This window comes from Streptacidiphilus cavernicola (assembly GCF_042510955.1).
Classification (GTDB): domain Bacteria; phylum Actinomycetota; class Actinomycetes; order Streptomycetales; family Streptomycetaceae; genus Streptacidiphilus; species Streptacidiphilus cavernicola.
This window is the reverse complement of the sequence record NZ_JBHFAB010000011.1, coordinates 1-114,513: the sequence shown is the minus strand read 5'-3', so window position 1 is coordinate 114,513 and position 114,513 is coordinate 1. Positions and strand designations below refer to the sequence as shown.

General features: G+C 72.2%; 98 protein-coding genes, 2 tRNA genes and 6 pseudogenes (1 of these 106 only partly in view). 40 read left to right on the top strand and 66 right to left on the bottom strand.

Features of this window, described 5'->3' with window-relative positions:
* The 5 genes in view from ACEZDE_RS16675 to ACEZDE_RS16655 are tightly spaced (at most 58 nt apart) and all read left to right on the top strand, a layout consistent with a single transcriptional unit that may run on beyond the window.
* Positions 1-265, top strand: partial view of an ArsR/SmtB family transcription factor gene (locus ACEZDE_RS16675; protein WP_380537051.1) — the 3' portion only. The gene continues 65 nt to the left of window position 1, outside the view; only the last 265 of its 330 coding nucleotides appear in the window; its start codon lies off the left edge, out of view; the stop codon is at positions 263-265.
* 5 nt (positions 266-270) lie between these two features.
* Positions 271-741 carry an SRPBCC family protein gene (locus tag ACEZDE_RS16670; RefSeq protein WP_380537050.1) on the top strand — a complete coding sequence of 157 codons (471 nt, stop codon included), beginning with the start codon at positions 271-273 and terminating at the stop codon, positions 739-741.
* Positions 742-753: 12 nt separating this feature from the next.
* Positions 754-1,383 (top strand): GNAT family N-acetyltransferase, encoded by a 630-nt coding sequence (locus ACEZDE_RS16665; RefSeq protein ID WP_380537049.1) that lies wholly within the window; start codon positions 754-756, stop codon positions 1,381-1,383.
* Positions 1,384-1,441: 58 nt separating this feature from the next.
* Positions 1,442-2,011: a dihydrofolate reductase family protein gene (locus ACEZDE_RS16660; protein ID WP_380537048.1), complete on the top strand. Its 570-nt coding sequence runs from the start codon at positions 1,442-1,444 to the stop codon at positions 2,009-2,011.
* Positions 2,012-2,035: 24 nt separating this feature from the next.
* Positions 2,036-2,185, top strand: a complete 150-nt coding sequence (locus ACEZDE_RS16655; RefSeq protein ID WP_380537047.1) for a hypothetical protein — start codon at positions 2,036-2,038, stop codon at positions 2,183-2,185.
* Between the two features lie 17 nt (positions 2,186-2,202).
* On the opposite strand, the gene ACEZDE_RS16650 is transcribed toward ACEZDE_RS16655, so the two are convergent.
* From ACEZDE_RS16650 to ACEZDE_RS16625, 6 genes are all read right to left on the bottom strand, one after another.
* Complete coding sequence (locus ACEZDE_RS16650) at positions 2,203-3,474, bottom strand: C40 family peptidase (RefSeq protein ID WP_380537046.1); 1,272 nt, start codon at positions 3,472-3,474, stop codon at positions 2,203-2,205.
* 403 nt (positions 3,475-3,877) lie between these two features.
* The gene (locus tag ACEZDE_RS16645) at positions 3,878-4,969 is read right to left on the bottom strand and encodes a hypothetical protein (protein WP_380537045.1); all 1,092 of its coding nucleotides are present in this window, start codon (positions 4,967-4,969) and stop codon (positions 3,878-3,880) included.
* A 64-nt stretch (positions 4,970-5,033) separates the two neighbouring features.
* Positions 5,034-6,812 (bottom strand): threonine/serine exporter family protein, encoded by a 1,779-nt coding sequence (locus ACEZDE_RS16640; protein WP_380537044.1) that lies wholly within the window; start codon positions 6,810-6,812, stop codon positions 5,034-5,036.
* A 432-nt stretch (positions 6,813-7,244) separates the two neighbouring features.
* Positions 7,245-7,454 carry a hypothetical protein gene (locus ACEZDE_RS16635; RefSeq protein WP_380537043.1) on the bottom strand — a complete coding sequence of 70 codons (210 nt, stop codon included), beginning with the start codon at positions 7,452-7,454 and terminating at the stop codon, positions 7,245-7,247.
* Positions 7,455-7,631: 177 nt separating this feature from the next.
* On the bottom strand, positions 7,632-8,672 hold the full coding sequence (locus tag ACEZDE_RS16630; protein WP_380537042.1) for a hypothetical protein: 1,041 nt from the start codon (positions 8,670-8,672) through the stop codon (positions 7,632-7,634).
* Between the two features lie 113 nt (positions 8,673-8,785).
* The gene (locus ACEZDE_RS16625; RefSeq protein ID WP_380537041.1) at positions 8,786-9,220 is read right to left on the bottom strand and encodes a Zn-ribbon domain-containing OB-fold protein; all 435 of its coding nucleotides are present in this window, start codon (positions 9,218-9,220) and stop codon (positions 8,786-8,788) included.
* A 175-nt stretch (positions 9,221-9,395) separates the two neighbouring features.
* On the opposite strand from ACEZDE_RS16625, the gene ACEZDE_RS16620 reads away from it, so the two are divergent.
* Positions 9,396-10,001: a TetR/AcrR family transcriptional regulator gene (locus ACEZDE_RS16620; protein WP_380537040.1), complete on the top strand. Its 606-nt coding sequence runs from the start codon at positions 9,396-9,398 to the stop codon at positions 9,999-10,001.
* A gap of 23 nt (positions 10,002-10,024) precedes the next feature.
* On the opposite strand, the gene trxA is transcribed toward ACEZDE_RS16620, so the two are convergent.
* Entirely contained in the window at positions 10,025-10,411 is a 387-nt protein-coding gene (gene trxA / locus ACEZDE_RS16615) for a thioredoxin (protein ID WP_380537039.1), read from the bottom strand.
* Positions 10,412-10,536: 125 nt separating this feature from the next.
* Entirely contained in the window at positions 10,537-13,428 is a 2,892-nt protein-coding gene (locus ACEZDE_RS16610) for an ATP-binding protein (protein ID WP_380537038.1), read from the bottom strand.
* 212 nt (positions 13,429-13,640) lie between these two features.
* Between ACEZDE_RS16610 and ACEZDE_RS16605 the strand changes: the two genes are divergently transcribed.
* The 6 genes from ACEZDE_RS16605 (at position 13,641) to ACEZDE_RS16580 (ending at position 19,327) form a co-directional block, all read left to right on the top strand.
* Positions 13,641-14,666, top strand: coding sequence for a terpene synthase family protein (locus tag ACEZDE_RS16605; RefSeq protein ID WP_380537037.1), 1,026 nt, complete (start codon positions 13,641-13,643; stop codon positions 14,664-14,666).
* A 403-nt stretch (positions 14,667-15,069) separates the two neighbouring features.
* Positions 15,070-16,638, top strand: coding sequence for a sensor histidine kinase (locus ACEZDE_RS16600; RefSeq protein ID WP_380537036.1), 1,569 nt, complete (start codon positions 15,070-15,072; stop codon positions 16,636-16,638).
* On the top strand, positions 16,635-17,036 hold the full coding sequence (locus ACEZDE_RS16595) for a roadblock/LC7 domain-containing protein (protein ID WP_380537035.1): 402 nt from the start codon (positions 16,635-16,637) through the stop codon (positions 17,034-17,036). The genes ACEZDE_RS16600 and ACEZDE_RS16595 overlap by 4 nt, the downstream gene beginning before the upstream one ends.
* On the top strand, positions 17,033-17,392 hold the full coding sequence (locus ACEZDE_RS16590; protein WP_380537034.1) for a DUF742 domain-containing protein: 360 nt from the start codon (positions 17,033-17,035) through the stop codon (positions 17,390-17,392). The genes ACEZDE_RS16595 and ACEZDE_RS16590 overlap by 4 nt, the downstream gene beginning before the upstream one ends.
* Positions 17,373-18,035 carry an ATP/GTP-binding protein gene (locus tag ACEZDE_RS16585; protein ID WP_380537033.1) on the top strand — a complete coding sequence of 221 codons (663 nt, stop codon included), beginning with the start codon at positions 17,373-17,375 and terminating at the stop codon, positions 18,033-18,035. The genes ACEZDE_RS16590 and ACEZDE_RS16585 overlap by 20 nt, the downstream gene beginning before the upstream one ends.
* On the top strand, positions 18,032-19,327 hold the full coding sequence (locus tag ACEZDE_RS16580) for a cytochrome P450 (RefSeq protein ID WP_380537032.1): 1,296 nt from the start codon (positions 18,032-18,034) through the stop codon (positions 19,325-19,327). Before ACEZDE_RS16585 ends, ACEZDE_RS16580 begins: the two co-directional genes overlap by 4 nt.
* Here ACEZDE_RS16580 and ACEZDE_RS16575 read toward each other — a convergent pair.
* From ACEZDE_RS16575 to ACEZDE_RS16535, 9 genes are all read right to left on the bottom strand, one after another.
* Positions 19,314-20,453: a cytochrome P450 gene (locus tag ACEZDE_RS16575; protein ID WP_380537143.1), complete on the bottom strand. Its 1,140-nt coding sequence runs from the start codon at positions 20,451-20,453 to the stop codon at positions 19,314-19,316. The two genes, ACEZDE_RS16580 and ACEZDE_RS16575, sit on opposite strands and share 14 nt — an antisense overlap.
* A gap of 238 nt (positions 20,454-20,691) precedes the next feature.
* Positions 20,692-21,156 (bottom strand): serine O-acetyltransferase, encoded by a 465-nt coding sequence (locus ACEZDE_RS16570; protein ID WP_380537031.1) that lies wholly within the window; start codon positions 21,154-21,156, stop codon positions 20,692-20,694.
* 87 nt (positions 21,157-21,243) lie between these two features.
* Positions 21,244-21,314: transfer RNA gene (locus ACEZDE_RS16565), tRNA-Cys, on the bottom strand.
* Between the two features lie 121 nt (positions 21,315-21,435).
* The gene (locus tag ACEZDE_RS16560) at positions 21,436-22,875 is read right to left on the bottom strand and encodes a choice-of-anchor A family protein (protein WP_380537030.1); all 1,440 of its coding nucleotides are present in this window, start codon (positions 22,873-22,875) and stop codon (positions 21,436-21,438) included.
* 125 nt (positions 22,876-23,000) lie between these two features.
* Positions 23,001-24,101, bottom strand: coding sequence for a hypothetical protein (locus tag ACEZDE_RS16555; RefSeq protein ID WP_380537029.1), 1,101 nt, complete (start codon positions 24,099-24,101; stop codon positions 23,001-23,003).
* A gap of 41 nt (positions 24,102-24,142) precedes the next feature.
* A complete protein-coding gene (locus ACEZDE_RS16550; protein WP_380537028.1) occupies positions 24,143-24,502 on the bottom strand; it encodes a hypothetical protein in 360 nt (119 codons plus the stop codon).
* Positions 24,503-24,810: 308 nt separating this feature from the next.
* On the bottom strand, positions 24,811-25,251 hold the full coding sequence (locus ACEZDE_RS16545) for a DUF7144 family membrane protein (protein WP_380537027.1): 441 nt from the start codon (positions 25,249-25,251) through the stop codon (positions 24,811-24,813).
* A 151-nt stretch (positions 25,252-25,402) separates the two neighbouring features.
* Positions 25,403-25,864 (bottom strand): MaoC family dehydratase, encoded by a 462-nt coding sequence (locus ACEZDE_RS16540; protein ID WP_380537142.1) that lies wholly within the window; start codon positions 25,862-25,864, stop codon positions 25,403-25,405.
* Positions 25,865-25,908: 44 nt separating this feature from the next.
* On the bottom strand, positions 25,909-26,520 hold the full coding sequence (locus ACEZDE_RS16535; RefSeq protein ID WP_380537026.1) for a TetR/AcrR family transcriptional regulator: 612 nt from the start codon (positions 26,518-26,520) through the stop codon (positions 25,909-25,911).
* Between the two features lie 149 nt (positions 26,521-26,669).
* On the opposite strand from ACEZDE_RS16535, the gene ACEZDE_RS16530 reads away from it, so the two are divergent.
* Genes ACEZDE_RS16530 through ACEZDE_RS16520 form a run of 3 tightly spaced genes read left to right on the top strand, consistent with a single transcriptional unit; the run spans position 26,670 to position 29,561 of the window.
* On the top strand, positions 26,670-27,659 hold the full coding sequence (locus ACEZDE_RS16530) for an NADPH:quinone oxidoreductase family protein (RefSeq protein WP_380537025.1): 990 nt from the start codon (positions 26,670-26,672) through the stop codon (positions 27,657-27,659).
* A 38-nt stretch (positions 27,660-27,697) separates the two neighbouring features.
* Positions 27,698-28,489, top strand: a complete 792-nt coding sequence (locus ACEZDE_RS16525) for an SDR family oxidoreductase (RefSeq protein WP_380537024.1) — start codon at positions 27,698-27,700, stop codon at positions 28,487-28,489.
* A gap of 10 nt (positions 28,490-28,499) precedes the next feature.
* Complete coding sequence (locus ACEZDE_RS16520) at positions 28,500-29,561, top strand: RNA polymerase subunit sigma-70 (RefSeq protein WP_380537023.1); 1,062 nt, start codon at positions 28,500-28,502, stop codon at positions 29,559-29,561.
* A 71-nt stretch (positions 29,562-29,632) separates the two neighbouring features.
* On the opposite strand, the gene ACEZDE_RS16515 is transcribed toward ACEZDE_RS16520, so the two are convergent.
* Positions 29,633-30,040, bottom strand: coding sequence for an SgcJ/EcaC family oxidoreductase (locus tag ACEZDE_RS16515; protein WP_380537022.1), 408 nt, complete (start codon positions 30,038-30,040; stop codon positions 29,633-29,635).
* 237 nt (positions 30,041-30,277) lie between these two features.
* Here ACEZDE_RS16515 and ACEZDE_RS16510 point away from each other — a divergent pair, with 237 nt between their 5' ends.
* Positions 30,278-31,477 carry a hypothetical protein gene (locus ACEZDE_RS16510; protein ID WP_380537021.1) on the top strand — a complete coding sequence of 400 codons (1,200 nt, stop codon included), beginning with the start codon at positions 30,278-30,280 and terminating at the stop codon, positions 31,475-31,477.
* Positions 31,478-31,634: 157 nt separating this feature from the next.
* Positions 31,635-33,005, top strand: coding sequence for a hydrolase (locus ACEZDE_RS16505; protein WP_380537020.1), 1,371 nt, complete (start codon positions 31,635-31,637; stop codon positions 33,003-33,005).
* A gap of 69 nt (positions 33,006-33,074) precedes the next feature.
* Here the strand turns inward: ACEZDE_RS16505 and ACEZDE_RS16500 are convergent, their stop codons facing one another.
* The 3 genes from ACEZDE_RS16500 to ACEZDE_RS16490 all read right to left on the bottom strand — a co-directional run bounded on the left by ACEZDE_RS16500 (position 33,075) and on the right by ACEZDE_RS16490 (position 36,748).
* On the bottom strand, positions 33,075-35,222 hold the full coding sequence (locus tag ACEZDE_RS16500) for an ATP-binding protein (RefSeq protein ID WP_380537019.1): 2,148 nt from the start codon (positions 35,220-35,222) through the stop codon (positions 33,075-33,077).
* Positions 35,219-35,932, bottom strand: a complete 714-nt coding sequence (locus ACEZDE_RS16495; RefSeq protein ID WP_380537018.1) for a DUF4255 domain-containing protein — start codon at positions 35,930-35,932, stop codon at positions 35,219-35,221. The genes ACEZDE_RS16500 and ACEZDE_RS16495 overlap by 4 nt, the downstream gene beginning before the upstream one ends.
* A gap of 153 nt (positions 35,933-36,085) precedes the next feature.
* Positions 36,086-36,748 carry a helix-turn-helix transcriptional regulator gene (locus tag ACEZDE_RS16490; RefSeq protein ID WP_380537141.1) on the bottom strand — a complete coding sequence of 221 codons (663 nt, stop codon included), beginning with the start codon at positions 36,746-36,748 and terminating at the stop codon, positions 36,086-36,088.
* A 130-nt stretch (positions 36,749-36,878) separates the two neighbouring features.
* On the opposite strand from ACEZDE_RS16490, the gene ACEZDE_RS16485 reads away from it, so the two are divergent.
* Positions 36,879-39,692: a helix-turn-helix transcriptional regulator gene (locus ACEZDE_RS16485; RefSeq protein ID WP_380537017.1), complete on the top strand. Its 2,814-nt coding sequence runs from the start codon at positions 36,879-36,881 to the stop codon at positions 39,690-39,692.
* A gap of 24 nt (positions 39,693-39,716) precedes the next feature.
* Here the strand turns inward: ACEZDE_RS16485 and ACEZDE_RS16480 are convergent, their stop codons facing one another.
* The 8 genes from ACEZDE_RS16480 to ACEZDE_RS16445 form a co-directional block, all read right to left on the bottom strand.
* Positions 39,717-41,156 (bottom strand): NADase-type glycan-binding domain-containing protein, encoded by a 1,440-nt coding sequence (locus tag ACEZDE_RS16480; protein ID WP_380537016.1) that lies wholly within the window; start codon positions 41,154-41,156, stop codon positions 39,717-39,719.
* Positions 41,137-41,709, bottom strand: a complete 573-nt coding sequence (locus ACEZDE_RS16475) for a phage tail protein (RefSeq protein WP_380537015.1) — start codon at positions 41,707-41,709, stop codon at positions 41,137-41,139. Before ACEZDE_RS16475 ends, ACEZDE_RS16480 begins: the two co-directional genes overlap by 20 nt.
* A complete protein-coding gene (locus ACEZDE_RS16470; RefSeq protein WP_380537014.1) occupies positions 41,706-43,664 on the bottom strand; it encodes a putative baseplate assembly protein in 1,959 nt (652 codons plus the stop codon). The genes ACEZDE_RS16475 and ACEZDE_RS16470 overlap by 4 nt, the downstream gene beginning before the upstream one ends.
* Complete coding sequence (locus tag ACEZDE_RS16465; protein ID WP_380537013.1) at positions 43,664-44,101, bottom strand: GPW/gp25 family protein; 438 nt, start codon at positions 44,099-44,101, stop codon at positions 43,664-43,666. The genes ACEZDE_RS16470 and ACEZDE_RS16465 overlap by 1 nt, the downstream gene beginning before the upstream one ends.
* Positions 44,101-45,981 carry a VgrG-related protein gene (locus tag ACEZDE_RS16460; RefSeq protein WP_380537012.1) on the bottom strand — a complete coding sequence of 627 codons (1,881 nt, stop codon included), beginning with the start codon at positions 45,979-45,981 and terminating at the stop codon, positions 44,101-44,103. The genes ACEZDE_RS16465 and ACEZDE_RS16460 overlap by 1 nt, the downstream gene beginning before the upstream one ends.
* On the bottom strand, positions 45,981-46,700 hold the full coding sequence (locus ACEZDE_RS16455) for a CIS tube protein (protein ID WP_380537011.1): 720 nt from the start codon (positions 46,698-46,700) through the stop codon (positions 45,981-45,983). Before ACEZDE_RS16455 ends, ACEZDE_RS16460 begins: the two co-directional genes overlap by 1 nt.
* Positions 46,701-47,138, bottom strand: coding sequence for a phage tail protein (locus ACEZDE_RS16450; RefSeq protein WP_380537010.1), 438 nt, complete (start codon positions 47,136-47,138; stop codon positions 46,701-46,703). It lies immediately after the preceding gene.
* An 80-nt stretch (positions 47,139-47,218) separates the two neighbouring features.
* Positions 47,219-47,824, bottom strand: coding sequence for a hypothetical protein (locus ACEZDE_RS16445; protein WP_380537009.1), 606 nt, complete (start codon positions 47,822-47,824; stop codon positions 47,219-47,221).
* 424 nt (positions 47,825-48,248) lie between these two features.
* Here ACEZDE_RS16445 and ACEZDE_RS16440 point away from each other — a divergent pair, with 424 nt between their 5' ends.
* Positions 48,249-48,671: a hypothetical protein gene (locus ACEZDE_RS16440; RefSeq protein ID WP_380537008.1), complete on the top strand. Its 423-nt coding sequence runs from the start codon at positions 48,249-48,251 to the stop codon at positions 48,669-48,671.
* Positions 48,672-50,482: 1,811 nt separating this feature from the next.
* Here ACEZDE_RS16440 and ACEZDE_RS16435 read toward each other — a convergent pair.
* From ACEZDE_RS16435 to ACEZDE_RS16415, 5 genes are all read right to left on the bottom strand, one after another.
* Positions 50,483-50,641 carry a DUF6760 family protein gene (locus ACEZDE_RS16435; protein ID WP_169790660.1) on the bottom strand — a complete coding sequence of 53 codons (159 nt, stop codon included), beginning with the start codon at positions 50,639-50,641 and terminating at the stop codon, positions 50,483-50,485.
* The gene (locus tag ACEZDE_RS16430; protein WP_380537007.1) at positions 50,638-51,135 is read right to left on the bottom strand and encodes a hypothetical protein; all 498 of its coding nucleotides are present in this window, start codon (positions 51,133-51,135) and stop codon (positions 50,638-50,640) included. Before ACEZDE_RS16430 ends, ACEZDE_RS16435 begins: the two co-directional genes overlap by 4 nt.
* Positions 51,135-51,578, bottom strand: a complete 444-nt coding sequence (locus ACEZDE_RS16425; protein WP_380537006.1) for a phage tail protein — start codon at positions 51,576-51,578, stop codon at positions 51,135-51,137. Before ACEZDE_RS16425 ends, ACEZDE_RS16430 begins: the two co-directional genes overlap by 1 nt.
* Before the next feature lie 51 nt (positions 51,579-51,629).
* Positions 51,630-53,225: a phage tail sheath family protein gene (locus ACEZDE_RS16420; protein WP_380537005.1), complete on the bottom strand. Its 1,596-nt coding sequence runs from the start codon at positions 53,223-53,225 to the stop codon at positions 51,630-51,632.
* A 1,154-nt stretch (positions 53,226-54,379) separates the two neighbouring features.
* Positions 54,380-54,631, bottom strand: coding sequence for a hypothetical protein (locus ACEZDE_RS16415; protein WP_380537004.1), 252 nt, complete (start codon positions 54,629-54,631; stop codon positions 54,380-54,382).
* Positions 54,632-54,825: 194 nt separating this feature from the next.
* Here ACEZDE_RS16415 and ACEZDE_RS16410 point away from each other — a divergent pair.
* Both ACEZDE_RS16410 and ACEZDE_RS16405 read left to right on the top strand, forming a co-directional pair.
* A pseudogene (locus ACEZDE_RS16410) lies at positions 54,826-55,212 on the top strand (DUF6083 domain-containing protein); the annotation flags it as partial.
* A 93-nt stretch (positions 55,213-55,305) separates the two neighbouring features.
* Entirely contained in the window at positions 55,306-55,722 is a 417-nt protein-coding gene (locus ACEZDE_RS16405) for a hypothetical protein (protein ID WP_380537149.1), read from the top strand.
* Positions 55,723-55,844: 122 nt separating this feature from the next.
* On the opposite strand, the gene ACEZDE_RS16400 is transcribed toward ACEZDE_RS16405, so the two are convergent.
* Positions 55,845-56,399, bottom strand: coding sequence for a GNAT family N-acetyltransferase (locus ACEZDE_RS16400; protein ID WP_380537003.1), 555 nt, complete (start codon positions 56,397-56,399; stop codon positions 55,845-55,847).
* A complete protein-coding gene (locus tag ACEZDE_RS16395; protein WP_380537002.1) occupies positions 56,396-57,658 on the bottom strand; it encodes an XRE family transcriptional regulator in 1,263 nt (420 codons plus the stop codon). Before ACEZDE_RS16395 ends, ACEZDE_RS16400 begins: the two co-directional genes overlap by 4 nt.
* A 590-nt stretch (positions 57,659-58,248) precedes the next feature.
* On the opposite strand from ACEZDE_RS16395, the gene ACEZDE_RS16390 reads away from it, so the two are divergent.
* From ACEZDE_RS16390 to ACEZDE_RS16370, 5 genes and pseudogenes are all read left to right on the top strand, one after another.
* A complete protein-coding gene (locus tag ACEZDE_RS16390) occupies positions 58,249-58,458 on the top strand; it encodes a hypothetical protein (RefSeq protein ID WP_380537001.1) in 210 nt (69 codons plus the stop codon).
* Between the two features lie 371 nt (positions 58,459-58,829).
* Positions 58,830-59,936, top strand: coding sequence for a radical SAM protein (locus ACEZDE_RS16385; RefSeq protein WP_380537000.1), 1,107 nt, complete (start codon positions 58,830-58,832; stop codon positions 59,934-59,936).
* Between the two features lie 4 nt (positions 59,937-59,940).
* Positions 59,941-60,075: a hypothetical protein gene (locus ACEZDE_RS16380; protein WP_380536999.1), complete on the top strand. Its 135-nt coding sequence runs from the start codon at positions 59,941-59,943 to the stop codon at positions 60,073-60,075.
* 71 nt (positions 60,076-60,146) lie between these two features.
* A complete protein-coding gene (locus ACEZDE_RS16375; RefSeq protein ID WP_380537140.1) occupies positions 60,147-60,956 on the top strand; it encodes an aminoglycoside phosphotransferase in 810 nt (269 codons plus the stop codon).
* A gap of 23 nt (positions 60,957-60,979) precedes the next feature.
* Positions 60,980-61,886 (top strand): annotated as a pseudogene (locus tag ACEZDE_RS16370) (aminoglycoside phosphotransferase family protein).
* Between the two features lie 72 nt (positions 61,887-61,958).
* Here ACEZDE_RS16370 and trxB read toward each other — a convergent pair.
* On the bottom strand, positions 61,959-62,939 hold the full coding sequence (gene trxB, locus ACEZDE_RS16365) for a thioredoxin-disulfide reductase (protein ID WP_380536998.1): 981 nt from the start codon (positions 62,937-62,939) through the stop codon (positions 61,959-61,961).
* A gap of 70 nt (positions 62,940-63,009) precedes the next feature.
* Here trxB and ACEZDE_RS16360 point away from each other — a divergent pair, with 70 nt between their 5' ends.
* From ACEZDE_RS16360 to ACEZDE_RS16345, 4 genes and pseudogenes are all read left to right on the top strand, one after another.
* Complete coding sequence (locus ACEZDE_RS16360) at positions 63,010-63,402, top strand: hypothetical protein (protein ID WP_380536997.1); 393 nt, start codon at positions 63,010-63,012, stop codon at positions 63,400-63,402.
* A 357-nt stretch (positions 63,403-63,759) separates the two neighbouring features.
* Complete coding sequence (locus tag ACEZDE_RS16355) at positions 63,760-65,073, top strand: pPIWI-associating nuclease domain-containing protein (RefSeq protein ID WP_380536996.1); 1,314 nt, start codon at positions 63,760-63,762, stop codon at positions 65,071-65,073.
* A 123-nt stretch (positions 65,074-65,196) separates the two neighbouring features.
* Positions 65,197-66,497: pseudogene (locus ACEZDE_RS16350) on the top strand (IS256 family transposase).
* Positions 66,419-66,763 (top strand): annotated as a pseudogene (locus tag ACEZDE_RS16345) (tyrosine-type recombinase/integrase); the annotation flags it as partial. The pseudogenes ACEZDE_RS16350 and ACEZDE_RS16345, both read left to right, overlap by 79 nt.
* Positions 66,764-67,003: 240 nt before the next feature.
* On the opposite strand, the gene ACEZDE_RS16340 reads toward ACEZDE_RS16345, so the two are convergent.
* From ACEZDE_RS16340 to ACEZDE_RS16295, 10 genes are all read right to left on the bottom strand, one after another.
* Positions 67,004-67,077, bottom strand: a tRNA-Thr gene (locus tag ACEZDE_RS16340).
* A 68-nt stretch (positions 67,078-67,145) separates the two neighbouring features.
* Complete coding sequence (leuE, locus tag ACEZDE_RS16335) at positions 67,146-67,922, bottom strand: leucine efflux protein LeuE (protein WP_380536995.1); 777 nt, start codon at positions 67,920-67,922, stop codon at positions 67,146-67,148.
* Between the two features lie 84 nt (positions 67,923-68,006).
* Positions 68,007-69,629, bottom strand: coding sequence for an alpha/beta hydrolase (locus tag ACEZDE_RS16330; protein WP_380536994.1), 1,623 nt, complete (start codon positions 69,627-69,629; stop codon positions 68,007-68,009).
* 221 nt (positions 69,630-69,850) lie between these two features.
* Positions 69,851-70,837: a hypothetical protein gene (locus tag ACEZDE_RS16325; RefSeq protein ID WP_380536993.1), complete on the bottom strand. Its 987-nt coding sequence runs from the start codon at positions 70,835-70,837 to the stop codon at positions 69,851-69,853.
* A gap of 410 nt (positions 70,838-71,247) precedes the next feature.
* Positions 71,248-72,480: a DNA polymerase III subunit delta' gene (locus ACEZDE_RS16320; protein WP_380536992.1), complete on the bottom strand. Its 1,233-nt coding sequence runs from the start codon at positions 72,478-72,480 to the stop codon at positions 71,248-71,250.
* A 98-nt stretch (positions 72,481-72,578) separates the two neighbouring features.
* Complete coding sequence (gene tmk, locus ACEZDE_RS16315) at positions 72,579-76,346, bottom strand: dTMP kinase (protein WP_380536991.1); 3,768 nt, start codon at positions 76,344-76,346, stop codon at positions 72,579-72,581.
* Between the two features lie 191 nt (positions 76,347-76,537).
* Positions 76,538-79,393 carry a type I DNA topoisomerase gene (topA, locus tag ACEZDE_RS16310; RefSeq protein WP_380536990.1) on the bottom strand — a complete coding sequence of 952 codons (2,856 nt, stop codon included), beginning with the start codon at positions 79,391-79,393 and terminating at the stop codon, positions 76,538-76,540.
* Positions 79,394-79,759: 366 nt separating this feature from the next.
* Positions 79,760-80,173 (bottom strand): DUF3592 domain-containing protein, encoded by a 414-nt coding sequence (locus ACEZDE_RS16305; RefSeq protein ID WP_380536989.1) that lies wholly within the window; start codon positions 80,171-80,173, stop codon positions 79,760-79,762.
* A 201-nt stretch (positions 80,174-80,374) separates the two neighbouring features.
* A complete protein-coding gene (locus tag ACEZDE_RS16300; RefSeq protein ID WP_380536988.1) occupies positions 80,375-82,000 on the bottom strand; it encodes a DUF7059 domain-containing protein in 1,626 nt (541 codons plus the stop codon).
* 67 nt (positions 82,001-82,067) lie between these two features.
* Complete coding sequence (locus tag ACEZDE_RS16295) at positions 82,068-82,793, bottom strand: small secreted protein (protein WP_380536987.1); 726 nt, start codon at positions 82,791-82,793, stop codon at positions 82,068-82,070.
* Between the two features lie 237 nt (positions 82,794-83,030).
* Between ACEZDE_RS16295 and ACEZDE_RS16290 the strand changes: the two genes are divergently transcribed.
* Positions 83,031-83,927 (top strand): alpha/beta fold hydrolase, encoded by an 897-nt coding sequence (locus ACEZDE_RS16290; RefSeq protein WP_380536986.1) that lies wholly within the window; start codon positions 83,031-83,033, stop codon positions 83,925-83,927.
* A 9-nt stretch (positions 83,928-83,936) separates the two neighbouring features.
* Here the strand turns inward: ACEZDE_RS16290 and ACEZDE_RS16285 are convergent, their stop codons facing one another.
* The 3 genes from ACEZDE_RS16285 to bldG form a co-directional block, all read right to left on the bottom strand.
* Positions 83,937-86,474, bottom strand: coding sequence for a sodium-translocating pyrophosphatase (locus tag ACEZDE_RS16285; RefSeq protein WP_380536985.1), 2,538 nt, complete (start codon positions 86,472-86,474; stop codon positions 83,937-83,939).
* A gap of 306 nt (positions 86,475-86,780) precedes the next feature.
* On the bottom strand, positions 86,781-87,197 hold the full coding sequence (locus ACEZDE_RS16280) for an ATP-binding protein (RefSeq protein WP_380536984.1): 417 nt from the start codon (positions 87,195-87,197) through the stop codon (positions 86,781-86,783).
* A gap of 108 nt (positions 87,198-87,305) precedes the next feature.
* On the bottom strand, positions 87,306-87,647 hold the full coding sequence (gene bldG / locus ACEZDE_RS16275) for an anti-sigma factor antagonist BldG (RefSeq protein WP_030253930.1): 342 nt from the start codon (positions 87,645-87,647) through the stop codon (positions 87,306-87,308).
* A 205-nt stretch (positions 87,648-87,852) separates the two neighbouring features.
* Here bldG and ACEZDE_RS16270 point away from each other — a divergent pair, with 205 nt between their 5' ends.
* Positions 87,853-90,417: a DEAD/DEAH box helicase gene (locus tag ACEZDE_RS16270; protein WP_380536983.1), complete on the top strand. Its 2,565-nt coding sequence runs from the start codon at positions 87,853-87,855 to the stop codon at positions 90,415-90,417.
* A 62-nt stretch (positions 90,418-90,479) separates the two neighbouring features.
* Here the strand turns inward: ACEZDE_RS16270 and ACEZDE_RS16265 are convergent.
* The 7 genes and pseudogenes from ACEZDE_RS16265 to ssd all read right to left on the bottom strand — a co-directional run.
* Positions 90,480-90,743, bottom strand: a pseudogene (locus ACEZDE_RS16265) (Rv3654c family TadE-like protein); the annotation flags it as partial.
* 116 nt (positions 90,744-90,859) lie between these two features.
* The gene (locus ACEZDE_RS16260; protein WP_380536982.1) at positions 90,860-91,279 is read right to left on the bottom strand and encodes a TadE family type IV pilus minor pilin; all 420 of its coding nucleotides are present in this window, start codon (positions 91,277-91,279) and stop codon (positions 90,860-90,862) included.
* Positions 91,260-91,625 carry a DUF4244 domain-containing protein gene (locus ACEZDE_RS16255; RefSeq protein WP_380536981.1) on the bottom strand — a complete coding sequence of 122 codons (366 nt, stop codon included), beginning with the start codon at positions 91,623-91,625 and terminating at the stop codon, positions 91,260-91,262. Before ACEZDE_RS16255 ends, ACEZDE_RS16260 begins: the two co-directional genes overlap by 20 nt.
* A 30-nt stretch (positions 91,626-91,655) precedes the next feature.
* The gene (locus ACEZDE_RS16250; protein WP_380536980.1) at positions 91,656-92,504 is read right to left on the bottom strand and encodes a type II secretion system F family protein; all 849 of its coding nucleotides are present in this window, start codon (positions 92,502-92,504) and stop codon (positions 91,656-91,658) included.
* 98 nt (positions 92,505-92,602) lie between these two features.
* Entirely contained in the window at positions 92,603-93,328 is a 726-nt protein-coding gene (locus tag ACEZDE_RS16245; RefSeq protein WP_380536979.1) for a type II secretion system F family protein, read from the bottom strand.
* Positions 93,329-93,891: 563 nt separating this feature from the next.
* On the bottom strand, positions 93,892-95,220 hold the full coding sequence (locus ACEZDE_RS16240) for a TadA family conjugal transfer-associated ATPase (RefSeq protein WP_380536978.1): 1,329 nt from the start codon (positions 95,218-95,220) through the stop codon (positions 93,892-93,894).
* A complete protein-coding gene (gene ssd, locus ACEZDE_RS16235; protein ID WP_380536975.1) occupies positions 95,217-96,365 on the bottom strand; it encodes a septum site-determining protein Ssd in 1,149 nt (382 codons plus the stop codon). The genes ACEZDE_RS16240 and ssd overlap by 4 nt, the downstream gene beginning before the upstream one ends.
* Positions 96,366-96,927: 562 nt before the next feature.
* On the opposite strand from ssd, the gene ACEZDE_RS16230 reads away from it, so the two are divergent.
* On the top strand, positions 96,928-97,728 hold the full coding sequence (locus ACEZDE_RS16230; RefSeq protein ID WP_380536972.1) for an HAD family hydrolase: 801 nt from the start codon (positions 96,928-96,930) through the stop codon (positions 97,726-97,728).
* Between the two features lie 334 nt (positions 97,729-98,062).
* On the opposite strand, the gene ACEZDE_RS16225 is transcribed toward ACEZDE_RS16230, so the two are convergent.
* Positions 98,063-98,971: an oxidoreductase gene (locus tag ACEZDE_RS16225; RefSeq protein WP_380537139.1), complete on the bottom strand. Its 909-nt coding sequence runs from the start codon at positions 98,969-98,971 to the stop codon at positions 98,063-98,065.
* 300 nt (positions 98,972-99,271) lie between these two features.
* Here ACEZDE_RS16225 and ACEZDE_RS16220 point away from each other — a divergent pair, with 300 nt between their 5' ends.
* The 7 genes from ACEZDE_RS16220 (at position 99,272) to ACEZDE_RS16190 (ending at position 106,464) form a co-directional block, all read left to right on the top strand.
* Positions 99,272-100,264 carry an ATP-binding protein gene (locus ACEZDE_RS16220; protein ID WP_380536970.1) on the top strand — a complete coding sequence of 331 codons (993 nt, stop codon included), beginning with the start codon at positions 99,272-99,274 and terminating at the stop codon, positions 100,262-100,264.
* Between the two features lie 113 nt (positions 100,265-100,377).
* Entirely contained in the window at positions 100,378-101,058 is a 681-nt protein-coding gene (locus ACEZDE_RS16215) for a carbonic anhydrase (protein ID WP_380536968.1), read from the top strand.
* 135 nt (positions 101,059-101,193) lie between these two features.
* The gene (acs, locus tag ACEZDE_RS16210) at positions 101,194-103,152 is read left to right on the top strand and encodes an acetate--CoA ligase (RefSeq protein ID WP_380536967.1); all 1,959 of its coding nucleotides are present in this window, start codon (positions 101,194-101,196) and stop codon (positions 103,150-103,152) included.
* 161 nt (positions 103,153-103,313) lie between these two features.
* Positions 103,314-104,546: a Na+/H+ antiporter NhaA gene (nhaA, locus tag ACEZDE_RS16205; protein WP_380536966.1), complete on the top strand. Its 1,233-nt coding sequence runs from the start codon at positions 103,314-103,316 to the stop codon at positions 104,544-104,546.
* Positions 104,547-104,643: 97 nt separating this feature from the next.
* Complete coding sequence (locus tag ACEZDE_RS16200) at positions 104,644-105,114, top strand: phage holin family protein (protein WP_380536964.1); 471 nt, start codon at positions 104,644-104,646, stop codon at positions 105,112-105,114.
* A gap of 67 nt (positions 105,115-105,181) precedes the next feature.
* Entirely contained in the window at positions 105,182-106,135 is a 954-nt protein-coding gene (locus ACEZDE_RS16195) for an alpha/beta fold hydrolase (protein ID WP_380536962.1), read from the top strand.
* Positions 106,136-106,332: 197 nt separating this feature from the next.
* A complete protein-coding gene (locus ACEZDE_RS16190) occupies positions 106,333-106,464 on the top strand; it encodes a hypothetical protein (protein WP_380536959.1) in 132 nt (43 codons plus the stop codon).
* 48 nt (positions 106,465-106,512) lie between these two features.
* Here ACEZDE_RS16190 and ACEZDE_RS16185 read toward each other — a convergent pair whose 3' ends face one another.
* The 8 genes and pseudogenes from ACEZDE_RS16185 to ACEZDE_RS16150 all read right to left on the bottom strand — a co-directional run bounded on the left by ACEZDE_RS16185 (position 106,513) and on the right by ACEZDE_RS16150 (position 114,383).
* Positions 106,513-107,211: a metal-dependent hydrolase gene (locus ACEZDE_RS16185; protein ID WP_380536956.1), complete on the bottom strand. Its 699-nt coding sequence runs from the start codon at positions 107,209-107,211 to the stop codon at positions 106,513-106,515.
* A 190-nt stretch (positions 107,212-107,401) separates the two neighbouring features.
* A complete protein-coding gene (locus ACEZDE_RS16180; RefSeq protein ID WP_380536954.1) occupies positions 107,402-108,580 on the bottom strand; it encodes a MarP family serine protease in 1,179 nt (392 codons plus the stop codon).
* Between the two features lie 244 nt (positions 108,581-108,824).
* Positions 108,825-109,493 (bottom strand): annotated as a pseudogene (locus ACEZDE_RS16175) (NUDIX hydrolase); the annotation flags it as partial.
* A gap of 1 nt (position 109,494) precedes the next feature.
* Positions 109,495-110,358 (bottom strand): endonuclease III, encoded by an 864-nt coding sequence (gene nth, locus ACEZDE_RS16170; RefSeq protein WP_380536953.1) that lies wholly within the window; start codon positions 110,356-110,358, stop codon positions 109,495-109,497.
* 557 nt (positions 110,359-110,915) lie between these two features.
* The gene (locus ACEZDE_RS16165; RefSeq protein WP_380536950.1) at positions 110,916-112,082 is read right to left on the bottom strand and encodes a caspase family protein; all 1,167 of its coding nucleotides are present in this window, start codon (positions 112,080-112,082) and stop codon (positions 110,916-110,918) included.
* A gap of 14 nt (positions 112,083-112,096) precedes the next feature.
* On the bottom strand, positions 112,097-112,450 hold the full coding sequence (locus ACEZDE_RS16160) for an effector-associated constant component EACC1 (protein ID WP_380536949.1): 354 nt from the start codon (positions 112,448-112,450) through the stop codon (positions 112,097-112,099).
* A gap of 290 nt (positions 112,451-112,740) precedes the next feature.
* Positions 112,741-113,661 carry a DUF6891 domain-containing protein gene (locus ACEZDE_RS16155; protein ID WP_380536946.1) on the bottom strand — a complete coding sequence of 307 codons (921 nt, stop codon included), beginning with the start codon at positions 113,659-113,661 and terminating at the stop codon, positions 112,741-112,743.
* A gap of 86 nt (positions 113,662-113,747) precedes the next feature.
* Positions 113,748-114,383, bottom strand: a complete 636-nt coding sequence (locus ACEZDE_RS16150; protein WP_380536944.1) for a hypothetical protein — start codon at positions 114,381-114,383, stop codon at positions 113,748-113,750.
* Positions 114,384-114,513 lie beyond the last annotated feature (130 nt).

Below are 114,513 nucleotides of genomic sequence, written 5' to 3'. Positions count from 1 at the left end.
CCGCCTCGCGGAGGGCGAGGCAACGGTCAACCAGCTCGCCGAGCCGTTCCCAATCAGCCTCCAGGCTGTCTCCAAGCACCTGAAGGTGCTGGAACGGGCCGGGCTGATCACCCGCGGCAAGGAGGCGCAGTGGCGGCCGTGCCGCCTGGACGCCGGACCGCTGCGCGACGTGGCCGAGTGGGCCGCCGGCTACCGGCGGTTCTGGGAGCAGCGCTACGACCAGCTCGGCGAGTACCTGCAGCAACTCCAGAACAAGGAGGAGTGAGAGAGATGAGCGACCACGACCTGACGGTGACCCTGCCGTCCGACCTGGAAATCACGATGGTGCGGATGTTCGACGCACCCCGCGCGCTGGTCTTCGAGGCGCACGCGTCGTGCGAGCACCTCCGGCACTGGTGGGGCCGGGGCAACCCGCTCGACTGCGAGCTGGACTTCCGCCCCGGCGGCGCCTACCGCTTCGTCGAGCACACGCCGGACGGCGAGCAGTACGCCTTCCGCGGCGAGTACCGGGAGATCCTGGCCCCGGAGCGGATCGTCCGGACCTTCGAGTACGAGGGCATGCCCGGCCATGTCTGCCTGGAGTCGCTGGAACTGACGGAGGAGCACGGCCGGACGACCGTCACCAGCACCATCCGCTTCGACACCAAGGAGGAACGCGACAGCATGGTCGCCTCCGGCATGGAGTACGGCGCCCGGCAGTCGTACGACGCCCTGGCCGGCTACCTCACCAAGCTCGGCTGAGGGAGACGCCCGGTGGACTCACTGCGCCTGCGCGCCGCCGTTCCCGTCGATGCCGAGCGGGTGGCGCTGCTGCACGCCGACAGTTGGCGGCGGCACTACCGGGGCGCCTACGCGGACTCCTATCTCGACGGGGACGTGGTCGGCGAGCGCCGGGCGGTCTGGTCCGCCCGGCTCACCGACCCGGCCCCGACCGGCAGCCTGACCCTCGTCGCCGAGGACGACGGCCCCGGCCTGGTGGGCTTCGTCCACGCGGTCTTCGACGCCGACAGCCGCTGGGGAAGCCTCGTCGACAATCTGCACGTCGCCCACGGCCGGCAGCGCGGCGGTGTGGGCGCCGCGCTGCTGACCCGCGCCGCCGAGGCCGTCGCCGAGCGGGCGACGGGGAACGCGATGTACCTCTGGGTGCTGGAGCAGAACACCGCCGCCCAGCGGTTCTACCGGGCCCTCGGCGGCGCCCGGGTCGAAGCGGACGCGGTACCGGCCCCCGGCGGGGTGCCGGACCGGCTCAACGGCTCACCGGAGCGCCTCCGCATCGCCTGGGAGGACGTGCGCCGCCTGCCCGCCGACCGGGCCGGGGCAGCGTCAGCGCTCGCGGAGCCTGCTCAGCCGCCCGGCGCGCAGGGCGTTCCTCGGCACCGATGAGTTTCCCGCGCCGCGCTCGTCCGATACACCGGAGACCCACGGATGGAAGGCTGGGCCGATGCGGAAACTGATCTGCGGCATGAACCTGACCCTGGACGGCTACATCGCCGCGGTCGGCGACGACATCGGCTGGAGCGGACCGCCGAACGACGAGCTGTTCCAGTGGTGGCTCGACCACGAGCAGGCGAGTGAACTGTCCCTGTACGGACGCAAGCTGTGGGAGACGATGAGCTCCTACTGGCCGACCGGCGACCAGCGGCCCGACGCCACCCCGGCGCAGATCGCGTTCGCACGGAACTGGCGGGACACGCCGAAGGTGGTGTTCTCCTCGACCCTCGACACAGTCGACTGGAACACCCGCCTGGTCACCGGCGACGCGATCGCCGAGATCACCCGGCTCAAGGCCGAGGACGGCGGCCCGATGACCGTCGGCGGCGCGACGCTCGCCGGGGCGGCGATGCGCGCCGGGCTGATCGACGAGTACGTGATCGCCACCCACCCGGTCCTGGTGGGCGGCGGCACCCCGTTCTTCACCGCGCTGGACAGCTGGGTCAACCTGGACCTGGTGGAGACCCGGACGTCTCCCGGCGGCGTGATCCTGACCAGGTACCGGACGACGAGGCGCTGAGCAGCCTCTGGCATCGTCGGCACCATGGCCGAACTGGTGGAGCGCGTCGACGAGGAAGACCACGTGCTGGCAGTCGTGGAACGGGGCGGGGTGATCCGCCGCCGGTGGCTGCACCTCCCCGACGCCCAGGAAGCCTTCGCCCAGTACCGGGGCCTGGCCGACACCGGGCTCTGACCGGTCCGTCGGAACGGTCAGGCGCCGGACGGGCGGGGGCGGGCGTAGAAGTCGGGGGTGCCCATGATCCAGAGGCTGGCCACCTTGACCACGTCGCCGGTGCGGGGGGCCTCGATCATCTGGTCGCCGCCGAGGTAGATGGCGACGTGGTAGATGTCCTGCGGGCTGCCGTCGTGGGACCAGAAGACCAGGTCGCCGGGGCGCAGCTGGTGGTAGGACAGCGGGGTCGAGCTCGCGTACTGGTCGGCGGCGAAGTGCGGGAGGCTGACGCCCGCGTGCTGCCAGGCGCGCATGGTGAGGCCGGAGCAGTCGAAGACGTCCGGGCCCGCGCCGCCCCAGACGTAGGGGAGGCCGAGCTGCGCGCGGGCGAAGGCCACCGCGGCGGAGGCGTCGCCCGCGCGGTAGGGGGTCCCGGTGCCGGACGGGGCCGCGTCCGCGGACTGGCGGGCCGCCGCGGCGGCGGCCTCGGCCGCGGCCTTGGCAGCCGCGGCGGCCAGCGCCTGCTGACGCTGCGTGGCGAGGGCGACCGAGACCTGCTGGGCGGCGGCGAGCCTGGCGAGCAGGGCGCCGCGCTGGGCGGCGATCCGGGCCACCTCGGTGTGCTGGGCCGCCAGCTCGGCCTGGACCTTGGCCGCAGCCTGCCGTACGACGGCGGCGGCCTGCTCGGCGGCGGTGGCGGCACGGGCCGCGGCGGCGGACGCGGTGGCCGCGGCGGCGGCGGTGTCGGCCGCGGCGGCGGCCACGCTCGCCGCCTGCAGCTGGACCGCTTGCAGCGCCTCCTCCTGCAGCTCGGCGCTGTGCAGGTCCTGAACCCGCATCAGCCCCTGGACCGCGCCGAGGGCCGGCGGCAGGCCGGTCCGGTACTGGGCGACGGCCAGCGCCGCCGCCGCCTGACGGGCCGTCTCCCGGCGGACGGCCGCGGTGGCGGCCTCGGTGGCCGCCTGGGCCGAGTCGGCCTCGGCCTGCTGCTGGCGGACCCGGGCGCCGTTGTACGCCTCCACCGACTGCTCGGCCTGGATGTCGAGGTTCTGCTCGGCCTGCTGGGCGGCGGCGAGCTGTGCCTCGACGGCGGCGACCTCGGCCGCGCGCCGGGTCGCGTTGTCCTGAGCGGCACGGACGTCCGCGGCGGAAGGCGCGGACGGCGCGGAAGGCGCGGTGGCGGAGGGGGCGGCGGGTGACGGATCGTCGGCGGCGGCGCGGGGCGCTCCGGGAAGCGCGGCGGCGAGGAACGCGAGGGCGGTGGCGAGGAGCAGCGAGCCGCGCCGGGGGGCGCGGGGCGCGCGGGGCACGCGGGAGGTTCCGGGGGTGGCAGAGGTGGCTTGGGTGGTCGGGATGGTGGGCGAGGACGTGCCGGGGGTGGCCGGGGTGGCGGACGACGGGGACGTGCCGGGCGGGGGTGGCGTCCCGGGGGTATGCGGGGCATCGGGTGTGCGGGGTGTGTGCGGCGTGCCGACGAGCATGCGGATTGCCTCCCGTTTCGCGGTCCCGGACATTCCAGTCTTGGCACGGGGACGGCCTCGACGCAGAACGGCGACGCCGAGTGGGTGACGGCCCGTCAGTCCGAACGGCGTCCCGCCGACGGCGACGTCAGGCCGAACGACAACGTCGGACGAACGGCGGTAGCGGACGAACGGTGGTGGCGGACGAACGACAACGTCTGACGCACAGCGGTGGCCGCCGCCCCCGCCGGGGTCAGGCTGAGCGGCGGCGGCAGGGGCGGGGGCGGCCGGCTGAGGTGGTGCGGCGGCGGGTGGTCGCCGCCGCACGGCGGGCCGCGCGTTGGGCGGCTCGGGCGGACGCAGCTGCCGGGGGGACGGCCGGGGGCTTGGGCGGGCTGTGCCGGGGGCCGAGGTCGGTGACCGCGGCCCGGCGGGCCGCGAGCCGGTTGAGGCGGGCCAGCCGCCGCACCCGCTGCTCGTCCGCCGACGACGGGTACAGCGGATACAGCGGGAGGCCGGGGCGTTCGTACCGGGCCGTCATGCGTTCGGCGACCCGCTCGGCCACCCGCTCGGCGAGCAGGTGGGCCCGGGTGGGGCGGACGCCCGGCGGCGTGGGCTTGCCTGCGATCAGGTCGAACAGCCAGCGCCGGGCGGTGTCGCCGCGCCGGTGCCAGCGGCCCTCCCGGCGCCGCGCGCGAGCGTACTTGCGCGGACGGCCGGTGTAGCGCCACCGGGCCCACGGGCTGTTGGGGCGGGCCAGCCGGATCGCGGCGATCCAGGAGACGCCGGGGACCATGATCCCGATCATCCCGCTCCAGAACTTGCCCTTGAGCAGCGTGGTGACGGTGAACAGGGCGTTGGTGCAGATGATCGCGATCAGGCCCCAGCGGACGTTGCTGTCCGGGGTGACGCCCAGTGGCAGGTAGCCGACCAGCAGCAGCCCGGTGAACAGGATCCCGATGATCACCGCGTCCACCGACTTGCGCCCCTGCTCGCTCCAGTAGACGTCCTCCAGGTGCAGCAGCAGCGCGAACTCGTCCAGCACCAGCCCGCAGCCGATGCCGAAGACCAGCCCGAAGACGTCGAGCCAGGGGTGCGTCCCCGCGGTGGCGAAGGTGCCGATGCCGCCGCCCAGCAGGAAGAACAGGCCGAAGACCACATGGTGGATGTGCAGTCCGCCGGGCGTGACGTTGCCGGGCCACCAGCGCACCTGGGCCCGGATCATCCGGACGCTGAAGCGGATGAAGAGGAACGAGCCGATGAAGCCGACCAGGACCAGGAACAGCGGCTGCTTGCCGGGGTCCTGGATGTGGTGCTGGTAGCCGTCCCAGATGTGCTGCCACACGGTGCTGTTCCTCCCTCCTGTGCCGGCTGTCTGGCTGTGGCTGTCTGGTCTGTCTGTCAGAGCGTCAGAAGCCGCGGGTGCGCTTCGCGGCCCGGCGGACGATCTCCGGCCCCTCCCCCTGCGGGATCTGGAGGAACAGCCGGGCCACCTCGCCGCCGAGGTTCACCCCGACGGCCAGCGCCAGCGCGATCGCGGCGGCCCGGCTGATCGCGACCAGACCGGCCAACGGCTCTCCCTCGGCGAGCGAGAGCAGGCCGATGTAGATCACAGAGCCCGGCATCAGCGGGCCGAGCGCGGCGGTGACGTACGGCAGCGAGGAGGCGTAGCGGTAGCGCGAGGCGAGCTGCCCGAACAGGCCGACCGTCCCGGCCGCGATGCCGGTGGCGATGATCGGCGAGATGCCGGCCTGGACGGTGAGCACCCCGTACACGGCCCAGCCGATGCCGCCGAAGAGGGTGACCACCGGCAGCACCCGGCGGTTGGTCTGCAGCAGCACCGCGAAGAACAGCGTCAGCGCCATCGCCGCCGGGAGCTGCAGCACCGGGAAGGGCGCGCCCGCGAAAGCCTGCTCGGGATGCAGCGAGGCGCTGAACTTGACGCCGAGGTAGAGCACCAGCAGCACCCCGAGGACGATGCCGACCACCAGGTAGAGGACTTCCAGCAGCCGGGCCGCGGCGGTGATGTAGAAGCCGGTGAGGCCGTCGGCGACGGCCGCGACCAGGGCGCGGCCGGGCAGCAGCGCGTAGAGCCCACCGGTGATCACCACCGAGCCGCGCAGGTTGGAGTGGTCCAGGGTGAGCAGCACGCCGATCGCGGCGGCGGGCATCGCGGCGACCACGAACTGGTAGAACTCCGGCAGGCCGCGGGTGGCGACCGCCCAGGCCAGCCGGTCGCCGATGACCGAGGCGACGAAGGCGGCGGCGAGCACCAGCCAGGCCTGGGCGTCGGCCTTGCCGCCGACCAGCAGCGTCGCGGCCCCGGCCAGCAGGCCGGTGCTGAGCGAGAGCACCCAGCCGGGGTACGGGTGGCGGTTGCGGCGGATCTCGGCGAGCCGGCGGTAGGCGTCCTCGACGCTGGCGTGCTCGCCGGTGATGTCGGCCACCAGCCGGTACACCGAGGCGAGCCGGGTGTAGTCGGAGCCCCGGCGGCGGACCACCCGGGAGGCGGTGACCGGCGGGTCGACCAGCGAGGGCTGGTAGGAGATGGAGATCAGCGTAAAGGTGACCTGGGGTTCGCAGCGGTCCAGGTGGTAGGCGTGGCTGACGCCGAGCATGGCCGCCTCCACGTCCTCGGCGCTCTCCCCGCTGGCGAGCAGCAGCTCGCCGATACGGAGCGTCAGGTCCAGCACCCTCGGCACGTTGGGGCCGACCTCGGCGGGCTCGGCCGGGTGACTGCGTTCGAACGCGGGGCGTTCGGACATCGGGGTGCGGAGCAGGGTGCGCATCCGGTCCGGCCAGGGCGCGGCGCCGGGGGCGCCGACCCGCAGCGCGGAGACCGGGGTCCCGGCGGCGGGGGTGTATTCGAGGGCGGCCCACTCGTCGCCGGGCTTCGTCCTGGCGGGGGCGACGGGGGTGGTTCCGGCGGCGGGCTTTGCTCCGGTACCGGGCTTCGCCGTGGCAGGGGCGGCGGATTCGGGCTCGGACGGTTCGGTGGGCTCCGACGGCTCCTCGGGCTCCGGGGCAGGGGCCGGTTCCAGGGAGGCGGGGGTGGTGCCCACCGGCTCGGCATGACCGAGCAGCCCGGGGGTGACCGACCCCCGTGCTTCGCTGTCCTCCGGCACCCGCTGCTCCTCGCCGAACCGTTCATGGGGCTGCGCGCTGTCCCCGCCCTGCCCGCTGCTCACCACCTTGCCTGATCCTCACAGCGGACGCACACCAGGAATGCGGCGGCGAATGTCGACTTTCGCCCGTTCTCGTCAGCGGCATACCGGCCGTTGGCCCCATACGGGGGACATTTACGGATCGAGATGGAACTTTATCGACTTGTTAGTGAATGCTGAGCACGCGACGTCGGACCGACGCAGGGGTCGGCAGGCCCCCGTCACCGTTCACATTCATCTCAGGGAGATCGCGTGTCCCGTTTGCGCACGTTCGCGGCATTCACCGCCCTGGCGGTCTTCATGTGCCTGGGCATCGGCACAGCGACAGCGGCGGGCACACGGGTGGTGCCGGACCTCTACTACTGACCGGCTGAACTGCCGACCGCCTGACCGGCTGATCGACTCCGCGGCCGTCCGCTCTACCAGCGCCAGAGCGGACGGGGCCTGCGCGGGGGCCTAGATCAGGTGACGGACCACCACGAAGGCGTCCAGCGCCGGGTCGTAGTGGTCGTGGTGGGCGACCCCGCTCAGCCGGGCCTCCTCGCGGGCGCGGTCGCCCGCGACCCTGGCGGGGCCGTCCCCCGAGTAGGTGGCCACCACCGTTCCGCCGTCCGGCGGGCAGAGACGGCAGGTGGCTTGTGCGATTGTTTCCACTGCGGTCGACATGGCGTGCTCCGTTCCTGTGCCGTACGGGACGGCAGCGCGGCCTCTCCTGGTTCCATGCCCGTTCTTCGCACAGACATCCCACCGAGGTCGACACTGTGTCCCACACCTGGTAAGCACAGTACCCACTGCCACTGACAACACCGCAGTCCCGCAGGCCACCGGCGTGCTGACGCCGGCTCAGCCCGCCCGGCCCAGCGCCGAGCGCAGGCGGCCCCTGAGCACCGTCGCCGGGCGGCTCGGCCCCGCCGCCCAGCCGCCGAGGGCGACCAGCGCGAACAGCCCGAACCCGGTCCACAGCCAGACCCGGACGAAGTGCACCACGGTGTCGAACACCGCCGCCGCGGCCGGGGTCGACACCGAGTCGGGCAGTCCGCCCAGCAGGATGTGCCGACCGATCACCAGCCCCACCGCCAGCACAAGCATCGCCGCGCACACCCCCAGCGCCGAGGCCACCAGGCAGCGCCTGCGCCGCCGGGCCAGCGCCACGCCGAGCGCGAGCAGCACCAGCACGAGCACCGGCAGCCAGACGCCCACCGTCCGGAGCAGGTGGAAGCCCTTCTGCACCTTGGGCACCGCGGTGGAGCTGAACAGCACGAAGTGGGTGTCCACCGCGGGCACCTTGGCCGCGAGCGTGAAGCCGTCGTCCACCAGGGTCTGCTTGACCCGGTCCACCAGCGGGCCCAGGTCGAGCACCACATCGGCGCCCTTGGTCTGCACCGCGCCCTTGTCGTCGCCGGTCAGGAAGGTGACCACGGCGGTGTGGGCGGCCCGGTTGGCGTCGGTCCAGACGGTCTCGAAGGCGTCGCTGGTAACGACCTTGGTCGCCTCCTTGTGGACGAAGCCCTCGACCCCGCCGGAGATCGGCTGGGCCAGGGCGTCGACCAGGTTGCCGAGCTTCGGCGGCAGGCCCTGCGCGGCATCGGTGATCTGCTCCGGCAGGTTCAACTGCTGCGACACGGTGCTGGCGATCCGGTCGGCCATCGCGTCCTGGATCGCCGGGTCGGAGGCCAGCGGGGCGACCGTGGCCACGTAGCGGTCGGTGTTGCCGACCTCGCTGCTGACCCAGACCGCGAGCACCGAGAGCGGCGCGAGCACGCAGCCGACGACGACCAGCAGGGCCGCGAGCGCGGAGCGGAGCCGGTGCCGCGGTGTTCCGGCGGGCCGGGGGCCGGGGGCAGGGGCCGGGGCCCCGGGTACGTCCGCCACCGTCGAGCCCATGGGTGCCCCCTCCGCCGAAACTGACCTTCTCTCAGCTAACGGGCGGGCACCAGCGCACGCCAGCGGGGCTGCTGCGTCCGGGGGTCCGAGCAGACGGCGGGCGGGTGGTTGGTTCAGGCTGCGTAGGGGCGGAACATCGGGCGGAGGGCGCCGTTCTCGTCGGCGACCTCAAGGCGGACTGCCGCGCCGGGCCAGAGCCGGTGCGCCGGGACGGCCGCGAGCTGCGCGCTCATCCGGAAGCCCTCGTCGAGTTCCACCACCGCGGTGCGCTCGACCTGGCCCGCCGAGGTGGGCGCGGGGAGGTGGTGGATCCGGCCCTGGCCGCTGCTGCGCTCCCAGCTGAAGTCGGAGCCGCCGCAGGTCGCGCACAGCAGGCTGAGCTGGGCGGAGCGGGTCGCGCACCAGCGGCAGCGCTGGTAGCGCAGCTCACCGTGGGCGAGGCCGTCCCGGAAGACCGCGGCAGGATCAGCGGCGCTGTCGGGATCGGCGGCGGGGTCGACGGCAGCGGAATCGGCGGCGGTGGGCGACAGGTCAGGTGCTGACGGCATGGGTGGCTTCTCCGGCAGGGGTCCGCAACTCGAACGATCGTTAAGTTACGGATGCCGGGGATCGCTGTCCAGCCCCCTGGAGTGATGTGACCGATGCCATTCCAGCGGTCGGCACGGCGTGATCCCGGCTAGGATCGGAACAGACCTGAACGATCGATCAGTCAAGGACGAACCGATGCGACCCTCCGGACAGGACGCGCTGCTGGAGGCCGCCCGGCAGGAGTTCTCCGAGCAGGGCTTCGGCAGCGCCTCCATCCGCGCCATCGCGCAGCGGGCCGGGATGAGCCTCTCGGCGATGTACCACTACTACTCGGGCAAGCAGGAACTGCTGCACGCCATCCTCGACGAGGGCCTGGACACCTACTTCGCGGCCTGCGCGGAGGCGCTCGCCCAGGTCGGCGCGGAACCGGCGGACCGGCTGTCCGCGGTGGTCGCGGCGACCACCCGGTTCCGGGCGGAACACCTGGCCCGGAGCAACATCCTGCTCTCCGAGGAGCGCAACCTCGACCCGGAGCGGCTCGCCCGCTACAGCCGTCGGCACGGCGAGGCCACCAACCTGTTCCGCCACGCCATCGACGCGGGCGTGGCGGACGGCGTCTTCCTCACCCCGTACCCGGACGAGGCGCGGCGCGCGGTCATCGCGATGTGCAACGCGGTCGCCCAGTGGTTCCGGCCGACCGGGCCGCTGAGCCTGGACCAACTGGTGGACCGCCATGTGGCGATCGCGCTGACCATCGTCGAGTACCGGCCGCAGCGCTCCTGGTCAGCCCACCGGGGCTAGCCTGCCCGGCCCGATGCCGAGGCTCAGGCCTCCTCGGCCGGGGTCTGGTCGGCCGGGGTCTGGCCGGTCTCGCGGCGGACCTCGTCCATGTCCAGCGCGCGGGCCTGCTTGATCAGGTCCTCCAGCGCGGGCGCGGGGAGCGCGCCGGGCTGGGAGAAGACCACCGTGCGGTCACGGATGATCATCAGGGTCGGGATCGAGCTGATCTCGAACGCCGCGGCCAGCTCCTGCTGCGCCTCGGTGTCGACCTTGGCGAAGACCAGGTCCGGGTTGCCCTCGGCGGCCTTCTCGTAGACCGGGCCGAACTGCCGGCACGGGCCGCACCAGGACGCCCAGAAGTCGACCAGCACGAAGCCGTTCTGCTCGACGACCTCGTTGAAGTTGTCCTTGGTGAGCTCCAGCGTGCTCATCGGCGCTGCCCTGCTTCCTGTGTCGAGACCATGGACGCGGCCGGGGCGCCCAGGCACCCCGTCGCACACCCTGGCCAACGAGTCGTCGCCGCCGACTATTCCACCGCTTACCCCGATTACCCCGCTTACTCCTCGTCGACGCCCAGAACCGCCGAAAGGCCCTCGGGTCCCGCGCCGACCTTGCGGTGGACCGAGGCCAGCAGCCAGCTCGCCGCGCTCTCGGTGATCCCCATCTCCTCGGCGATCCGCCGGGCCGGCAGGCCCCGGGCCGCCAGCAGGGCCGCCCGGTGCTCCTCCTGGTTGAGCACCTTCGCCACCACCGCCCGCAGCCGGTGCGGACTCGCGCCCGCCGCGACCAGCTCGGCCCTGGCCCGCGCCAACTGGCCGTCCGCACCGCACTGGACCGCCAGCTCGACGCCGCGCTCCAGCACCTCCATCGCGTCCCGGGGACGGCCGATCCGGCGCAGCGCCGACCCCTGGTCGACCAGCGCGAGGGTGTACTCGTAGGCGGTCGGCGACTGGCCCAGGTGGGCGACCGCCTGCGCCAGCAGCTCCACCGCCTCCGGCAGCTCGGCCACGCTCGCGCACCAGCGCAGCGCGGTGCCGATGGCCGAGCTGGTGCCGATCACCCGGGCCCGGTCCAGCGCCTGGTCGGTCAGCGCGCGGGCCCGGTCCGGGTCCTCGGCGAACACGGCCTGGGCCAGGTGCCCGGCCCAGGGAGCCCACGCGGTGTTGTGCCAGCCGCGTGCGGTCAGCTGCTCGCCCGCCCTGGCCAGGTGCTCCGCGGCCTCCTCGCGCCGGCCCTGGGCGAGCAGCAGCCGCCCGTACAGCGTGGGCGCGTCCGGGAAGACCATCACCGGCGGGTACGGCGGACCGAAGGAGTACTCCTGGGCCAGGGCCACCGCCTCCTCGTCCCGGCCGCGGGCGAGCAGGGTGTCGCAGAGCACGCCGACCGTGTCCCACTGCAGCGGTCCGCCCCGGCCCAGCCGGTCCGACTTGCGCAGGGTGAGCCGGAGGAAGGTCTCCGCCTCCTGCAGCCGTCCCCAGCGGAACAGCACGAAGCCCTGCAGGAAGTTGGCGAACGCCAGGTGCCCGCCGCTCCAGCCGGAGACCTCGAACTCGCTGGCGGCCTCGTTGAAGAGGTCGAGGGCCCGGTCGAGCCGGTCGTTGTAGATGTAGCTGAGGCCGAGCAGGGCGGGGATCTCGAAGCCCCAGGTGGTGTTGGTCCAGCCGATCCCCTCGGCCAGCCTGCCGTTGTCGAAGGCGTACTCGGCGAAGGCCACGGCCTGGCTGGACGACTCGCCGCGCAGGGTGAAGTCCCAGGCCCGCAGCACCCGGACCGCGCGGGAGCCGGAGTCCTCCCCGGTCAGGCTGTCGTCGAGGTCGGCCAGCCGCTGGAACCGGTCGAAGGCGTCGGACTCCTCGCGGAGGAAGGCCCGCCACATGAAGTGCGCCGCCTGCAAGCGGGTCCGGCCCGGCCCCGGCGGGGTCCGGTCGATCTCGGCGCCGGTGACCTCGGCCGCCTCCACGCCGCGCTGGCCGTGCGCCAGCGCCTGGCCGAGGCGCAGCGTGGCCAGCTCGCGGTGGTCGGCGTCGAGCCCGGGGACGGCGGCGAGGGCGGCCCGCAGGTGGTTCACGGTGATGTCGGGGGCGCTGAGCAGGGTGGAGCAGCCCAGTTCGAGCAGCACCTCGGCTCGCTGGTCCTCCGGCGGCGGCTCCTGCAACGCCCGTTCCAGGCAGCGCCGGGCGGCCTCGGGCGCACCGACCCCGAGGTGCTCCCTGGCCGCCTGCCGCAGCTGGTCGACCACCTCGGGGATGTCGTCCGGGTAGGTCTCCAGCAGGTGCCGGGAGGCCTCGGCCATGCTCCGGCCGCCGTCGATGATCTCCTGCGCGGCCTTGCCGTGCATCGCCGTCCGCATGCCCTTGGACAGCATCGACTGGTAGACGGCGGTGCCGATGGTCGGGTGGACGAACTCCAGCACGCCGCCGTGCGCGCCGGTGGTCAGGATCCGCTCCTCGCGCAGCAGCTCGATCGCCGACCGGGCCACCGCGGGGCTGAGCCCGGCCACCCTGGCGGCGACCGCCGGGTCGATCTCGTTGTCCAGGACCGCGGCGGCGTAGGCGAAGCGGTAGGTGTCCGGGCCGAACTTCTCCAGCCGCCGGGCGATGGCCGGGCCGCGGCCCGCGGCGACGAGTTCCAGCAGCGCCGGGACGTTCTCGTCCACGGCCTTGAGCTGACGGTCCCGCAGCTTGCCGAACAGGGTCACCAGGTCGTACGGCACCCCGCCGGTGATGGACCAGCACTGGTGGCAGAACAGGTCGTCGGCGTCCTCGCCGAACTCCTGCCGGACCAGCGACGCGACCGCCTCCGGGCCGATGCTGTTCACCTGCATCAGATTGCCCGCGCCGGCCGCGGCGACGGCCAACTGCTCGCCCTCGACCGGCATCTCCTCCGGCCGGAAAGCCATTGCCGCGAGCAGCGGGAGGCTCGGCACCCGGGCCGAGAAGGCGGTCAGCCAGGTGAGCGACTCCAGGTCGGCCCAGTGCAGGTCGTCGACCAGCACGACCAGCGGACCGTGCCGGACCGAGAACCGGGCCATCACCCAGTCCAGCGCGTCCCGGACGCCCTGCGGGTCCGACTGCATGCCGTGGGACGGCGCGACCATGCCCAGCGCCGGGGCAGCCACGTCGTACCAGGACTCGAACAGCTCCCGCCGCTGCGGCTCGCTGAGCTTGGCCAGCGCGGGCTGCAGCAGCTGCCGCACCACGTGGAACGGGACGTTGCGCTGCTGCTCGCCGCCGCGGGCGCTGAGCACCGTGCAGGCGGGGGTGCGGCCGACCACGCTCTGCCGCAGTTCGGCGAGCAGGGCGGTCTTGCCGAGCCCGGCCTCGCCCCGGTAGAGCAGCAGGCTGCCCAGGTCGGTGCCGCCCGCCTTGAACCCCTCGCAGAGGGAGTCCAGGGCCAGCCGTGCGCGCTCGGTCAGCTCTTCCCGCTCGTACAGGCCGCGTCCGGTCACCGCTCGCTCCGTTCCCTCGCCACTGCTCTCCAGCAGGCTATCCCTCCACGGTGCCGTTCGTGATGGTTCGGTGATGACTCATCGGATGACCGCACGGGCCAACCCGGAGGATTCGCGCCATAGTTGAAACCGCTACCAGACGTTCCATTACGGAAGGATGATCAGTTCGGGTAGCGTCAACGACCAGTCGTATGAGGAAGGTGACCCCGTCTATGGATCTCACTATTCCCTTCCGGAGGAGCGTCAGCACACACCGGTCCGCCGCTGAGGCGAGCAACCTGGACTGGCTGCAGGCGCACGAGATGCTCCGCGGACACGAGGCAGCAGAGCTCTACGCCCGGTGGGACGTACCGGACCTGGCAGCCCGCAGCTTCCCTGACGCCAACCAGGACGACCTGGTCCTGGCCACCGATCTCTTCGGTTTCTACTTCCTGTTCGACGACCAGTTCGACGGCGAGGTCGGGCTGCACCCGTCCCGGGTCGCCTCGATCTGCGACCCGCTGATCGGCATCGTGCACGGCGACCTCGACGGCGCGAAGGCCTCGCCGGTGGCCGCCTCCTTCGCCGACCTGTGGCGGCGCAGCTCGGAGGGGATGTCCAGCCGGTGGCGGTCCCGGGCCGCCTACAACTGGGAGTGGTACTTCGCCACCCACCCGAGCGAGGCGCTGGGCCGGGCCCGCGCGGTCGAGGCCGAGCGGGCCGGTAGAGAGATAGAACTCCCGGACCGTGCAGAATATCTGATGCTCCGTCGAGGGACCGGGGCGACCGAGACGGTGATCGACATGATCGAACGGTTCGCCGAGGAGGTGCCGGCCACCGCGTTCCACAGCCCGCAGTTGCGGTTGATGCGGCAACTCGCGGCGGACATACCGTCGTTCGCCAACGACGTGCGCTCCTACCGGAAGGAGGCGCCACGCGGGGACGCCTACAACCTGGTGGTGATCCTGCAGCACCAGCGGCAGTGCGGGGTCGGCGAGGCGAGCGCCGCGGTGCTGGCCGAGACCCAGTGGATGATCGACGAGTACGCCCGGCTGTCGGCGGAGGTGCCCGAACTGTGCACCCGGCTGGGCCTGAGCGGGCCGCAGCGGCGCGCGGTGGAGCGGTACACCGAGGGGTTGGCGGCGTGGGTGGCCGGCTACCTGGAGTGGGAGGACCGGACCCTGCGGTACCGGCCCGAGGGGGAGATGCCGGTGGACCGGCCGAACCACGTGGAAGGGCTGCTGGACCGGGGTTGGTAGCGGGGGTTCGCCGGGGGGCGGGGGGTTCGCCGAGGGCGGGGGGTCCGCCGGGGGCCGGGGGTTCGCCGAAGGCGGCGGGGTTCGTGGGGAGCGGCTTCGGGCGCCTGTTGTCGGGGCGCGCGGGGCCGCTCTCCGTTTCGGCGGGGCGGTCCGGGCCGGTGGCGGCTCGGCGATCCGTATGCGCTCCAACCTTGTACTGGCCTAACTCCCGCACCGTGCAAGGTTGTTGCATTCTCAACCTTCACCAAAACTTGCTGTGCCACCGTCAAGTCTCGGTCGTTTTCGGTGTTTTCTCCGGGTAGGGTGGGTCGGGTGTGGTCATACGATATCCCCGGCTTTGGCGCGAGGACCTGATTTGTCTGCCCAGTTATCCGCAGCATCCGCCGCACGGACCCGGAACGCCGTGATCGGCCTCGGCGGGACCGCCGCCCTCCTGATCGGGACCGCGCTGGCACTCGGCAGCCGCCGAAGTCGCAGCCGGGCCGATGCGGACCAGGACGAGATCCGGCGGCTCCAGCAGGAGCTCGCCGAACACCGGCTGCAGGCCGAGCGGTTGGCCCAGCAGACCATCCCCGAGGCGGTGCGGCTGCTGCGCGAGGGCGGCTCGGCCGCCACCGTCCTGGCCGAGACCGAGCCGGAGTTGCGCGGGCCGCAGCGGGCGGTGCTGCGCAGCCTGGTCGAGGAGGTCGGCGCGAGCGAGCGCAAGCGCGCCTCCGGGATGGCGGCCTGCGCCAACGCGGCCGGGCGGGTGCAGGCGCTCGCCACCAGCATGCTCGCCGACCTGCGCGAGATGGAGAACCGGCACGGCGAGGAGGTCCTCGGCGACCTGCTCCGACTGGACCACGGCACCGCGCAGGCGGGGAGGCTGGCCGACAGCATCGCCGTCCTCACCGGGGCGCGCAGCGGGCGGCGCTGGACCAGGCCGATCGTGATGGAGAGCGTGCTGCGCGGCGCGATGGGGCGGATCAGCGCGTACCAGCGGGTGCGGGTGCACTCCGCCAGTACGGCGGCGATCGCCGGGTACGCGGCGGAGGGCGTGATGCACGCCCTCGCAGAGCTGATGGACAACGCCACGACCTTCTCGCCGCCGACGGAGGAGGTGCACGTCTACGTCCAGGAGGTGCACTCGGGACTGGCTGTCACCATCGAGGACGCCGGACTGGTGATGCCTCCGGCGACGCTGGCACGGGCCGAGCAGTTGGTCTCGTCAGCGCCGCTGGACCTGACCGGTCTGTCCGGGACCCGGCTGGGGCTGGCCGTCGTCGGCTGCCTGGCCCGCAAGCACGGGCTGACGGTCTCCTTCCGACCGTCAGCCCGGGGCGGCACCGGGGTCGTCGTCCTGATCCCGCCGCATCTGGTCACCCAGCCCCAGCCCCAGCAACGGGGTGGCGGCCTGCGGACCGGGCAGCAGTCGCCGGGGGCCGGAGCACCCACAACGGCGCTGCTGAGTCCGGCAGTTGAACCCGTCGAGGCAGAGGACGGTGCGGCGCAGACGCTCGCGGAGCGGGAACCGACGGCGCCGGCCGGGCGGGAGCTCGCGGCGCTGCCGAAGCGGGTGCCGGGAACGGCGGTGGAAGACACCGCCAAGGACACCGCAAGCGAGGCCACCGAGCCCGCCGCAGGCGGTGCCGCACCGCCCCCGGACATGGAGCCCGCCGCAGGCGGTTCTGTGGAGCCCGCGGACGGCGATGTCGCCGCAGGCGGTGCCGGGGAGCCCTTGGACGCCGGGCCCGCCGCAGGCGGTTCCTCGGCTCCCGGCGGGTCCGCAGCCCGTGGGCTGCCGAAGCGGGCTCGGGGGGAGACGTTGGCTGCCGCCACCGCCGCTGCCGCGGCGCGGGGGCGGGCGGCGGTGCCCGCCCCCGCCCCGGCGCGGCCCGCTGCCGACATCGGTGCCCGCTTCGCCGCCTTCCAGGCGGCCACCCGGAGCGACGACGACCACGGACCGACGACCACGGACAGGACTGACCGATGAGCACCACGGACCGCAGCCTCGACTGGCTGCTGGAGAACCTGCTGGAGAAGACCCCGGGCGCCCGCCACGCCCTGGTGCTGTCCCGCGACGGCCTGAAGCTGTGCCTCAGCTCCGGCCTGTCGGTCGACCAGGCCGACCAGCTGGCGGCCATCGCCTCGGGTATCCAGAGCCTGTCCCACGGCGCGTCGATCGAGTTCGGCGACGGCAGCGGCGGCGTCCGCCAGTCGATGACCGAGTTCCACGGCGGCCTGCTGTTCATCGTCGAGGCCGGGGTCGGCGCGCACCTCGCGGTGATCGCCGAGGACGAGGCGGACGCCGGGGTGGTCGGCCACAACATGAGCGAGCTGGTCGAGCAGATCGGTGCCTACCTGCGGGCCGAGCCGAGGCTGCACGCATGATCCGGGGCCCGGTCGACAGCGGCGGTCCCGATCGCCTCTACACCGTCACCGGCGGCCGGACCCGTTCCTACGAGCGGTCCTTCGACCTGGTCACCCTGATCGTCAGGGAGAGCGGGCCCAGCATCGGCATGCAGTCCGAGCATGTGCGCATCCTGGAGCTGTGCGAGCGGCCGGTCGCCGTGGTGGAGCTGGCCTCGCTGCTCGACCTGCCGGTCGGCGTGGTGAAGATCCTGCTCTGCGACCTGCTCGACTCCGGCCGGATCACCGTCCGGCATCCGCAGACGTCCGGGCCGGGAGCGCACCTCCCGCCGCCCGACACTCTCAAGAAGGTGCTCCTTGCCCTCCGCAACCTCTGACCCGGTGTCCGCCGATCCCGACACCGGCCACGGCTACGACCCTGCGTCCGGGCTCCCGGCCGGGACGGTCCCGCTGCGGGAGACCGCCAGCGAAGGACTCAAGATCGTCGTCGTCGGCGGCTTCGGCGCGGGCAAGACCACGCTGGTCGGCTCGGTCAGCGAGATCCGGCCGCTGAGCACCGAGGAAGTGCTCACCCACGCCGGGGTCGGCGTCGACGACGCCGACGACGTGCCGGCCAAGAGCACCACCACGGTGGCCTTCGACTTCGGCCGGATCACCCTCGACGACGACATGGTGCTCTACCTGTTCGGAGCCCCGGGCCAGCAGCGGTTCTGGTTCCTCTGGGAGCGGCTGTTCGCCGGGACGCTGGGCGCGATCGTCCTGGTGGACGCCCGGCGGCTGGCCGACTCCTGGTACGCGATCGACCGGTTGGAGCAGCACCGGCTGCCCTTCGTGGTCGCCCGCAACAACTTCGGCGAGCCCGAGCACCCGCTGGAGCAGGTCCGCGAGGCGCTCTCGCTGGCGCCGGAGGTGCCGCTGGTCGACTGCGACGCCAGGAAGCGGGACTCCAGCAAGGACGTCCTGATCGCCCTGGTCAACCATCTGCACACACTGTCCGCCGCACAGGAGGTCCGCGCATGACGACCCATCAGGACGCCCCGCCCTCCTGCCCGGCCCACGACCCGGGCGGTCAGGCAGGCCCCGGCGCCCCGGCCGACCCGTCCGGCGAGGCCCGCGGCCCCGGCGGGGTGGTGCGGATGCACTCGCCGGTGTTCCAGAGCGACCCGGCCGAGCTCTACCGCGCGCTGCGCCGCGAACACGGCCCGGTCGCGCCGATCCTGCTGGACGGCGACATCCCGGCCTGGCTGGTGCTCGGCTACCGCGAGGTGCACTTCGTCACCACCAATTCCGACCTGTTCGCCCGCGATTCGCGGCGCTGGCACGCCTGGGACCGGATCCCCTCCGACTGGCCGCTGCTGCCCTACGTCTTCTACACCCCCTCGGTGCTGTTCAAGGAGGGCGCGGAGCACCGCCGCCGGTCCGGCGCGATCACCGACGTGCTGTCCCAGGTGGACCAGTTCGAGCTGCGGGCCACCGCCGAGAAGGTCGCCGACACGCTGATCGACGGCTTCGCGCCGACCGGTTCCGCCGAGCTGATGGCGGACTACGCGGCCCAGGTCCCGCTGCGGGTGGTGGGCGGCCTGTTCGGGCTGGCCCTGGAGCAGACCCTGGCGCTGGAACGGGACATGGTCGACTCGCTGGACGACGGCCCCGGCGCGGTGGAGGCGTACGGGCGGATCCACGAGGCGATGTCCCGGCTGCTGGAGCGCGGTCGCCGCAGCCCGGGGCCTGACGTGGCGTCACGGATGCTGGCGCACCCGGCCGGTCTTGAGGACGAGGAGATCGTCCAGGACATGATCTCGATCATGGCCGCGGGCCAGCAGCCGACCTGCAACTGGATCGGCAACACGCTGCGGCTGATGCTCACCGACGACCGCTTCGCGGTCACCCTGTCCGGCGGGCGGCGCAGCGTCGGGCAGGCGCTGAACGAGGTGCTGTGGGCGGACACCCCGACCCAGAACTTCATCGGCCGCTGGGCGGCCAGGGACACCGTGCTGGCCGGGAAGCAGATCGCCGCGGGCGACTGCCTGGTGCTCGGCCTCGCCGCCGCCAACACCGACCCGGAGGTGCAGCCGGACTTCACCGCCGGCTCGGTCGGCAACCAGGCACACCTGTCGTTCAGCCACGGCGAGCACCGCTGCCCGGTGCCCGCGCCGGAGATGGCCGAGGTGATCGCCAGGGCGGCGGTCGAGGTGCTGCTCGACCGCCTCCCCGACGTGGCGCTCACCGTGCCGACCGAGCAGCTGGACTGGCGTCCGTCGATCTGGATGCGCGGCGTCTCGGCCCTGCCGGTGGCCTTTACCTCGGCGTGAAGATCACGTGCAGTGAGCCAGGACCCCGGGTGAACACTCCGCGCTCCTCCGGCAGCACGTCGCCGGCCAGGGCCAGGTCGGGGAGGGCGTCCAGCAGTTGGTTGACGCCCACCTCGATCTCGGCCCTGGCCAGCAGCGCGCCCACGCAGAAGTGCCGGCCGAGCGCGAAGGCCAGGTGGTCGGCGGCGGCGGAGAAGGCGTTCACCGTGGTCAGGTCCTCGCGCAGGACGTTGAAGGTGTCCGGCTCGGCGTAGCGGTCGGCGTCCCGGTTGGCCGCGCCGATCAGGCAGGTGACGGTCTTCCCGGCCTCGATGGTGCCGCCGCTGACAGTGACGTCGGCCGAGGGCTGGCGCATGATCATGTGCACCGGCGGGGTGAACCGCAGCGTCTCGGCGAAGGCGGCCGGGATCAGGTCGCGGTCGGCCCGGACCGCGGCCAGCTGCTCCGGGTGGCCGAGCAGGTTGCGGAACACCCCGGCGATCGCCTTGTCGGTGGTCTCGCCGCCGGCTGCCAGAAGAAGGCTGACAAAGGACTTGATGTCCTCGTCGCTCATCGACTCGCCGTCGATCTCGGCGGTGCAGAGGGTGGACAGCAGGTCGTCGCCGGGGTTGGCCCGGCGCTCCTGGATCACCGGGATCATGTAGGCGGCGAGCTCGGCACGGGTCCGCAGGCCGCGCTCGTTCACCTCCGGGTCCTGGCTGAGGTTGCCCAGGAAGTCGATGATCGAGGTGTACCAGCCATGGAAGCGCTGGTGGTCCTCGCGCGGCAGCCCGAGCATGTCCACGATGACGTTGATCGGGAACCAGGTGGCGAACTGGGCCACCAGGTCCGCGCTGCCGTCCTTGCGGAAGGCGTCGATCAGCTCGGCCGCGTTGCGCTCGATGATCGGCAGGAACTTCTCCTGGAGCTCCTTGCCGCGGAAGGCCGGGGCGACCAGGGCCCGCCGCACCGAGTGCTCCCGCCCGCCCATCTGCAGGATGGTGCGGCCGTGCACCGGTTCTATCTGCCAGTCGTAGTTGTCGCTGGTGAAGACCGGGTCCTTGAAGGCCCGTTCGACGTCCTGGTAGCGGGAGAGGATGTAGCTCTGCATGCCCTCGTGCCAGATCAGCGGGAAGTCCTCGCGCATGGTCCGATAGGCGGCGTAGGGGTCGGCGGCGAACTCCGGCGAGAGGATGTCCGGTGCTGCGGCGGCGGCCTGCGGGGCTGTGGTCACGGTCTCTCCTCTGCTGAACATCAACTGTTCGATGACAGTACAGAGTTGACGATGTCCTGGCGAAGGGCGAGTTTCGGCCGCGGGCGCGGAACAGCTCCGGATGAGAATGCCGGTAAGGTGAGGACGTCCGCGGGCGTTGCGGAGGCGTCGGCTACCTGCGGGCGGCGGGGACGACCGCTGTCGCGCGGCGGTGGCCGACGCGTCGGGCCGGGACGCCGGCCCAGATCTCGCCGGGGCCGGTGGACTGGGTCAGCACCGCGTTCGCGCCCACGATCGTGCCCCGACCGATCGTCAGCACGCCTTCCTTGCACACCACTTTGGCCCCGGCGCAGAGGCAGACGTCGTCCTCGACGACGATCCGCTCCATCCCGCTCTCCTCCTGTGGGACCCAGGGGTCGGCGCGGCCGATGGTGACGCCGTTGTAGAGCGTCACATGCGCGCCGAGGGTGACATAGGGGTGGAGCACGGTGCCGAAGCCGCGGTGGTACACGGTGAGCCCGGGACCGATCTCCACCGCGGCCGGGACCTCCATCCCGTACAGCGCCAGGAGTTCCTGGACCAGGCGGCCCACCACCGGCAGGCGACGACGGTAGATCAGCGCGGTGACCAGTGACATTGTCCGCACTCTCCCCCCTGTGGCCGCGGACTCCGCGACCGGACGGCACTACTACGCAGCAGGCGCCTGGCCGCGCCTGCTGCCCGGAGGTGGAGACAGGATTTGAACCCGTGTACACGGCTCTGCAAGCCGTTGCCTCGCCACTCGGCCACTCCACCGGGCAATGCCTCCGATCGTAGGGACGAACCAACGCAATACGGAAGCCGCCACGCCCGACCCCGCCCTGAGGTCATCCCGTCAGCACCTCCGGGCCACCAATCGCGCCGGCAGCACTGCCGGTCAGTGGCGGCGCCGACCACCGGACCGCTGCAGCCGGATCGCGGTCCAACCCGCCCCCAGGAAGACCAGCCCGAACCCGGCCACGGAGAGGACGTCACCACCGGTGTCCGCCAGCAGCGGGCCGGGCGCCGCCGTGGTCGTGGCCGTGCCGCTCGGATTGGGGGTCTCGGCACCGGTCTGTCCGGATGAGGTGGGCCCGGATGTGGAGGTGGCAGTTGGTGTCGTCGTCGCGGTCGTGGTCGCGGTGGGTGTGTCCGTCGGGGTGTCCGTCGGCGGCGTGGAGTTCGGGTTCAGCGTGAATGTGTCGGTCGGGGTGGGGGTCGCTGTGGTGGTGGTCGCGGTGGGTGTGGGGGTGGGCGTGGTGCAGTCCGGCAGGTCTCCGTCGAAGGGGTAGTTGTGGATCTCGTAGCCCCCGCTGCCCTGCTGGATCAGGTTGCCCGCCAGGTAGACGCGTCCGTCCAGTCCGGCTGTCGAAATGGTGGTGGTGCTGGCCGGGTTCCCCACCATCACCGAGCCCTGGAACTGTGTGCCCCCGGTGATCGTGGCGGACGTCGAGGTCGGGAAGTTCCACATCAGCCGCCGCGCGATCGCGCTGATCGGGTCCAGGCTGCTGCCGGTGTAGGTGTTGATCACCGCGTCGGCGGACAGCATGTTCACCACGACGGTGGCCCCCGCCGGAATACCGGTGAAGGTGAGCCCGATCGCACCGCCCGAGGGCGAGGCCAAGTTCCCGGTGACGTTGAAGATCTGACGCATGCTCGTACCGTCGCCGGTGAACGTCGCCTCGCTGCTGGTCAGTGCGACCGTGCCGGTGACCGCCGCGGTTCCGGCGCAGGCGGAGACGTCCTCGATCTGGGTGCGCACCGCCAGGTACGGGTCCGCCGCCCCGGCGTCGTGGATCTGCTGTCCCGGGGCGACGATGTCCACCGTGCCCGCCGTCGTTCCGCCGTAGCGGACGTCGCCGGTGGCGACGCCCTGTGAGTCGCTGCCCCCGACCAGCAACTGGTTGCCTGCTCGTACGGAGATGTCGCCGCCCACGGTGACGAAGTCGGATCCGTTCGGCGGGACCACCCGTGAACCGACCCCGGCGACCGCCATGTTGAAGACGCCACCGCCGTCCTTGTCGATGGTCAGATCGCCGAGCGTGACGATCTTCCCCTCGGCCTCCGCGGCCCGCTGCCGGACCAGGTAGTCGCCGCCCACGAACACATTGATCGTCGCGTCGCGGCCGGCGAAGTCGCCGTTGTTGACCGGAGGGTAGGGCGACGGGCAGTCAGGACCACTGCAGGCCCCGAGCGGAGGCGCCAGGGGGGCCGCGGACACGCTCCCCAGCGCCACCGCGATCGGGATCACGGTCAGCCCGGCGACCAGCAGCAGCCGCCCGACCCGGCCGTCCCCGCGGCGCGGACCGGCTGTTCGACGTGCCGGACTGACATCCATGGATCCTCCGGGGCTGGCGCGGGTGACGGGCAACCGCAGGTTCGCGCACCGCCCGCCGCCCCTCCGCACACCACGCTCGCGCCGATCCGAAAGATCAGTCGGACAGTCGACATATCAGGTCGCGGTTACTCCACACCGTTCCTCCGGTAGGGGTAGTAGGGGCCGGAACCGGAGTAGTAGGGGTAGGGGATGACATGGGAGACGCAGCCCTGCGAGCCGCTGTCCTCGATCCCGACGTAGCTGGTGTGGGCGGCGTCGGCCCAGCCCGCGAAGATCAGCGTGTGGTCGCCGGAGATCAGCGCGTCGCCGGGCTGGAGCTCCTCCTTGCCGATCTGGTGCGAGACCCCGGCGCTCATCAGCCCATAGGTGTCCAGCCCCGGTCCGGGCAGGCCCCAGGCGTCCGAGACCAGGCCCGAGCAGTCGACCCGGTAGCCGTCGGTCACCGACGACTGGCTGTAGCCCAGCCTGCGCCGGGCCCGCTCCAGCGCCCGACCGACGATGCCCTGCCGTTCCGCCGCGACGCCGTCCAACTGAGGCTCCGTCACCACGCCCCCACCCTCGCCGTTCCGCGGGTGCCGCTTTCCGCTGGTGGACCACCCGTCCCAGCCGCGGCTGTCCGTCCGCGTGGTCCAACCCCCGGCCCCGCCGCCCGTCCCTGGCACCGGCCCGTCCGGGAACCCGCCGCCTGACGCAACGCCACCGGATGTGCCGCCGCCGAACGCGCCAATGCCCGAACCGGCTCCGCCTCCACCCCCGTTCCAGCCACCGACCGCCCCGCCGCCGAAACCGTCGATCGCGGTGCCGCCACCACCGGACGACGACCAGGACGCGGACGCCGGGGCGGGGACGGAGTCCTGCGAACCGCCCCGGATCCGCTTCAGCCGCGCCGCGGTCTCGCGGTCGACGGACTCGTACCCGGCCGCCACCGTCTTGAGCTTCCCGGCGTCCTGCGCCAGGGCCCCGGTGAGCCGGGTCCCGGTCGCGAGCAGACCGGCCACCTGCGACTCCAGTTCCTTCACCGCCCCGGTCAGGTCCGACGCGATCCCGGCCCCGGCCGCGCCGACCCGCGGATCCGCCGGTACCCGCGTCGCGGCGGCCCTGGCCAGCGCCGACCGGATCCGCCCGAGATCCCTCCCCAGCTCGGCCATCCGCTCGCCGGCGGAGTGCCAGTCCTGCTGCACCTTGGTCAGTTCGCCGAGGTGCACGCCGAACTCCTTGCCTGCCATACCGTTCGATCCCCTCGATCCGTCACGATCCCCTCGATGAGTCAGTGGGCGTCGACCAGCCGCTGCACCGATCTGCTCAACCCGCAGAGGTCGTCGGCGACGCCGAAGACCTCGCGCGCCCGGCCGCGGCCGTGCTGGACGAAGGCGTCCGAAGCCGGGCCGTGCCAGTTCAGCCGCCCGAGCGCGGAGTTGATCTCCCGGCCCAGGGCGTCCGTCCGCTCGCCCAGGGCGGCGAGGTCGGCCGCGATCCGGCGCACCTCCCCCTCCCCGCCGCCGAACATCTGGCCCAGCACCCAGCGGGCCACCTCGGCCGGCGCCATCGCGGCGTCGGCCCCGTCGATCGTCGCGGCGCCGTGCGCCGTACTGCCCTGCCCGTGACCGGCCGTACCCGAGTCACCCATGGAAGCCCCCCGAGGCGTCGTTCCGCACACCATCGGCGCGGCGGCCACAGCCATCCGCGCCGGAAAACAGAAAAGCCCAGGTCCACGGTGAGTGATTCCTGGGCTGCCGCCGCGCCGCCCTTGACGGTCGAGCGTCCCGCGGCGTTCGGGCCGTCCCTCCGGGCAGCGTTGTGCCTGCTCGGAGTAGGTACGGCTGATTGACGGCAACACTATCGCGCTGCCCGCCACCCGACGGGGTCCGCACAGCGGCGTTCCACCGAAAGAGTGACGGGCAGCGAAGGGCGACACACCGCCCGGGTGTCAGAGCGTCAAGTGGTCAGACGGGAACGGTCGGTCAGCAGCGACCAGATGATGAACACCCCGAGCGCGATGGCGATGACCGCCCAGATCGGCTGGTAGGGCAACCACATGAAGTTGGCGATGACGCTGAGCGCGGCGAAGCCGACGCCGAGTCCCCTGGCCCAGAGCGCGCCCCTGAGGATGCCGAACCCGGTGATGATCAGCAGCACCCCGATGACCAGATGAATCCAGCCCCAGGAGGTCAGGTTGAACCGGTACACGTACTGGCCGAAGCGTGCGTACACGTCGTCCTTGGCGATGCCGACGATGCCGTTGAGCACCGCCAGCACCCCGTCCACCAGCAGCAGCACGCCTGCGAACAGGGTGCCGCCGCTGGCCCAGGCGCTGTCCGCGCCGGATCCGGACGCACGACGCCGGGACGCACCCGGCGGGGTCGCAGCCTGTGCCACAGGAGCCTCCTCTATCGCGGTCTCCGGCCCGACGTCGTCACCCGCCCGCCCGCCACGCCGATGTACAACCGAGCCTCCCCGCCCCCGCCCGCTCCGACCACCCGGCGCACCCGTCCAGGTGACGCCGCGGACCCGGTCCTCTGGCCGACCGTCAGGTGTAGAGGCGGACGACCGTCTCGGCGACACAGGCGGGCTTGGCGCCGCCTTCGACCTCGACGGTGATCTGGGTGGTGATCTGCAGGCCGCCGGGGACCTCATCGGCCGAGGCGACGGCCACCGTGGCGCGGACCCGCGAGCCGACCGGGACCGGGGCCGGGAAGCGGACCCGGTTGAGGCCGTAGTTGACGCCCATCCGCACGCCCTCGGTCCGGTAGACGTCCGCCACCAGGGCCGGGATCAGCGAGAGCGTCAGATAGCCGTGAGCGATGGTGGTGCCGAAGGGGCCGGCCGCGGCACGCTCCGGGTCCACGTGGATCCACTGGTGGTCACCGGTCGCCTCGGCGAACAAGTCGATCCGCTTCTGGTCGACGGTGACCCAGTCGCCGGTGCCGATCACGGTGCCGGTCGCGGCGGCCAGCTCGGCCGGGGAGGAGAAGGTCCTGCTGGGCACGATGGGCCCCTTTCTGCCTGAGGGTTCGGAATTCGGGGCGCGGGCCGTCAGCCGGCCGCGCCGAGCATACGCAGCACCAGGTCGGCGTACTGCCGTCCCAGCGCCCGGGGCGAGGTGCGCATCCGCTCGTCGTACCAGCGCACGACGTCCACGCCGAGCGAGAGCACGGCCCTGGCCGCCGCCTTGGTGTTGGGGACCTGGAAGACCCCGGCCGCCACGCCCTCGGCGACCAGGTCCTGCACGATCTGCTCGGTCTCCCGGCGCATACCGCGCATCACCCGCCGCTCCTTGTCGGGCAGCGCGTGGTCCTCGTACTCGACGATCCGGGCCACCGTGTGGTGCACCGCGTGCCAGGCGGTGAACTCCTCGACCAGGCGCCGCATCCGCTCGACCGGGCCGCCGCCCAGGGCGAGGACCCGTTCGATCATCGCGCGCGACAGCTCCTGGCCGCTGCGGGTGATCGCAAAGAGAAGTTCGATCTTCGAGGGGAAGTAGACGTACAGCGCGGCCGAGCTCATCCCGGCCGCCGCGGCGATGTCCCGGGTCGTGGTGGCGTGGTAGCCGCGCTCGGCGAAGCACTGCAGTCCGGCGAGCATCAGCCGACGCGCGGCCTCCGGCTGGACGTCGAGCCAGAGATCGTTCGGGACGGTGATCGTCATGGCTCACATCCTTCCATCAGCACGGCATACTAAGCGGTTGGTAAGTAGCTGTCCAGGTCTTGACCTGGCTTCTACCTGCTCCTATGGTCGCCATGCCGCAGCGGCCCAGCTTGGATCCATACAAGAATCGACGCAGCGAAGGAGCCCCGATGAAGGCCTGGCGACTGTACGAGACCGGCGAGCCGAAGAACGTGCTGCGGCTGGAGGAGACGGCCGAGCCCTCCCCCGCGCCGGGCCAGGTGCTGGTCCGGGTGCGCGCGGCGGCGGTGAACTTCCCGGACGCGATGATGTGCCGGGGCGAGTACCAGATCAAGCCGCCGCTCCCGTTCACTCCGGGCGTCGAGCTGTGCGGCGAGGTGGTGGCCCTCGGCGAGGGCGTGTCCACCCCCGCTGTCGGCGCGCGGGTGATCGGGTCGCCGGTGCTGCCGCAGGGCGCGTTCGCGGAGTTCGCGCTGATGGACGCCGTCCGCACCTTCCCCGCACCGGAGGCACTGGACGACGCCGAGGCCTCCGGCCTCTTCATCGGCTACCAGACCGGCTGGTTCGGCCTGCACCGCCGAGCCGCGCTGCGGTCCGGCGAGACGCTGCTGGTGCACGCCGCCGCGGGCGGCGTCGGCAGCGCGGCGGTCCAACTCGGCAAGGCGGCCGGGGCCCGGGTGATCGGCGTGGTCGGCGGCGCCGCAAAGGCGGAGGCCGCACGGCAGTTGGGCGCGGACATCGTGGTCGACCGGCACAGCGAGGACTTCGTCCAGGTGGTCAAGGAGGCGACCGGCGGACGCGGCGCCGACGTGGTGTACGACCCGGTCGGCGGCGCCGCCTACGCCGGATCGACCAAGTGCATCGCTTTCGAGGGGCGAATCGTGGTGGTCGGCTTCGCCAGCGGCAGCATCCCCACGCCGGGGCTGAACCACGCACTCGTCAAGAACTACTCGGTGCTGGGCCTGCACTGGGGCCTGTACGACCGCTACGACCGGGACGCGGTGCTCCGGGCCCACCGGGAGTTGACCGAACTGGCCACCGACGGGCTGATCAAGCCGCTGATCAGCGAGCGGGTCCCGCTGGCCGAGGCGGCCGACGCGGTCCAGCGGGTGGCGGACGGCAGCACGGTCGGCCGGATAGCCGTCCTCCCGACCCAGTGACCTGACCTGACCTGACCACTCATCAGAAAGGCTCTCCCATGGAATCGTTCGACCTCTCCGGCCAGGGTGTGGTGATCACCGGCGCGGGCGGCGGCATCGGCGCGGCACTGGCCCGACGCTTCGCCGCGGAAGGCGCCCGAGTGGTCGTCAACGACCTGGACGGCGACGCCGTACACGCGGTGGCGGCCGAGATCGGCGGCACCGCGGTGGTCGGCGACGCGGCCGGACCGGCCGGGGTCGACCACCTGGTCACCGAGGCCCGGCGGGTGCTCGGCGGCATCGACCTCTACTGCGCCAACGCCGGGATCGCCGCGAGCGGCACGCCCGAAGCCGCTGCCGAGGGCGACTGGGCCCGCTCCTGGGAGGTGAATGTGATGGCGCACGTCCGCGCCGCGCAGGCGCTGCTCCCGGACTGGCTGGAACGCGGGCGCGGCCGGTTCCTGCCGACCGTCTCCGCCGCCGGGCTGCTGACCGCGCTCGGCTCGGCCCCGTACTCAGCCACCAAGCACGCCGCGCTCGGCTACGCCGAGTGGCTCTCCGCGACCTACCGGCACCGGGGCGTCACCGTGCAGGCCCTCTGCCCGCAGGGGGTCCGCACCAGGATGTTGCAGGACAGCGGCGCGGTCGGCGGCCTGCTGCTGGCCGGCGACGCGATCGAGCCGGAGGCCGTCGCGGACGCGGTGCTGGAGGCCTTCGACGACGGCCGGTTCCTGATCCTCCCGCACCCCGAGGCGGCGGACTACTACGTCGCCCGAGCCACCTCCCCCGACCGCTGGCTGCGCGGGATGAACAAGCTGCAACGCCGGGTCGAGGACCTCGGCGCGGGCTGAGGCGGCTACCGTGAAGGCCGGGCCTGGCAACGCGGGCAGGCCAAGGCGGGCAGGGCAGCACGGGCAGGCCAACGCGGGCAGGGCAGCACGGAAGGGCGGCAGCGCGGGGATGACGTCGACCGCGGACTTCGAGGGCTCGCTGCGGCGGTACCGGCCGGAGCTGCTGGCGCACTGCTACCGGATGCTCGGCTCGGTCCACGACGCCGAGGAGCTCGTCCAGGAGACGTACCTCCGGGCCTGGCGCGCGCGGGACCGCTATGACCCGGCACGTGCCTCCCTGCGCACCTGGCTGTACCGGATCGCCACCAACGCCTGTCTGACCGCGCTGGACGGGCTGGCCCGCCGCCCCATGCCCTCGGGGCTGGTCACCGCGAGCGAGCCGCTGAGCCCGCTGGTCCACGGCGGGGAGGCGACCTGGCTGCAACCGCTCCCGGACAGCCTGCTCAGCCCGGGGGACCCGGCTGCCGCGGCGATCGACCGGGGCAGCCTGCGGCTGGCCTTCGTCGCGGCGCTGCAACTGCTTTCCCCGAGGGAGCGCGCCGTACTGATCCTGCGCGACGTGCTCGACTACCCGGCGGCGGACGCGGCGGACGTCCTGGAGACCTCGGTCGCGTCCGTGAACAGCTCGCTGCAACGGGCCCGCGCCCGGGTCCGGGCCGCGGGGGTGCCGCAGGAGCAGGTCGCCGAGCCGTCCGACGCGGAGCAGCGGTCCTGGGTGGACCGCTATACGGCGGCCTTCGTCCGGGCGGACATCCCGGGGCTGCTGCACCTGGTGACCGAGGACGTGCTCATGGAGATGCCGCCCATGGTCAACTGGTTCACCGGTCGGGAGAACTACGCGAGCTTCATGGGCTGGGTGTTCGACAAGGCCGGCACCGACTGGCGGCTGCTGCCGGTGCGGGCCAACGGGCAGGTCGGCTTCGCCGCCTACCGGCGCGGCGACGGCGGCGGGTTCGAGCTGCACACCCTGCAGGTGTTCACGGTCACGAGCGGCGGCATCAGCCGCGTCTCGGTCTTCCAGGACGCCGACGTGTTCGCCGCCTTCGCCTTGGCGCAGAAGCTCAACGGCTGATCCGCCCGCCCGACAGGCGCGGACGGGCGGACGGGCAGACCAGCAGACAGACCGGCAAAACTGACCGAGGATCAGCCAGCAGTCCCGGCCGGGCTGTTGTGGTAGCCGGCCACCAGCCAGGCACCGTCCCGCTTCTCCAGCACCCAGGTCGCGTAGGCGATCCGCTCGGCGGGGGCCTCGGACTCGCCGGGGAAGAGGACGCCGGTCTCGCTCACCACGATCGCACCGTCGCGGCCCAGGAACCGGATCCCCAGCTGCCGGTTGGTCGTCGTGCTGCCCTTCAGGTAGGAGGCGAACCCGGCCGCCATGCTCTGCCGGATCTCCTCACGGGACGCGCGGTAGGAGCCGGGCAGGATCGCCGTGGCCTCCTCGGTGTAGTCGGCGACGAAGGCATCGGCGTCGTACCGGTCCCACGCCTGGTAGACGCCGTCAAGGACGGCCGTGATCGCGGCCGTGTCGTTCGCGCGGTTGTCGGACATCGTTCTTCTCTCCTGCCATCGGATCGGACCGGGCCCGGAGGGGCCCGTGAGTACATACCGGCGCCCCTCGCGGAACTCATCGCACGGACTTCAAGATCTTCTCTCCGGCGCCCCCACGCCCCCGCAGGGCCCGTGCCCCGTAAGGGCAGTCCGCCTTGCTCGTCCGGTCCTTGCCCGGTGCGGGTTCTGCCCGGGAGTCCCTTCCGGCGTTCCCGCGGCCTCGGGTAGAAAGCCGGTATGCGCGCCGAAGAACGCACCCCCTCGTCCGCCCACGGGAACACGGGCAGGGCCGGGCGCCCCTCCTCCCCGCCGTCCGCCGCCGCGCTGCCACCCCTGCTGGCGCTGCAACAGGCGGCCGGGAACGCGGCGGTGACGCGAGCGATCCAGCGTTCGCGGCACGAGCACGGCCACAGCCAAGCCGTGCAGCGCATGGAGAGCCCGCCGCGGGGCCGCCGCGGCAGTGGGGAGTACGAGGCAGACGCCTCGGCCTCCGAATCGGAGCACGGCCGGGACACCGACAGCTCTCCGGAGCGGAGGCAGCTCCATGAGCGGATCGACCAGGAGCTGGCCGGCGGCCCGGACCTGGTCGAACTGACCGAACGGCTGGCGGCGGCTCCCCCGGCGTTCGGCCGGATCCGGCGGATACGGCAACCGGACTCCGAGTCAGAGTCCCGGTCCGAGCACGAGTCCGAGTCACCGGAGCGGGAGAAGGCGGGGCCGGCCGAGGAAGCAGCGGCGGCCCCGGCCGAGGAGCGGCTTCCGGAACTGCCGGAGAACCGGCTGCTGGTACCGCTGCGCGACCTGCTCACCCAGGAGCTGCGCCAGGGCGGGCTCAAGAAGAAGCTGAAGGTCACACTCATGGTGGACGGGGGCGACCACGACCCCAGGACCGGCAACGTGGGCCACGCCTGGATCGAGGTCACCGGATCGCGGGGGCAGCAGGTCTCCTTCGGCTTCTACCCGACGGAAGACGTCCAGGCGTTCGGCGATGTGCGCGGCGGCGTCATGTGCCCCGACCGCTACGGCCATTCCACCCACCACGAGTCGAAGACCGTCTCCCTGCGGCAGATCGTCAACGGCTACCAGGTCACCCATGACCGGGCCCAGGCCGCCTACAACCTCACCCAGCACAACTGCACGACCTTCGCGGGCGAGGTGTGGAAGGCCATGACCGGCAAGGAGATCCCCCGGAACTGGCTCACCGCGTACGGGCTGCTCGGCGCGTTCGTGGCGACCCCGCACGGCGCCGCCGAGGGCATCACCAGCCAGCAGGAGGCCCGGTTGGAGGGCAGGCGTGACCGCATGCGCTCCCTCGCGGGCGGCCCCGCCGGCGCGCTCATCCCCGGCGGCGGCGACGCGGACGAGAGGGCCGACCGGATGGCCCGCGCGAACCTCTCCCAGAGCAGTCCGTCCGAGTCCTCCGAGGAGCTGGACTGACGCGGCGTCGGGCCGCGTACGCGACCGGCGGAGCGGCCGGAAGGGAATCGAGGGCACGGCTCGCTGTGCCTGCGGGCAGTGCGGTCCGCCTGTGCGGGACGCCGAGTGTGTCCCCAGGCCTCTGACCGGACGCCGACTCCGCGGATAGCGTCGTGGGGTGAGCCTTTGGACTTCCCTTGAGCCGGCGTCGACCACCGTGGATGCGGGCGGTACCGCCACCGTCCGACTGCGGCTGCGCAACACCGCGGACGTGGTGGACGAGTACCGATTCGTGCCCGTCGGCGAGATCGCGCCCTATGTCACCGTCGAGCCGCCGAGCCTCCGGCTCTACCCGGGGACCACCGGAACCGTCCACCTCACCTTCGCGCCACCGCGCACCCCCGACGCCACGGCCGGACCGAACCCCTACGCGGTTCAGATCATCCCGACCGAGTACCCCGAGTCGACGGTGGTCCCCGAGGGCAACCTCACCATCACGCCGTTCACCGAGATGCGCGCCGAGCTCGTCCCGCACACCGTCAAGGGCCGGTTCCGAGGACGCCCCAGACTCGCCATCGACAACTTCGGCAACACCGCGCTCACCGTCTCGGTCACCGGCAACGACAACGGTGACCAGCTCTCCTACGACCTCCACCCGGCCAACGTCCGGATCGAACCCGGCCGCGCCGCCTTCGTCCAGGCCAGTCTGAGGCCCCGTCGGCTCATCTGGTTCGGCCACAAGCAGCAGCGGCCCTACCGTCTCGCGGTACGCCGCTCCGGCAGCGCACCGCTCGACGTCGAGGGCAGCTACATCCAACGCGGGTTCCTGCCCCGCTGGCTCGCCACCCTGCTCACCCTGCTCTGCACCCTCGCCCTCGCCTTCGTCGCCCTCTGGTTCACCGCGGCGGCCCCGGTCACCAGCCAGGCCACGGCGGAGGTCCAACAACCCGTCGCCACCGCCCTTCCCACCCCGGCCGCCCCGCCCACCCCGGCGGCGACGGTGACGCCGTCCGCCCCGCCGTCCCCGACCCAGACCGCGGGCGGAGGCGGCGGGGCGACGACCAAGCCCAGTGCGAAGCCGAAGATCCCGGACACCGCGGCGAACGCGGTCAAGCGAGCTGCCGCGATCACCCCGGGCCGCCACATCTGCTACCGGGCCTATGTGGCGGACCTGGGCTGGCAGCACACGGTGTGCGACGGCGGGGTGGCGGGCACGGAGAACCAGAGCCGCGCCATCGAGGCCCTCAACATCGCCGTGTCCGGTATCGACGGCGGCGACGCGGCCACCGCCTGGCTGTCGACCGAGAAGTACCTGCCCGCCTGGAAGGCCGCGCCCGCGGAGACCGACATCACCGTCGGCACCCCCGGTTCGGCGATCCGCTTGGAGCAGGTCGTGGTGAGCACGGCCGTGGGCGTCGTCTGCGGCAACGGCTACATCCTGGGCCAGCACTGGCAGACCCAGACCTGCGACGACCCCGGCGGTCCCCGCAGCTGGATCACCCTCGGGAAGCAGGGGATCCAGCTCGAAGCCGTCCAGTTCACGGTGTGAGCGAGGGCTGGGGCGCCTGGCCCGGCGTCCTGGTCACCAGCCGCCCCGGCCCGGCACCGGCCGCCGTGGTCACCAGCCGCCGTCGTCCAGCACCAGCCGTCCGGCCTTGCGGTACTCGCGTTGGGCGCCGGCCAGCAGGTCCGCTGTGGTGACGCCGCCGCCCCGGCCGGCGACCGCGTAGGCGGCGGTGACGACGGCACTGCGGATGGAGCCCCCGGCCAGTTCGAAGTCCCGTGCGCACGGCCCCGGGTCGAGGTCGGGCGCGCAGGGCACCGAGGCCAGGCTGTGCCGCCACAGCGCCAACCGCTGGGCGGCGTCCGGGAACGGGAAGTCCACCACCAGGTCGAGCCGCCGGGTGAAGGCGTCGTCGATGTTGGCCCGCAGATTGGTCGTCAGCAGGGCGATGCCGTCGAAGGACTCCAACCGTTGCAGCAGGTAGGCGCTCTCCAGGTTGGCGTAGCGGTCGTGTGCGTCCTTGACCTCCGAGCGCCTGCCGAAGACGGCGTCGGCCTCGTCGAACAGCAGGACGGCGTCGGTGCGGTCGGCCTCGGTGAAGATCCGCTCCAGGTTCTTCTCGGTCTCGCCGACGTACTTGTCGACGATGGAGGAGAGCTGGACGACGTAGAGGTCGAGGCCGAGTTCGGCGGCGACCACCTCGGCGGACAGCGTCTTGCCGGTGCCGGACTCACCCGCGAACAGCGCCAGCACGCCCCGGCCCCGGCCGCCGCCCGCGCTCAACCGCCAGTCGCCCAGCACCTGGTCGCGGTGCCGGGCCCGCAGCGCCAGCTCGCGCAGCTGGGCCAGCGGCCCGTCCGGCAGCACGAGATCGTCCCAGCTCACGGCGGGCCTGATCCGGCGGGCGTGCTGTTCCAGCCCGGACGCGGACTGCTGACGGGCGGCCAGCCGCAGGTGCGCCCCGGAGAGCGGGCTGCCCTCGAACGCCGCCAACTCCCGCGCGGCCAGGACCGCGCGCCGGATGCGCTCGCCGCCCAGCCGGTAGGGCGCCACCACCGGCGCCAGGTCGAACCCGATCTCCCCGACCGCCCCGACCCCGGCCGCTCCGACCCCGGCCGACTCGACCGACCCGACCTCCCCGATCGCGGCCGACCAGGTGTCGAGATCGCCCGAGCGCTGCCGGGGCGCGTCCAGCACGAGCGGGTCGCGGCGACCGTCGCACCAGTCCGGGTCGTACGGGTGGGAGCCGACCAGCAGCACGGGCACGTCGGCCGCCGCGAGCGCCCGCACCAGCCGCCCCGGACGCTCCGGCAGTGGGGACACCACCAGGGCGCAGCCGCGCAGCCGCGCCTCGCGGAGCAGTTCCGGGACCAGTTCGTGGTCGTGGCCGGTCTCGTGGTCCGGCTCGTGGTCGCCACGGCCGGTGTCGCCGGAGTGCGCGGGTCGGGCGGCGGACCCGGTCGGCCCGGGGGTGAACCGCAACGCCTCAAGACCAGCCGCGCCCAGGGCGGCCACGGCGCAGGCGAGCCCGTCGCCCTCCCGGAGTTGGCGCAGGTAGACAGTGAGCGGACCGGCCGACAGGCGCTTGGCCAGCCGCTGCGTCAGCGCGTCGAACGGCAGTCGGTCGTCCGCCGCCGGCAGCGGCCGGGCGAATCCGTCGAGTGCGGGGTCCTGCGTGTCGTCGCCGAGCAGATGGGCGGCGACCCGTTCCGGGACCCGCAACGAACGGCTGAGGAAGGGCCGTTCGGGCTCCTCCAGCCGGAGCAGGCCCAGCGCGAGCAGCGGCGCGGACGGGTGCAGCCGGGCCCGTCCGGCGGCGGAGTGGGCGGGCAGGCCGCAGAGCTCCAGGGCGAGGCCGGTGGTCGCCCGGCGGCGGCTGACGTCGTCGTTGAGGTAGCCGTAGAGCGGCTCGAAGCTGCGGTCGAGGTCCGGGGCGAGCGCAAGCAGCAGCAGTTCACTGTCCAGCGCGGTCAGGCCGAGCCGGACGGCGAGCCGGTGCAGCGGGTCGCCGCCACTCGGGCCGGGGTCGTCGGCGTACCCGGCAACCTCGCGGTCGGGGGGAGCGTCGCCGTACCCGGCAACCTCGCGGTCGGCGGTGTCGGCCGCGGGCCGCAGCAGGTGTCGGACCGCCTCTTCGGTCAGGTACAGGCCGCGCAGCGGGTCCTCGGCCGTGGGATCGTCGGCGCTGCGCAGTTCGACCGACCGCGCCACCCGGGCGCGCAGCCGGGACAGCCGGTCGAGCAGCGGATCGGACGCGTTCACTCGGGCCCCGCCACCGGCCCCGCAGCGGACCCCGCCGACCCCGCCGCTCCTGCCGACCCCGCCGCTCCTGCCGCTCCCGCCCCGGTGACCGCACCGGCCGGGCGCCGCGGGCGGTGCCGCTCGGGCGAACCGTCCAGCGTGCCGTCCGTCGCGCGGACCCGTACCGCGAACTCCTCGACCGGGGGCCCGGCGTCGTACTCCGGGAAGGACGGGATCGGCACGGTGACCACGACGTCGATGGACGGCTTGAGTTCACCGCCGAGCGCCGACCAGACATCGGCGCTGGAGCGGCCCTCCACCGTCCCGGCGACCGCGAGCGGCACGGTGAGGCCGAGCGCGGCCAGCGACCCGGTCAGCTGCTCCGGCAGCAGCAGTTCGTGCGGCACCAGCGTGGCGAGCACCGCGGCGAGCATCCGGTGCTCGTCCTGGGGCCGCTTGGTCCAGGCGGTGACCAGGTACGAGAGCCGGAACCAGCGTGGCGGCCGACGCAGCCGCAGCACCGCTCCGCGCTCGTCCCTGACCGGCGTCGCCCCGCTCTCCCGCCGCTTGACGTCCTCGCGGATGTCGTACAGGTAGGCGTCGATGGTGGGCGAGTTGCGCCGGGCGGCCCAGTCGCGGGTCGGCGCCTCGAACGCGATCTCGACCCCGGTCCCGGCCAGCGCACCGCCGGTCAGCAGGCCCTTGAGAACCTCGTCCACCTCGTGGATCACCGCCGTGCCCCCCGCCGTCGCCGGACCCGCCGCTCGGCGCGGCACACCCGTGGGAAAGCCTGCCCGTCGGGCGGCCGACCCGGCCAGGTGCGCCGGGGACGCCGCCGGGGCAGCCCCGGTTGCCCCGGGGGCCCTCGGTACGGGTCCGAACCGTCAGATGTAGCCTTCCCGAAGGGCATAGGCCACGGCGTGTGCCCGGTTGCGGAGCTGCAGCCGCGTGGTGAGGCCGTGCATCACGTTCTTGACGGTGCGTTCGGAGTACGAGAGCTTGCTGGCGATTTCCCCGGTATCCATTCCCTCGGCGACCAGCCGGAGCACATCGACCTCACGCGGCGCCAGGCCGTGCACAGGTGCGTCGGACGCACCGGCGGCGCCGCGCTGCACCGCACCCCGCTGCATGGTCCCGACCTGGGTGATCAGCCGCCCCAGCAGGTCCGCCGGGAGGTCCCCCTCGCCCCGGGAGACCGCCACCACCGCCTGCTGGAGCCGGTGCCCGGTGGCCTCGCGCCGCCAGACGATGGCGCCGACCCCGCACTCGATCACCTGGAGCAGGTCCGCCTCCCGGATGGTGCTCGCAACCAGCACGGCGCGGGTGGCGTCATTTCTGATCAACCGGCGCAATGACGTCAACGTGGGCTCGTCGAGCGCGTCGGCCACCAGGATCGCCACCGCACCCGCCCGACCGCCCGCATCCTCGACCAGCTCGATCGACGACTGATGACGCAACTGGCTCCTCACCCCGGCGAGCGAGACCGGGTCCGGCGCGTGCACCGCGACCGGTATGGCCTTCACCGCTGCCGTCACTCCACAAGACATACGGACGACCGCACCCCCAGAACCGTTTGTCGTGGCCATGGTGACCACGCCCAGTCCCACTCTCCTGTGATCGGCCCGCCGTTCGCAATCGTGGGCGACCACGAGACCGACCACGAGATCGGAGGATCCGATGACGCCGACCGGTACGCCGAGCACCCGCCACGATGACGGTCCGCTCCGCGAGCGCCGGGACGTCCTGGCGCTGGTGGCCGCCGAGGCCCGGCGGGCCAGGACCGGATCGGGGCGGATGACGGTACTGAGAGGCGCCACCGGGATCGGGCGCAGCGCCCTGCTGGAGGCCGTGGCGGCCGACGGCGCGGCGCACGGGATGCGGGTGCTGCGGGCCCGCTGTTCGGCCGAGGATAGCGGCACCGGCTTCGCCACCGCAGCCCAACTGCTGGGCCGTTGTGCCGAAGCGGGGGACGCCGACCGGAACGGCCTGGACCGGTACTGGCGGCTGCTGCGCTCGGCCGCGGCCGAGTCACCGCTGCTGCTGGCCGTCGACGACGTCCACCTCGCCGACCACCTCTCGCGGCGCTGGCTCACCGAGGCGGCCCGGCGGCTGGACGAATTAGCGGTACTGATCGTGGTCACCGAGCGCAGCCAGTACGACATCACGCCGCCCGCGCCGGGGCTCGCCCACGCCCTCTCGCCCACCCTGGTCCGGGTCCACACGCTGGCCCCGCTGAGCCGCCCGGCCGCCGAGTCCGTGCTGCGCGACCGCTTCGGCCCGCACGTCCCGGACGCCTGGGTGGACGGGTGCGTCCGGGCCTGCGCGGGCAATCCGCTGCTGCTGCGGGCCCTGCTGGACGACCTGGGCTCCCCCACCCGGGCCGGGCACGCCGCGGCGGCGTTCCCGGACAGCTGCGCCGACCTCTACCCGGGCGCCTTCCCGGCCGCGGTCGCCTGGTGGCTGGAGAGCGCCGGGACCGCGACCGCCGCGGTCGCCCGCGCCCTCGCCCAACTGGCGGACCAGGAGGACGGCGTCGAGCTGCTCGCCGGGGTGGCCGGGGCCGACCCGGCCAGGGTGTCGGGCTGGATCACCGCGATGCAGCGGCTCGGGCTGCTCCGGCCCGGGGGCCCGCACGACGACCCCGGCACCGACCCCGGACCCGGACCTGAACCCGGCCCCGGCCGGGTCCGCTTCGCGCACCCGCTGCTCCGGGACGCCGTGCTGGACGGCTGGCCCCGCCCGCAGCGGCAGGCGGCGCACCAGCGGGCCGCCGCGTTCCGGCACCGCCGAGGGGACACCGCCGAGGCGGTGGCCGGGCACCTGCTGCAAACGCCCCTGGTCGGAACGGAATGGGCGGTGGACGCCCTGCGGGACGCGGCGGCCACCGCGGTCAGGGACGGCCGGGCCGGTGACGCCGTCGACCACCTGCGCCGCGCGCTGGACGAGCCGATGGCCCGCGACCGCAGGGCCGAAGTCCTCACCGAACTCGGAGCGTTGGAGTTCACCGCGCTGCGGAGCGCCGGGATACCCCGGCTGACCGAGGCGCTGCGGCTGCGCGAGCAGCCCCGGGAGCGGGTGCAGGCCGCGGTCGCGCTCAGTTCCGCGCTGGCCCAGCGCGGCGAGACGCACGCCGCGTTCGACCTGCTCCAGAGCCTGGGCCTGGACGGCGAGCTGGCCGACGAACCGCTGCTGACCCGCACCGTCCGGATGGCGTCCGCGCTGCTCTCCGACCACGACCCGGAGGTCCGGCGGACGGTCTACGCCGGGCTGCTCGACACCGCCGCGCGAGCCCCCGCGCTGCTCGGCCCGGCCGAGCAGTCGCTGCTGGTCAGGTATGAGGTGACGGTCGGCCTGCTGACGGCCGATCAGGCGATGCGGCGGATCCGGGCGCTGCTGGCCGCCCCGGAGGACCCGGTGCTGACCCCGTACCTGATCGGCACGGCCGCCGCCGTCGCCCAGTGGGCCGACGCGCTCGACGACGCCGACCGGCTGGTCGGGCTCGGCCTGGCCGGGCAGCGGCTCTCGCCGCTGCATCCGATGCACCGGGCGCTGCTCAACGTCCAGTTGGACACCGAGGTGGCGCGCGGCCGGTTCACCCCGGTCCTGGCGGACGCCGAGGGCGACGGCGTCCCGGCGGACCGGGCCGCGGCCGACGGCCCCAGCAACCTCCGGGCGCACAGCCTGCTCGCGCTGGTCGAATCCGGCCGGCTCGCCGACGCCGAGCGGCTCGCCGGGCAGGTCGACGTCCAGGACGCGCACGACAGTTGGGAGTTGAACAGGTTCCTGTACGCCAGGGGCGTGCTGCGCGCCGCCTCGGGCGACCTCAAGGGGGCCCTCGACGACTTCCTGGACTGCGGTCGGCGGCAGACCGTCCGGCAGGTGCTGAGCCCGGTGGTCACCCCGTGGCGCTCGGCGGCCGCCGAGTGCCTGCTGGCGCTCGGGTTCCCGCAGCGCGCCCTGCCGCTGGCCGAGGAGGAGCACCGGCTCGCCGCCGCCTGGAACACCCCCCGTGTGCTCGGCCGCGCCCTGCGCGTGCTGGGCGGGGCGAGCGGCGGACGGCGCGGGGACGAGCTGACCGCGCAGGCCGTCGAGATCCTCCGCGGCACCCCGCACCACCGCGAGCTGGTCGCCGCGCTGATCTCCCGGGGACGGCAGCTCACCGCCGCCGGGCAGCGCACAGAGGCCAGGACCCTGCTCCGCGAGGCCGCGGCCACGGCCGAACGGCTGGGCGCGGTACGGCTGCTGGCCCGCGCCGAACAGGCGCTCGGCGAGGGCGGCGCCCGGCCCAGGACCGCCCGCGGCACCGGCGTCGGCGCGCTGACCGACAGCGAACGCCGGATCGCCCGGCTGGCCGCCGCGGGCCGCACCAACGCCGAGATCGCCGAGCTGCACCACCTCGCCCGGCGCACCGTCGAGACCCATCTGACCAGCACCTACCGCAAACTGGGGATACGCCGCCGGAGCGAGCTCCCGACCGCGCTCGACCCCTGACCCGGCCGTCGCATGACCCGGCCGCTACGAGCCGCCGCCGCTGGACGGCCCGAAGAACTCGATCTCGGCGACGGCCACCTGCTTGTCGGCCGAGGCCCCGTAGGCCGACTGCAGGACGAAGCGGACCGAGCTGACGCCACTGAACCGGAGCGCGCGGCTCTGCCCGCCGCCGGCCTGGTCCAGCGTGAGCAGGCGGTTCCGGGTCCGCCCGTCCGCCGTGGTGACCACGGCCTCGATGGTGTGCGGGAGGGCGGACTTGGCCAGATCGCCCGGCAGGGTCGACTCGCCCGAGGTGATCACGACGTCGAGCAGGTCGACCGGCTGGCTGAAGTCGGCCTCGATCCACTCGCCGGTGGCGGACTGGTTCAGGCCGGGCCCCCACCAGGTGTTGTTGAACTTGTCGAAGGCGAGCCCGGGGCCGTGGCCGGCGAAGGACCGGGACGCCCGGTAGGAGTCCGGCGAGACCGGGGCCCGCTTGCTGAAGTGGTCGCGCACCGACTGCACCGCGGGACCGATCTGGAACGCGGCGGTCACCAGCAGTGCGAGCGCCACGGCGGCGGCCAGCCAGCCCAGGACCCGGCTCAGCCCCCGGCGCAGCCTGGGCCGCTCCCCGGCCCACGGCACCCGCCGGACACCGAGGCCGGGCAGCCTGCGCCACCACGGCAGCCGGACCGGATCCTCCGGACGACCGGCCATGGGCATGGCGCAGCGGCGGCAGAAGTGGCGGTCCGGCCGGTTGCCGGTGCCGCACCACGGGCAGCGGGCGCCGTCCTCGTCGCCCTGCTCCTGGGGGCCGTGGACCCGTGGCCGCGAGCTGACCGGACGGCCCGGCAGCACGGGGGCGACGGACGGCGTCGCTGCTTGCTCCGGGTCGGTGACCGGAACCAGCAGCGCCCTGGCCCGCTCCTCGGCCCGCTCCTCGGCGGAGGGCCCCCACGCGCCTCCCCCGAAGGGTTCCCACGGCGCGGCGGGAGGGGCTTCAGCGGGCGGCACGGCAGGCGCGGCAGGCGCGGCGGCAGGCGGCGACGGCATGACGCCGGGGTATGGCGGTGCAGCGGCAACGGGCGGCGGCGGCAAGGTGGTTGGGGTCGGCGGCACGGCGGAAGGCGGCGGCACCGCGGGGGTCGGCACGGTGGCAGCGGCGTCCGGGTCGACGAAGCCGGTGGCGGGATCGATGACGGCGATGCCGTGCACCGGCGTGTCGTCGTCGGCATCGTGCCCCGCGCCCGCACCGCGGTCCGCACCCGCACCCGCGTCGTGGCCTGCGCCCGCACCCGCGCCGTGGCCCGAACCCGCGCCGTAGGCGTTGTCCGCGCCGTAGGCGTCCCCCGTGCTCGGGGTCCAGCCGAGCACCGCGCCGCAGCCGTCACAGAAGGACTGCCCGGGGCTCGGCTGCGTGCCGCACTCGGCGCACGCGGGCGCCTTGTTCCGTCCCCGGCCCGCGTCAGCGGTCTGGCTGGTCACCTGTCATGGTCCTCTCGGCTGCGGTCACCTGGACCGTGTACGGCATGTGGGCGGGTCGGGCGGCGGCCACCAGGGTCTCCAGCCGGTGCCGGTCCTGGGGGGTCGGGTCGGGCAGCGCCAGCGTCACCCGCAGGCGCGGACGGCGCTCGCCGGGGACCGGGCCGAGCGGCCGGGCGTCCCAGGCCGCGCCGCCGCTCTCGGTGATCTCCGGCTCCACGCCGAACGCGAGACGCACCGCCTCGGCCAGGCCGCGGCGGGTGCCGCGGATGCGGTGCAGGTGCGCGGCGGCGGCGACAGCCGCCCGCAGCAGCGCCTCGTCCTCCGTGCCGTCGGTCTCCGCACCGACCCAGTCGCTGAGCCAGCGGACGAAGTCCACCGGGGCCAACGCGGGGGTGAAGTAGGAGTCGAGGCAGTCGAGGACGTGGTGCAGCGGGGCGAGCACCTCGTCCAGCCCGGCGACGAAGCGCTGCGCCAGGTCGTCGTCGGCGAAGACGGCGGGCAGCATCAGGCCCAGCGGTGCGGAGGTGCCCAGGCCGTCGACGGACCCCCTCATGACGGGTCGCCGATGACCCGGACCCGGTGGTCGAAGGAGAAGACCAGGGCCGGGGCCCGGAGGTCGATCCGGTCGGTCGGGTCGCCGCGCTTGCCGGTGAGCGGGTCGGCCGGGTGCAGCAGCACCTGGTCGACCAGCTCGACCCCGGGCACCCGTTGCAGCACCGCGAAGATCTCACCGGACTGCACCGGTCGGCCGAAGGGCCAGCCGGTGCCGTGGCTGCCCCCGGTCAACGGGTCGAGGTGCCGGTAGAGGGCGTCGTGCGCCTGCCGCCTGACCCGGTCGGCGTCGGCGCCGCGGAAGGCGTGCACGGTCGCGACGACGGTGACGCCCTGGTAGTACGGCGGGCCGACGGCCAGCCGGGTGCCGATCAGCCTGCGGTCGTCGAGGTAGCGGGTGATCCGCCCCAACAGCGCGTCGCCGGGGACCAGTTGCTCGAAGCGCAGCCGCCCGCCCGGGTCCGGCACCGCCTGCGGGACGACCAGGACCCTCACCGCGTGGGCGCCGTGCTCGTCCGGGTCGCCTTCGAGGCAGGTGATCCGGGCGGTCTCGGGCGCGGCCCGGCGGGCCAGCTCCTCGTAGTCGCGCAGGGTCACCGCGCGGTCCTGGGCCCGCAGGGTGATCGGGGCGCGGTCCTTCGCCTCGGCGACGGTCTCGCCGTCCACCCCGCCGGTGGCGGCCTCGCGGTTGACCACGTCGGCCACGTAGGGGACGGAGTTGCGCAGCACCTGGATGGCGCCCCGCGCGACGTTCCCGGCCCTGCCCCCGCCGGTGCGGTAGCGGCGGGCGCGGAGGGCCGCGCCCTTGGCCGGCACCGCGCCGTACTGGCGCAGGCTACCGTCGGGTTCGCGGACCGCGGGGCCGAAGGCCAGTTCGCCGGTGGCCGCGTCGAGGGTGAAGTGGCGGTCGCCGGGGCCGGAGGCGGCGAAGTGCGGGATCGCGTCCCAGTCGGTCCAGCCGTCGTCCTCGGCCACCTGGAGCCGCAGCGGCGGTGTGTCGCCGACGACCGGGAACCGGGCCAGCCGCAGCCGCTGTCCTGGCAGCCCGGTGGACTCCCCCAGCGCCTCGTCCCGCACCGTCTCGGCGTGGACCGCGCCGGTGGTGCCGCCGATGGTGAACGCCTCGGCCGAGCGCACGGTCGGCGAGGTGGTGTAGAAGGGCTGGTCCGGCAGCGGCTCGGTGACCCGGCAGCGCAGCCAGCCGGCCTCGCGCCGCCCGGTCCGGGACAGCACGTGGCCGCCGGGGACGTGCAGCACGACCTCGCCCGGACGGTTCAGCCCGCCGGTGCCGTCCCGGTCGACCTCGCACAGGGTCCAGCCGTCCTCGGTCCAGGCCTCCCAGACCAGCGGCGGCTGCCGGGGATCGACGCCGACGCCGTCCACCCGGCTGTCGAGGGTGAGCGCCACCGCGCAGTGCGGGACGGCGGCGGTGAGCCCGAACAGCAGGCAGTCCCCGGGCCGCGGCGACTCGGCGAAGCAGTGCAGGTCCTTGCCCTCGGCCAGGTCCGAGGTCCGGTCCACCGCCGCCTGCCCGCTCAGCTGCGCCACGAGGTACGCCAACCCGCTCGGCACCACCGTGAGTTCGCGCTCGGTGGCGAAGACCACCGCCTCCTCGCTCTCGGTCCGCGAGGTGGCGACCTCGGTGCCGACCGGCAGCCGGACGGCGTCGCCCAGCGGCGCGGACAGCCAGAAGGTGACCTCGGCGCGCGCGGCGGAGGGCGGGAACAGGGTGATCCCGATCAGGTCAAGGAAGGCGAGGTGGTTCTTCTCGGGCACCCGGTTGAGCCGGTACACGATCTGGTCGGCCATGTGCGCGACCGTCTCGACCAGGGTGACCCCGGGGTCCGACACGTTGTGGTCGGTCCACTCCGGGGCACGCTGCTGGATGTAGCGCTTGGCGTCGTCGACGAACTGCTGGAAGCGGCGGTCGTCGAGGTTGGGAGAGGGCAGTGCCATCAGCGGTCGCTTTCGGTGGCCGGTCCCGGATCCGGGGACGGCTCGTCGTGGGAGGGGATGACGTAGAACGGGAAGACCAGGCTGCGCGGGTTGTTGGTGCCCCGGATCGAGTAGCGGACGTCGATGAACAGCACGCCCGGCTCCTCCCCGGCGGCCACCTCGACGTCCTCGACCTCGATCCGCGGTTCCCAGCGGTCCAGGCAGCCGCGGACCTCGTGCTGGATCCGGCCCGCGGTGGCCTCGTTGACCGGGGCGAAGACCAGGTCGTGGATGGCGCAGCCGAATTCAGGCCGCATCGGCCGCTCGCCCGGCGCGGTGGCCAGCACCAGCTGCATGGCCTCCTCGATCTCGCGCTCGCCGCTGACCATGGCGATGCCGCCGGTGGGGCTGATCCGCATCGGGAACGCCCATCCGGTGCCGACGAACTGCTCGGGCATCAGGGGACCACCATGACCTGCGCCCCGTCGAGGGTCGCCTCTCCCAGCATCTTGATGATGCCGGCCAGTTGGATGTTGACGCCCTTGACGTCCAGGTTCGCGACCGAGGAGAGCTCCAGGTCGACGTCACCGGTCAGGCTCGCGTTCAGCGCGTTCATACTGAGCACCGCCCCGGCCTTGACGGTGATGATCTCCCCCTCGATCGACAGGTCGCCGCCGCTGCTCAGGGCGAGCTTCTCGCCCGCCTTCAGCGAGATGTCCGCCGCCTCCACCGACACCTTGCTGGTGCCCCTGATGGTCACTGCGCCCTTGCTGTCGACGGTGATCTCGGTCCGGGAGCGGTCCAGGTTCACGGTCAGCCGGTTGTCGCCGGTGCTGAGCCGCACCCCCTGCCTGCCTCCGGTGCGCTGGTCCAGCAGGTCCAGCCGGTTGCCGCTGCGGTCCGCGAGGGTCCGCCGGACCGTCCGGCCGCTGGTGCCGTCGTAGGGCTGGACGTCGACGTCGCCCGGCTTGTCCTTGCCGTTGTAGAGGCCGCCGATGACGAACGGGTGGTCCAGGGCGCCCCGGTCGAACGTCACCAGCACCTCGTCGTCCACGTCCGGGCCGATCAGGCCGCCGCCGTTCACCCCGCCGAACTGCGCGGTCCGGGTCCAGTCGCTGACGTAGCTGTCGTCCAGCCAGGGGAACCGCAGCTTGACCCGGCCCTGCTTGAGCGGGTCCTTGATGTCGGTGACCAGGGCGTTGGCGACGCTCGGCAGCCGGGGCACGCCCCCGACGCCGCCCGAGGCGAGCCCGAACAGGGAGCGCCACTGACGTCCGCTGACGGTCAGTGAGGTCTCGTAGCCGCCACCGCCGAGGCCGAAGCTGTGCCGGGCGCCGGTCACCGTGTACTTCCCCTCGAAGGGTTCGCCCACCCCGGCCAGCGAGACCGGGACGCCGGGCCGCAGCTTGGGGTTTCCGGCGGCGGTCACCTCCACCTCGGCGAAGGCTGCGGTGACGTCGTCGGCGAGGGCGGCGGCGGCGTTCTTCACCTCGCCCTGCTTGTCGTAGGGGGTGTCGGTCTCGACCAGCGTGGCCGTCCCGAAGGCGGCGACCGCCGCGGCGGGGGCGACGCCGATCGCGATGCCCGGGTTGGCGGACATGGGCGACTGGCCGACCAGGGTCTTCTTGGTCGTCACGTCCCAGCCCCGGGCCCGGACCTCGGCCACCTGGTCGGCGGAAGTGACGGCGGCCCGGCAGCGCCGGATGTCCTCGCGGGCCAGCACCTGCGGGCTGCTGTCGGTCATCGAACTCGCCGCGGGCGCACCGGACGCGGGGTCGCGCCTGACGAACTGGAAGGTGCCCCGGGCGCTCAGCGACATCACCATCTCGTTCTCGTCGGCGAGGCGGCGCAGGAAGTCCCAGTCGGTGACATTGGCCTGGGTGATGAACTCGTAGACCGTCGTGGTCCGGTGGATGCTGCCGATCGGGACCTTGTCCTTGCCCGCCAGCTGGCGGGCGATGTCGGAGGCGGTCATGTTCCGGTACGCCGCCACCCGGCGCTGCCTCAGCATCCGGTGGCCGAGGTCGTAGCCGCGCACGACGGTGAAGCTGCCGGTGCCGTCGTAGTCGCTCTCCAGGCCGGTGACCTCCCCGGTGAGCAGCGGGAACTGCGCGCCCTGGCCGGCCGCGACCGGGGCCAGCACCACCTTGGTGCCGAACCTGATGCCGACCTTGCCGAGCACCAGCCGGTCCGGGTCCCGGAAGTCGAGCTGGAACGAGCCGGGCACGCCGGCGCCGTAGTCGACCCAGCCCGACACCAGCAGCGGGGCGATCTCGTCCGGCAGCTTCCGGCCGTCGAAGGTGGCGTAGAAGACGTTGGAGTAGCTGATCTGACCCATCAGGCGCCGACCTCTTCAGCGGCGGGGAGCATGAGTTCGGTGCCGGGGTGCAGCTGCGCCGGGTCGTCGATGCCGTTGGCCTCGGCGATGGTCCGCCACGCGGTGGCGTCCCCGTACTCGCGCCAGGCGAGGAACGGCAGCGAGTCGCCCGCGACCACCCGGTGCACCCGCTTGGCGGTGAGCGCGCCGGAGGTGGGGTTCTGACCGGCGGTCTTGCTCGGGATCTCGTTCAGCTGCACCCGGCAGAGCGCGCGGGTGGGCAGGCCGGTGGAGCTGATCTGCACCTGCTGCACCTCCACCGAGCTGACGTAGGCGGTGAAGCCGACCGTGGTGTTGCCGCCCCAGTCGAAGACCACCCACGGGGGCGAGGGCTGCTTCGCGGTGATGCTGGCGGCGGTCGTCTCGCAGCAGGAGAGCAGGAGTTCGACGTTCTTGAGCACGTCGCGGCTGTCCGGGGTCGCGGAGCGGTCCAGGAGCAGGTCCACCGTCATGTCGCGGGGCACCGGCCCCATGAACTCCGGGACCGCGCCGGACCGCACCGCGGCGCTCGGGGTGGTCTTCCACTCGGCGCGCCGGCTCAGCGTCAACTGGGAGGGGTTGTAGTCGAAGTGGAGGGTCTCGATGAGCGAACCCGGCGTGGTGCCGTAGCCGATCGGCGGTTCGTGGATCGCCAGCGAGGCCCGCGTCAGGCTCTTCCCGGCACTGGTGCTGCCCGACATCTACGCAGCCCCCCAGTCGGTGAAGCCGTGGTGGGTGAGCACCAGGGTCTCCAGCGCCACGGCCGGGGTGGCCGGGTTGAACGACGGCCCGTTCCAGCTCACCGGGAGCACTTCGATCAGCCCCCACCGGGCGACCACCGAACCGTCCGCCCGCTTCGCGGCGATCTGCGCGGTGGGGCGGGTGATGCCGGTGGTGATGGAGGTGATCCAGATCCCGACCTTCCCGGTCTCGGGGGTGAGCGGGCGGGTCAGCGTGATGTTGGAGAAGGTCACCCGGGACGGCAGCTGCCACACGAAGCCGTTGTTGCCCCCCTCCTGGTGCTGGTAGATCTCCACCGAGGCGGCGAGCCCTTCACAGGTGTTGAAGCGGCCCAGGTCCTGGCTGTCGATCGTCAGGTCGAAGAAGATGGTGGAGCCGGGGTCCAGTTCCTGTGGCATCGGTCACGGCCTTCCTGCGGACGGTTCGGGGCGGTGCGGGGTGCTGCTTGTTCGTCAGCTCGGTGGTGGTGGAGGGGTGTTCAGCGGCGGGGGTCACGCAGCCTGCCGATCCGCTCGCGGTCGAGCCGCAGCTCGGTGCGGAGCATCCTGGTCAGCGGCCCGATCAGCTTGTGGGTCAGCTCGTCGACCTGCGCGTCCTTCAGCTTCCGGGGATCGAAGAGGGAGGTGACGGAGGCGGAGTCGCCGGGCCCCCGCCCGCCCCCCTGCCCGGAGGCGTGGTGCGAGGCCTGCCCCGGCACCTGCCCTGAGGCGTGGCCGGAACCGTGCCCGACGGCATGGCCTGACGCATGCCCGGACGGGTGCCCAGCGACGTGCCCGGACGACGGGCCGTACTGGCTGTGTTGGCTGTGTTGGCTGTACGGCGGCGGCGGATCGTACTGGCCTCCGCCACCGTTCCCGCCGCTCCCGCCGGTTCCACCACCGCCCGTTCCACCCCCGCCGGCGCCCCCGCCGCCGCTGCGGTACGGGTACGCCACGACAGGCGCCAGCTGCGGCTCCGCCCGGCGGACCGGGGAGACCAGCCCACTGATCAGGTCCGGCACGGCCGGAGTGGCGGGAATCCGCTGCACCGGCAGCACCATCGGCGGCGCGGGCGCCACCGCCGTCAGCGGCACCGGCGCCGGCACGTCGCGCCCGTACCCGCGCGGTGCCCCCGGCGACGGCACGGAGCCGCCGACAGCCGACACCGACGACACCGACGACACCGACCGCTGCACGGGGAGGACACCCGTCACACTGCTGGGCCGATCTTCCGGGCGGCGATCCCCCGTGCCCCCACCTGGTCCAGGGGTCTGCGGGCCCGTCGGCTCGGCCCTCCGGACGAGAGGCTGAGCGAACCGCACACCGTCGGTCCCACGTCGCACCGGAGCGCCGTCCTGCGGCACGGCGGCCGAGTACGCCCCCGAACCGGTCACCGATCCAAGGCCGACACCGACACCGACGCCTGGACCAACTCCGGGGCCGGGGCTGGACGCAAGCGTGGGAGGGCCGACAGGCGGAGGGCCAGGTGCGGCGAGCGCCGCGAGAACCGACTCGGCGGCAGCAGCGGCGTTGGCGGTCGCGGCCGACGGTCCGGTGAACGCGGACACCGCGCCGGGCCGCGCCCCGGGCCCGCGCCCCGATCCGTACGCGGCCGAGGAGCCTGACGCCGTCGATGAACCAGACAGCGAGGACACGGAACCACGCGCGGCGGTAGAGCCGGACGCAGCCGCCAGCCGCTGTACCGGCAGGCCGGTCGGCGACACCACGCGGGACGCGGTCGGCGACACCGCGCGGGACGTGCCCACCGGAGCGGCGCGACCGGCGAGCCCCTGCGCCGACGCGGGCCCGGGGCCCGTCATGGTGTCGCGCAGCGGCACCGCCGCCGCCCCGCCCGACCCGCTCGGCGCCACCGGAGCCGCGGCCGTCACCAGCGACCGGTCCGGCACCATCGTTCGCGCCGGAGCCAACGGGCGTACTGGAGACGGCAGCTGACGAGGTGTGGACGACGTCCCGCCGGACGGCCTCGGCTCGGGCCCGTCCGGGCCGGGAACCGCTGCTCCGTGGGCCACGACCCCGTCCCCGGCAGTCCGGGAAGAGCCCGAAGCGACGACCGTCACCGGCCGCAGGGAGCCCAGCAGCGGGACGTCCGGCGCATCGGCCGAGCGCGACCGTTGCACGGGCAGCGTCCCCGCCGACTCGTACGCCGCCGACTCCCTCACGACCGCTGCCGGAACGGACCCGCCCGACGTCGAAGAAGTCCTGCCCACAGGGGTTCCTGCGGTCAACGGCGCTGCCGGTGCGGACGGTTCGGCGACCGCCAGTGGTCCGGACGGCGTGGCAGGCGAGGCCGAAGCCGCGGAGGCTGCCGTCCGTTGCACCGTCGGCCTGCCGGTGAGCGGGGTCGAGCCCGCGGGCGGCGCAGCCAACGGAGCGCCCAGCAACGGACGGCGCCGAGGCGTCGGAGCACCCGCCGGAGCAGCCCCGGAACGGCGGGCTGCGGGCCCCGGCACCGTGGGTGAGACGGCCGACGTCCCCACGCCCGAACCCCGGACGGAAGGAGAGCCGAGCCCCGCACCGGGCGAACCAAGGGTCACTTCGCCGCCCCCACTCGGCGTACCCAGCCGCGCGGTTCGACGCTGCACGGGCAGCGCACCTCCCGAAGCGGGCGCGGCAGGGAGAGTCGAGGGGAGGGCGGACGAGACAGGCGTCCCGAGCCCACGCGGCGTCGACGGAATCGGGCCGGGATCGGCCGCTCCCTGCCGCGCGTCCGTAGGACGCCGCACCGCAGGGGACGGCACCGGCCCTCCCATCCCGCCGTCGCCCGCCGACCCCATGGCCGACGCCGTCGTGGCAACAGGCGCAGACTTCGTCATCTCCGTCGGTGCGGCGACCGCAGACCTCTGCCCCGCGTCCGCCGCCGCGCCACGACTCCCGCCCGGTGCCTCGGGCGCGGGCGTCGGAACAAGCGGCGGCGTACTGCCGACCAGCGCGGCGCTGGTCCGCACCGATGCCGCCTCCGGACCGGGGGCCTCCGGGCCGGAAACCCCCGGCCCGGACGCATCAGAACCGGGAGACTTGCCCGCCCGCTCACCCGCCCGCCCACTCGCCCGCCCACTCGCCCGCCCGGACGGACGGACGGCCGACATCGCCGCTGGCAGCACCCGCCGCTGAACCACGGCCGGACCGACCGCACGGGTCAGCGGGGCGGGCCGAGGGGCCCGGGGCCGTACCGGCGCGACCTGCGGGCCGAGCGCACGGGCAGCCGACACCGTACGCTGCACCGCCACGTCGACCGAGCCCGCAACGGCGGCGGCTTCGGCGGCGGCGCCGGCCACGTGCTCCCCCGTCACGGCCGGGTCCGCTGCCTCGGCTGCTTCCACCGCGACCGGAAGGGACAGCGCAGGCTCACCCAGCCCCGCACCCGCACCACCGACGGCGGGCATCGCAGGCGCCAGAACGCCCCTGATCAGCCCGGTCGGAGCGCCGTCAAGGACAGCATGCGACAAGGTGCCTATGAACGAAGGGTTCTGCCAGGTAGTCAGCGACCGGGCGAAGTCGCTGGACGCGACGGTGTGCCGTACCGGCCGTGCCATCGCACGCTGGATCGGCGGCAGCGCGGACCAGCCCTCCCGTCCCCCGGAGGCCGCGGGCGCGACCCGCGCCCCGCTCACCTCCGCACCCGGCGCCCCCAGCACCTCCGGCACGCCCAACACCCCAGCCGCACCAGCCGTCCCGGCTGCCGCACCCGTGCGTCCCCGCAGTCGGTCAATGATCCCCATGGCCCACCCGCCTGTCCCCTCGTCTCATCGCTCGGCCGTGGCGCGGGTCACCAGCGCGGCGATCTGCTCGGCGTACCGGCGGCGGTCATGGTGTTCGAGGTCCAGGATGTCCTCAAGGCTCCAGTGGAAGTGGTAGGCGATGTACGCGATCTCCTCATGGATGCGGTCGGTCGCGTACGTCACGATTCCCCCAGGCGGCTCCCGCCGAGCTCGACCTCGAACGGCTGCTCGCAGTGCGGGCAGGTGACTCCGGCCCGGGTGTTGCCCTCGGCGTTGATCTGGCGGTAGAAGTCCTGCAGGAAGGCCAGGTCGGAGGCGAACATCTTCTCCACCACGCCGTCGTGCACATGGTCCACCGTGCCCAGCCGAGTGATCACCAGGCCGAGCAGCACCACCGACAGGTAGGCCGGGTTCTCCCGGACCCGCCGGTCCTGCAACGGGATCAGCTCGTCCCTGGCGGTCGCCAGGCGCATGATCCCGTCCCGGTGCACGGTGCCGGAGGCGTCGACGTACCCGCGCGGCAGCTCGAAGGCGAACTCGGTGCGCAACTGCTGCCGTACCGGCTCCGGTTCAGGTGCCGGGACGGGCGCCGGGACGGCTGCTGCAGTCGCCCCGGCCGGGGCCTCCGCCTCCGCGAACGCCGACGCGGAGGCCCCGGCGGACGATCCCCGACGCATTACTCGGGTACCAGGTCTTCGTAGACGATGGTCGCGGTCTCGGTGAGCGCGTTCGGCTCACCGGCCTTCACGTCGCCCGGTACCACGTTGCTGCACCAGGCGTTCGTCAGGTGGTACCGCTTCACCGGGTTCATCTGGGTGTCGTAGAAGATGATGGTGGCGTTTTTGCGGGCCGCGCCCATGTTGCCGTTCTGGGACAGCTTGTGCCAGTCGGTGAAGGCGGTGCTGTGGGTCACCCCGTACACGACGGTGACCTCGCCGGCCTGCCGTCCGCCGGGCATCTTCTTGATGATCGGCTGGCCGTTCGCCGAGTTCTGCTTCAACTCGATGACGTCCTGGGTGGTCTTGTAACCGCTGATCGACTGTAGGTACTCCAGGCCGACGCCGTCGATCTGGATGCCGAAGTTGTGGGTGGTGAGTGACTCACCGGGCTGAAGAGTCATGTGACCTGTTCTCTCTGCTCGTGCTGGTCGAACTGCTCGAACTGACCTCTGCTACTCGTCCAACTCGCCGCCGCCGCTGGAGAACTGGGCCAGTCGGAAGACCACGAACTCGGCCGGCTTGACCGGGGAGACCCCGATCTCGCAGATGACCCGGCCGAGGTCCACGGACTCCGCCGGGTTGGTCTCGGCGTCGCACTTCACGTAGTAGGCGTCGTCGGCCGTCGCGCCGAACAGGGCGCCGCTGCGCCACTCGGTCACCAGGAACGCGGAGATGTTCCGCCTGATCCGGGCCCACAGCGCCTGGTCGTTGGGCTCGAAGACCACCCACTGGGTGCCGGTCAGGATCGACTCTTCGAGGTAGTTGAAGTACCGGCGGACGTTCAGGTAGCGCCAGGCCGGGTCGGAGGAGAGGGTGCGGGCTCCCCAGATCCGGATGCCCCGGCCGGGAAACGCCCGGATGCAGTTGATGCCCAGCGGGTTGAGCAGGTCGTGCTCACCTCGGGTCACCTGTATCTCCAGGTCCACCGCGCCGCGGACGACCTCGTTGGCCGGAGCCTTGTGCACACCGCGCTCGAAGTCGTTGCGGGCCCAGACCCCGGCCATGTGCCCGCTCGGCGGCACCAGTCGGGTCTGGCCGCTGGAGGGGTCGAAGACCTTGATCCAGGGGTAGTACAGCGCCGCGTACTTGGAGTCGTACCCGGCCGTCTCCTGGCGCCAGACGATGATCTGACGGGCATTCAGCCCCGGCGGAGGGTCGATGACGGCGAGCCGGTCGCCCATCAGCTCGCAGTGCGCGATCAGGGCGAGCTGGACCGCCTTCACCGCCTCCAGGTCGATGGCGCCGCGCTGGTAGGCCGCCATCAGGTCCGGCACGGCGACCATCGAGACCTCGTCGACCGCCTCCAGCCCGCCGAAGCCGGTGCGGTCCGCGGAGTCGCCCACGTACTCGCGGATGCCGGCCTCGTCGGCGCCCACGGACACCGGGGCGGTGGACGGGGCGGCCGGCGCGGCGAGCGCGACCGACTGGTTCTCCGGCCGGGCGAGCTGCCCGGCCGGAGCGGCCTCCGCGACGACAATCAGCTTGGAGTGCTCCCTGACCTGCGTGACGACGTAGGTCCGGCCGCCCTTCTTCGCGGTGACGTCGAAGGTCTCGGCCGTCTTCTCGCCGTCCTTGACGACCAGTCGGAAGCGGTCGGCCGGGCCCTCGCCCTCGGCGTCCGCGACCTCGACGCTGATCCCGCCACCGCTGCCCGGGGCGATGGCCGACACCTTGAACGTGCCGATCTGCTTCGCCTCGCCGACGGGCAGCGCGGGTGTCCCGGCGCCGCGTCCCGCGGTCACGGCGGCCGGGTCCTGACCGCTGCCACCGGACACCCCGCCGGTGACGCCGCCGACCCGGACCACGTACGCGGCCGAGCCGCCGTTGTTGAAGAAGCCGTAGACCGAGTGCGCCAGGAAGTAGCCGTCGGTGAAGTCACCGAAGGACGCGACGTACTGCGACCAATTGGTCACCAGCGTCGGCTCGTTGAGCGGTCCGGTCGGGGCGAGGCCGACAAAGGCGGCCACCGAGGTGCCCACGCCCTCGATCGGACGCGCACCGCTGGCCACCTCCTCGACGTATACGCCCGGTGACAGGTACGACGGCATTGCTCTGCGCTCCTCGGGGTACGAGACAAGACCTGTCCCACGTTTCCAGCCGCTCCCCCGTACGGAAACGTCCCCCGGCGCCGGACAGGGGGCAGCCCCACTGCCCGCCCCCGTGCCCCAAAGGGCAGCCCCGACCCTCACAGCCGCTCGCGGCAACGCCCACCTGCTGGACAACACCTGCAACCAGCTCTACGACGCCTCCGATCTGTACCGCCGCGGACGGCTCCGGCAACGAGAAAAGCCCCGGCCAAAATCCATGGCCGGGGCTTTGTGCGGGGCCGCCTTCGGGATTCGAACCCGAGACCTACGCATTACGAGTGCAAGAGAGATCATGACGACGCGTGATCGCTAGGGCCGCGTGGCACTGTTCCTGCTGGTCAGAGCCACGCGGCCGGTTACCGAGTCCGCTGCGGATTGGTTGTTGTCGGCGCGTCCGCTCACGCAGCGCTCACGCATTCGCAGTGCTTCTGGAAGCCGTAGGGCCTGCCATGGCCGATTTAGGTCCTGACAGTGCCCTACGGGTGCGGCGGACGGATCAGTGCAGGCGGTTGAGGTTGATGGCGTAGATGCCGTGGCCGTGGGTGGCGGCGTAGAGCTTTCCGTCGGGGCCGACCAGGACCTGGGTGACGGCCACGGCCGGGAGCTCGCCGACGGCCTTCCACTTGGTCTGGCCGGGCGCGCGGTAGAGGGCTCCGAGGTCGGTGCCCAGGGCGATTCCGCCGCCGGGGGTCAGTGCGAGGGAGTCGGCGGGGATGTCGGGCAGGTTGGCGGAGATGTCCTTCCAGGTCTGGCCGCCGTCGTGGAATTCGTAGAGGTGTCCGATCCGGCACCGGGGCCTTCGTTCCAGGAGCGGGAGAAGCCGTTGACGGCCAGGTAGACGTGGTTGCTGTCGGCCGGGTCGATGGCCAGGCTGGAGAGGTAGCGGTTGGGTACGGTGCCGGTGGCGGGCAGGGTGATCTGCTGCCAGCCGGTGCCGTCGGCGTTGCCGACCGCGATGCCGCGTTCACTCCGGAAGTCTCCAGCGCCTCCAGGAAGGGCTACGGTCTGGCCTCCGCAGTTGTGCCAGAGGGTTCCCCGTGCGCCCAGGGAAGAGGGGAGCCCCTGTGGGGTGCAAGCCACGGAGCGGGTGAGTCGGTGGTGGGTGTACCTAGGGCTTACCAGATGGGACCTGGGTCTTCATCGAAGTAGCGGTAGGGACCGCGTTCGGCCCAGTCAGGATCGTCGGCATAGACATACCGACCTTCGGCATCGGCGTCGCCATCGGCGAAGCGGCTGGGGTCGCGGATCTGCTGCTCTCGGACATTTGCCGGTACACGGGCTTCGAGCGGCCAGGTTCTGGTCCACTGGTGGTCGCAGTTGGGGCACGTGTATACGGCGCTACCGCCGAAGTCCGACCCGTTCGTCATGACGCCGACGGTTGGACACTGAGGGCAACTATCGTTGGGAGCAAGGAAATTAACCACTGAATCATCCTTAGGGGATCGACGTGGTCGGCCTTCGAGAGCGTGGCGAGCGCGACTGCCACCCAGCAAGAGGTCCCGCTGTCGGCGCTTGAGACGTCTTTCTGATTCTGCGTCAGGCAGCAGAGTACTGTGCCAACATGGCAGATTTCGAGCGATGGACGCACTGGGACGGCTCTCCTGTCGAGGGCAAGTCGTACCCCGTCCGACGGTTAAGGATCGACGACCGCAGCAACAGTAGGCTCCTGCGTAAGGAGGCATTCGGCCCCTGCAGGTACTGCGGCTGCCAGGTCGAATGGTTCGAGCGGCATGGCGACCAGCCGATGATCCCGCTGCAGCGCGGAACCATCTCTGGATCCTCCATACCTCCGCAGTCCCGATGGGACACCTATGGCGGAGTGGCGATGCTGAATCCACACTTGCACGGGCCGGCCCGTGTAGCCCACCCGGCTGTGTGCCCTGCTGTCGAACGCGCTGAGCCGGTCCCCGCCGGGCTTGCCCGGATCCTGCACATACTCGACCAAGCCATGCGGAAGCGTCAGAGCGAAGGCACTCTCTATGAGATACACCCATCACGGCTTCGTGCTGACCACGCCCCGACTCCTGGATCTGTGCTACCGGTGCGACAGGTCGCCCTGGTAGTGCACACCCTGCGTGTATCGCGTGGCCCTGTTGCTTCCATGCGCTGCGTCGCGCAGACCACCGTCGGAAATCGCTGCCTGCGGTCCATCGGTGATGGCCTGGAACCCGCGAAGCCGATCTCGATGGGCATCCCATCCAGCGCTTCCGGCAACCAACTCGCCGACCGTCTCGCCGACACACCGATGATGGTCTACGACTGGACGCACCTGAGTTACGAGGCCGGGATCCGGCTCGCGCACCAGCATTGTTCCTTCCATGGGCTGAACAATGAGGCGGTCATGGCTCCCTCAGACTGGGAGAACTTCGACGCTCTGCTGCACGAGGCGTACATTGTCCGCCCGGACGGCTGGGTCCCCCCGCGCGATCCCCGAAAGCGATCACGCCCCCTGTTCTGAAGACACGAGACCCAGCGCAGAAGGTGCGGATTGCCAACCCCTGGCGCAGTTGACCAGGTGCCGTTCGCCGCCGGGACTGGGGCTGGCCAGGATGCGGCCTTGAATGAACCGGGCTGTGCGTATCAGCTGGCGGGACGGAACTTGAGGGAGCGGATCATTGCCGTGAGACTTGGGGAGTCCGGTGACGGACGCTGCTCGTTGAAGGGTTCGTATCCCCAGGTGACGTAAAGGGCCTGGACCCTCCCATCCCCTGCCAACGGGTTGACTGAGAGGGTGATGCGTTCCTCGGAGCGTGCGGACAGGAGCGCGTCGTGGATGCGAAGGGCTGTTCCTGTGCCGCGCCAGGGAGTACGGACCATGATCTCCTTCAAGGCCGCGGTCGAGATGTCGGTAAAGCCATCGGGCAGTGGCTCGGTCATCCGTGACCACCAGCGGTCTTTCTCGATGAGGGTGTTGACGTAGGCGTATCCCACAGGCTGGTTGGTGTCGTAGCCGATAACGGCTTCCCAACCGGATTCGGTCGCGTGCCGGTCCAGACGCTCGGCGAAGCGTTCGACGGAGTAGTGCGGCAGGTGCAGCAGTGGCGCGCGGGCGTCCGCGTACACGTCGATGATGTCCTGCCGTACGGGCGTGATGTCCGTGTAGTGCCGCAGTTCGACGTTGACCGGTTGGCTCATGCGGGGTTCCTCCGGGTGTCCTGGGCGTACTGGTCCCACAGCTGGGTGTGGGTGCTGTCTGGGACGATGGCGTGCAGGCGGCGGCCGAAGGCGTCGAGCATGCCGGTGACGCGTGGATGGCGTGCTGGTCCCTGGTTCGGGATGGACATGGCGGTGTTGATGGCCGGTTCCAGGTCGGCCTGGCCGAGCTGGGCGTGTGCGAGGCGCGCAGTGGCGATGGCACGGCTTCGCTGCAGGTCGGGGCGCAGCACGGACAGGGTGCGGTGGGCACGGGCTTCGGCGTGTTCGTACTGGTGCAGGCTGAGGTAGGCGGCCAGAGCGAGGCTGTCGAGTTCGGCCTGGTCGTAGAAGGCGTTTATCCACACCGGGCGGTAGACGTCGGGGTCGGCGCGGTTCAGGGCCTCCTGGGCGTGGCCGATGGCGCGCTCGACAGCGGCGGTGTCGCCGGTGAGGCCGAGGATGGCTGCGTGTCGGGCATGCCCGAGGGAGGCGAACAGCGGGTCGCGGCGGCTGATGGAGCTGTTGCGGGCGACGTTGTTGGCGGCCAAGCCGTCGGCGGCACGGCCGAGGTGGCGGTAGAGGGTGCCGGCGTGGGACCAGATCCGGAAGGCGATGCTGGCGTCGCCGGACATGGCGGCGAGGCTGGCCGCGCGTTCCAAGTGCTGCTGGGCGGCATCGAACCTGCGGCCGTCGATGGCTGCCCACATGGCGCTGGAGGTGAAGGAGGCAGCGCTGGCGTAGAGGCCGCTGCGGATGCGCTGGCTGGCGGCACCCTGCTGCTGCAGGGCGAGGGCTTGGTCGGCGAGGGCGACGGCCTGGGTCTCGATGGAGGTCGTGCCGCCGACGCGGTGGTCGCTGGCGATGATGTTGGCGAACTGGCTCTGCAGCCGTTGGATGTCGCCGGATCCGATGCGGCGCGGCGCCGAGATGAAGGAGACCGCTGCAACAGCGGTGCCAGTCGTGGCGTTCAGGAAGGTGCGCCGCAGCACATCGTTCTCCGTGGGGGCTGGCGGGTGGTGGCTACCCGGCGGGGTGAAGCCGAGTTCCTCGGCCGGACATCCGAATACTGCCCGTAATGCGGCCCGTTGTTTGGCGTGCGGCCAACGTGTGCGAGTCAGCAGGTCGTGGATCGTCCGCTCGGAAACCGTTCCGAAGCGGCCCGTCAGGCCCTCGATGGCCAGGTTCATCTGGCGCGCGAGCTCGGTCCGGGTCAGGCCGAGGTGCTCGATGCGGTCCCGCAGGACGGTGTTGTCCCCCATCCGGCCACGGTATTGCGGAGCCCGGACTCCCGCACCAGTACGGGTAATGCTCCGGTCAAAACTTCCTGCCGGGCACGGCCGCACCCCCGCCGCTTCTTCCTGCCGATCCCCGGTCTGCAGGGGTTTCCTTGAGTGACAGGCCGTCACCTCGGCTAACACAACGCGGTGATTCCCGCTTCTCCGCATCGATTCCGTTGGAGTCCTCCATGGCCACCTGCGAAGAGCAGCCAAGACCCGGTTGTGCGCGTCCTCTGCCCCTCCGGACCCGTGGCAGCAGCTTGCATCGGATGCTCTCCAACGACGCCGACGCGGGCACCGAGCGCTGGGACGCCTTCATTCCGCCCCAGCGCTCGCGGGACGAAGGCAGGCCGGCATGAGCACGCGCCCGCGGGCCGCCTGGGTCCGGCGAGGAGCGGTGGCCCTGGACCAGGCCAGCGGACAGGTCGGGGAGGTCAGCACATCGGCCCCCTCTACTGCACCGGCCCCACCAAGCCTCAGGACCGCCACCGGGTCTGGCTGCGACCGCGAGCAGGCGGATGCGAATGGGAGACAACCGTGGAAGATCTCCAATCCGCGCAGGAGGCTGTTCAGTGACGGTCGCCAACCCACCGGGCATCGGCGATCTGGTCCAGGACTCGGACGGTCGCCAGTTGGTCGTCACCGACCTACGCAGCGGGCAGCTGATTCTCCGCGCCCTGCGCGGCAGCCGTGAGCAGCCCGTCGAAGACCCCACTGTTCTGACGATCCTCGCGCGGCGCGGGACCTGGGGCGGCTACCCGGACGGGCAGGCCCGGGGATGAGCGGACGCCATGCCGGCCCCGACCCGCTGACGATCGCGTTAGGCATCGCCTGGACGGCAGAGGGAGCGCGGCACTCCTGGCTCTCCTCGCCTTGGTGGCCCGTGAGCCGTGCCCATGCTCGCCTGCCGCCGCCAGCCCGGTGCCGGCGAGCGTTCCCGACATTCAGCCCGAAGCCCTGGCCGACGGCTGACCCGATCCCCTTCTCCGGACTGACTCCCGTGAACCGGTCCAGGAGAAGGCACACCCGCTGACGACCCCGTACCGGCCGGTTCTCAGCGGAAGACACGGGGCGGCCCCGCGCCGGGCCCCCTGGCTGGCCATGGGCCGCCCCGTGTACCGCCCTCCATTCCCCGATGCCACCTGGAGCGCCCGTGCACGAGCTGATCGCCTCCCCGTTCCTCGACGGCCATCTGATCCTCCGCCCCGGTCGCGCCCAAGGGCTCCGGGTCGGCTCCGGCCGATACCAACAACTCCGCGCCGCTGCCCGCGAGTCGGTCGTACCGCCGTGGCTGGCGGACGCGGCCCGCACCGCCTGGGGAGTCGACCTGCACGAGCGGCATCTGGCGGACACAGTCCTAGTCCGCCCCCCGTCCGTGCTCGGGTACGGGCGAGCGTCCTGGGAGATCAACAAGGGCTGCGACTACGACTGCGAGCACTGCTACCTGGGGCTGAAGAACTTCGAGGGCCTCGCCTGGGCCGACAAGGTCAAGCTCCTGGACGTCATCCGGGACTCGGGGGCGCTGTGGCTGCAGATTACAGGCGGCGAGCCACTGATCGACCGCGACTTCCCCGCGGCCTACCAGTACGCCAACGAGATCGGCCTCATGATCTCGATCGCCAGCAACGGCAGCCAGCTGAGCAAGCCCCGCATCCAGGAGTTGTTCACCCGCCACCGGCCCTACCTCATTGCTGTCAGCGTCTACGGCGCCACCGCCGAGACCTACGACGCCATGACCCGCAACCGAGGCGCGTTCGCCCGGTTCACCAAGGGCTTGGAGGCATCACGGGAATCCGGGCTGTCCCTCAAGCTGAACATCGTCGTGTCCGAGCGCAACGCCCACCAGATCCCCGCCATGCAGCACCTGGCCGACAGCTACGGCTTCCCCCACCAGGTATTCACCACCATGAGTCCGACCATCGAGGGCGGCGGCGAACGCATGGGCACCCAGGCCGCCGACTACGTCATGCCCCGTAAGCCCTTCCAGGGCTGCAACGCCGGGCACACCTTCTTCCACTCCGACCCCTGGGGCAAAGCCTCCATCTGCAAGGTCGGCCGCGACCCCCAGTTCGACCTCATCGCCGACGGCATCGACGGCCTGCGTCAGCTCGGCGAAGTCGCTGACTCCCTTCAGCTTCGCACCGGTGGATGCTCCGGCTGCACGCTGTCCGGCTCCTGCTTCACCTGCCGGCCGCTGGCCAAGCTCTACCAGGAGGCGAAGGCCCCGCTCAACACCTACTGCCAGCACGGAGGGAGGTGAACCCATGCCGGTACCCGTAGCCCTTACGCTCACCGAGCGACCCCTTGAGGACGAGGAGATCGTGTTCGTCGGCGACCTGGACGACGTCCTGGAGGTCGTCATGTGCTCCTGCTCGTCCAGCGATTCTCAGCCGTACTAGCAAGCAGGCTGCTCCGGCCCGCGAGGGCCGGGGCAGCCCTGGCACCACCGTCTGGAGCTCCCCTCGTGTCGATGTCCCGCCTCGCCTGGCAAGACCTCCCCGCCGACACCCGCGCCGCCGCCCTGAAGCACACCGGCCCCTTCCTCACCTCAGCCGACGTGACCACCGGAGCCAACTCCGGTGTCGCGGTAAAGGCGTACACCACGACCGGCCCGGTGTTCATCAAGGGCATCCCCACCGACCACCGCCAGGTCAGGACCCAACGCCGCGAAGCCAACGTCAACCCGTACCTCCCAGCCTCCGCCCCCAAGCTCCTGTGGCATACCCAGGGCGGAGGCTGGGACCTGCTCGGCTTCGAGCTGATCGACGGGTCCATCGCCGACTACACACCCGGCAGTCCCGACCTTCCCTTGGTCGTCGCCGCACTGACGGAACTCGCGGACACCCCCTGCCCGGACATCCCGCTGCTCAGCCTGGCAGACCGTTACGCGCCCTACACCAGCACACCGGAACTGTTCGCGGGCGAGGTCCTCCTGCATACCGACATGGCCCCCCACAACGTCCTGGTCGACTCCACGGCCCACCTGATCGACTGGGCGTGGCCCACCAGAGGACCGGCCTGGGCCGACCCAGCGGTATGGGTCGGCCGACTGATCGAAGCTGGACACCCCCCCGAACAGGCCGAGCAGTGGGCGGCCAAGGTCACCGGGTTCAGGGAAGCTGATCCGCATGTCCTGACCGCCTTCGCTGAAGCCAACGCCCACCAATGGGAGGAAGTCCGGGCACTGGAACCGCGCTCGCTGTGGAAGCAGCGGATGGCCACCTCCGCAGCTGTGTGGAGGAACCACCGGCGCACTCTCGGGCTACCCACCGACGCCTGACCCGACCGCACTGGAGTCCGACTTTGGATCAAGACCTGATCAGCAGCCTGCTCCGCGACATCAACCGAAGTACCGGTCACCCGAAACCGGAGCGCCTACCTCTACGGGTGTGGGCCATGTCCGGCGTCGAGCGACTCACCTACCCCACCGGTGGGACCGCCATCTTCAAGTACGCGACCGAGCCGCTCACCCACGAGGACCAGACGCTCCGCATCGCCGCACGGTGCGGAGTCCCCGTACCCAGGGTCATCGGACGCGCCGCTCGGCACGGTGCTGGAAGACCTCAGCAAACCACTGCACGAACCGCAGGATGCGGAAGCCGTGATCGCTGCCGTCCACCTCCACCGGCTTGTCGTCGCTCCACGTCTGCCGGTCCTGGACGCCTCGGCGATGGCTGCGCTGCCGCTCCAGGCGCTCCATTACCTGCGGCTTCTACGCGGGTCCGGCCGCTGGATTGAGGGCACCGAGGACCTGACCGCCCACCTAGAGGCGCTCGTGCGAGCGTCTCCGCTGCGGGCGAAGGGAGCCACCATCGCCCCCTTCGGCTGGGTGCACTCCGAGTTCGAACCCGCCAGCCTGCACATCGGCAAGCACGGCTGGAGGCTGCTCGACTTCGCCCGCACCTTCACCGGCCCCGGGCTGCTCGACCTGGCCTCCTGGAAAGGGCTCGCCAGGGCCCAACCCCCGGATCCCTCCTCGCTACGAGCGCTCATCAATGCGTATATCGCCGTTGGTGGACAGCGCGACGCGCTCGCACGCCGTGGCGGCCTTCCCGCCGAGGATTGGGCCCTGGGCTGGCACCGACTCTGGGCTGTCACGTGGTTCCTCGAACAGGCCCATGTCTGGATCAAGCAACCGGCCCGGGATCCCGGCTCCATCAAGGTCGTCCGTCGTCACCTCGCTGATGCGGTGGCCTTACTGCGAGTGTGATCAAGCGATAGTTCAGCCAGAGGTCCTGGGGAGCGGACTGCTACGACGACGCCGCAGCCCAGCCCTTGGGCGTCACAACGCGACAGGCTGCGCGGAGCGGTTGCCTTGGACAGCATCGGCCAGAGCGGCTAGGTGGCGTTCGGCGTCGAGGGCGGCTTGGCAGCCGGAGGCGGCGGCGGTGATGGCTTGGCGGTAGGTGTGGTCGACAACGTCGCCGGCGGCGAATACGCCGGGCAGGTTCGTGCAGGTCGAGGGCGCGTCGACCTTAAGGTAACCCTCGGGGTCGAGGTCGAGTTGGCCGGTGAAGAGTTCGGTGCGCGGGTCGTGGCCGATGGCGATGAACAGTCCCTCGACGGCCAGGTTGCGGGTCTCTCCGGTATGGGTGTCGCGCAGGACGACGCCACTGACCCGGTCGGTACCCTGGATCTCGGCGATCTCACTGTTCCACGCGAAGCTGATCTTCGGGTCGACCTGGGCGCGGGCCTGCATGACCTTGGAGGCGCGCAGGGAGTCGCGGCGGTAGACGACCGTCACCGAGGCGACGAAGCAGCTGAGGAAGGTGGCTTCCTCAAGAGCGGTGTCGCCGCCGACGACGACCACGATGTCCTTGCCGCGAAAGAAGAACCCGTCGCAGGTCGCGCACCAGGACACCCCGCGCCCGGACAGCTCGTCCTCGCGAGGCAGGCCGAGCTTGCGGTAGCCCGACCCGGTGGCCACGATCACCGTCTTCGCGCGGTGGACGGTGCCCTCGGGGTCGGTCAGTTCCTTGATGTCGCCGGTGAGGTCGACCGAAACGATGTCGTCGTCGATCATCACCGCGCCGAAGCGTTCGGCCTGGGCCCGCATGTTGTTCATCAGGTCCGGGCCCTGGATGCCGTCGGGGAATCCGGGGAAGTTCTCGACCTCCGTGGTCGTGGTCAGCGCGCCGCCGACGAAGATGGCGCTGCCGAACACAACCGGCTTGAGGTCGGCGCGGGCGGTGTAGAGGGCGGCGGTGTATCCGGCGGGGCCGGACCTGATGACGACGACCTCGTGCTCTATCGGCTCGGTCATCGCGGTCAGCGCCTGGGCGCTCGGCCTGGGAGGACTAGGCCAGACGCTGGGTCGCACCGCCTATGCCAGCGTGACGCACCGAACCAGCGTCCGCACCCGCACCGTCGCCCTGATCACCGCAGGCGGTGCTACCACCCTCCTGCTGGCGCTCGTGCCCGGCCCGACGCCGCTCCTCATCGTGCTGGTGATCCTCGCCGGCGGCGTCCGCGGCAACTTCACCCTGCTCCAAGCCACAGCCGTCATCGACCGCTGGGGCACCACCGCCTACGGCCACCTCAGCGGAATCCTCGCCGCCCCCATCGCCATCGCCGAAGCCCTCACTCCCTTCGCCGCCGCCACCCTCGTTCACCCCCTCGGCGGCTACCCCCAACTGTTCGCGGCCCTCGCCGCAAGCTCCGCAGTCGCAGCGCTCGTCCCTAGTGGAACGGCTATCGGCGGCTGCGAGCCCATCACCACCGGCTGATCTTGCGACGGGCGGCCGATGGGGAGGAGATGCCACAAGATCCGCTTGCCGCACCAGCCCCGAGGGGACCTGGCGATTGCCCATCCCCTGTGACTGAGCGTTCTAGTTGGCGGCTGATCGTTCGCTTGGCGGGTTGTGCACTGGCGGTCGAGGTGCGCTCCAATCGTCTGGTGCAGGCTTTTGTCTGCCCTCCAACAAAGACGCTCAATCACAACGACGGTCTCTGGAGACTTCGACGAGGGATTGTCCGCGTGAGTGGCTGCCGGGGCGCGGAACGATCTGGAAAATCGCAGATCAACCTGAGCAAAGGCGCGTACTCTTTGCAGATCATAGTGTCTGACCAGCGGAGGGGCTCTGATGGCCGTTTTTGTCGCCGGAGATGACGACGGAGCAGAGTGCGGGACTCCCACTGCCGAGAACGAGGCTGCGGCGAAGCCCGTACCTTCCGGCGTAGCAGACGCAGTGGCGAAAATCATCGACAGCAGTCGAATCTACAGCGACTCCTACAAGTCAGCTATCAGCCCGCTCCTAGCACAGGAGGACTTGCTGGGTTGGGGCAAAATCGCCGCCGGCTTGAAAACAACGCTTCCGCCGTCCTCCGCCTTCCTGGCACAGGAGGACTTGCTGGGCCTAGGCAAATTGGCCGACGACGCTAGGAAGACGATGCTTCCGTCGTCCTCCATCATCGCTTTCATGGCTAGCCTGCGATCGATGGACCAGCTGACCGGAAGGCGGAACGCCCAATACCTGCAGGCTACGACGGCACTTAGCGCGCTAGTCGACGCGACCACTGTGTCGGCTTGGCGCACGTCCTTGCAGATCGAGAACGTCCTGGGCGAGATCCTCAAGGGCCCTGCCTTTACCCTGCCGTCGATGGTGGCCACCGAAGATCTCCGGAAGGCCCTTGGAGGCTTCATCCACCGCCAGGTGTATCTGACGGACTGGTTGGCCCAGATCGACACCGGTCGAGGGTTGCTTTCCAAGGCGAGCAGTCGGCCGCTGTCGCAGTACCAGAAATACGTAAGCGGTCTCGGAGACAGCCCTAGCCGCTTCAAGCTTGATTCCTCTCTGCACACCGGCCTGGGCGTGAACGGCCTACTGGGCGCCGATGCCCTCAGTTCCCCTGTGGTCCTGGAAGACGCTGACCTAGAGGCAGAGGTCGCCGACCGGGTTGAAGATCTCCTCACTCCGCAGCAGGCAGGACGGTTGGACGTTCTTGAGGACCTTCGTCGGGTGATGGCGCACGTCGACGGCAAGGTCGTAGAGATGCTCGAAGGCGGATGGCACGTCGTTCGCCAGGCTCCGCCAGCTGCCGCCGAAATGGCTGCCCAATGCGCCGTGGAGGCCATTGACAGGGCCATTCGCGCCGCCGCGCCCGATGAGGAGGTAGAGCAGTGGCTGCCGACTTCAGGGCGGCCAGGCAAGGAGTGGCGCTCGGAGAACGGCCGGCTCACCCGAGCCGTGAGAATCCGGTACATCATGCGCGGCTATAAGGATGAGGCAAAAATGACGTGCACCGTCGCGGACAACCTCATCGCACTTCAATCGCAGGTTACATCGCGCGCCCAAGCCATCAAGCACGCGTCAGCTGGCGACTTGCAGATGGCACGCTGCCTCCTGAGCACAGCGGAAAACGTCCTCACGATGCTGTTCGTCGTCCCAAGGACTTAGGTTCCCCAGGCGCCGCCATTTCCCGCTCGGCTCGCCAACCAAGACGCCCAGTCACATCCCCTCGAGTAATTTCAGGGTCTGTACGGTGAAGGGTGGGAAGTCCCGCACAGGAAGCGCTAGTTGATGACTAACGCGAATGAGACTGAGGCTGTCGAGGCGGCCGTGCCTGGAGCTGGGGATCCTGGGCTGGAGGTGGTGGACCGGGATCTGGTCGGGCAGCTGGTGGCCCAGGCCAGGGCCGGTGGGATGAAACTGACGGGCGAGGGCAGCCTGTTGGCCGAGCTCACCAAGCGGGTGCTGGAGTCGGCGCTCGAAGGCGAGCTGACCGATCACCTGGGCCGGGGCCGGCACGAGGTGACCGTTGGAGGCCAGGCACCGAACCACCGCAACGGGCACCGGTCCAAGACGGTGACCACCGAGGTCGGGCCGGTGGAGATCACGGTGCCGAGGGACCGGGCGGGATCCTTCGAGCCGCAGCTGGTCCGCAAGCGCCAGCGGCGCCTGAGCGGGCTGGACGAGATGGTGCTGTCCCTTTCCGCGAAGGGCCTGACCCACGGGGAGATCTCCGCCCACCTGCGGGAGGTCTACGGGACCGAGGTCTCCAAGCAGACGATCTCCACGATCACCGACAGCGTCCTGGCGGGCATGGTCGAATGGCAGAACCGTCCGCTCGATGTCGTCTACCCGGTGGTCTTCATCGACTGCGTGCATGTGAAGGTGCGCGACAGCCAGGTGGTGAACCGTCCGATCTACGTGGCCCTGGCGGTCACCGTCGACGGCACCCGCGACATTCTCGGTCTGTGGGCCGGCGATGGCGGCGAGGGGCCAAGTACTGGCTCCAGGTCCTGACCGAGATCAAGAACCGTGGCGTGAGCGATGTCCTGATGGTGGTCTGCGACGGTCTGACCGGGCTTCCGGACGCGGTCAACACCGTCTGGCCTGCCACGATCGTGCAGACCTGTGTCGTCCACCTGCTGAGGGCCTCGTTCCGCTACGCGGCCCGCCAGGACTGGGACCCGATGGCCAAGGCGCTGCGGCCGGTCTACACCGCGCCGACCGAAGAGGCCGCTCTGACTCGGTTCGTGGAGTTCGCCGAGCTGTGGGGCGTGAAGTATCCCGCGGTCGTGCGGTTGTGGGAGAACGCCTGGGCGGAGTTCGTGCCCTTCCTGCAGTTCGACGTCGAAATCCGGAAGATCATCTGCACCACGAACGCCATCGAGTCGGTCAACGCCCGCATCCGCAAGGCCGTCCGCGCTCGCGGGCACTTCCCGACCGAGCAGGCCGCCCTCAAGTGCGTCTACCTCGCGGTCATGAGCCTGGACCCGACTGGCACCGGCCGCAAACGCTGGGCCATCCGCTGGAAGGCCGCACTCAAAGCCTTCGACATCGCCTCCGACGGACGACTCTCCGCCGCCCGCCGCTGAACCCATCAATCAACTTCCCACCACTCCCTGGACAGACCCCCGCCTGGGTCGAGACCGGCCGGGTCTTCACCCGGGAGGACGGCAGCTGGCTGCACCCCAACCTCGTCTCGGACCGCTTCTACCAGCTCTTCGAGGAGATCGGCCTACCGCCGGTCCGACTGCACCTGCGCCATGGCGCGGCCTCCATCGCCCATGCTGCCGGGGCAGACCTGCACGCGATCAAGGAGATGCTCGGCCACTCCTCGATCGCGATCACCTCGGACACCTACACGACCCTGCTCCCCCAGGTCGACCGCTCCATCGCCGAGGCCGCCGCCCGCCTCGTGCCCCGCGCCGGAAGGCCCACGCTCGTGCCACCCACGGCCACGCCGTCCGCTTCGGAACTGGTTGCTGTTGCGACGTCCGCTCACGCATCGCTCACGCAAACGGCCCCGGACGAAGGGTCCGAGGCCGGAAGAGAAGCCCCCAGAAGGCCGAAACTGCAGGTCATCCAGGGTGGTAAAGAGGGCCGCCTTCGGGATTCGAACCCGAGACCTACGCATTACGAGTGCGTTGCTCTGGCCAACTGAGCTAAGGCGGCACGTTGGCGATCTGCTGATCGGCAACGGAGGACAGTCTACACAGGTCGGAGGGGTGGTTCTGACCTGATCATCCGGCTGAGGCGGTGGCCAGTTTGGCGGCGAAGCCGATGAAGAGGCCGGCTACGCCGGTGGTCAGGGCGGCGGAGAGGCGGCGTCGGCGGCGGAAGGCGTTGGCGAGTGTGGTGCCGGTCACGATCAGGGTGGTCAGGTACAGGAAGCTGAACGCCTGGAGGGTGCCGCCGAGGATGATGAAGGAGACCTCCGGCTGGCCGTAGGAGCGGTCCACGAACTGCACGAAGAAGGACAGCAGGAAGAGGATCGCCTTCGGGTTCAGCAGGCTGATCACCAGGGCGCGGCGGAACGGGCGCTCCTGGTCCTCCGTCTCGGTGGCGGTCGGAGCGGCAGCTGCGGTGGTCGGGGCAGCGGAGGCTGGGACGGTGGTGGCGGCCAAAACCACAGAGGTCGGGGCGTCCGGGGTCAGAGCGGCCGGCTCCGCGGTCGAGGCGGCGGCCATTGCCGCCGTCGGGGCGTCGTCGTGGCGGGCGCGCCACATGTCGCGGGCGGCCTTCAGCATGCCGTAGCCGATGAAGACCAGGTAGGCCGCGCCGATCAGCTTCACTACGTCGAAGGCCACCGGGGTGGCCCGGAGCAGCGAGGCGGCGCCGACCGAGGTCAGCACGATCAGGGTGGTGTCGCCGAGGAAGACCCCGGTCGCGGCGCGGAAGCCGGTGCGGACGCCCTTGCGGGCCGCGACCGAGAGCACGTACATGGAGTTGGGGCCTGGCAGCAGCACGATCAGCAGTGCGCCCAGTGCAAAGGTGCCGTAGTTCAGGACTCCGAACATGCCCGCCGCCTCATCCTTCCAGCGCACCACCGATTGGTGCGATGAAAGGATTGTGACAGCTTTTAGCTCCTTACCTCCACTGCCTTACTTGCACACCGTGCCCTTGGCCGGGGCACGGCCGCTGAGCAGGTAGACGTTGACCGCGCCGTCGATGCACTGGCTCCCCCGGGCGTACGCGGTGTGGCCGTCGCCGTCGTAGGTGAGCAGGGTGCCCGAGTCCAGCTGCGCCGCGAGCCCCTGGGCCCAGGCGTACGGGGTGGCCGGGTCGCGGGTGGTGCCGACCACCACGATCGGGCCCGCGCCCTGCGCCGGGATCGTGCGCGCCTCGCCGGTCGGCTTCACCGGCCAGTACGCGCAGCTCAGACCGGCCCAGGCGAGAGAGACGCCGAAGTGCGGCGAGGCCTTGCGGTAGGCCGGGAGCTGCTGCTCCACCTGCTGCGGGTCGGTCGCCGCGGGCGGCAGGTCCAGGCAGTTCACCGCCGCGTTGGCGTACATCAGGTTGCTGTAGTGGCCCGAGTCGTCGCGCTCGTAGTACTGGTCCGAGAGCGCCAGCAGGCCGGAGCCGTCGTCGTGCTCGGCCTGGGTTAGCGCCCCGCGCAGCTGCGGCCACTGCTGCTGGTCGTACATGGCGGCGATCACGCCGGTCGTGCCCAGTGCCTCGTCCAGCTTGCGGGACGAGCCGGTCGGCAGCGGGTGGGCGTCCCAGGAGGCGAACAGCTGGTCGATCTTCTTCCCGGCCTGGCCGGAGCTGCTGCCGAGGGGGCAGCTGCTGATCTTCACGCAGTTGGCGGCGAACGCGTCGAACGCGGTCTCGAAGCCGCCCGCCTGCTGGCTGTTCAGGTCCTGGGCGTCCAGGGAGGGGTTCATCGCGCCGTCCAGCACCATCCGGCCGACCCGGGTCGGGAACAGCCCGGCGTAGGTCGCGCCGAGGAAGGTGCCGTAGGACTTGCCCAGGTAGTTGAGCTTGGCGTCGCCGAGCAGGGCCCGCACGACGTCCATGTCCCGCGCCGAGTCGACCGTGCTGACGTGGGAGAGCAGCGTGCCGGAGTGCTGCTCGCAGCCCTGGGCCAGGGTCTTGTCCGCCGCGACCAGGCTGTCGACCTCGGCCGGGGTGTCCGGGGTGCTGTCGGTCGCGGTGTACGCGTCCATCTGCCGGTCCGTCAGGCAGGTCACCGGGGTGCTGCGGGCGACGCCGCGGGGGTCGACGCCGACCACGTCGTAGGAGTTGCGGACCGCGGCCGGGTAGGTCGACGCCGCGTACTCGGCGTAGTCGACGGCGGAGCCGCCGGGGCCGCCCGGGTTGATCAGCAGCGAGCCCAGCCGCTTGAAGCCCTGCCCTGCCGCCTTGTGCCGGACCATCGACAGCGAGATGTCCCCGGCGGCGGGGTGGTCGTAGTCCAGCGGGACCTTGATCGTCGCGCACTGGAACCCGCTGTCGCAGGAGTGCCAGCTGAGCGTCTGCGTGTAGTAGCGCTGCAGCTCGGCGGGGACGGCCGTGGGCAACGGCTCCAGCACGGGGGCGGCGGCGGTGGACGCGGCCGACGGCGAACTGGTGGAGTCGGTGGAGTCGGTGGAGGAGGACGCACTCGACGACGATCCGGACCCGGTGCCCGTGCCGGTGTGGGACCGCGTGGACGACGAGCACCCGCTCAGGGCGAGCCCTGCGAGCAGCAGGGACGCGGTCGCGACCCGGGGGATGGCCTTCATGGTGTGGTCCTCAGCTCTCTCTGCGGCACGCAGAGCGTATCCGTATCCGTAGCCGGTATCGGTCGGGTGCTGCCGTTATGTCGCGGTTGGTCGGTCAGTCGGGAGGGCTCGGGCGGCGTGGGTCAGGCGGCGCGGGTCACGTGGGACGGGTCGTGCGGGACGGGTCAGTCGGCGCAGCATCAGTCGGCGTGGGTCAGGCGGCGTGGGTCAGGCGGCGCCGGTCAGCGGGCGGGGGCCGCGAACTGTTCGGCGAAGTAGCCGGCCGCGACCCGGACCAGCCGGAAGCGTTCCAGGCTCGGGGTGAAGTCGCGCACGGCGGAGGACAGTCGGACGTCGATGTGCGACTGCCGGGCGAGCACCGTGCCGAGCGCGGAGGCCGAGCGCTGGCCTGCGGTGTCCCGCTGGGCGTCGGCGAGCAGCAGGTGCACTCGGCCTGTGGCGACTGAGCCGGTGCCTGCGGGCGAGGGGGAGGGAGCCGCCGGGTCGGGCAGCGCGCCGTAGCGTCCGCCGAGACCGGCCGCCGCGCGGAACGCCGTGGGCTGGGCGAGTTCCGCCGCCACCGCGCAGGGCGCGCCGCCGTCCAGGCCGAGGACGGCCCAGCCGGCGGGCGACGTGGCGACGTGGAAGCGGGACACAGCGGCGCGGCGCAGGACGTCGGCGGTGAAGGCGGGGTCGACCGCGCCGGACGGGGAGCAGGTGGCGGCAGGGACGACGGCGACCACGGGGTTGGCCTTGCCCGTGTCCACGGCGCCGGACAGGCCCGCGAAGACGTCGCCGAGTTCCGCGGGGGCGGCGAACACCAGCACCGCCTGGAGCGGGACGGTCCGCCCCCGGTACTGCTTGGGCAGCCAGACCTGGACCCGCCCCGGGAACCCGGCGAGGGTCCCTTGCAGGAGTTCGCCGCCGGAGGGGTGACCGATCGTCACCAGGGCGGTGGCGGCGGCGGGGGACGGACGGGACGAGGGTCCGCCGCCGCTGGGCTTCGGCGGGACGGCCTTCGCCCCGGTGGGCTTCGGCGTGGTGGGTTTCGGCGTGGTGGCAAGGGGGTGCACGAGGGGACGTGCGGCTGGGCGGGCGTCGGCGGAGAGGGCGGCCGGGGCGCCGCGGTCCGGGGCGAGGACCAGGGCGAGGCTGCCGGTCAGCACCCCGCCGAGGGCCAGGGCGGCGGCGGCTGCGCGCAGCACCGCACCGAGGTAATGCGGCGTCAATTCGTACACCAGTCCGGCTTTTTGCTCCCGCCATGACGCCAAAGCGCCTCCGGCCAGCCAGACTGCCGCCGCCACGCCCGCTACCGCGAGAACCGCCCACCACAAGATCACTTAGGTGCCATCCCCCGGCGAACGGGGCTCCTGCACCGGGAGCCATGAGTGTCACCCGAAAGAGCGAGCGCACAGTGCCGGGGGTGGGGCGTACGCCCCCGCTCGGTGTCCGCCGGAGCGGGCCTGCGGTCCGCCGACGCGGGTTCACCGGCGCAGGTTCGCCAACGCGGGTTCGCCGACGCGAGCGCGAGGTCCGCCGACGCCGGTTCAGCCTGCGCGAGGCCAGCCAGTGCGGGCCCAGTCGGTGCACCCTCAGCTTGTGCGGGCCCAGCCTGCGCGGGCCTCAGCCGGTGCGGGCCTCAGCCCGCGCGCAACGCGACGGTCATGGCCTCCACCGCGAGCAGTGGGGCGACGTTGCGTTCCAGGGCGCGGCGGCAGTCGAGCACCGCTTCCATCCGGCGGAGCGTCCGCTCCGGTGCGGACTCCGCCGCGATCCGCTCCACGGCCGCGCGCATCTCCTCGTTGGAGAGGTCCCCAGCCGCGCCGAACTGCACCGCCAGCACGTCGCGGTAGAACGACGACAGATCGATCAGCGCCCGGTCCAGGGTGTCCCGCTGGGTCCTGGTGGCCCGGCGCTTCTGCCGGTCCTCCAGTTCCTTCATCGCTCCGGCCGTACCGCGCGGCATCCGGCCGCCGACCCCGGCCGCCGCGCCGAGCGCGGCCCGAAGCTCCTCGGTCTCCCGGGTGTCGACCTCCTCGGCGACCTGCTTGGCGTCCGCCGTCGCCGCGTCGACCAGCGCCTGCGCACCGGCCAGGCAGGCGCCGAGGTCGGCCACCCGCAGCGGCAGCTTCAGCACCTCGGCCCGGCGCTCGCGGGCCGCCGGGTCCAGCGCGAGGCGGCGGGCCCGCTCGATGTGGCCCTGCGCGGCACGGGCCGCGAACAGTGCCATCTCCGGCTCGATACCGTCCCGGCGGACGAGTACGTCGGCGACCGCCGCGACCGGCGGCGTCCGCAGCACCAGCAGTCGGCAGCGGGAGCGGATGGTCGGCAGCGCGTCCTCCACCGAGGGGGCGCAGAGCAGCCAGACCGTACGCTGCGCGGGCTCCTCGATCGCCTTGAGCAGGACGTTCGCCGCGCCCTCGGTGAGCCGGTCGGAGTCCTCCAGGATGATCACCTGCCAGCGGCCCCCGGCCGGGGACATCGACGCGCTGCGGACCAGCTCACGGGTCTCCTTCACACCGATGCTCAGCACGTCGGTGCGCACGGACTCCACGTCCGCGTGACTGCCGATCAGCGCCGTGTGGCAGCCCTCGCAGTAGCCGCAGCCGGGGATCCCACCCAGCTCAAGGTCCGGCGAGGTGCACTGGAGCGCCGCGGCGAAGGCCCGCGCGGCGGTCGCCATGCCCGAACCGGGCGGGCCGGTGAACAGCCAGGCGTGGGTCATCCCGGTGGTCCCGGCCGTGGCGACCGTCGCCTGCTCCTCCTCGCCGCTGGTGCGACCGCCGGACAGGACGATCCGCGCCGAGCGGGCGGCGGCGACGAGCTGCTCCACCACCTGTTGCTGGCCGACCAGGTCGTCCCAGACGCTCACGGTGCTTTCTCCGGTTTCTGCCGAGGGATCCCTACCGAGGGGATCGGGGTCAGGACGAGGGTAAGTGCGGCCGACGCGTGGCGGGTGCGGTACCGCCGTCAGCGCTTGCCCTTGCGTCCCTTGCCGCCTGACTCGTCGTCGCCGCCGTCCCACTGCGACCACTCGTCCCGGGAGCCGAGCAGTTCGTCGGTGAGGCTGGGCAGGTCGTCCAGCGGAGTCTCCTCGGCCCAGTCGTAGCGGCCGGGGCGCTGTGGGGGCGCGGACGGCGCGGCGGGGGCCGGGTCGATCAGCGGCATCTCGGTGGTGCGCTCCACCTGCGGCAGCTGACGGGTCGGCTGCTCGTCGCCCGGCTCCGGGCGGAACAGCCAGTCGGGGGAGCCCTCCTGGACGCTCTCGCCGCTCTTGGGCCGGGCCACCCGCCAGGACCGCGGCAGCAGCCGGTGCTGGTCGGACGGCGGCTCCGCGCCGCCCGACGGGGCGGCCGGGACCTGCGGCAGGACCGCGGTCCGCTCCTCGGGCGGAGTCGGCCGGGCCGACGGCGTCACCGCGCGACCGCGCCGCGGGGCCGCGGGCGGCGCTGCGGGGGAAGCGGCGGGAGCGGCGGTGGGCGCATTGGTGGGCGGCGCCGCTGCGGACGGTGCCTGCGGCGGGGGGCCGGAGGGCATCCTCGGGATGACCGCCGTCTCGTCGGCCGCGCTGCCCGTCTCGGCGTCGCCACCGGCCGCACGGGACCCAGCGGTACGGGCCTCGGTGGCACGGAGCTCCGCGGCGCGGGCCTCGTCGGCACGGCGGACCGCCTCGGCCCGGTCCTCCTCGGTTATCACCTGCGTCGGCTGGTCGGGCGCGACTCCCAACGCGGGCGCAGCGGCAGGTGCAGACGCGGGTGCGCTCTCCGCCTCAGCGCCAGCCTCGACCCCGGACGCATCAGCCTGCGGCGCACCGCTCTGGGGCGCACCGTCCCCGGATGCACCGTCGTCCCCGGACCCACCCTCCTCGGACGGGTCCTCGGCAACAGCGTCCTCCACCTGCTCCTCGCCCGCGCGCCTGTCCCCCGTGTCACGGCCGGCGTCACCCGCGTCACGACCCGCGTCCGCGTCATCCCCCACAGCCGCAGCCGCACCCGCACCACCGGTACCCGAACCCGCGTCACCGCCTGAGTCCACACCCCCCGCGCCCGCGCCCCCCGCGCCCCCCGCCAGCGGCACCTCGCGGGTCGGGGCCTCGGCCCCCAGCGCGGCTTCGGCCGCGGTGACGCCTGCCGCAGCCGCCAGCCGGGCCTCCTCGGCCCGCCGCAGCGCGTCCTCCGCACGCCGCCGCTCCTCCGCCCGGCGCTCGTCCCGCTGCCGCTCCAGCTCAGCGAGCCGGGCCGCCTCGGACTCGATCCGGCGACGCTCCGCCGCCTCCGCCTCGCGCCGCTCCTGCTCGGCCGCCGCGCGGCGGGCCGCTTCGGCCTCGGCGGCGAGCCGGGCCTGCTCGGCCGCGTGCCGCGCCTTCTCCGCGGCCTTGCGGTCCTCCTCGGCCTGGAGCGCCTTGGCCTTCTCCTCCTCGGCCATCCGCAGCCGCTCCAACTGCGCCTGCTTCTCCCGCTCGGCCCGCTCCGCCTCGGCCTTCAGCCGGGCCTCCTCGGCGATCCGGTGCGCCTCGGCCTCGCGGGCCAGCCGCTCCTGCTCGATCCGGGCCACCCGCTCCTGCTCGGACAGCGGCAGCTCGCGGTCCAGCCGGTGCCGGATCGCGGTGGTGACCTCGCCGGGGCTCTGCGCGGCGTTGACGACCAGGTAGCGGACCGGGTCGGCGGCGGCCAGCGCCAGGAACCCGCTGCGCACCCGGGCGTGGAAGTCCTCGGGCTCGGACTCCAGCCGGTCCAGCGCCTCGGTGAAGCGCTCCCGCGCCGCCGCCGGGTCGACGTCCAGCAGCACGGTCAGGTCGGGGACCAGGCCGTCGGTGGCCCAGCGGTTGACCCGGGCCACCTCGCTCGCGGCCAGGTCGCGGCCGGCGCCCTGGTAGGCGACGGAGGAGTCCATGTAGCGGTCGGTGATCACCACCGCGCCGCGGTCCAGCGCCGGACGGATCACGTTGTCGACGTGCTCGGCCCGGTCGGCCGCGTAGAGCAGCGCCTCGGCGCGGTGCGAGATGCCGGTGTTGCCGACGTCCAGCAGCATCGCCCGCAGCCGCTGGCCGATGGCGCTGCCGCCGGGCTCGCGGGTGACCACGACCTCGTGGCCCTTGCTGCGGATCCACTCGGCGAGGGCCTGCGCCTGGGTGGACTTCCCGGCGCCGTCGCCGCCCTCCAGGGCGATGAAGTAGCCGGTCCCGGCCCGGTGCGGGACCGGCTGCGCGCCGCCGCGCAGCGCGTCCCAGACGTCGTGGCTGAACGAGGCGGTGCCGCGGCGGTCGTCGACCCGGAAGAACACCACCGCGGCCAGTACCAGCAGCAGCAGCCCGACCACCGAGACGGCGAGGCTCGCCCCGCGGTGGTCGAAGTGCGGCGAGTCGGTGCCGAACGCCTGCGGGCCGAAGGCCGCGCCCAGCAGCGGGGCGGCGACCAGGCCGACCCCGGCGGCGACCCGCAGCATCGACCGCAGGTGCTCGCGGACGACGGGTCGGCGGGCCTCCTCGGTCTCCAGGTCGAGCAGCACGGTGGAGGTGCGCAGGGCGACCCCGGCGGCCAGCCCGGCCAGCGAGATCAGCACCAGCGCCAGCACGAAGTCCCGGACCAGGCCGCTCAGCAGCAGCGAGAGGCCGGCGGTGCCGAGGGCCAGCGGCAGCAGCCTGCGGCGGCTGAGCACCGGCAGCACCGAGGCGGCGATCCGTAGCCCCAGCACCGGTGCGGCGGTGGCGGCGAGCACCAGCAGGCCGAAGCCGACCGGTCCGGCCCAGAGGTCGGCGGCATGCGGGTAGGCCACGGCGACCGAACCGGCCATCGCCGCGACCGCCCCGGCCGCGGAGAAGCTGAAGGCGACGGAGCTGCCGGTACGGCCGCGCGGGGCGGCGGCCGACTTCCCGGGAGCAGCGTTACCGGGGGCGATGTCGGTGGGGGCGCGCAGCCCGCTGAGCGGCGACCAGGGGTTGCTCGGACCGGGCGCGGGCGGCAGCTCCTGCAGGTAGTGCAGCACCGCGGCGACCAGCAGCAGCGCGGCGGCGCCGAACGCGGCGACGGTCCCGGCGTGGGCGTCCAGCCAACCGACGCCGGAGGAGACGCCGTTCTCGATCAGGGTGAGCAGCACCAGCAGGCCGGCTGCCAGCGGCATCGCCGCGTACCCGGTCCACTGGTCGAGGTGGCGCAGCACCGGGCGCTGGTCCACGGCCGGGACGCCGGGCGCGGGGGCGGGCAGCAGGCGCCCGCCGACCGCCTCGCGGGCGAGCGCGGCGACCCGCTCGGCGGCGGTGGTGGCGAAGATCGTGATCATCAGCCAGACCGCGGAGGTGCCGTGGTCCCAGACGATCCAGAACGGGGCGGCGACGAACAGCGCGGCCCGCAGCACGTCCACGCCGACCAGGGTCCAGCGCCGGTCGAGCCGGTCGAGCAGCCGGGACAGCGGGTGCAGCAGGGCGACGCCGAGCAGCAGTGAGGTCAGCAGCCGCAGCGCGAACGCGGCGGCGATCACCAGCAGCGCGGCCCGGTAGCCGGTGCCGAACTCCCCGGTCGCCCCGGCCTGGACCACCAGGACGAGCAGCACCAGCAGCCCGAGCCGGTCCCCGACCGAGCCGAGCAGCTGAGCCCGCCACAGCCGCCGGTACGGGCGCACGCGCAGCAGCGCGGCGGCGCGCTCGGAGGCGCTGCCGCCGGGCACGACCGTCAGGACGGTCGGCGTGGTCGGGCCTTCGGGCGTGGGGTCGTCGGGGACGGGCTGTACCGCACTGGTCATGACGGTCAGCCTAACCGGAGGGTCGGACACCAAACGGCCGTCCGACGTAAGTCCACAAGGCCATGACACTTCTGTGACCTGGCAGCCACGCCGAGGGGCGGTCCGGTCCCCGGTGACTGGACCGAACCGCCCCGTGACGCCTTACCGACGGCCTGAGCGCCTTACCGACACCCGTGCGCCCTACCGACGGCCTAGTCCTCCGCGGCGGGCTTCTTGGCGGTGACCTTCTTCGTGGAGTCGGCCTTGGCCGCCACCGTCTTCTTCGCGGCGGTCTTCTTGGCCGCCGAGGCGGTGGTCTTCTTCGCCGCGGTCTTCTTGGCCGTCCCGGTGGCGGCCTTCTTCGCCGGGGCCTTCTTCGCGGGCGACTTCTTGGCGGTCTTCTTGGCCGGCCCCTTGGCCCGCTTCTCGGCCAGCAGCTCGTAGCCGCGCTCCGGGGTGATCTCCTCGACCACGTCGTCACGGCGCAGTGTGGCGTTGGTCTCACCGTCGGTGACGTACGCGCCGAAGCGGCCGTCCTTGACCACCACCGGACGCTCGCTGACCGGGTCGGTGCCCAGCTCGCGCAGCGGCGGCTTGGCGGCGGCCCGGCCGCGCTGCTTGGGCACCGCGTAGATCGCCAGCGCCTCCTCCAGGGTCACCGTGAACATCTGCTCCTCGCTCTCCAGCGAGCGCGAGTCGGTGCCCTTCTTGAGGTACGGGCCGTAGCGGCCGTTCTGCGCGGTGATCTCCACGCCCTCGGGGTCCACGCCGACCACCCGCGGCAGGCCGAAGACCTTGAGCGCGTCGTCCAGGGTGACCGTGTCCAGCGACATGGTCGACAGCAGCGACTGGGTCCGCGGCTTCACCGCGTTCTTGCCGGTCTTCGGGGTGCCCTCGGGCAGCACCTCGGTGAAGTACGGGCCGTAGCGGCCGTCCTTGGCGACGATCTCGTGGCCGCTGACCGGGTCGGCGCCCAGCTCGCGCACCCCGCTGGGCTTGGCCAGCAGCTCCTCGGCCAGCTCCGGGGTCAGCTCGTCCGGCGCCAGCTCGTCCGGGACGTCGGCGCGCTGCTCGCCCTTCTCCACGTACGGGCCGTAGCGGCCGACCCGGAGCACGATGCCGCTGTCGCCGAGCGGGAAGGAGCTGATCTCCCGGGCGTCGATCGCGCCGAGGTCGGTGACCAGTTCCTTCAGCCCGCCGAGGTGGTCGCCGTCGCCGTTGCCGGCGTCGGCGGCCGAGTTGGCGGAGGTGGTGGCCGCGCCCTCGGTCTGCTGGCCCCAGTAGAACCGGCGCAGCCAGGGCACCGACGCGCCCTCGCCGCGGGCGATGCCGTCGAGGTCGTTCTCCATCTTGGCGGTGAAGTCGTAGTCGACCAGCCGGCCGAAGTGCTCCTCCAGCAGCCGGACCACGGCCAGTGCCAGGAAGGACGGCACCAGTGCGGTGCCCTTCTTGAAGACGTAGCCGCGGTACACGATGGTGTCGATGATCGCCGCGTAGGTGGACGGGCGGCCGATCTCCCGCTCCTCCAGCTCCTTGATCAGCGACGCCTCGGTGAAGCGGGCCGGGGGCTTGGTGGAGTGCCCGTCCGGGGTGACCTCCTCGGCGCCGAGGGAGTCCCCCTCGGCGACCGGCGGCAGCCGCCGCTCGCGGTCGTCCAGCTCGGCGTCCGGGTCGTCGCGGCCCTCGACGTAGGCCTTGAGGAAGCCGTGGAAGGTGATGATCTTGCCGGTGGCGCTGAACTCGGCGTCCCGGCCGTCCGCCGAGGTCCCGGCGACCTTGACCGTGACCGACTGGCCGACCGCGTCCTTCATCTGCGAGGCGACGGTCCGCATCCAGATCAGCTCGTAGAGCCGGAACTCGTCGCCGCGCAGCCCGGTCTCGGCGGGGGTGCGGAAGCGGTCGCCGGAGGGGCGGATCGCCTCGTGCGCCTCCTGGGCGTTCTTGACCTTGCCGGTGTAGACCCGGGGCACGTCCGGCAGGTACTCGCGCCCGTAGAGCTGCTCGACCTGGGCCCGGGCGGCGGTGATCGCCGTCTCCGAGAGCGTGGTCGAGTCGGTGCGCATATAGGTGATGAAGCCGTTCTCGTACAGCTTCTGGGCCACGTCCATGGCCCGCTTGGCGCCGAAGCCCAGCTTGCGCCCGGCCTCCTGCTGCATGGTCGTGGTCCGGAACGGCGCGTACGGGGAGCGGCGGTACGGCTTGGACTCGACGCTGCGGACCCGGAAGGCGGCGTCGGCGAGACCGGCGGCCAGGGCGCGGGCGGCGTCCTCGTCCAGGTGCAGCACCTGGGCCGAGCCCGCCTTGAGCTGCCCGAGCGAGTCGAAGTCACGGCCCGAGGCGACCCGGCGGCCGTCCACCGAGGACAGCCGCGCGCCGAAGGTGCCGGGGTCGCCGGGGTCGCCCTTGCCAGACGCAAAGACGGCGGTGAGGTCCCAGTAGGAGGCCGAGCGGAAGGCCATCCGCTCGCGCTCGCGCTCGACCACCAGCCGGGTCGCCACCGACTGGACCCGGCCCGCCGAGAGCTTCGGCATGACCTTCTTCCAGAGCACCGGCGAGACCTCGTACCCGTACAGCCGGTCCAGGATGCGGCGCGTCTCCTGGGCGTCGACCAGGCGCTTGTTCAGCTCGCGCGGGTTGTTCACCGCGGCCTGGATCGCGTCCTTGGTGATCTCGTGGAAGACCATCCGGTGCACCGGGACCTTGGGGCGGAGCACTTCCTGGAGGTGCCAGGCGATGGCCTCCCCCTCGCGGTCCTCATCGGTGGCGAGGAAGAGTTCGTCGGCTTCCTTCAGCAGCGACTTGAGCTTCGCGACCTGGGCCTTCTTGTCGGCGTTGACGACGTAGATCGGCTCGAAGTCGTGCTCGACGTCGATGCCGAGCCGACGGACCTCGCCGGTGTAGCCGTCCGGCACCTCGGCGGCGGTGCCGGGGAGGTCGCGGATATGCCCGACGCTCGCCTCGACCACATATCCGGGGCCGAGGTAGCCCTTGATCGTCTTCGCCTTGGCCGGCGACTCAACGATGACGAGTCGCTGGACTTGGCGTGCGGTCTCGCTGGTCGGGGACACCTTCGCTCTTCTCTCCCGGTCGATATGGGGTACTCAGGCCGCTCGGCGCCGTTGTCGGTCCGGAGCCACTGAAGCCCTGAGAGCGGAGTGTGACCGCATCAAGGTCCCCCTTGTCAAACGGACGAATCCCGATTTACGGACTTCGGGATGCCGACGACGCCTCTCGAACGGTAACCCGAGGGCGAGTGTTCCCGCCGTACAGATAGCTTCCGAGAGCTGAGCCGGACATGCCGGATGATAGGACTGTAACCATCGTCCGCGCTGGACAGGACGGCCCCCTCGGCGTGTTCTGCGCCCATCCGGCCGCACACGACCGATCCGCTCCCCCCGTGGCGGTCCGGTCTCCAGCCGCGGTCCGGCGGGGGTCTAGCGGAAGAAGCCGAGCAGCAGCAGCACGCCGCAGGCGGCGAACGCCAGGCCGAGCAGCAGCCAGAACGCGTCGCTGCGGAGCTGGCCGACCCCGTCCACGGCGACCACGGTCGGTCTGGCCGGGTCGTACGAGACCGGGACCAGGGTGTCCACCGCGAACATCGGCGTCCGGCGGACGGAGGTCCAGCCGCGCGGCCGGGTGACCACCTCCCCGTGCCCCTCGACCTGGAAGCCGAGCACCGGCGAGGTGTCCGGGTGGTCGGCCGCCGCGGCCTGCCCGTCCGGGTCGGGGAGGACCCGGGCCAGGCAGGACACGCCACTGCGCCGCAGCTCACGCCGGGTACGGACCTCGGCGGCACACCAGCAGAGGACGCCGGCGCCGAACAGCGTGAACCATGCGCCGGTGAACACGCTCAGCGGTGTATCCACGTCTGACCCCCGGAGTGAGTAGTACGACCGTCACACTGGCAGCGCACGTCGAATGCCGGGCGCACGCTCGGCGTACGCCCGGCGTCACTCCGGGGAAGCGAAGATGAACACGGATGGGTTCCGGTCATCTTCCTGACTGTTTTCCGCCAGACCGGCGCGGCCGGCGGCTCGGGCCCCGGGGGCTCAGCCGACCGGCTCCAGGAAGCCCTGCTCCACCAGCATCCGGATCTGCTCCGGAGTACGGGCCCGCAGCTGCGCCGGGTCCTCGTCGATCAGGGCGGCGATGGCGTCCAGGATCTCCCCCGCGGTCAACTCGCCGTCGCAGACCCCGGCGAAGCCGGCGCCGACCGTGTCCACCTTGGTGGCCCGCCGCATGCCCCGGTTCTGACGCAGGATCACATGCTGGGGGTGCTCCTCGCCGGGCGCGCCCACCTGCTCCTGCACCACCTCGTCCGCGAGCCGGTAGCGGGCGGCGAGCAGGGCGCTGTCGTCGTGGTCGCGCAGGAAGTCCTGGCGGGCGAACCAGCGTTCGACCTCGGGGCCGAGCGGCTGCTCGACCGTGTGCGGCCACTCCTCAAGGTGGACCGAGGGCCTGGCGGCAGCGGCGGCGGACGCGGGCCTGCGCAGGGTGATCCAGCCGAAGCCGACCCCCTCCGCCTTCGCCGCCTCGAAAGCGTCCAACCAGGCGCCGTAGCGGGCGTCGTAGTCCTCGCGCGACTCGCGGTGGTCACCGCCGTCGCGCAGCCACAGCTCGGCGTACTGGGTCACGTCCTGCACCTCGCGCTGCACCACCCAGGCGTCGCAGCCGGTTCCGGCGATCCAGCCGCCGACCCGCTCGCGCCAGTCCTCGCCGCGCACATGCTGCCAGTTGGCGAGCAGTTGGCAGTAGCCGCCGGGCTCCAGGTGCCGTCCGGCCGCGGCGACCAGGGCGGCGCAGAGGTCGTCCCCGGCCATCCCGCCGTCGCGGTAGGTGAAGCGACCGCCCGGCGAGATCACGAACGGCGGGTTGGACACGATCAGGTCGAAGGCCTCGGCCGCCTCGTCCCCGCCGACCGGCTCGAACAGGCTGCCCGCACGGGTCTCCACGTTGTCGAACCCGGACAGCGCCATGGTCAGCGCGGTGAAGTGCAGCGCCCGCGGGTTGACGTCGGTGGCGACCACCTGCGCACCGTGCCGCGCGGCGTGCAGGGCCTGCACGCCGGAGCCCGCACCGAGGTCGAGCACCCGGCGCACGGGACGGCGCACGGTGATGTTCGCCAGGGTGGTGGACGCGCCCCCCACCCCGAGCACCAGTTCGCTGCGCGGCACCGCGCCGCCGTCCCCGGCCGAGCCCGCGGCGCCGATGCCGCCTGCCCCGCCGACCGCGCAGCCGAGGTCCGACACGATCCAGGCCTCGGCGGCGGCGGAGGCCCGGCCGGTGAGGTCGGCGGCGATGTCGTTGGCGTACGGCCGCACGTCCACGGTCGCCCGCACCGGACGGCGGTCGTCGCCTCGGCTGTCGTCGGCGTGGACCAGCCAGCCCGCGGCCAGGCACTCCGCCACCGGGAGCGCGGCCTCGGCCTCGGCGTACGGGACCGTGCGCTGGAGCAGGAACAGCCGCAGCAGCGTCTCCCGCACGCTGCCGCCACCGGTCACCCGCAGCGCGGGCACGGTCTCGCTGCGCGCGAGTGCCGCGTACGCGGTCGCGCCGAGCAGTTCCAGGCAGCCGTCGGCGGTGAAGTCGGCGGCGAGGAACGCCGCCCGAAGGCGGGCGGCGAGCCCACCGTCAAGGGCCGGCCGAAAGGACGCAGAATCGGTGCTCGTGGTCACCCGCCCATTGTCCCCCGCCGAACCGCTCCGGGTCAGCCGCCCACGGCGGTGTCGGACGGCGGGTGGCTCAGCTCGTCGCGCCGGCCGACGGCTTCGTGGTGGTGGTCGCGGTGGTGGTCGCAGTCGCGGTCGGTTTGCCGGACGGCTTGGTGGGCGAGGAGGCCGAGCCGGTCGCGCCCGTACTGGACCCGGTGCCGGCGCCGGCCCCGGGCGTGGCACTCGCCGTCGTCCCCGTCCCAGCCCCCGTCCCCGGAACGGACTTGCACCCCGGCTGCTTGGCCAGCGCCGTTCCCAGGTCGCCCGTCTGCAGCTTCTGCAGCGCCGCGGTGGACAGCTCGGCGAGCCGCTGCACCTGGTCTCCCACGCCCTTCAGTCCGGCCGCGAACTTGGCCTGGTCGGTGACCACCAGCCCCTGCACCGATTTCTGCGCCTGGGTGTACCCCCCGGCCGCCTGGTCCAGCTCGGAGAGGGCGTCCGCCTGGAGCTGCGCGCCGTTGTCGACCTTCGGTGCGCCCGCCTTCTGCACCGCCTGGGCGATCTGCGTGTTCGCCGTGGCGAGCGTGCCGAAGTCCGCCGCCAGGCGGGTCTGCAGCGCCTTGGGCGACTCCCCGGTCTTGACCGCACCGGTGTCGGCAAGCGCGGTGTTCGACTGCTGGACCGGGCTCTGCATCCCCTGGCACAGCGTCTTCGCCCAGGCGTCGACCGCGGGACCGTTCCCGCTGCCGCAGGCGGTGGCCCCGAACGCCACCAGCGCGGCCGGCGCCGCCAGCCTCAGCCACATCTTCGTCACCACGGGTTCCTCTCCTCGCCCGAGCCCGGCGTGCACCGGCCCCCGGCCCCGGAACCTACACGTCGCGGCCTAACGACGGACGATCAGTGCCTGGTTTGCACTGATCCGACAGCTTCTGACCCCTCCGGCGCGCCGGAACGACGTCCGCCAGCGCCCTACGGCCGGACCCCCTATCGCACGGCCGCACGAACGACTAGCGTGCAGACCGACCAGTCGGTACGCGCTCAGAGGAGATCACCCATGCCCCGCACCCCCGCGAACGCGCAGCAGGTCGAGCTGGAGTACGAGACGTTCGGCGACCCCGCCGACCCCACCCTGCTGCTGGTGATGGGCCTCGGCTCACAGCTGACCGCCTGGCCGGTGGGCCTGTGCGAGCTCCTGGTCGCGCACGGCTTCCACGTGGTCCGCTTCGACAACCGGGACTGCGGGCTCTCGACGTTCGCGGACGCGGACCGGCAGCCGGACCTCGGGGCGATCCTGCATGGCGACCCCTCGTCCGCCCCGTACCTGATCGGCGACATGGCGCTGGACGCCTGCTCGGTGCTGGACGCGCTCGGCGTGCGGCAGGCGCACGTGATGGGTGTGTCGATGGGAGGGATGATCGTGCAGCAGCTGGCGATCGACCACCCGGAGCGGGTGCTCAGCCTCTGCTCGGTCATGTCGCGCCCCGGGGACGGCGTCAGCGGGGGCTCCACGCCCGAGGCCGGTGCGGTGCTGCTGCGCCCGCGCGCGGAGGGACGCGAGGCCGCGATCGACGCCGGGGTGACGGCGTATCAGATCATCGGCTCCCCCGGCTACCCGGACGACCTGGCCGAGCTGCGCGTACGGATCACGGCCGGCTACGACCGGTCGAGCCGCCCGGACGGCTTCCCGCGGCAGTTCGCCGCGATAGTGGCCTCGCCGGACCGCACCCCGGGGCTGCGGCAGCTGACGCTGCCGACGCTGGTGATCCACGGCGCGGACGACCCGCTGATCGACCGCAGCGGCGGCGAGGCCACGGCAAAGGCGGTGCCTGGCGCGGAGCTGCTGGTCATCCCGGGGATGGGACACAACCTGCCGTACCAGCTGTGGTCCGGGATCGCCGACGCCGTCGCCGCGAACACGGCGCGGACGGCGGCGGCCCCGGACCGGGGGTGACGCGGTCGGTCAGGAAACGGCGGTCGGGCTGGGCTCCTCGCTGGGCCCGGCCCCCGCCCCCTGCTCCTCACCCCCGTCCGCTCCCTCGGCAGCCGCCGCAGGCTCCGCCCCCATCGCGATGCCGCGGCGCTTGGACGTCCACACCGCGCCGACGATGACCACCAGGCAGAGCACCCCGACCCCCACCCGCAGGCCGACGTTGGCGTCCGCCCCGAAGCTGAACTTCACGATCGCGGGCGCGACCAGCAGCGAGACCAGGTTCATCACCTTCAGCAGCGGGTTGATGGCCGGGCCCGCGGTGTCCTTGAACGGGTCGCCGACCGTGTCGCCGATGATCGTCGCCTCATGCGCGTCGCTGCCCTTGCCGCCGTGGTTGCCCTCCTCCACCAGCTTCTTGGCGTTGTCCCAGGCTCCGCCGGAGTTGGCGAGGAAGACCGCCATCAGCGTGCCGGTGCCGATCGCGCCGGCCAGGTAGGAGCCGAGCGAGCCGACCCCGAGCAGGAAGCCGACCGCGATCGGGGCCAGCACGGCGAGCAGCCCCGGTGTGGCCAGCTCGCGCAGCGCGTCCCGGGTGCAGATGTCCACCACCCGCCCGTAGTCCGGGAGTTCCGTGCCCTCCATGATCCCGGGTTTGGTCCGGAACTGCTCCCGCACCTCGAACACCACCGAACCGGCCGAACGCGAGACCGCGCTGATGGCGAGGCCCGAGAACAGGAACACCACCGCCGCGCCCAGCAGCAGCCCGACCAGGTTGTTGGGCTGGGAGATGTCCAGGCTGAGGCTCAGCCCGTGCGCGGCCGAACCGACCTGGGCCTCGGCCGTGTTGATGGCGTCGGTGTAGGAGCCGAACAGCGCCGTCGCCGCCAGCACCGCGGTGGCGATGGCGATGCCCTTGGTGATCGCCTTGGTGGTGTTGCCGACCGCGTCCAGCTCGGTCAGCACCTGCGCGCCCGCGCCGGTGACGTCGCCGGACATCTCGGCGATGCCCTGGGCGTTGTCCGAGACCGGCCCGAAGGTGTCCATGGCCACGATCACCCCGACCGTGGTCAGCAGCCCGGTCCCGGCCAGCGCGACCGCGAACAGCGACAGCGTCAGCGAGCCGCCGCCGAGCAGGAACGCCCCGTACACGGCCGCGCCGATGACCACCGCCGAGTAGACCGCGGACTCCAGGCCGAGCGAGATGCCGGACAGCACCACCGTGGCCGGGCCGGTCAGCGAGCTGCGGCCGACGTCCAGCACCGGGCGCCGGTTGGTCTCGGTGAAGTAGCCTGTGAGCTGCTGGATCAGCGCGGCCAGGACGATGCCGATGGCGACCGCGGCGAGCGCGAACACCCTGGGGTTGCCGCTGTGCTGGGCGATGCCGTCCGGGACGCCCTTCAGGTCGGCGAAGCTGCCCGGCAGGAAGGCGAAGACCGCCGCCACGACCAGCACCAGCGAGAACACGGCGGAGATGAAGAAGCCGCGGTTGATGGCGCTCATGCCGCTGCGGTCCCGGGTCCGCGGCGAGACCGCGAAGATCCCCAGCACCGCGGTGATCACGCCGATGGCGGGGACCAGCAGCGGGAAGGAAAGGCCGTCGTCGCCGAAGGCGGCCTTGCCCAGGATCAGCGCGGCGACCAGGGTCACCGCGTACGACTCGAACAGGTCAGCGGCCATGCCGGCGCAGTCGCCGACGTTGTCGCCCACGTTGTCGGCGATGGTGGCGGCGTTGCGAGGGTCGTCCTCGGGGATGCCCTGCTCGACCTTGCCGACCAGGTCGGCGCCTACGTCCGCGGCCTTGGTGAAGATGCCGCCGCCGACCCTCATGAACATCGCCAGCAGCGCGGCCCCGAAACCGAAGCCCTCCAGCACCTTGGCGGCGTTCTCCTTGTAGATCAGGACCACCACCGAGGCGCCGAACAGGCCGAGGCCGACGGTGATCATGCCGACCACGCCACCGGTGCGGAAGGCGATCCGCATGGCCCGGTGCGAGACCCCGCGGATGTCGGGGGCCGCCGCCGCGCCGTCAGGCGCTCCGGCCTCGGCGCCGTCGGGGTTCGCACGGTCCGGGTCCGGGATGGCCGGGTCCGAGGTGACTGGGTCAGGGATGGCCTGGTCCGGGGTGGCCGCGCGGGCTGCCGCCGCCACGCGGACGTTGCTGCGCACCGCCAGCCGCATCCCGATGTAGCCGGTGAGGGCCGAGAATCCCGCGCCGACCAGGAAGAACACCGAGCGCCCGATGCGCTGGTCCCAGTTGTCGGCGGGCAGGAGCAGCAGCAGGAAGACCACCGCTCCGGCGAACACCCCGAGGGTGCGGAACTGCCGCGCCAGGTACGCGTTCGCGCCCTCCTGGACCGCGGCGGCGATGCGTTTCATGGATTCCGTGCCCTCGTCGGCGGCGAGGACCTGTCGCACCAGCACCCAGGCGACCCCGAGGGCAGCCAGGGCGATCACGGCGACGATGATCACTATGGTGCGACCGTCACCGGTCAGCACGGCGGACACTTCGGGCGATGCTGCGCTGATACGTACGTTCGATGGAGCTCCGGAGAAGTCGAGCCCGGCCATTCGTCCTCCTTGACGTCTGGCTCGTGCGCCGGGCGGTGCTTTCTTTCTGGTTCGGTCCACTCGGCTGCGCGGGCGAGAGGGGCCGTCAACTGACACGGCAGGCCGCGATTCTAGGAATCGCGGCCTGATGAAAACAGGGTGTGCGCAGGGATTGGCGGATGATTCGTCAATGTGTTTGCGGGAGCACGACAATGGACAGGTATGACCGGATCCGGTCGCACCTGTCCTTGACGATCACTCAGGCGGCGCTGGGTTCGGAGCAGCGCAGGGTGTCGGAACAGCGCTGGACTCAGGGCAGCATTGGACTCAGGGCAGCACTGGATGCACGGCGACCGGCCAGCTCATCCGGACCACCCCGCCGTCCTCGTCGCTGCTGATGTCCAGGTCGTCGACGAGCCCGCTGATCACGGCAAGGCCCATCGCGGCCTCGGCTGCGTCGTCGCCCTCGGCCGTGTGGCCGTTCGGCTCGCCCGCACCGACGCCGTCGCCGACCTCGATCAGGAACCGCTTCTCCTGCTCGACCAGCTTGACCCGGACCGCGTCGTCTATGCCGCCGCGCCGGTGCAGACCGACCGCACGCGAACATGCTTCGCCCACGGCGAGGCGCACCTCGTCGAGGACGGATTCGTCAACTCCAGCCCGGCGGGCGACGGCCGCGGCGACAAGCCGCGCGGTCCGTACGTGCTCCGGGAGCGCGCTGAATCGGAGTTCGACGGTGGCCATGGCTCCCCCTCGAAGGTTCGTACCTCCCGGCCCGTTCCGGACCGGCCCGAGGTCCCGTCAGGGACCTCGGGATGTCGCGTCAGACTGATGGGCAGGACAGCGTCCTGGTCAGTCGGTCGCGGCCACGGCCTCGTCCACAGAGCTGTGGATGGGGAACACCTTGGTGAGCCCGGTAATGCGGAAAATCTTGAGGATGCGCTCCTGGTTGCAGACCAGACGGAGCGAACCCTCATGGGCGCGTACCCGCTTGAGCCCGCCGACGAGCACTCCCAGCCCGGTCGAGTCCAGGAAGTCCACGCCTTCCATGTCCACGATCAGGTGGTAGTGACCCTCGTTGACGAGCTCGACGAGCTGCTCACGCAGCTTCGGCGCGGTGTACACATCGATCTCGCCCCCCACCTCGACGACCGTGCGGTCGCCAACGGTACGGGTCGACAGGGACAGGTCCACGGAACCTCCAGCACCTTGCTCTCACAGCCTCACGACCCACCCGGGCGGGGGGACGCGCTGCCATGACGGCATCGTTGCGATTCTTGGCCGTTGGGCGGGGCTGGTGCCCCGATGCACGGCCGCGATGGCATTCAATCACTTACGACCAGGGCAGCACGACGCCTTGCGGGGAATCTCCACCGGTCTGGTGACAGACTGACTGCCGATGAAGCCGCGCCCGGACCCGCCAGCGACCGTTCTCGACAGGCTCACGGAAGCCCGAGGACGGCAAGATCGGCTCACTCATACGGAGCACCTGCCCGCTCGTGCCGCCCGGTATGCAATCTGGCCACCAGGAGTTCGGCCGGAAATCATCGCCGCGGTGGAGAAGAGCGGAATCGCCCAGCCATGGACACATCAGGCGGAAGCCGCGGACCTGGCGCTGGGCGGCGAGAACCTGGTCATCGCCACCGGCACCGCCTCGGGCAAGTCGCTCGCCTACCTCGCCCCGGTCCTCAGCACCCTGCTGGACGGCACGGAAGCCGCAGCGGGCGCCTCCGCCCGCCCGAAGGACGGCGGAGGCCGCGGAGCCACCTGCCTCTACCTGTCCCCGACCAAGGCTCTGGCCGCGGACCAGCTGCGCCGCCTGGCCGAGCTGCGAACCCACGGCGGCGGCTCGCTGGACCGGGTCCGCCCGGCCGCCTACGACGGCGACACTCCCTTCCAGGAGCGCGAGTGGGTACGCCAGTACGCCTCGCTGGTGCTGACCAACCCGGACATGCTGCACCGGGGAATCCTGCCCGCCCACGCCCGCTGGGCCTCCTTCCTGCGCGCGCTGCGCTACGTGGTGATCGACGAGTGCCACACCTACCGGGGCGTCTTCGGCTCGCACGTCGCCCAGGTCCTGCGCCGACTGCGGCGGCTGTGCGCCCGCTACGGCAGCGAGCCGGTGTTCCTGCTGGCCTCCGCCACCTCGGCCGAACCCGGACTGGCAGCCGGACGGCTCACCGGGCTGCCGGTCACCGAGATCACCGACGACGGCTCGCCGCGCGGCGAGACCGTGTTCGCCCTGTGGGAGCCGCCGCTCACCGAGATACGGGGCGAGCTGGGCGCGCCGGTACGCCGCTCCGCCACCGCGGAGGCCGCCGACCTGCTCAGCGATCTGGTGCTGGACCGCACCCGCACGGTCGCCTTCGTCCGCTCCCGGCGCGGGGCCGAGCTGATCTCGGTGATCGCCCAGGAGCACCTGGCCGAGGCCGCCGGGCACACCGTCGCCCGCCGGGTCGCCGCCTACCGCGGCGGCTACCTGCCCGAGGAGCGCCGGGCGCTGGAGCAGGCGCTGCACTCCGGACAGCTGATCGGCCTGGCCGCCACCAGCGCCCTGGAACTCGGCATGGACGTGGCCGGGCTGGACGCGGTGCTGATCGTCGGCTACCCGGGCACCAGGGCCTCGCTGTGGCAGCAGGCAGGCCGGGCCGGGCGGGCCGGGCAGGGCGCGCTCGCCGTCCTGATCGCCCGCGACGATCCGCTGGACACCTACCTGGTGCACCACCCCGAGTCGCTGTTCCGGCAGCCGGTGGAGTCCACCGTGCTGGACCCGGACAACCCGCACGTACTCGCCCCGCACCTGTGCGCCGCCGCGGCGGAACTGCCGCTGACCGAACCCGACCTGGAGCTGTTCGGCCCGTCCGCACCGCTGCTGCTGCCGCAGCTGGAGCGGCGCGGGATGCTGCGCAGGCGGCCCGGCGGCTACTTCTGGACCCAGCGGGAGCGGGCGGTCGACGGCATCGACATCCGGGGCGGGGGCGGCACCCCGGTCCGGGTGGTGGAGGCCGACACCGGGCGGCTGCTCGGCACCGTGGACGCCGGCTCCGCCCACACCGCGGTGCACACCGGCGCCGTCCACCTGCACCAGGGCCGGACCTACCTGGTCCGGGAGCTCGACCTGGAGGAGGCGGTGGCGCTGGTCGCCGAGGCCGACCCGCCCTACAGCACGGTCGCCAGGGACACCACCGCGATCCGGGTGCTGGGCACCGACCACGAGGTGGAGTGGGGCCGCGGACGGCTCTGCTTCGGCTCGGTCGAGGTCACCAACCAGGTCGTCTCCTTCCTCAAACGCAGGCTGCTGACCGGCGAGGTGCTGGGCGAGACCAAACTCGACCTCCCGCCACGGACGCTGCGCACCCGGGCCGTGTGGTGGTGTGTGACGGACGATCAACTGGACGACGCGGGGCTGCTGCCCGAGGAGCTGCCCGGAGCCGCGCACGCCGCCGAGCACGCCTCGATCGGACTGCTGCCGCTGTTCGCCACGTGCGACCGCTGGGACATCGGCGGCGTCTCCGTCCCGCTGCACCCGGACACCGGGCTGCCCACGGTCTTCGTCTACGACGGCCACCCGGGCGGTGCGGGGTTCGCCGAACGGGGGTTCCGGCGGGCGCGGGAGTGGCTCGGCGCGACCCTCGCCGCGATTCGCGCCTGCGAGTGCGAGCGGGGCTGCCCGTCCTGTATCCAGTCCCCGAAGTGCGGCAACGGCAACGACCCCCTGGACAAGGCCGGAGCGGTCCGACTCCTGCACCAACTGCTCACCGACAGCGAGGGGCCGGTACCCGGCGAGGCGGCGGGCAGCGCGGGCGCGGGTACCGCGACAGCGGGCGGGGCGGCAGCGGGCAGCACGGCAGCAGGCGGGGCACACTCCGATGCGGGCAACACGGCAGCGCAGAACGCCGACGCGGGCAGCGCGGTGGCGAGCGACGCGGCGGCCGGGGCCGCGGGGAGCACGTCCTCGGCGTAGAGGGGGCCGGCTCGGGCTCTCGCTCGGGCCGGGGGCAGGTCGGTGAAGAGGCCACCGGCCCCGGCCGGTCCTCCGGAGAGCGGGACCTGCACGGTCACCTCCACCGCGTCCTGGACCGCGTCGCGCTCCAGCACGCAGGACACCAGCTCGGCCCGCTGCGCCCCGGCGATCCGCTCTGCCTCGGCGCAGGCCGTCCCCGGCTCCCAGAGCAGGCGGCTCGCCGCCGCCAGCGCGGCCAGATCCGCCGCAGCCGCGGCCCGGTGCCGCGCGGCGACCGCGGCGGTGAGGCCCAGCGCCCCGGCGAAGACACAGAAGCCCAGCGTCATCAGCCCCACCAGCCAGACCGTCGCCGACCCGGCCTCCCGGTTCCTCCGGTCCCCCTGGTCCCCCCGGCTGCTCGGGCGATCCCCGTCACGCCGCCGCTCATCGTCACCGTTGCCGCTCATCGGGGCGCCGTTCGGGCGCCGGGTTCCCGTGCCGCCACCGCGGTTGCCTCGACCGGCACCGACAGCAGCCCGCCGAGCGCTCCCGGCCCCCGCGACACCGCCGAGACCCGTACCTGGACCGTGTCGCCGGACTCGCTGACATCCACCGAGGCTCCCCGCGGAGCGCCCCGCCTGACCACGTCCAGCACCTGGCCCCGCGGGTCGCCCCGGGCCGCCGCCCGCGCCCCCTCCCTGGCCGCGTCCACGCAGCGGACCTGGGCCGCGCCCACCAGGACACCCCAGACCAGCGCTCCGACCAACAGCACCAGCACCGGCAGCGCCATCGCGGTCTCCGCCGTGACGAACCCGCCCTCGGCGGTGCCGCGTCGGCCCCCGCCACCACCTCGCCCGCACCGGTCACACCACGTGGAGGGCACGGGTGACCAGCGCGTTCAAGGCCGAGGACACTGCCCCGCTGGTGACGACCTTGTAGAGCAGCGCCGCGAACCCGCACGCGGCAACCGTCCCCACCGCGTATTCGGCGGTGGTCATCCCGGCGTCCGGACGGCGCCGGGCCAGCCGCTGGCGGACCAGGCGCACCCCGTGCAGCAGCCAGGCCTGGGCGACGGCGGCGACAAGCAGCAGCAGGCCCCTGATCCGGCACAGCCACAGCCCGCCCACCGGCAGGAACGGCTCCGGGGCGTCGATCAGCGCGTCGAACCGGTCGAGCTGGGCGCTGAACTGCGCACTGTGCCGGTTGTCGAACACTGCGGTCCCACTCATGATTGGCTCCCTAGGAAAGTTGACACTCGATCAGATCTGTACGAGAAAGCTTCCGGCCAGGCCGGTGACCACCGGCACCACGCCGATCAGCACGAACGCGGGCAGGAAGCACAGCCCGAGCGGCGCTGCGGCCAGCACGCCCGCCCTGCGCACCCGCGCCTGCGCGGCGGTGGCCGCGGCCGTCCTGGCCCCTTCGGCGAGCCGGGCCAGACCCGCCGCGGGCGGTGCTCCGCTGGCGGTGGCACGCACCAGGCAGCGGCCGAGCGGTCCGAGGACCGGGTCGGCGCCGAAGCGGCCCCAGCTCTCCTCCGCGTCCGCGCCGGTCCTGATCTCCGCCGCGACCCGGGCCAGCCGCGCCGCCATCGGCCCGCCGAGGGCCTGGGCCACCGCCTCGGCGGCCTCAGCCGGGGAACACCAGGAGGACAGGCATCCGGCCAACAGATCCGCGGTCAGCGGCAGTTGGTCCCGCAGCCGGGCACGCTCCCGCCGCCCGCGGCGCTGCTCGGGGGACGGCGGCTCGGGCAGCCAGCGGTATCCGGCCGCCCCTGCCAGCACGCCCACCAGCAGCCCGGCGAACCCGCCGACCGACAGCGCGAGACCGGCTCCCAGCAGCAGCGAGGCCGCGCTCCTGACCAGACGGGGCGACAGCCCCCCGTCCTGGCCCGGCAGTTGGCCCGGAAGTTGGCCCGGCACTCGACCCGACAGCCGCCGGACCAGCGCCTCCCAGCGGCCCAGGCAGGGCCCGGGTCTGCGCTCCAAGGGCAGCCCCGCCGCCCCGGCCCGAGCCCGCGTCCTGCCTTCCACGCCCACCCTCAGCAGGGCGAGCAGTACCGTCACCGCCGCGCTGAGCAGCGTCGCCACCAGCACCGACAGGTCCATTCCGCGCCCGCCTCTCCCGTGTCCTACCCGCGTTGCCGGGCGCTCCCCAGCCGCTACACCGCCGCCGACTACGCCGCCACCCACTGCGCCGACGCCCGCTACACCGCCGCTTCCGCGCCGCGCGCGATCCTGTCTGTCCAAGCCAGCCCGGCCGACTCCAGTCCGGCTCCGAGAACCAGGCAGAGCAGCCCACTCGGCGTGTGCAGCAGCATCCGCAGCGGATCGGCCCCGAGGGCGGCCCCCAGCAGCAGCCCGAACACCGGCAGCAGGGCCAGCAGCCCGGCTGTCGACCTCGGCCCGGCCAGCTCCGCCCGGACGCTATCCCGCAGCGCGCGTTCGGCACGCAACCCCTCGGCGACGCGGTCGAGCCCCTCCGCAAGGCCCGCCCCGCTGGACGAGGCCACCTGCCAGCAGGCTGCGATCCCCGCAGCCCCCTCGGCCCCCGGCATGGCCGCCAGCGCCCTGAAGGCCTCCGGCACGCCCCCGCCGTAGCGCACAGCGGCCAACAGGACGGTGCAGTCCAGCACCGCCGCCGTACCCGTCCGGCCCGCCGTGCCCGCCGACACGCCCGCACCCGGCCCCGGACGGAGACCCGGGCCCGGCCCCAAGCCCAGCCCCGGGCCCGGCCACGACTCCGGGCCGCTGAACTCGCCCGCCGCCATCTCGACCGCCTGGTGCGGTGTCGCACCGGTCCGCAGCTCCCCCGCGAGCGCCGCGCACAGGGCCACCACCGCGGTCCGGCGCCGCTCCCGGAGCCCGGCCTCCGTCCGCCGCCGTCGCAGTCGTATCGCCGGGACCACCGCCGCCGCGGCCACGGCGGCCACCAGCGGCGAATGGGTGGGCCACGCGGCCAGCAGCCCCAGCGGAAGCAGCAGGAGCTCGGGCGGCGGCCTGGTCCCGCTCCAGGGCAGGATCCCGCGCCAAGGCCTGGCCCCGCTCCCGGGCCGGGCGCCGTCGAGCCAGGGCCTGGTTCCGGGCCGGGGCCTGGTTTCGAACCAGAGCCGGACCCCGCCCTCCGGCCCGCCGCCGAGCCACCAGGGACCGCCACGCGGCCTCGCCCGCCGCCCGCTCCCCGGCCGGGGCCGGGGCCGGTGCGCAGACCCCCGGTGACCTCCCGCCACACCCGACCCACCAGGCCCACCAAGCCCACCGGGCCCGCCCGACCCACTCGGCTTCCCCGACCGACCCGACCCACCACCCGGCCCGTCCGGGAACAGCCCCGCGCGCCGCCGTTGGGCGGCCTCCCGGCCGGAGAGCCACCAGGCCGTCCAGCCCAGCAGGCAGAGCAGCGCCCCGGACGCGGAGGCCCGGACCACCGGATCCCCCAACCCCACCGTCGTCGCCAACACGGTCCCGCCCCACACCTGAACCGCCCCGTCCACCACCATCACCGCTCCTCCTCGTCCCGCCGGTCTCCCACACCCCACTGCTCCCGCTGGTCCCGCTTTCCGTCCCCATCGCCCTCCCCGTCGTCCCAGCAGCCGCCACCGCCACCCGCACTCCCACCCGCGCCCCCACCCGCGCCCGCGCCCCCGCCCCCGCCCCCGCAGCGCCGCGCCAGCCTCGGCCACCCCTCGCCGCGCCGCATCCGGCCGTCCGGCTCGAACCGCACTGCGGACTCCGTGCCGACCAGTCCGTCGGGCCGACGGACCAGCACCAGGACCTCGGCCACCCGCCGCCGCCCGTCCGGCTCCCGGACCAGATGCACCACCGCGTCCAGCGCCGCGCCGACCTGGCTGTGCAGCGCCGCCCGGTCGAGCCCGGCCCCCGCCGCCAGCGCCTCCAACCGGGCAGGCACATCGGCCCCGGCGTTCGCGTGGACGGTTCCGCAGCCACCCTCATGACCCGTGTTCAGCGCGGCCAGCAGGTCCAGGACTTCGGCGCCGCGCACCTCACCGACCACCAGCCGGTCCGGACGCATCCGCAGCGCCTGGCGGACCAGGTCCCGCAGGTCCACGCTTCCGGCGCCCTCCTGGTTCGGCGGCCGGGCCTCAAGCCGCACCACGTGGGGGTGGTCGGGGCGCAGCTCCGCCGAGTCCTCGACCAGGACCAGCCGCTCGGTCGGCCCGGCCAGTCCCAGCAGCGCGGCGAGCAGGGTCGTCTTCCCGGTCCCGGTCCCGCCGCTGACGAGGTAGGACATCCGCGCCGCGATCATCGCTCCGAGCAGGTCCGCGCCCTGCTCGGTGACCGCACCGGCCCGCACCAGCTCCAGCAAGGTGAAGGCGCGGGAGCGGCTGGTCCGCAGCGAGATGTGGGTGCAGCCGACCGCGATCGGCGGGAGCACCGCGTGCAGCCTGGTCCCGCTCGGCAGCCGGGCGTCGGTCCAGGGACGGGCGTCGTCGAGCCGCCGCCCGGCGGCGGTCGCCAGCCGCTGGGCCAGCCGCCGTACCGCCTGGCGGTCGGCGAAGCGGACGCCGGTCACCCGCTCCAGTCCGGCGCCCCGGTCCACCCAGATCTCCTCGGGCCCGTTCACCAGGACGTCGGTGACCGCGGGTTCCGCCAGCAGCGCGTCCAGCGGTCCCGCGCCGACCATGTCCGAGCGCAACTGCCGGACCAGATCCAGTACTTCGGCGTCGCCGTAGGGACGGCCCTGCGCCCGCAGCGCCTCGGCCACCCGGCTGACGCTGGGCTCCGCGCCGGACTCCGCCAGCCGCAGCCGCACCGAGTCCAGCAGCGCCGCCCGGCGCACCCCGCCGGGCCCGCCGACCGCGCTCACGCGGCCCACCCCGGCGCGGTCCAACCCGTAGTTCCTGAGCCCGGCCCGGCCCAACCCGCAGCACTCGAACCCGCCGCGGCTGAACCCGTCGCGGCCAGGGCCTCGTTGAGGAAGGCCGAGCAGAACCGGGCCAGCGGGCCGCGCCCGCCGAGACCGGGCGGGCGGCCCCGTTCCAGGTCGTCGGCCAGGCCCGGCTCCGCGGCCAACTCCCCAGCCAGGGGCATCCGCAGGCCCCTGGCGATCTCCTCGCCGTCCATCCCGCTGGGCGCGGGCCCGCGGACCACCGCGCGGAGGTCGCCCAGCCGCATCCGGACCGCGGCGGCCACCCGCCCCGAGGCCGTCATCGCCCGCAGCTCGGCCGGGATCACCAGCAGTCCGAGGTCGGTCTGCTCCAGCGCCTCGCCGGTCGCCGAGTCGATCCTGCGGGGCAGGTCGAGGACGACCACCCCGCCGCGTCTGCGCGCGGCGCCCAGCACCGTCCGCATCGCCTCGGCCGGGATGGCCAGGGCATCGCCGCGGTCCCAGCTGAGCGCGGTCAGGTCGTGCAGCCGGGGCAGCGCGTTCTCCAGCTCTACCGCGTTCACCCGGCCGCGCGAGCCGGCCAGGTCGGGCCAGCGCAGGCCCGCCGTTCCCTCGGCGCCGAGCAGCAGGTCGAGCCCGCCGCCCAGCGGGTCGCCGTCGACCAGCATGGCCCGGTGGCCCTCCCTGGCCGCGGTGACGGCGAGCGCGCAGGCGAGCGTGGACGCCCCGGCGCCGCCCCGGCCGCCCAGCACGGCGACGGTCAGCGCCTGCACCGCCACCCCCTCGGCGGCGTCGGCGATCCGGTCCAGCAGCCAGGACTCGGCGTCCGGCAGGAAGACCACATGGCGCGCCCCGAGCAGCACGGCCCGCCGCCACACCTCGACGTCGTCCAGGTCGGTGCCGACCAGCAGTACCCCGGCCCGGTGGCTCAGCCCGGTCATCCGCTCGGCGACGTCGTCGCCCACCACGACCAGCGGCGCGGCCTCCCAGGACTGTCGGGACGGCGGCGCCCCGCAGACCAGTTGCGGGGTGGCGCCGGCGGCGGCGCAGATCCTCAGCAGGTTCTCGATCAGCCGCTCGTCCTCGCTGATCAGCAGTGGTTCGGTGGACGACGTCCCGGGCATGGCTGCCTCCCCGTGGTGCTCCGGCCGCCGACGTACGGGGCGGGGCGCCGCTTCGGCGCCGGGCACCACGGTGCCGCTGTTCAGGGGCGGGCCCGCGCGGATGACCGCGGGCTGTGGAGAACTCGGGGGCTGTGGATAAATCGCTCACCCGAAGGGGTGCTTTTACGGCATCGGATTGACACGGCGCCGCATCGGGAAGGCAGGATGATCAGGCCGCACCGCATACGATCGGGAATTCCCACCGACCGGGTGCGGACATGCGACGACCCCCGCCGGGGGGGAGAGCGGGGGTCGTCCTCCACAGCCTGACTCGGGGGGGAGGAGCCAGACCGGGGCAGCACGGTCGCGAACGATCCGTGACTTCCATGGTGTACCCGAGGCCCCTCTCAAGCAAACCCGCGCGGCCGGGCCTTGGGCCGAATGGTGGGCGGATTTCGAACCGGCCTCCGGATACCCTTCTGACATCCTCCTGGGCCGGTGTCTGCGAGGATCGGCACCTGCAGTGGCGCTGAGGGCCCCCTTGGATCTCGTGACTGCCGGAGTCCCAGCCAGAGAGGGAGTTTTGGTGCGTCAGGCAGCGTTCTTCGACCTCGACAAGACCGTCATCGCCAAGTCAAGCGCGCTCGCGTTCAGCCGCCCGCTCTACCGCGGCGGCCTGATCAACCGGCGGGCCGTGCTGAAGAGTGCCTACGCGCAGTTCATGTTCCTGGCCGGCGGCGCGGACCACGACCAGATGGAGAAGATGCGGGAGTACCTCTCCTCGCTCTGTCGCGGCTGGAACGTGCAACTCGTCCGGGAGATCGTCGCGGAGACCCTGCACGACCTGATCGACCCGCTGATCTACGACGAGGCCGCCTCGCTGATCGAGGAACACCACGCGGCCGGTCGCGACGTGGTGATCGTCAGCAGCTCCGGCTCCGAACTCGTGGAGCCGATCGGGGAGATGCTCGGCGCCGACCACGTGATCGCGACCAGGATGGCCGAGGCCGACGGCCACTACACCGGTGAGATCGACTTCTACGCCTACGCCGGCAACAAGGCCAGCGCGATCCGCGAGCTGGCCGCGGTCGAGGACTACGACCTGGAGCAGAGCTTCGCCTACAGCGACTCGATCACCGACCTGCCGCTGCTGGAGGCGGTGGGCCACCCCTACGCGGTCAACCCGGACCGGGCGCTGCGGAAGGAGGCGGTGGCCCGTGAGTGGCCGGTGCTGGTCTTCAACCGCCCGGTGCAGTTGAAGCAGCGCAGTTCGGCGCTGACCGTGAGCAGCCGCCCGGTGCTCGCCGCGGCGGCGGTGGGCGCGGCGGCGACCGCGGCGGGCATCGTCTGGTACGCCGCGAAGCGCCGCAACGCAACCGCCTGAGCGCCAAGGTAAAGAAATACGCCCCTGAGTTCCGTTTCCCACCGAACCGCGCTACAAAGGTAGGGACGGCCCGCGAGACCCGGATGGATCAGCAGCCAGGAACCATCGAAGTTTCAGGCCCCACGGACCGCGCACGACAAACGAGCACCCACGTGCAGCCGACCCGCGATAGGGCCGCCGCTTTCGGCCGATGGAAATCGATTCCAGCCGGATGCGCAAAGAAATGGCGCACGCTCTGGTCACTCGCACGTTGTGCCAGCGGCGGCATCGGAAGTCGATGCCGCCGCATCTCTGTGATCAGACCTGTGCCGATCAGACCCATGCCGGATTCATGTCAGACCATTCCGCGCTGCATCGCCTCGCACACCGCCGTGCTCTCCCGGACGCCGAGCCGCAGCGCCGCCCCGCAGTGCAGGATCCAGGCGGCCATCCCCCCCGCCGTCCCGGAGGCGTAGCCGCCGAGGGCGTTGCGGTAGGCGTCGGTGCCGAGTTCGGCCAGGCCGACCTCGAACGGGCAGATCGCCTGCGGGTCCATGCCCTCGGCGATCAGCACGATCCGCTGCGCCGCTCGGGCGACCAGACCGCTGTGGGCGGCGAAGGGCTGCAGGGTCATCAGTTCGCCGTGCACCACCGCGGCCACCACCAGGGCCGGGGCGCCGCGGTCGCCCGGCCGTTTCCGCCCGCTCGCGCCGCGGTCGACCAGCAGCCGGGCCAGCGCGTCCAGCCGGGCGGCCACCTCGTCCGCGGCCGGCGGTGCCGGCAGCTCGAACCGGGGCGCGGGGGCCGGGGCCAGTTCGGAGCCGGGCACCTCCTCGGCGACCGGCAGCGGGGTGCCGAAGCGGGGCGCGACCGGCTCGCCGTCCCGGCGCGGTCGGCCCGCGGCTGCCGTGCCGCCGCCCGCGGCGTCGTCGCCCGAGGCCAGCAGGTGCAGCCGGGCCAGGACCTGCAGCGGGGAGTGCCGCCAGGTGCCGAGCAATTGCCCGGCCTCCGCGTTGACCCGCAGCGCGCCGCCGACGGTACGGGCCTCCGGGTCGGTGCCGAAGTCGCTGCGGCGGCGGACCTCCTCCAGCGGCCAGTCGGCGCCGTCCAGCGCAGCGGAGGCGCGGGCCCCGCGCAGTGCCGACTCCGAGGTGACCTCGGCAGCCCTGCGGCGCATGACCCGGTGCCCGTACAGCCGGTCGACGGCGCGGCGGGCCCCGGCGACCGCGTCGGCCACGCCCGGCAGCCCGGCCAGGGCCGCCAGCGGGTCGCCGGAGGGGTCGGCCGGGCGGTCGCCGGAGGAGTCGGGCGAGGGGTGCGGCCGCGGGGCGGCGGGTGGTGTGCTCACGGCTCCGAGCCTACGGAACGCTAGGGCGCGCGCATGCTCGGGGGCGCTCTCACCCGGCTCTCACTCAAAAGGGTCAACAGTCTCGCAAAGCCGATCACACGGCGGTGACGGATCGCTACGATGACCACTAACGGTGACGATAACGATTGCCAATAAACCTTCGGCACACCTTCGACGCGGCCCAACCCTCGAACCCCTGAACCACCCGGAGTCCCCATGAAGATCGCCTTCGTCGGCAAGGGCGGCAGCGGCAAGACCACGCTGTCCTCGCTGTTCGTGCGCCACCTCGCCACCGCCGGGGCACCGGTGATCGCCGTGGACGCCGACATCAACCAGCACCTGGGCGCGGCCATCGGGCTGACCGAGGAGCAGGCCGCCGGGGTGCCGTCGATGGGGGCGCAGCTGCCGCAGATCAAGGAGTACCTGCGCGGCGGCAACCCGCGGATCGCCGACGCCGCCTCGATGATCAAGACCACCCCGCCCGGCAGCGGCTCCCGGCTGCTGCGGATCACCGAGGACAACCCGGTGTACGCGCTGTGCGCGCGCGAGTTCACGGTGGACGGGGCCCGGCTGCGGCTGATGGCGACCGGGGCCTTCGACGAGGCCGATCTCGGCGTGGCCTGCTACCACTCCAAGGTCGGCGCGGTCGAGCTGTGCCTGAACCACCTCGCCGACGGGGCCGGCGAGTACCTGGTGGTGGACATGACGGCGGGCTCGGACTCCTTCGCCTCCGGCCTGTTCACCCGCTTCGACATGACCTTCCTGGTCGCCGAGCCGACCCGGAAGGGCGTCTCGGTCTACCGCCAGTACAAGGAGTACGCGGCCGACTTCGACGTCAACCTGCGGGTGGTCGGCAACAAGGTGCAGCACGAGGACGACGTGGCGTACCTGCGCGAACAGGTCGGCGACGACCTGCTCGCCGTGGTCGGCCAGTCCGACTGGGTGCGGCGGACGGAGCAGGGCCGGGCGCCGGGGCTGGGCGAGCTGGAGTCGGCCAACCGCGCCGCGCTGCGCGTGCTGCGCGAGGCCGCGGACGCCACCTACCCGCTGCGCGACTGGGGGCGGTACACCCGGCAGATGGTGCGGTTCCACCTGCGCAACGCCGAGAGCTGGGGCAACGCCAAGACCGGGACGGACCTGGCCGCGCAGGTCGATCCGGACTTCGTCCTGGGCGAGTTCGCGCAGCAGCGGGAGGCGGTCACCGCCTGACCCCCGCCTGACGCTCCGTCCGGCACCCGGCCGGGTGAACTTCGGTAGCCGCTCCTCTGCTTTAGGTAAAGAGTTCATTACTGTTCATTTACCTAGTCTTGGGAGAGGCAAGCATGCAGCAGAGCACCGACGACCACTTCCTCGGCGGCGTCCGGGAGTTCCAGCAGCACACCGCCCCGGGCCTGCGGCCCGAGCTGGCCCGGCTGGCCCAGGAGGGGCAGTCGCCGTCCCAGCTGTTCATCACCTGCGCGGACTCCCGGCTGCTGCCGAACGTGATCACCGGCACCGGCCCCGGCGAGCTGTTCACCGTCCGCAACATCGGCAATCTGGTCGCCCTGCCCGACGCCCCGGGGCGGGACGACTCGGTGGCCGCCGCGGTCGAGTACGCCGTGGAGATCCTCGGGGTCCGGACGATCACCGTGTGCGGGCACTCCGGCTGCGGGGCGATGCAGTCGCTGCTGCGCGGCGCGCATCGGCGCGCGGGCCGGGCCGGGACGCCGCTGACCCGCTGGCTGCGGCACGGCCAGGACTCGCTGCAGCGGGTCCGGCACTCCCCGGTGCGGCTGCGCGGCGCCGCGCCGTCCGCGGACCCGCTGGAGCGGCTCTGCCTGACCAATGTGGCACAGCAGGTCGACAATCTGACCGCCCATCCGTCGGTGCGCCGCGGGGTCGAGGCCGGGACGCTGCGGCTGGCCGGGCTCTACTTCGACTTCGCCACCGCGCAGGCGTACCTTCTCGCAGGTGACGGGCGGACCTTCAGTCCGGTTCGGCCCCGCCTGGAGTCGGCTGCTTGACCATGAAAGGTCTACACCAATTTACGGATCGCTCTTGTCAGCGCGCCCTCATCCTGGTGAGCTAGTCACGACATATCCGGGTCGCGGGACAGCAGTGGGACCCGCCCGCGCCCAGAACTCGATGAGGAGTGCGCGTTGAGCGGCAATGAGAGCCTGGAAAACCTGCTGAAGGAAGAGCGCCGATTCACCCCGCCGGCCGAGCTGGCCGCCGCCGCGAACGTGACCGCCGCCGCCTACGACCTGGCGCAGCAGGACCGGCTCGCGTTCTGGGCGACCCAGGCCCGTCGGCTGAGCTGGGCCAAGGAGCCCACCGAGACCCTCGACTGGTCCAACCCGCCGTTCGCCAAGTGGTTCGCCGACGGCGAGCTGAACGTGGCCTACAACTGCGTGGACCGGCACGTCGAGGCCGGCAACGGCGACCGGGTCGCGATCCACTTCGAGGGCGAGCCGGGCGACAGCCGGGCGATCACCTACGCCGAGCTCAAGGACGAGGTCTCCAAGGCCGCCCACGCGCTCACCGAGCTGGGCGTGGCCAAGGGCGACCGGGTCGCCATCTACCTGCCGATGATCCCCGAGGCCGCGGTGGCGATGCTCGCCTGCGCCCGGATCGGCGCCGCGCACTCGGTGGTCTTCGGCGGCTTCTCGGCCGAGGCCGTGGCCTCCCGGGTCCAGGACGCCGACGCCAAGCTGATCATCACCGCGGACGGCGGCTACCGCCGCGGCAAGCCCACCGCGCTCAAGCCCGCCATCGACGAGGCCGTACTCAGCTGCCCGACCGTCCAGCACGTGCTGGTGGTCCGCCGGACCGGCCAGGACACCGCCTGGACCGAGGGCCGCGACGTCTGGTGGGACGAGATCACGGCCCGTCAGTCCACCGAGCACACCCCGCAGCCGCACAACGCCGAGCACCCGCTGTTCATCCTTTACACCAGCGGCACCACCGGGAAGCCCAAGGGCATCCTGCACACCACCGGCGGCTACCTGACCCAGGCCGCCTACACCCACCACGCGGTCTTCGACCTCAAGCCGGAGACCGACGTCTACTGGTGCACCGCCGACATCGGCTGGGTCACCGGGCACTCCTACATCGTCTACGGGCCGCTCGCCAACGGCGCCACCCAGGTCATGTACGAGGGCACCCCGGACACCCCGCACCAGGGCCGGTTCTGGGAGATCATCCAGAAGTACGGCGTCACCATCCTCTACACCGCGCCCACCGCGATCCGGACCTTCATGAAGTGGGGCGACGACATCCCGGCCCGGTTCGACCTGTCCTCGCTGCGGATCCTGGGCAGCGTCGGCGAGCCGATCAACCCCGAGGCCTGGATCTGGTACCGCGAGCACATCGGCGCCGGGAAGACCCCGATCGTGGACACCTGGTGGCAGACCGAGACCGGCGCCATCATGATCAGCCCGCTGCCCGGCGTCACCGCCACCAAGCCCGGCTCGGCGCAGACCCCGCTGCCCGGCATCTCCGCCACCGTGGTCGACGACGAGGCCCGCGAGGTCCCCGACGGCGGCGGCGGCTACCTGGTGCTGACCGAGCCGTGGCCGTCCATGCTGCGCACCATCTGGGGCGACGACCAGCGCTACATCGACACCTACTGGTCCCGCTTCGAGGGCCGGTACTTCGCCGGGGACGGCGCCAAGAAGGACGACGACGGCGACCTCTGGCTGCTCGGCCGGGTGGACGACGTGATGCTGGTGTCCGGCCACAACATCTCCACCACCGAGGTCGAGTCCGCCCTGGTGTCGCACCCCAAGGTCGCCGAGGCGGCCGTGGTCGGCGCCGCCGACGCGACCACGGGCCAGGCCATCGCCGCCTTCGTGATCCTCCGCGGCAACGCCGACGACGGCGACGACCTGGTCGGCGAGCTGCGCAACCACGTGGCCAAGGTGCTCGGCCCGATCGCCAAGCCCAAGCTGGTCCAGGTGGTCGGCGAGCTGCCGAAGACCCGCTCCGGCAAGATCATGCGCCGACTGCTCCGGGACATCGCCGAGGGCCGCGCGGTGGGCGACACCACCACGCTGGCCGACTCCACGGTGATGGACCTGATCCAGAGCCAGCGCTCGGCCGCCGACGCGGAGGACTGAGCCGGAGCGTCCTGCCGGGCCGTCAGCGGCAGTGCTACCAGGGCGGTTCCCGCATCCCGCGGGGGCCGCCCTTCGGCGTATCCACGATCGCCGCCGTCAGCGGGCCCGCATACCATCGGACAAAGGCGACATTCGAGCCCCATTGTCCGGAGGACCTCCGCGTGAGCGACCGTCCCACGCCCCGCCGCCAGTTCCTGGGCAGGCTGCCGCTCCCCGAGCGCGCGTTCCTCGCCGACGCGCTCCGGGCCGAGACGGTCGGCGGCGTCCTGCTGCTCTGCGCGGCCGTGCTGGCACTCGTCTGGGCGAACGCCTGGCCGGGCTCCTACCAGAACGTCCTGGACTGGTCCTTCGGCCCGAACACCCCGCTGCACCTGCACCTCTCGCTGGACACCTGGGCCAAGGACGGGCTGCTCGCGGTGTTCTTCTTCGTCGCCGGGGTCGAGCTCAAGCGCGAACTCGTGGCCGGCGAGCTGCGCGACCCCAAGGCGGCGGCGCTGCCGGTGGTCGCCGCGGTCTGCGGGGTGGCGCTGCCCGCGATCGTCTACGCCCTGGTCAACCTCGGGCCCAACGGCGAGCTGCACGGCTGGGCGATCCCCACCGCGACCGACATCGCCTTCGCCCTCGGCGTCCTCGCCGTGGTCGGCTCGCGGCTGCCGTCCTCGTTGCGGGCCTTCCTGCTCACCCTGGCCGTGGTCGACGACCTGATCGCGATCCTGATCATCGCGATCTTCTACAGCCACGGCATCAAGCTCTGGGCGCTCGGCCTGGCCGTGCTCGGCCTGGTCCTGTTCTACGCACTGCACCGGATGCGGGTGCACGGCTGGTACCTCTACCTGCCGCTGGCGTTCGTGATCTGGGCGCTGATGCACGAGAGCGGCATCCACGCCACGGTGGCCGGAGTGGCCATGGGCCTGATGCTGCGCTGCACCAAGGACCCCGGCGAGGAGCACTCCCCCGCCGAGCACATCGAGCACCTGGTCCGCCCGTTCTCGGCCGGCTTCTGCGTGCCGGTGTTCGCCCTGTTCGCGGCCGGGGTGGCGATCGGCCCGCAGGCGATCGGACAGGTGTTCACCCAGGCCTCGCCGCTCGGCGTGGTGGTCGGCCTGCTGGTCGGCAAGACCGTCGGGATCTTCGGCGGGACCTGGCTGGCCGCCCGCTTCACCAAGGCGGAGCTCAACCCCGAGCTGGAGTGGGGCGACGTCTTCGCGCTCGCGGTGTTGGCCGGGATCGGCTTCACCGTGTCGCTGCTGATCGCCGAGCTGGCCTTCCCGGACGACCACCAGCTGGCCGAACGCGACAAGGCCGCGGTCCTGATCGGCTCGCTGCTGTGCGCCCTGGTGGCCGCGGTGCTGCTGCGGCTGCGCAACCGCCGGTACCAGCGGATGGAGGCGTGATCTGAGACAGTGGCAGCAGCAGAACCGCCCGCGGAGGGGCGATATGACGGCACGGCACGAAGCCGCGCCAGAACGAGGACGACCGGAGGAGACGCCGATGTCACCAGCTGACAGGTTCGAGGCCAGTGCCCAGCACGACGGAGCAGACCGCACGGTGGGTCAGCTGTTCGCCGCCGCCACCGCCGACCTGTCCGCGCTGGTGCACGACGAGATCGCGCTCGCCAAGTCCGAGATCAAGAAGGACCTGGTCCGCGGCGGCGCCGGCGCGGGCGCCGGGGTGGCCGCCGCGCTGATCCTGCTCTTCTCGGTGCCCATGTTCAGCTTCGCCGCCGCGTACGGGCTGCACGCGCTCGGCCTCAGTCTGGGCTGGTGCTTCCTGATCGTGGCCGGGGCGTTCGTCCTGCTCGCCGCCGTCGCCGGGCTGCTGGCCTGGCGCTTCTTCAAGAAGCTGGCCCCGCCGGAGCGGACCATCGCCAGCACCAAGGCCACCGTGGACGTGCTGAAGGGCGCCAAGCCGCACCCGGCCGCACCGCTCACCGCCGACGGGCACAAGATCCTGCTGCCCTGACCTGACCCTGACGCAGTCAGACGCACCTGTGAAACCGACCATGCTCCGGATATGACACCCTCAGAGCATGTCGTCTGACGCCCCCCTCGACGGTTCCAACAGCTCCGCCGACACCTTCGACCCGCGGATCGAAGGCCCCTGGACCCACCGCGACGTGTCCGCCAACGGCGGGCGCTTCCACATCGCCGAACTCGGCGAGGGGCCGCTGGTCCTGCTGGTGCACGGCTGGCCGCAGTTCTGGTGGACCTGGCGGCACCAGCTCACCGCCCTCGCCGACGCCGGCTTCCGCGCCGTCGCCGTGGACCTGCGCGGCGTCGGCGGCAGCGACCGCACCCCGCGCGGCTACGACCCGTCCAACATGGCGCTGGACCTGACCGGGGTGATCCGCTCGCTCGGGGCGTCCGACGCCGCGCTGGTGGGCCACGACCTCGGCGGCTTCCTGGCCTGGACGGCGGCGGTGATGCGCCCGGCGCTGGTCCGCCGCCTCGCCGTGGTGTCCAGCGCACACCCGCGCCGCTACCGGCGCGCGCTGATGAGCGACCGCCGGCAGATCACCGCGGCCGAGCACCTGCTGGGCTTCCAGCGCCCGTGGGTCCCCGAGCGGCAGTTGGTCGCGTCGGACGCGCTGGTGGTCGGCCAGTACCTGACCGACTGGACCGCGCCGGGCCGCCGCCCGGACGAGAAGACCCTGCTGACGTACCGTCACGCGATGCAGCTGTCCAACACCCGGCACTGCTCGATCGAGCCCTACCGCTGGCTGCTGCGCTCCATGGGCCGCCCCGACGGCCTGCAGTACTCGCGCCGGATGCGGCGGCCGGTGCGGGTGCCCACGCTGCACCTGCACGGCGCGGCGGACCCGGTGCTGCTGGCGCGTACCGCGGCCGGCTCCGGAGAGTACGTGGAGGCGCCGTACCGCTGGCGGCTGCTGGACGGGATCGGGCACTTCCCGCAGGAGGAGGATCCGGAGGGGTTCTCCAGGGAGCTGGTCAACTGGCTGCGCGATCCGGAACCGGACCGCTGAACGGCTGACCGTACGTCAGAACGCTGGTTCGAAAGCGGAATCCGACCAGCTGAAAATATGCCAACCGTAGGCCGATTGGCCGTCCCGCACGGGATTACCCTCCGTCCCGTGCGGGCAGTCCTCTAGCTATGAGCTGGATGCACGACCGCGCTTTCGCGCCACGTTCCCGCCGCCGCTCGCTTCAGCAGACCGCGGCCATGAGCATGTTCAGCGGCCCCGCCGGAGCCGCCCCCGAAGGCCCAGCCGCCCACGACACCGACCACGTCGGAATACCGCACATCATCACCCGCCGCGCACGCTGGGTCACCTCGCGGCTCCGTCAGCGCTGACCGCGGCGGGGCCGGGGGCCGCGCAGAGGCTGTTCTCAGCGGGTGTGCTCAGAGGGTGTGCGGCGAGATCGCGGTGAACCAGAGCAGGGCGACGGTCGCCAGTCCCATCAGCGGGACCAGTATCTCCGTCTCCAGCTTGTTCCCGCTGCTCTTGATCACCACGATCTCGTAGCGGGTCTTCAGCGGCCAGAGCCAGGGCGCGCCCATCTTGGTGATCGAGTCGCCGAGCAGGTGCGCCAGGCAGCCGAGGCCCACCGCGTACGGCAGCCAACCCGGGGCCGAGGGAATGAACTTGGCGATGACCCCGGTGCCGAGCAGCGCCATCGCCACGATCGTGCCCCAGGCCGAGAAGCCGTGTCCGGGCGGGCAGAGGTTGAGCGCCCGGACCGCCATCGCCAGCAGGAAGAACGTCATGCCCAGGGTGAACCAGCGGCCGACGTAGCTGACCCCGGCCCAGGTGCCCACGGTCATGAAGGCGATGAAGAATATCGAGTGGGTGGCGTGCCGGTGCCCGCCGGAGACCCAGGCCACGAACCGGCAGAGCAGCTTGGACACCGGGCCGAGGAAGTTGGCGATGGTCCCGTCGTGGTGGTCCAGGTCGGGCAGCAGCGCGGCGCCCGCGCACAGCACCGTGCCCATCAGGATCTCCTGCGGGCTGAGGTGATGGTGCATCACCAGTTGGGGCAGGTAGGGCGCGGTGGCGGCGAAGAGCAGCGCTCCACTGACCGCGTGCGAGTGACCCATCATGGCGTGGCGTGATCCCCTCGTTGCGACGGCACCCTGAAGATCCGTCCGACTGAAGCAGCCCAGACGGTATCAGCAGCCGCTGACAGCGGATCAGTCAGCCCTCACCGCAGGCGCACTGGACCAACCCGCGGGCACCGGCGCTGGTCAGAGCGCCTGCGGTGAGGACTGGTCAGAGCGCGCCGGACGCCGGTCAGAGCGCGCAGGACTCGCTGTCGACCTTCTGGGTCGCGGTCGCGCCCTGCTGGGCGTCGGTGCGGATCTCGTCCACGGTGAGCGCGTAGCCGGTCTGCGCGTCGTCCAGCGACTTGGCGAACACCACCCCGTACACCTGTCCGGTCGGGGTCAGCAGCGGACCGCCGGAGTTGCCCTGGCGGACCGTCGAGCGCAGCGAGTAGATGTCCCGGCTGACCGTGCCGCGGTGGTAGATGTCGGGGCCGCTGGCCTGGAGCCGGCCGCGGATGCGGGCGCCCTGCACATTGAACGGGCCGTTCTCGGGGAAGCCGGCCACGATGGCGTCGGCGCTGGTCTTCGCCTGGCCCGCGAACACCAGCGGGGTCGCCTTGAGGCTGGGCACGTCCAGGACCGCGATGTCGCGCTTCCAGTCGTAGAGGACGACCTTCGCCGCGTAGATCCGGTTGCCCAGGGTCACCGTCGGCGCGGACACCCCGCCGACGACGTGGGCGTTGGTCATCACCCGCTGCGGCGCGTAGACGAAGCCGGTGCCCTCGATCACCTTGCCGCAGCTGGGCGCGGTGCCCATCACCTTGACGATGCTGGCGTGCGCGCGCTGCACGGCCGGGCTGTTCGCCAACGCCGGGTCGGGCGGCGGGACGTCGGTGATCGGCTCGTCCTGGAACGGGTTGAACACCTGCGGGAAGCCGTTGCGCGCCATCACCGAGGTGAAGTCGGAGAACCACTCGGGGGCGTTCGCGGGCAATGCCTTCTGCACCCCGCCGAGCACCTTGGAGGTGCGGACCTCGTGCGCGACGGTCGGCAGTGACGTTCCGGCGAGCGCCGAGCCGATCAGCCAGGCCACCAGCAGCATCGCCACCACGTTGACCACCGAGCCGCCGGCCGCGTCCCAGATCCTGGCCCGGCTGCGGTCGATCGGGCCGCGCAGCTTCCAGCCCCAGTGGGTGGTGAAGGCCTGGCCGACCGAGGCGAAGACGATCACCACGACCACCGCGACGACCGAGGAGACCGTCCCGGCGGAGAGGTGCTCCAGTAGGAACGGGAGCAGCTGGACCGCTATCAGGCCGCCGCCGAGAAAGCCGACCAGGGAGAGCACACCGACGACGAAGCCCTGCCGGTAGCCGGAGACGGCGAATCCGACGGCGGCGGCGATGAGCAGGATGTCGAGGACGTTCACAGTGGCTTCCTGGGCGGGGCGGGCAGCAACGGTCAACCTTCCCACGACGGAGCATCCTGCGGACGGCCGCCTGGTAAGAACCCTCCTGAACCACTCACGTCCGGGCAGTGCCGGACGGTTCCCCGGCCGGGCCGCCGCGCTCCCCCGTCGTGCCGCCGCGCTCCCCGGCCGCGCCTTCGCGTGCTCCCGCCCGTGCTCGGGCCCGCTCGCGCTCGGCGGCGGCCAGGACCACCGCGTCCTCGGACAGCTCGATCTCGCGGCTGGTGTCCCAGGGCCGCTCCAGGCCCGCGTGGTGCAGGATCCGGTCGATCACCCCGGCGGTGAAACCCCAGACCAGGCGGCCCTCCACCAGGAAGGCGGGGCCGCGGAAGCCGCTCGGGTGCTTCAGCCTGGCCCGCCGCTCCGGGTCGGCCAGGTCGGCGATCGGCACCCGGAACACCGCGGCGACCTCGGCCGGGTCCACCGGCGCGACCGGCGTCGGCTCGTGCCACCAGCCCAGCACCGGGGTGACCACGAAGTTGCTGACCGGGATGTAGAGGTCCGGCAGCACGCCGAAGACCTGCACCCCGGCCGGGTCGAGACCGGTCTCCTCCCAGGCCTCGCGCAGCGCGGCGTTCACCGGCCCCGGGCCGAGCGGGTCGCCGTCCTCCGGGTCGAGGGCGCCGCCGGGGAAGGACGGCTGCCCCGCGTGCGAGCGGAGCGAGCGGGCCCGCTCGATCAGGAGCAGATCGGGGACTCCGTCCCCGATCCGGGTGGTCGGGCTCTCACCGAAGAGGACCAGCACGGCGGAGCGGCGGCCGCCCTCGGCGGGCGGCAGGAACCGGCTGAGCTGCCGCGGCTCCAGCCGCTCGGCCGCGTCCCGCACCGGCAGCAGCCAGCCGGGCAGCCCGTCCCTGACGATCTGGCCCGCCACCTCAGCCTTCCCGCGCCGTCGCCGCGGCGGGCGGGGCGGGCTGGCCGGGGTAGTCCGGCGGGGGGCTCAGCCGCTGGCCCGGCTGACCGCCCTTCTCGTACTTCAGCAGCTTCTCGGCCTTCACCGGGTCGACCTCGCCCTCGCCATAGGAGGGGCACAGCTCAGCGATCGGGCAGGCGCCGCAGGCGGGCTTGCGGGCGTGGCAGATCCGCCGCCCGTGGAACACCACCCGGTGCGACAGCATGGTCCACTCGCTTTTCGGGATCAGCTCGGCGACCTCCTGCTCGACCTTCACCGGGTCGTCCGAGGTGGTCCAGCCGAACCGCCGGGACAGCCGCCCGAAGTGCGTGTCCACGGTGATCCCGGGCACGCCGAAGGGTTCTCCCGTTTTAGGATCACGTGCGTTGCCGAGGACGACGTTGGCCGTCTTGCGGCCGACGCCGGGGAGGGTGACCAGTTGCTCCAGAGTCTTGGGGACCTCGCCGCCGAAGTTGTCCCGCAGGCCGACGGACAGTCCGAGCAGGGACTTCGCCTTCGCGCGGAAGAAGCCGGTCGGCCGGATGATCTGTTCCAGCTCCTCGGGGTTCGCAGCAGCCAGGTCCTCGGGTGTGGGGTACTTCGCGAACAGCGCCGGGGTCGTCTGGTTCACCCGCAGGTCCGTCGTCTGCGCGGACAGGACGGTCGCCACCAGCAGCTCAAACGGGTTCCGGAAGTCCAGCTCCGGATGCGCGTACGGATACACCTCCGCCAACGCCCGGTTGATCTTCCGCGCCTGCCGCACCAACCCGGTGTGCGTCTCCGGCACCTTCGCCTTCTTGAACCCCGGCCGCACCACCACAGCCTCACCCACGCCACTCTTCGCCATACCGATCAGCCTACGGCTCACCACCGACACCGGATCGCAGATCCGCCAGGCGTACTCCCTAACCTCCGGATCTTCCAGCGTCCAGTGCTGCTCCTGACTGCACAGCCCCGGTAAAGAGGGCCGCAATCGGAGGTGATAAATCTCCGGCGGGGTTCGCTCAACGGGATCCCCCGGGGCGGCCAAGGGTCCACATACCCCGCCGAGCCGTACCGCTGGGAAAGCGATTCAACTGACTCTCTTGCAGGCCCGCCAGGGCTGGGGATCGCAGAGCACAGGACATATCATTTTTGGCCATGTCCATGCAATCCGCTGATAGAGCGGGCCCATCATGGAACCCTTGCTGCAGGATTCCATCGCCCGCCCTGAACTCGGGCGGGCATCGCGTACGGGGGTACGGCATGCCGGACGACAGGTACTTCGTTGGCGGACACTGGCGGCGTAAGCCTGGTCAGCCCACGGTCTCCTCCAAGACCAAGCCGATGTTCTGGGTGGCTGTGGCTGCCGTGGTACTCCTGCTCTCTTGGCTAGGTGCCTTCAACACTCACAGTTCCTCAAGTTCACCTCCCGGCACGTCCGCCACGACCGGAGCTACTGCGGCCATCCCAACGACGAAGCCATGATGTGAACGACGGCTGCCCCTTGGTTCCGGGCTGCCTCTGGGGAGGCGGTCGGGTGTCTTCACCATTGGGGACCACTGTCGCTGGCGGCTGCAACCTCGACCAGGATGCTCGCCAGACCTCCTGCTGGTCGGCGGGCATGCCGCAGGCTTCCAGGAACCTGGCGACACGTTCCCACCGCCTCGGCGGGTCAGATCGGTTCAGAAGCACGCTCACCGTGCCGGCAGTGACGGGCGGGGTCATCCTGCGACCGATCTCAGCCCGTGTCATGCCGGTGAGCGCCCGTACCTCCGCCAAACCGCGGGCGAAATCGCGGCCATCTGTCAGCTGTGCCGCATCCGGCCACGGTACGGGCGCACCGTCCGAGCGGGAGCCTGGCGGCATCGCCGCCAGCCGGTACGCGGCATTCGCCCCGATGAACAACTGCCCTGCGGTGTTCCGGTTCCGCCTCTGAGGCTCGGGGCGGTCCTTCGCTCGCATCGCGCGCCGCAGTTGCTGGTAGACCGCCTCAAGGTCAAGCCAACGAGGTCCGCCCGCGATGCCGTGGCGGAGGATGTCCAGCAGTTCGCCGGTCATAGCGGTGAAGGTCTCGCCGGGGAGAGCGAGCGCTGTGACGTTCTCGGCGGCGGCGGTCAGCACGAAGGTGCCTTCGACCTCTGCTTCCTCCAGCACTGCGGGCGTGCCAGGAGCACTCATCGCGCCGAGGGCTCGGCCGCTGTAGCAGCAGTCGAGGATGATCAGACGACGTTGGGCGCAGCCGTCGAGGAAGTGTCGCCTCAGCAGTTCGTACTGGATGCCCGTATCGGTTCGACCATTCCGGACCCCAGGTAAGCCCAGGTAGAGGCGACCATCAGGACCGATGAGCCCATGGCCGGCGAAGTAGACGAGTAGAGCGTCCTCAGCCTGGTCAGCGGCCAGGTGTACAGCATCCAGAACATCGGTCTGCGTCGCTGGCTCTCTGATGACCGTGCAATGCTGGTTCGCCAGCGACCACCCGCTCGGGCTCGTCAGTACTGCCGAGAGGGCCTCCAGGTTGTTAGCCACTCCGGGCAATCCGGGCAGATTCTCATACCCGCTCACACCGATCAGAACGGCTCGCGAGCGCATCGATTCCGGCCTACTCACCCCTGCTGACCCGGCTCTGCCAAGGCGGCGATGGCTGCTTGCAGTTCGTTCGCGGAGTTTCCAGTCAAGGTGATCTCCACATCACCGCGGCGGACCTTCACCTGCGGCTCGCTCGGCCGCGTCTGACGCCAACCCACAACGGACATCACGAAAGCCGCAGCACTCCATCCGTTCCCAGTGATCACCTGGATGGCTTCCAGCGCACCGCCCATCTGCCCAGGTGACGGCTCTGCCTCAGCCAAAGAGATGCGCGCTGATCGACGCACGGACGGCGTCTCCCGCAACCAATCCGCAAGAGCACGGAGCTCTCGCTCCCGGCCAACAGTCTCCAGGTCGACCAACAGGTCCATCTACGCCCCCAACGCCCCGGCCTCCGACAGTGGTGTACCCCGCTGCATTGTTCTCCATCACCACGCCAGGACTCACCCCGAGGCGCCAACATGGCTGAAAGGGAGGGGCTTCAGACCAGCACGCCCCCCCACATAGCCGAGCTCCGAGCGAGCGTCATGCCTCGGAGAACCGAAAGGTTCTCCCGTACCTTGGGCGAAGAGGCGCTGCAGAAGCAACCCTCAGTGCTCCTCACGGCGAGCGTGACCTCAGGCTGAGCGAGGTGCTTCGAGGGTGGCCCTGACGGAGTCGATCAGCAGGGGAGTCGGCGTCTCCAGTCCAGCGGGGTCACGGTGATGGCCCGTTCCGGATCCCCGTCCCACTGGACTGGCAGCCCGGCTGCCTCGATGGCGGCCGCGACCTCTCGGCCGATCAGGGTCGTGGTTCCGGTGGATCCGTCGAATCCGCCGTAGAGCAACGTCAGGCCGGAGCCGGACACGGCCCCGTCCGTGCACTGCTCGTGGAAGTAGACGTAGCCGCGTGCGCCAGCCGCAGCCCCAGCACCGATCTCCGTCTGGCCGCAATTGAGGCAGCAGGTGAAGTTCTCCCGGGCGGTAATCCCTGCGGCCTCCAGGGCCGCGAAGGCGCGGGTGAGCCGCTCCGGATCTGTTTCGCTATCCCACCTGGCCTGCTCCTCGACCCGCTCCTGCCACAGGCGGTTAACCAATTGCTCTGCCTGTGCCGGCGCGACCGGGCGGCAATTCCCTGAGACGAGGTACTCCTCGGCCAGTTCTGCCAGGTCGGCCCGAGTTGCGTACCCACCGTGGAGGACCTCGCGGACACGGGATTCGAGTTGCTCACGCTCCTCGTCATCCAACTCCACTGGGGCTGCCAGGGCTGGAGCCCTCCCCAGGTCCAACAGTTCCCAGGCGATGCCCGCATCCCAGTCGTCGTTCAGCCGGGCCCAAGCGGTCATCGCCGTGATTACAGGCTCAGGGCCGTCCAGTCGCGTCTGGTAGTGCCGCTCCGGCGCGCCGTCCCTGTACTCCAGGGTGTAACCGTCTCCGGGCTGGTGCAGGACCTGGATGTAGACGTCAGGAAGGTCGGGTATGCGCTCGACGATCAGAAAGGCGTCACCCGGGTCTCCGATGCGACGGATCAGTTCCGCCAGGTCGGTGGCGGTCGGCCGCGGCAAGCGCCGACCGTTCTCCGTCTGCACTGTGATAGCAAGCATGGGCTCATGCTGACACGAGCCTCCGACACCCCCGCCGACGAGCTGTCAGGGCATCGGTCGAACAGATCGGCTGCCTGACCCGAAGGTCAGCCTGTGACGGCGAGCAGATCCGATACAGCACGACGAATCGCCTCGTCCTCCGTGAAGGCGCGCCAACTGCCGAAGTAGTGGAGCCGCTGATCCAGACGTGGAACGTCTTGCAGCACCGCACCGGCGGGGCGGGCTGCCGGACCCATCCGGGCCAGGTACCACAGCGCGCTGATCATGACCGGGTAGTAGATCCCATGCGCCAGGCCCTCGACTGCTGAGGTCAGGGCAGGGAGCGCTGACTCTACGTCACCCGTCGCCGCCCAGAGCGCGTGCGCCGCCTCCACGCTCACCCAGGGGTCCTCCGTCCAGCTGGCCATGGTCCGTAGCCGATCCGCGTAACCGGCGGCGTACCGACACAGGTCGGCGAGCCTGCGAAGGTCCGGGTACGGGAAGCGGCCCTCGGTGGCCGCAGGGCCGAGTACGGCGAGGGCAGCAGCAAGGTCGCCTCCCGCCCGCGCGTACGCCCAGGCCGCCAGCGGCCCATCTGGGATGTCGGTCCTGGCGCGCGCAAGTAGCAGGGCTTCGCCGCTGCTTCCGGCCGGACCTATGCCTCCCAGTGCGGTCGCGGCCGTTTTCCAGGTCCCCTCTTCCTCCAACAGGGCCAGCAGTTCGGGGACGGCTGCATTCGCCACGGGCCCCTGTGAACGACGGCGGTTTTCCCCAGGGGTGGTGTCGGCGTAATTCTCCAACCCCTGGGGCCGCCGCAGTCAGGCTGCGGACTGCTGGCTGATCTTCTCGGTGGGGGTCCTCGGTCGCTTGTTC

Bases quoted from the DNA above. Each gene is read 5' to 3' on its own strand.
- ACEZDE_RS16670 (WP_380537050.1), top strand. From the start codon at position 271: ATGAGCGACCACGACCTGACGGTGACCCTGCCGTCCGACCTGGAAATC.
- ACEZDE_RS16660 (WP_380537048.1), top strand. From the start codon at position 1,442: ATGCGGAAACTGATCTGCGGCATGAACCTGACCCTGGACGGCTACATC.
- ACEZDE_RS16655 (WP_380537047.1), top strand. From the start codon at position 2,036: ATGGCCGAACTGGTGGAGCGCGTCGACGAGGAAGACCACGTGCTGGCA.
- ACEZDE_RS16635 (WP_380537043.1), bottom strand. From the start codon at position 7,454: ATGTCGACCGCAGTGGAAACAATCGCACAAGCCACCTGCCGTCTCTGC.
- ACEZDE_RS16630 (WP_380537042.1), bottom strand. From the start codon at position 8,672: ATGGGCTCGACGGTGGCGGACGTACCCGGGGCCCCGGCCCCTGCCCCC.
- ACEZDE_RS16625 (WP_380537041.1), bottom strand. From the start codon at position 9,220: ATGCCGTCAGCACCTGACCTGTCGCCCACCGCCGCCGATTCCGCTGCC.
- ACEZDE_RS16620 (WP_380537040.1), top strand. From the start codon at position 9,396: ATGCGACCCTCCGGACAGGACGCGCTGCTGGAGGCCGCCCGGCAGGAG.
- trxA (WP_380537039.1), bottom strand. From the start codon at position 10,411: ATGAGCACGCTGGAGCTCACCAAGGACAACTTCAACGAGGTCGTCGAG.
- ACEZDE_RS16605 (WP_380537037.1), top strand. From the start codon at position 13,641: ATGGATCTCACTATTCCCTTCCGGAGGAGCGTCAGCACACACCGGTCC.
- ACEZDE_RS16595 (WP_380537035.1), top strand. From the start codon at position 16,635: ATGAGCACCACGGACCGCAGCCTCGACTGGCTGCTGGAGAACCTGCTG.
- ACEZDE_RS16590 (WP_380537034.1), top strand. From the start codon at position 17,033: ATGATCCGGGGCCCGGTCGACAGCGGCGGTCCCGATCGCCTCTACACC.
- ACEZDE_RS16580 (WP_380537032.1), top strand. From the start codon at position 18,032: ATGACGACCCATCAGGACGCCCCGCCCTCCTGCCCGGCCCACGACCCG.
- ACEZDE_RS16575 (WP_380537143.1), bottom strand. From the start codon at position 20,453: ATGCGCGAGGACTTCCCGCTGATCTGGCACGAGGGCATGCAGAGCTAC.
- ACEZDE_RS16570 (WP_380537031.1), bottom strand. From the start codon at position 21,156: ATGTCACTGGTCACCGCGCTGATCTACCGTCGTCGCCTGCCGGTGGTG.
- ACEZDE_RS16560 (WP_380537030.1), bottom strand. From the start codon at position 22,875: ATGGATGTCAGTCCGGCACGTCGAACAGCCGGTCCGCGCCGCGGGGAC.
- ACEZDE_RS16555 (WP_380537029.1), bottom strand. From the start codon at position 24,101: ATGGCAGGCAAGGAGTTCGGCGTGCACCTCGGCGAACTGACCAAGGTG.
- ACEZDE_RS16550 (WP_380537028.1), bottom strand. From the start codon at position 24,502: ATGGGTGACTCGGGTACGGCCGGTCACGGGCAGGGCAGTACGGCGCAC.
- ACEZDE_RS16535 (WP_380537026.1), bottom strand. From the start codon at position 26,520: ATGACGATCACCGTCCCGAACGATCTCTGGCTCGACGTCCAGCCGGAG.
- ACEZDE_RS16530 (WP_380537025.1), top strand. From the start codon at position 26,670: ATGAAGGCCTGGCGACTGTACGAGACCGGCGAGCCGAAGAACGTGCTG.
- ACEZDE_RS16525 (WP_380537024.1), top strand. From the start codon at position 27,698: ATGGAATCGTTCGACCTCTCCGGCCAGGGTGTGGTGATCACCGGCGCG.
- ACEZDE_RS16515 (WP_380537022.1), bottom strand. From the start codon at position 30,040: ATGTCCGACAACCGCGCGAACGACACGGCCGCGATCACGGCCGTCCTT.
- ACEZDE_RS16510 (WP_380537021.1), top strand. From the start codon at position 30,278: ATGCGCGCCGAAGAACGCACCCCCTCGTCCGCCCACGGGAACACGGGC.
- ACEZDE_RS16490 (WP_380537141.1), bottom strand. From the start codon at position 36,748: ATGTCTTGTGGAGTGACGGCAGCGGTGAAGGCCATACCGGTCGCGGTG.
- ACEZDE_RS16485 (WP_380537017.1), top strand. From the start codon at position 36,879: ATGACGCCGACCGGTACGCCGAGCACCCGCCACGATGACGGTCCGCTC.
- ACEZDE_RS16475 (WP_380537015.1), bottom strand. From the start codon at position 41,709: ATGAGGGGGTCCGTCGACGGCCTGGGCACCTCCGCACCGCTGGGCCTG.
- ACEZDE_RS16470 (WP_380537014.1), bottom strand. From the start codon at position 43,664: ATGGCACTGCCCTCTCCCAACCTCGACGACCGCCGCTTCCAGCAGTTC.
- ACEZDE_RS16465 (WP_380537013.1), bottom strand. From the start codon at position 44,101: ATGCCCGAGCAGTTCGTCGGCACCGGATGGGCGTTCCCGATGCGGATC.
- ACEZDE_RS16460 (WP_380537012.1), bottom strand. From the start codon at position 45,981: ATGGGTCAGATCAGCTACTCCAACGTCTTCTACGCCACCTTCGACGGC.
- ACEZDE_RS16455 (WP_380537011.1), bottom strand. From the start codon at position 46,700: ATGTCGGGCAGCACCAGTGCCGGGAAGAGCCTGACGCGGGCCTCGCTG.
- ACEZDE_RS16450 (WP_380537010.1), bottom strand. From the start codon at position 47,138: ATGCCACAGGAACTGGACCCCGGCTCCACCATCTTCTTCGACCTGACG.
- ACEZDE_RS16430 (WP_380537007.1), bottom strand. From the start codon at position 51,135: ATGCGTCGGGGATCGTCCGCCGGGGCCTCCGCGTCGGCGTTCGCGGAG.
- ACEZDE_RS16425 (WP_380537006.1), bottom strand. From the start codon at position 51,578: ATGACTCTTCAGCCCGGTGAGTCACTCACCACCCACAACTTCGGCATC.
- ACEZDE_RS16420 (WP_380537005.1), bottom strand. From the start codon at position 53,225: ATGCCGTCGTACCTGTCACCGGGCGTATACGTCGAGGAGGTGGCCAGC.
- ACEZDE_RS16415 (WP_380537004.1), bottom strand. From the start codon at position 54,631: ATGACGAACGGGTCGGACTTCGGCGGTAGCGCCGTATACACGTGCCCC.
- ACEZDE_RS16400 (WP_380537003.1), bottom strand. From the start codon at position 56,399: ATGAGCCAACCGGTCAACGTCGAACTGCGGCACTACACGGACATCACG.
- ACEZDE_RS16395 (WP_380537002.1), bottom strand. From the start codon at position 57,658: ATGGGGGACAACACCGTCCTGCGGGACCGCATCGAGCACCTCGGCCTG.
- ACEZDE_RS16380 (WP_380536999.1), top strand. From the start codon at position 59,941: ATGCCGGTACCCGTAGCCCTTACGCTCACCGAGCGACCCCTTGAGGAC.
- ACEZDE_RS16375 (WP_380537140.1), top strand. From the start codon at position 60,147: ATGTCCCGCCTCGCCTGGCAAGACCTCCCCGCCGACACCCGCGCCGCC.
- trxB (WP_380536998.1), bottom strand. From the start codon at position 62,939: ATGACCGAGCCGATAGAGCACGAGGTCGTCGTCATCAGGTCCGGCCCC.
- ACEZDE_RS16355 (WP_380536996.1), top strand. From the start codon at position 63,760: ATGGCCGTTTTTGTCGCCGGAGATGACGACGGAGCAGAGTGCGGGACT.
- leuE (WP_380536995.1), bottom strand. From the start codon at position 67,922: ATGTTCGGAGTCCTGAACTACGGCACCTTTGCACTGGGCGCACTGCTG.
- ACEZDE_RS16330 (WP_380536994.1), bottom strand. From the start codon at position 69,629: ATGAAGGCCATCCCCCGGGTCGCGACCGCGTCCCTGCTGCTCGCAGGG.
- tmk (WP_380536991.1), bottom strand. From the start codon at position 76,346: ATGACCAGTGCGGTACAGCCCGTCCCCGACGACCCCACGCCCGAAGGC.
- ACEZDE_RS16290 (WP_380536986.1), top strand. From the start codon at position 83,031: ATGCCCCGCACCCCCGCGAACGCGCAGCAGGTCGAGCTGGAGTACGAG.
- ACEZDE_RS16285 (WP_380536985.1), bottom strand. From the start codon at position 86,474: ATGGCCGGGCTCGACTTCTCCGGAGCTCCATCGAACGTACGTATCAGC.
- ACEZDE_RS16280 (WP_380536984.1), bottom strand. From the start codon at position 87,197: ATGGCCACCGTCGAACTCCGATTCAGCGCGCTCCCGGAGCACGTACGG.
- ACEZDE_RS16270 (WP_380536983.1), top strand. From the start codon at position 87,853: ATGAAGCCGCGCCCGGACCCGCCAGCGACCGTTCTCGACAGGCTCACG.
- ACEZDE_RS16255 (WP_380536981.1), bottom strand. From the start codon at position 91,625: ATGAGTGGGACCGCAGTGTTCGACAACCGGCACAGTGCGCAGTTCAGC.
- ACEZDE_RS16250 (WP_380536980.1), bottom strand. From the start codon at position 92,504: ATGGACCTGTCGGTGCTGGTGGCGACGCTGCTCAGCGCGGCGGTGACG.
- ssd (WP_380536975.1), bottom strand. From the start codon at position 96,365: ATGCCCGGGACGTCGTCCACCGAACCACTGCTGATCAGCGAGGACGAG.
- ACEZDE_RS16220 (WP_380536970.1), top strand. From the start codon at position 99,272: ATGAAGATCGCCTTCGTCGGCAAGGGCGGCAGCGGCAAGACCACGCTG.
- ACEZDE_RS16215 (WP_380536968.1), top strand. From the start codon at position 100,378: ATGCAGCAGAGCACCGACGACCACTTCCTCGGCGGCGTCCGGGAGTTC.
- ACEZDE_RS16200 (WP_380536964.1), top strand. From the start codon at position 104,644: ATGTCACCAGCTGACAGGTTCGAGGCCAGTGCCCAGCACGACGGAGCA.
- ACEZDE_RS16195 (WP_380536962.1), top strand. From the start codon at position 105,182: ATGTCGTCTGACGCCCCCCTCGACGGTTCCAACAGCTCCGCCGACACC.
- ACEZDE_RS16190 (WP_380536959.1), top strand. From the start codon at position 106,333: ATGAGCATGTTCAGCGGCCCCGCCGGAGCCGCCCCCGAAGGCCCAGCC.
- ACEZDE_RS16185 (WP_380536956.1), bottom strand. From the start codon at position 107,211: ATGATGGGTCACTCGCACGCGGTCAGTGGAGCGCTGCTCTTCGCCGCC.
- nth (WP_380536953.1), bottom strand. From the start codon at position 110,358: ATGGCGAAGAGTGGCGTGGGTGAGGCTGTGGTGGTGCGGCCGGGGTTC.
- ACEZDE_RS16165 (WP_380536950.1), bottom strand. From the start codon at position 112,082: ATGCGCTCGCGAGCCGTTCTGATCGGTGTGAGCGGGTATGAGAATCTG.
- ACEZDE_RS16160 (WP_380536949.1), bottom strand. From the start codon at position 112,450: ATGGACCTGTTGGTCGACCTGGAGACTGTTGGCCGGGAGCGAGAGCTC.
- ACEZDE_RS16155 (WP_380536946.1), bottom strand. From the start codon at position 113,661: ATGCTTGCTATCACAGTGCAGACGGAGAACGGTCGGCGCTTGCCGCGG.